101 protein-coding genes, 5 tRNA genes and 3 pseudogenes (2 of these 109 only partly in view) are annotated in these 115,343 nt (G+C 55.4%); 62 read left to right on the forward strand and 47 right to left on the reverse strand.

All coding sequences use genetic code 11. From position 1 onward, the window contains the following. On the forward strand, positions 1 to 315 hold the end of the coding sequence (tyrP, locus tag F3J31_RS03465) for a tyrosine transporter TyrP (RefSeq protein WP_024909783.1). The gene continues 897 nt to the left of window position 1, outside the view; the window shows 315 of its 1,212 coding nt (coding positions 898-1,212); the start codon falls outside the window, past its left edge; the stop codon is at positions 313 to 315. Positions 316 to 938: 623 nt separating this feature from the next. On the opposite strand, the gene F3J31_RS03470 is transcribed toward tyrP, so the two are convergent. Then, on the reverse strand, positions 939 to 1,607 hold the full coding sequence (locus F3J31_RS03470) for a YecA family protein (RefSeq protein WP_063622004.1): 669 nt from the start codon (positions 1,605 to 1,607) through the stop codon (positions 939 to 941). A 424-nt stretch (positions 1,608 to 2,031) separates the two neighbouring features. Between F3J31_RS03470 and F3J31_RS03475 the strand changes: the two genes are divergently transcribed. From F3J31_RS03475 to F3J31_RS03495, 5 genes are all read left to right on the forward strand, one after another. Continuing rightward, positions 2,032 to 3,153 (forward strand): branched-chain amino acid ABC transporter substrate-binding protein, encoded by a 1,122-nt coding sequence (locus tag F3J31_RS03475; protein ID WP_167211328.1) that lies wholly within the window; start codon positions 2,032 to 2,034, stop codon positions 3,151 to 3,153. Between the two features lie 99 nt (positions 3,154 to 3,252). Further along, complete coding sequence (locus tag F3J31_RS03480) at positions 3,253 to 4,167, forward strand: branched-chain amino acid ABC transporter permease (protein ID WP_032646250.1); 915 nt, start codon at positions 3,253 to 3,255, stop codon at positions 4,165 to 4,167. An 11-nt stretch (positions 4,168 to 4,178) separates the two neighbouring features. Further along, positions 4,179 to 5,453, forward strand: coding sequence for a high-affinity branched-chain amino acid ABC transporter permease LivM (gene livM / locus F3J31_RS03485; RefSeq protein WP_063622006.1), 1,275 nt, complete (start codon positions 4,179 to 4,181; stop codon positions 5,451 to 5,453). Then, positions 5,450 to 6,325 (forward strand): ATP-binding cassette domain-containing protein, encoded by an 876-nt coding sequence (locus F3J31_RS03490; protein ID WP_063622007.1) that lies wholly within the window; start codon positions 5,450 to 5,452, stop codon positions 6,323 to 6,325. The genes livM and F3J31_RS03490 overlap by 4 nt, the downstream gene beginning before the upstream one ends. Then, positions 6,322 to 7,038 (forward strand): ABC transporter ATP-binding protein, encoded by a 717-nt coding sequence (locus F3J31_RS03495; RefSeq protein ID WP_167211331.1) that lies wholly within the window; start codon positions 6,322 to 6,324, stop codon positions 7,036 to 7,038. The genes F3J31_RS03490 and F3J31_RS03495 overlap by 4 nt, the downstream gene beginning before the upstream one ends. 278 nt (positions 7,039 to 7,316) lie before the next feature. Here the strand turns inward: F3J31_RS03495 and F3J31_RS03500 are convergent, their stop codons facing one another. Beyond that, positions 7,317 to 7,994, reverse strand: a complete 678-nt coding sequence (locus F3J31_RS03500) for a DUF2076 domain-containing protein (RefSeq protein WP_167211334.1) — start codon at positions 7,992 to 7,994, stop codon at positions 7,317 to 7,319. 180 nt (positions 7,995 to 8,174) lie between these two features. Here F3J31_RS03500 and F3J31_RS03505 point away from each other — a divergent pair, with 180 nt between their 5' ends. After that, positions 8,175 to 8,546 (forward strand): hypothetical protein, encoded by a 372-nt coding sequence (locus F3J31_RS03505; RefSeq protein ID WP_167211336.1) that lies wholly within the window; start codon positions 8,175 to 8,177, stop codon positions 8,544 to 8,546. Between the two features lie 495 nt (positions 8,547 to 9,041). On the opposite strand, the gene F3J31_RS03510 is transcribed toward F3J31_RS03505, so the two are convergent. From F3J31_RS03510 to uvrY, 6 genes are all read right to left on the reverse strand, one after another. Beyond that, positions 9,042 to 9,128, reverse strand: a tRNA-Leu gene (locus F3J31_RS03510). 11 nt (positions 9,129 to 9,139) lie between these two features. Next, positions 9,140 to 9,213: transfer RNA gene (locus tag F3J31_RS03515), tRNA-Cys, on the reverse strand. Between the two features lie 46 nt (positions 9,214 to 9,259). Further along, a tRNA-Gly gene (locus tag F3J31_RS03520) sits at positions 9,260 to 9,335 on the reverse strand. A 152-nt stretch (positions 9,336 to 9,487) separates the two neighbouring features. Further along, the gene (gene pgsA / locus F3J31_RS03525; RefSeq protein WP_008500348.1) at positions 9,488 to 10,036 is read right to left on the reverse strand and encodes a CDP-diacylglycerol--glycerol-3-phosphate 3-phosphatidyltransferase; all 549 of its coding nucleotides are present in this window, start codon (positions 10,034 to 10,036) and stop codon (positions 9,488 to 9,490) included. 56 nt (positions 10,037 to 10,092) lie between these two features. Further along, positions 10,093 to 11,925 (reverse strand): excinuclease ABC subunit UvrC, encoded by a 1,833-nt coding sequence (gene uvrC, locus F3J31_RS03530; RefSeq protein WP_048029398.1) that lies wholly within the window; start codon positions 11,923 to 11,925, stop codon positions 10,093 to 10,095. Beyond that, positions 11,922 to 12,578, reverse strand: coding sequence for a UvrY/SirA/GacA family response regulator transcription factor (uvrY, locus tag F3J31_RS03535; protein WP_008500346.1), 657 nt, complete (start codon positions 12,576 to 12,578; stop codon positions 11,922 to 11,924). The genes uvrC and uvrY overlap by 4 nt, the downstream gene beginning before the upstream one ends. Before the next feature lie 466 nt (positions 12,579 to 13,044). Here uvrY and F3J31_RS03540 point away from each other — a divergent pair, with 466 nt between their 5' ends. Then, positions 13,045 to 13,269: a DUF2594 family protein gene (locus tag F3J31_RS03540; protein ID WP_008500345.1), complete on the forward strand. Its 225-nt coding sequence runs from the start codon at positions 13,045 to 13,047 to the stop codon at positions 13,267 to 13,269. Between the two features lie 66 nt (positions 13,270 to 13,335). Here F3J31_RS03540 and sdiA read toward each other — a convergent pair whose 3' ends face one another. The 9 genes from sdiA to F3J31_RS03585 form a co-directional block, all read right to left on the reverse strand. Next, a complete protein-coding gene (gene sdiA, locus F3J31_RS03545; RefSeq protein WP_045908171.1) occupies positions 13,336 to 14,058 on the reverse strand; it encodes a transcriptional regulator SdiA in 723 nt (240 codons plus the stop codon). A 221-nt stretch (positions 14,059 to 14,279) separates the two neighbouring features. Beyond that, a complete protein-coding gene (gene tcyN / locus F3J31_RS03550) occupies positions 14,280 to 15,032 on the reverse strand; it encodes an L-cystine ABC transporter ATP-binding protein TcyN (RefSeq protein WP_008500343.1) in 753 nt (250 codons plus the stop codon). Further along, entirely contained in the window at positions 15,029 to 15,697 is a 669-nt protein-coding gene (tcyL, locus tag F3J31_RS03555) for a cystine ABC transporter permease (RefSeq protein ID WP_014884380.1), read from the reverse strand. The genes tcyN and tcyL overlap by 4 nt, the downstream gene beginning before the upstream one ends. 21 nt (positions 15,698 to 15,718) lie before the next feature. Continuing rightward, positions 15,719 to 16,705 carry a D-cysteine desulfhydrase gene (gene dcyD / locus F3J31_RS03560; RefSeq protein ID WP_167211339.1) on the reverse strand — a complete coding sequence of 329 codons (987 nt, stop codon included), beginning with the start codon at positions 16,703 to 16,705 and terminating at the stop codon, positions 15,719 to 15,721. Positions 16,706 to 16,811: 106 nt separating this feature from the next. Continuing rightward, positions 16,812 to 17,612, reverse strand: a complete 801-nt coding sequence (gene tcyJ / locus F3J31_RS03565; RefSeq protein WP_045908169.1) for a cystine ABC transporter substrate-binding protein — start codon at positions 17,610 to 17,612, stop codon at positions 16,812 to 16,814. Positions 17,613 to 17,698: 86 nt separating this feature from the next. Further along, the gene (gene fliZ, locus F3J31_RS03570) at positions 17,699 to 18,250 is read right to left on the reverse strand and encodes a flagella biosynthesis regulatory protein FliZ (RefSeq protein WP_008500339.1); all 552 of its coding nucleotides are present in this window, start codon (positions 18,248 to 18,250) and stop codon (positions 17,699 to 17,701) included. A 54-nt stretch (positions 18,251 to 18,304) separates the two neighbouring features. Further along, entirely contained in the window at positions 18,305 to 19,024 is a 720-nt protein-coding gene (locus tag F3J31_RS03575) for an RNA polymerase sigma factor FliA (protein ID WP_008500338.1), read from the reverse strand. 129 nt (positions 19,025 to 19,153) lie between these two features. Further along, positions 19,154 to 20,359: a flagellin lysine-N-methylase gene (gene fliB, locus F3J31_RS03580; protein WP_167211342.1), complete on the reverse strand. Its 1,206-nt coding sequence runs from the start codon at positions 20,357 to 20,359 to the stop codon at positions 19,154 to 19,156. A 62-nt stretch (positions 20,360 to 20,421) separates the two neighbouring features. Further along, positions 20,422 to 21,249, reverse strand: coding sequence for a flagellin (locus F3J31_RS03585; RefSeq protein WP_063435860.1), 828 nt, complete (start codon positions 21,247 to 21,249; stop codon positions 20,422 to 20,424). Between the two features lie 401 nt (positions 21,250 to 21,650). Here F3J31_RS03585 and fliD point away from each other — a divergent pair, with 401 nt between their 5' ends. From fliD to amyA, 4 genes are read left to right on the forward strand one after another with little or no spacing between them, the layout of a single operon-like run. Further along, positions 21,651 to 23,075: a flagellar filament capping protein FliD gene (gene fliD / locus F3J31_RS03590; protein ID WP_045908166.1), complete on the forward strand. Its 1,425-nt coding sequence runs from the start codon at positions 21,651 to 21,653 to the stop codon at positions 23,073 to 23,075. 21 nt (positions 23,076 to 23,096) lie between these two features. After that, complete coding sequence (gene fliS, locus F3J31_RS03595) at positions 23,097 to 23,501, forward strand: flagellar export chaperone FliS (protein WP_023312296.1); 405 nt, start codon at positions 23,097 to 23,099, stop codon at positions 23,499 to 23,501. 5 nt (positions 23,502 to 23,506) lie between these two features. Then, entirely contained in the window at positions 23,507 to 23,881 is a 375-nt protein-coding gene (gene fliT, locus F3J31_RS03600) for a flagella biosynthesis regulatory protein FliT (RefSeq protein WP_045908165.1), read from the forward strand. A gap of 51 nt (positions 23,882 to 23,932) precedes the next feature. Then, entirely contained in the window at positions 23,933 to 25,420 is a 1,488-nt protein-coding gene (gene amyA, locus F3J31_RS03605) for an alpha-amylase (protein ID WP_167212028.1), read from the forward strand. Positions 25,421 to 25,514: 94 nt separating this feature from the next. Here amyA and yedD read toward each other — a convergent pair whose 3' ends face one another. Then, positions 25,515 to 25,928 (reverse strand): lipoprotein YedD, encoded by a 414-nt coding sequence (yedD, locus tag F3J31_RS03610; protein ID WP_032652553.1) that lies wholly within the window; start codon positions 25,926 to 25,928, stop codon positions 25,515 to 25,517. A 74-nt stretch (positions 25,929 to 26,002) separates the two neighbouring features. Continuing rightward, the gene (gene fliE / locus F3J31_RS03615; protein ID WP_008500329.1) at positions 26,003 to 26,317 is read right to left on the reverse strand and encodes a flagellar hook-basal body complex protein FliE; all 315 of its coding nucleotides are present in this window, start codon (positions 26,315 to 26,317) and stop codon (positions 26,003 to 26,005) included. Between the two features lie 228 nt (positions 26,318 to 26,545). On the opposite strand from fliE, the gene fliF reads away from it, so the two are divergent. From fliF to rcsA, 14 genes and pseudogenes are all read left to right on the forward strand, one after another. Further along, positions 26,546 to 28,225, forward strand: a complete 1,680-nt coding sequence (gene fliF, locus F3J31_RS03620) for a flagellar basal-body MS-ring/collar protein FliF (protein ID WP_048029395.1) — start codon at positions 26,546 to 26,548, stop codon at positions 28,223 to 28,225. Next, on the forward strand, positions 28,218 to 29,216 hold the full coding sequence (fliG, locus tag F3J31_RS03625) for a flagellar motor switch protein FliG (protein WP_008500327.1): 999 nt from the start codon (positions 28,218 to 28,220) through the stop codon (positions 29,214 to 29,216). The genes fliF and fliG overlap by 8 nt, the downstream gene beginning before the upstream one ends. Then, positions 29,209 to 29,916, forward strand: a complete 708-nt coding sequence (gene fliH, locus F3J31_RS03630; RefSeq protein ID WP_045908162.1) for a flagellar assembly protein FliH — start codon at positions 29,209 to 29,211, stop codon at positions 29,914 to 29,916. The genes fliG and fliH overlap by 8 nt, the downstream gene beginning before the upstream one ends. Continuing rightward, positions 29,916 to 31,286, forward strand: a complete 1,371-nt coding sequence (gene fliI, locus F3J31_RS03635; RefSeq protein ID WP_045908161.1) for a flagellar protein export ATPase FliI — start codon at positions 29,916 to 29,918, stop codon at positions 31,284 to 31,286. The genes fliH and fliI overlap by 1 nt, the downstream gene beginning before the upstream one ends. A 21-nt stretch (positions 31,287 to 31,307) precedes the next feature. After that, positions 31,308 to 31,751: a flagellar export protein FliJ gene (gene fliJ, locus F3J31_RS03640; RefSeq protein ID WP_021241386.1), complete on the forward strand. Its 444-nt coding sequence runs from the start codon at positions 31,308 to 31,310 to the stop codon at positions 31,749 to 31,751. Next, the gene (fliK, locus tag F3J31_RS03645) at positions 31,748 to 32,980 is read left to right on the forward strand and encodes a flagellar hook length control protein FliK (protein WP_167211347.1); all 1,233 of its coding nucleotides are present in this window, start codon (positions 31,748 to 31,750) and stop codon (positions 32,978 to 32,980) included. The genes fliJ and fliK overlap by 4 nt, the downstream gene beginning before the upstream one ends. Before the next feature lie 106 nt (positions 32,981 to 33,086). After that, positions 33,087 to 33,557, forward strand: coding sequence for a flagellar basal body-associated protein FliL (gene fliL, locus F3J31_RS03650; protein ID WP_021241388.1), 471 nt, complete (start codon positions 33,087 to 33,089; stop codon positions 33,555 to 33,557). A 4-nt stretch (positions 33,558 to 33,561) separates the two neighbouring features. Beyond that, on the forward strand, positions 33,562 to 34,566 hold the full coding sequence (gene fliM / locus F3J31_RS03655; RefSeq protein WP_008500320.1) for a flagellar motor switch protein FliM: 1,005 nt from the start codon (positions 33,562 to 33,564) through the stop codon (positions 34,564 to 34,566). Further along, on the forward strand, positions 34,563 to 34,976 hold the full coding sequence (gene fliN, locus F3J31_RS03660; protein WP_008500318.1) for a flagellar motor switch protein FliN: 414 nt from the start codon (positions 34,563 to 34,565) through the stop codon (positions 34,974 to 34,976). Before fliM ends, fliN begins: the two co-directional genes overlap by 4 nt. 2 nt (positions 34,977 to 34,978) lie before the next feature. Further along, complete coding sequence (gene fliO / locus F3J31_RS03665; protein WP_028016024.1) at positions 34,979 to 35,353, forward strand: flagellar biosynthetic protein FliO; 375 nt, start codon at positions 34,979 to 34,981, stop codon at positions 35,351 to 35,353. Next, complete coding sequence (fliP, locus tag F3J31_RS03670; protein ID WP_008500316.1) at positions 35,353 to 36,090, forward strand: flagellar type III secretion system pore protein FliP; 738 nt, start codon at positions 35,353 to 35,355, stop codon at positions 36,088 to 36,090. The genes fliO and fliP overlap by 1 nt, the downstream gene beginning before the upstream one ends. A gap of 9 nt (positions 36,091 to 36,099) precedes the next feature. After that, a complete protein-coding gene (gene fliQ / locus F3J31_RS03675; RefSeq protein ID WP_008500315.1) occupies positions 36,100 to 36,369 on the forward strand; it encodes a flagellar biosynthesis protein FliQ in 270 nt (89 codons plus the stop codon). Positions 36,370 to 36,376: 7 nt separating this feature from the next. After that, a pseudogene (fliR, locus tag F3J31_RS03680) lies at positions 36,377 to 37,169 on the forward strand (flagellar biosynthetic protein FliR); the annotation flags it as partial. 287 nt (positions 37,170 to 37,456) lie between these two features. Beyond that, complete coding sequence (gene rcsA / locus F3J31_RS03685) at positions 37,457 to 38,080, forward strand: transcriptional regulator RcsA (protein ID WP_008500313.1); 624 nt, start codon at positions 37,457 to 37,459, stop codon at positions 38,078 to 38,080. Positions 38,081 to 38,182: 102 nt separating this feature from the next. On the opposite strand, the gene dsrB is transcribed toward rcsA, so the two are convergent. Then, complete coding sequence (dsrB, locus tag F3J31_RS03690) at positions 38,183 to 38,371, reverse strand: protein DsrB (protein ID WP_008500312.1); 189 nt, start codon at positions 38,369 to 38,371, stop codon at positions 38,183 to 38,185. A 129-nt stretch (positions 38,372 to 38,500) separates the two neighbouring features. Here dsrB and yodD point away from each other — a divergent pair, with 129 nt between their 5' ends. Then, positions 38,501 to 38,728 (forward strand): YodD family peroxide/acid resistance protein, encoded by a 228-nt coding sequence (gene yodD, locus F3J31_RS03695; protein WP_013097742.1) that lies wholly within the window; start codon positions 38,501 to 38,503, stop codon positions 38,726 to 38,728. 301 nt (positions 38,729 to 39,029) lie between these two features. Then, positions 39,030 to 39,830 carry a mannosyl-3-phosphoglycerate phosphatase-related protein gene (locus tag F3J31_RS03700; RefSeq protein WP_167211352.1) on the forward strand — a complete coding sequence of 267 codons (801 nt, stop codon included), beginning with the start codon at positions 39,030 to 39,032 and terminating at the stop codon, positions 39,828 to 39,830. Here F3J31_RS03700 and dgcQ read toward each other — a convergent pair. The 3 genes from dgcQ to F3J31_RS03715 form a co-directional block, all read right to left on the reverse strand. Beyond that, positions 39,815 to 41,515, reverse strand: coding sequence for a cellulose biosynthesis regulator diguanylate cyclase DgcQ (gene dgcQ, locus F3J31_RS03705; RefSeq protein ID WP_167211355.1), 1,701 nt, complete (start codon positions 41,513 to 41,515; stop codon positions 39,815 to 39,817). The two genes, F3J31_RS03700 and dgcQ, sit on opposite strands and share 16 nt — an antisense overlap. 73 nt (positions 41,516 to 41,588) lie before the next feature. Then, positions 41,589 to 41,771: a DUF2158 domain-containing protein gene (locus F3J31_RS03710; RefSeq protein ID WP_023618677.1), complete on the reverse strand. Its 183-nt coding sequence runs from the start codon at positions 41,769 to 41,771 to the stop codon at positions 41,589 to 41,591. 78 nt (positions 41,772 to 41,849) lie between these two features. Further along, positions 41,850 to 42,761 carry a DUF808 domain-containing protein gene (locus F3J31_RS03715; RefSeq protein ID WP_167211357.1) on the reverse strand — a complete coding sequence of 304 codons (912 nt, stop codon included), beginning with the start codon at positions 42,759 to 42,761 and terminating at the stop codon, positions 41,850 to 41,852. A gap of 178 nt (positions 42,762 to 42,939) precedes the next feature. Between F3J31_RS03715 and yedA the strand changes: the two genes are divergently transcribed. Next, the gene (yedA, locus tag F3J31_RS03720) at positions 42,940 to 43,854 is read left to right on the forward strand and encodes a drug/metabolite exporter YedA (protein ID WP_167211360.1); all 915 of its coding nucleotides are present in this window, start codon (positions 42,940 to 42,942) and stop codon (positions 43,852 to 43,854) included. On the opposite strand, the gene F3J31_RS03725 is transcribed toward yedA, so the two are convergent. From F3J31_RS03725 to F3J31_RS03735, 3 genes are all read right to left on the reverse strand, one after another. Beyond that, positions 43,826 to 44,317, reverse strand: coding sequence for a very short patch repair endonuclease (locus F3J31_RS03725; protein ID WP_048029388.1), 492 nt, complete (start codon positions 44,315 to 44,317; stop codon positions 43,826 to 43,828). The genes yedA and F3J31_RS03725 overlap by 29 nt on opposite strands. After that, positions 44,298 to 45,713: a DNA cytosine methyltransferase gene (locus F3J31_RS03730; RefSeq protein WP_345790437.1), complete on the reverse strand. Its 1,416-nt coding sequence runs from the start codon at positions 45,711 to 45,713 to the stop codon at positions 44,298 to 44,300. Before F3J31_RS03730 ends, F3J31_RS03725 begins: the two co-directional genes overlap by 20 nt. A 61-nt stretch (positions 45,714 to 45,774) precedes the next feature. After that, entirely contained in the window at positions 45,775 to 46,476 is a 702-nt protein-coding gene (locus tag F3J31_RS03735) for a phosphohydrolase (RefSeq protein ID WP_048029387.1), read from the reverse strand. A gap of 284 nt (positions 46,477 to 46,760) precedes the next feature. Between F3J31_RS03735 and ompC the strand changes: the two genes are divergently transcribed. After that, the gene (gene ompC / locus F3J31_RS03740; protein ID WP_167211366.1) at positions 46,761 to 47,924 is read left to right on the forward strand and encodes a porin OmpC; all 1,164 of its coding nucleotides are present in this window, start codon (positions 46,761 to 46,763) and stop codon (positions 47,922 to 47,924) included. Between the two features lie 57 nt (positions 47,925 to 47,981). On the opposite strand, the gene F3J31_RS03745 is transcribed toward ompC, so the two are convergent. After that, positions 47,982 to 48,845, reverse strand: coding sequence for an N-acetylmuramic acid 6-phosphate etherase (locus tag F3J31_RS03745; protein ID WP_167211369.1), 864 nt, complete (start codon positions 48,843 to 48,845; stop codon positions 47,982 to 47,984). Positions 48,846 to 49,010: 165 nt separating this feature from the next. Between F3J31_RS03745 and F3J31_RS03750 the strand changes: the two genes are divergently transcribed. Continuing rightward, positions 49,011 to 50,627: a sensor histidine kinase gene (locus tag F3J31_RS03750; protein WP_048029384.1), complete on the forward strand. Its 1,617-nt coding sequence runs from the start codon at positions 49,011 to 49,013 to the stop codon at positions 50,625 to 50,627. Next, positions 50,624 to 51,343, forward strand: a complete 720-nt coding sequence (gene dcuR, locus F3J31_RS03755) for a two-component system response regulator DcuR (protein WP_069718955.1) — start codon at positions 50,624 to 50,626, stop codon at positions 51,341 to 51,343. The genes F3J31_RS03750 and dcuR overlap by 4 nt, the downstream gene beginning before the upstream one ends. On the opposite strand, the gene F3J31_RS03760 is transcribed toward dcuR, so the two are convergent. Continuing rightward, positions 51,324 to 52,286: an FAD:protein FMN transferase gene (locus F3J31_RS03760; RefSeq protein WP_167211372.1), complete on the reverse strand. Its 963-nt coding sequence runs from the start codon at positions 52,284 to 52,286 to the stop codon at positions 51,324 to 51,326. The two genes, dcuR and F3J31_RS03760, sit on opposite strands and share 20 nt — an antisense overlap. Before the next feature lie 94 nt (positions 52,287 to 52,380). Next, positions 52,381 to 55,161, reverse strand: a complete 2,781-nt coding sequence (locus tag F3J31_RS03765; RefSeq protein WP_167211375.1) for a flavocytochrome c — start codon at positions 55,159 to 55,161, stop codon at positions 52,381 to 52,383. Positions 55,162 to 55,768: 607 nt separating this feature from the next. On the opposite strand from F3J31_RS03765, the gene F3J31_RS03770 reads away from it, so the two are divergent. Together F3J31_RS03770 and fumA are read left to right on the forward strand one after the other, a co-directional pair. Next, positions 55,769 to 57,277: an anion permease gene (locus F3J31_RS03770; protein ID WP_008500292.1), complete on the forward strand. Its 1,509-nt coding sequence runs from the start codon at positions 55,769 to 55,771 to the stop codon at positions 57,275 to 57,277. Between the two features lie 52 nt (positions 57,278 to 57,329). Further along, positions 57,330 to 58,979, forward strand: coding sequence for a class I fumarate hydratase FumA (fumA, locus tag F3J31_RS03775; protein WP_063622025.1), 1,650 nt, complete (start codon positions 57,330 to 57,332; stop codon positions 58,977 to 58,979). Here fumA and F3J31_RS03780 read toward each other — a convergent pair. Then, entirely contained in the window at positions 58,968 to 59,861 is an 894-nt protein-coding gene (locus F3J31_RS03780) for a LysR family transcriptional regulator (RefSeq protein WP_167211378.1), read from the reverse strand. The two genes, fumA and F3J31_RS03780, sit on opposite strands and share 12 nt — an antisense overlap. Before the next feature lie 106 nt (positions 59,862 to 59,967). Here F3J31_RS03780 and F3J31_RS03785 point away from each other — a divergent pair, with 106 nt between their 5' ends. The 3 genes from F3J31_RS03785 (at position 59,968) to F3J31_RS03795 (ending at position 63,645) form a co-directional block, all read left to right on the forward strand. Next, positions 59,968 to 61,266, forward strand: coding sequence for a serine hydrolase (locus F3J31_RS03785; protein ID WP_167211381.1), 1,299 nt, complete (start codon positions 59,968 to 59,970; stop codon positions 61,264 to 61,266). A 280-nt stretch (positions 61,267 to 61,546) separates the two neighbouring features. After that, entirely contained in the window at positions 61,547 to 62,860 is a 1,314-nt protein-coding gene (locus F3J31_RS03790; protein WP_048029378.1) for an MFS transporter, read from the forward strand. Continuing rightward, a complete protein-coding gene (locus F3J31_RS03795) occupies positions 62,857 to 63,645 on the forward strand; it encodes a substrate-binding domain-containing protein (protein WP_045908142.1) in 789 nt (262 codons plus the stop codon). The genes F3J31_RS03790 and F3J31_RS03795 overlap by 4 nt, the downstream gene beginning before the upstream one ends. Here the strand turns inward: F3J31_RS03795 and F3J31_RS03800 are convergent. The 3 genes from F3J31_RS03800 to F3J31_RS03810 form a co-directional block, all read right to left on the reverse strand. After that, positions 63,620 to 64,519 carry a LysR family transcriptional regulator gene (locus F3J31_RS03800; RefSeq protein WP_167211384.1) on the reverse strand — a complete coding sequence of 300 codons (900 nt, stop codon included), beginning with the start codon at positions 64,517 to 64,519 and terminating at the stop codon, positions 63,620 to 63,622. The two genes, F3J31_RS03795 and F3J31_RS03800, sit on opposite strands and share 26 nt — an antisense overlap. Positions 64,520 to 64,613: 94 nt before the next feature. Next, positions 64,614 to 66,143, reverse strand: coding sequence for a cryptochrome/photolyase family protein (locus F3J31_RS03805; protein ID WP_167211387.1), 1,530 nt, complete (start codon positions 66,141 to 66,143; stop codon positions 64,614 to 64,616). Further along, positions 66,140 to 66,286 (reverse strand): DUF2256 domain-containing protein, encoded by a 147-nt coding sequence (locus tag F3J31_RS03810; protein ID WP_071530926.1) that lies wholly within the window; start codon positions 66,284 to 66,286, stop codon positions 66,140 to 66,142. The genes F3J31_RS03805 and F3J31_RS03810 overlap by 4 nt, the downstream gene beginning before the upstream one ends. 216 nt (positions 66,287 to 66,502) lie before the next feature. On the opposite strand from F3J31_RS03810, the gene mtfA reads away from it, so the two are divergent. Then, positions 66,503 to 67,300 carry a DgsA anti-repressor MtfA gene (gene mtfA, locus F3J31_RS03815; protein ID WP_126533618.1) on the forward strand — a complete coding sequence of 266 codons (798 nt, stop codon included), beginning with the start codon at positions 66,503 to 66,505 and terminating at the stop codon, positions 67,298 to 67,300. On the opposite strand, the gene F3J31_RS03820 is transcribed toward mtfA, so the two are convergent. Continuing rightward, positions 67,297 to 68,508 (reverse strand): MFS transporter, encoded by a 1,212-nt coding sequence (locus tag F3J31_RS03820; RefSeq protein ID WP_167211390.1) that lies wholly within the window; start codon positions 68,506 to 68,508, stop codon positions 67,297 to 67,299. The genes mtfA and F3J31_RS03820 overlap by 4 nt on opposite strands. Positions 68,509 to 68,646: 138 nt before the next feature. Here F3J31_RS03820 and F3J31_RS03825 point away from each other — a divergent pair, with 138 nt between their 5' ends. The 7 genes from F3J31_RS03825 (at position 68,647) to F3J31_RS03855 (ending at position 78,277) form a co-directional block, all read left to right on the forward strand. Beyond that, positions 68,647 to 70,389, forward strand: a complete 1,743-nt coding sequence (locus F3J31_RS03825) for an IucA/IucC family protein (protein WP_167211394.1) — start codon at positions 68,647 to 68,649, stop codon at positions 70,387 to 70,389. Then, on the forward strand, positions 70,389 to 71,336 hold the full coding sequence (locus tag F3J31_RS03830) for a GNAT family N-acetyltransferase (RefSeq protein WP_167211397.1): 948 nt from the start codon (positions 70,389 to 70,391) through the stop codon (positions 71,334 to 71,336). Before F3J31_RS03825 ends, F3J31_RS03830 begins: the two co-directional genes overlap by 1 nt. Continuing rightward, positions 71,333 to 73,075, forward strand: coding sequence for an aerobactin synthase IucC (iucC, locus tag F3J31_RS03835; RefSeq protein WP_345790438.1), 1,743 nt, complete (start codon positions 71,333 to 71,335; stop codon positions 73,073 to 73,075). Before F3J31_RS03830 ends, iucC begins: the two co-directional genes overlap by 4 nt. Further along, positions 73,072 to 74,397, forward strand: coding sequence for a SidA/IucD/PvdA family monooxygenase (locus tag F3J31_RS03840; protein ID WP_167211400.1), 1,326 nt, complete (start codon positions 73,072 to 73,074; stop codon positions 74,395 to 74,397). Before iucC ends, F3J31_RS03840 begins: the two co-directional genes overlap by 4 nt. A gap of 26 nt (positions 74,398 to 74,423) precedes the next feature. Further along, positions 74,424 to 76,613 (forward strand): TonB-dependent siderophore receptor, encoded by a 2,190-nt coding sequence (locus F3J31_RS03845; RefSeq protein ID WP_111968096.1) that lies wholly within the window; start codon positions 74,424 to 74,426, stop codon positions 76,611 to 76,613. Between the two features lie 164 nt (positions 76,614 to 76,777). Then, a tRNA-Asn gene (locus F3J31_RS03850) sits at positions 76,778 to 76,853 on the forward strand. 161 nt (positions 76,854 to 77,014) lie between these two features. Then, complete coding sequence (locus F3J31_RS03855; RefSeq protein ID WP_167211404.1) at positions 77,015 to 78,277, forward strand: integrase arm-type DNA-binding domain-containing protein; 1,263 nt, start codon at positions 77,015 to 77,017, stop codon at positions 78,275 to 78,277. Positions 78,278 to 79,064: 787 nt separating this feature from the next. On the opposite strand, the gene F3J31_RS03860 is transcribed toward F3J31_RS03855, so the two are convergent. The 3 genes from F3J31_RS03860 to F3J31_RS23370 form a co-directional block, all read right to left on the reverse strand. Next, positions 79,065 to 79,949, reverse strand: coding sequence for an integrase domain-containing protein (locus F3J31_RS03860; RefSeq protein ID WP_167211407.1), 885 nt, complete (start codon positions 79,947 to 79,949; stop codon positions 79,065 to 79,067). An 853-nt stretch (positions 79,950 to 80,802) separates the two neighbouring features. Further along, positions 80,803 to 81,024, reverse strand: coding sequence for a helix-turn-helix transcriptional regulator (locus tag F3J31_RS03865; protein WP_130563103.1), 222 nt, complete (start codon positions 81,022 to 81,024; stop codon positions 80,803 to 80,805). After that, positions 81,021 to 81,482: a hypothetical protein gene (locus tag F3J31_RS23370; protein WP_130563107.1), complete on the reverse strand. Its 462-nt coding sequence runs from the start codon at positions 81,480 to 81,482 to the stop codon at positions 81,021 to 81,023. Before F3J31_RS23370 ends, F3J31_RS03865 begins: the two co-directional genes overlap by 4 nt. A gap of 442 nt (positions 81,483 to 81,924) precedes the next feature. On the opposite strand from F3J31_RS23370, the gene F3J31_RS03875 reads away from it, so the two are divergent. The 8 genes from F3J31_RS03875 (at position 81,925) to F3J31_RS03910 (ending at position 94,639) form a co-directional block, all read left to right on the forward strand. Continuing rightward, a complete protein-coding gene (locus F3J31_RS03875) occupies positions 81,925 to 82,704 on the forward strand; it encodes a DUF4123 domain-containing protein (protein ID WP_167211409.1) in 780 nt (259 codons plus the stop codon). Between the two features lie 15 nt (positions 82,705 to 82,719). After that, positions 82,720 to 87,588, forward strand: coding sequence for an RHS repeat-associated core domain-containing protein (locus F3J31_RS03880; RefSeq protein ID WP_167211412.1), 4,869 nt, complete (start codon positions 82,720 to 82,722; stop codon positions 87,586 to 87,588). 1 nt (position 87,589) lies between these two features. After that, positions 87,590 to 87,913, forward strand: a complete 324-nt coding sequence (locus tag F3J31_RS03885) for a hypothetical protein (protein WP_080248965.1) — start codon at positions 87,590 to 87,592, stop codon at positions 87,911 to 87,913. 81 nt (positions 87,914 to 87,994) lie between these two features. After that, entirely contained in the window at positions 87,995 to 88,471 is a 477-nt protein-coding gene (locus F3J31_RS03890) for an RHS domain-containing protein (RefSeq protein WP_167211415.1), read from the forward strand. Positions 88,472 to 88,728: 257 nt separating this feature from the next. After that, complete coding sequence (locus F3J31_RS03895) at positions 88,729 to 90,213, forward strand: conjugal transfer protein TraG N-terminal domain-containing protein (protein ID WP_167211418.1); 1,485 nt, start codon at positions 88,729 to 88,731, stop codon at positions 90,211 to 90,213. A 216-nt stretch (positions 90,214 to 90,429) separates the two neighbouring features. Beyond that, positions 90,430 to 92,178: an ATP-dependent endonuclease gene (locus F3J31_RS03900; RefSeq protein ID WP_167211421.1), complete on the forward strand. Its 1,749-nt coding sequence runs from the start codon at positions 90,430 to 90,432 to the stop codon at positions 92,176 to 92,178. Then, positions 92,175 to 93,905, forward strand: coding sequence for an ATP-dependent helicase (locus F3J31_RS03905; protein ID WP_167211424.1), 1,731 nt, complete (start codon positions 92,175 to 92,177; stop codon positions 93,903 to 93,905). The genes F3J31_RS03900 and F3J31_RS03905 overlap by 4 nt, the downstream gene beginning before the upstream one ends. 95 nt (positions 93,906 to 94,000) lie before the next feature. After that, positions 94,001 to 94,639, forward strand: coding sequence for a HEPN domain-containing protein (locus F3J31_RS03910; RefSeq protein WP_167211427.1), 639 nt, complete (start codon positions 94,001 to 94,003; stop codon positions 94,637 to 94,639). A 370-nt stretch (positions 94,640 to 95,009) separates the two neighbouring features. Here F3J31_RS03910 and F3J31_RS03915 read toward each other — a convergent pair whose 3' ends face one another. Continuing rightward, positions 95,010 to 95,399 (reverse strand): RidA family protein, encoded by a 390-nt coding sequence (locus tag F3J31_RS03915; protein WP_167211430.1) that lies wholly within the window; start codon positions 95,397 to 95,399, stop codon positions 95,010 to 95,012. A 141-nt stretch (positions 95,400 to 95,540) separates the two neighbouring features. Here F3J31_RS03915 and F3J31_RS03920 point away from each other — a divergent pair, with 141 nt between their 5' ends. Further along, the gene (locus F3J31_RS03920) at positions 95,541 to 96,473 is read left to right on the forward strand and encodes a LysR family transcriptional regulator (RefSeq protein ID WP_167211432.1); all 933 of its coding nucleotides are present in this window, start codon (positions 95,541 to 95,543) and stop codon (positions 96,471 to 96,473) included. A 73-nt stretch (positions 96,474 to 96,546) separates the two neighbouring features. On the opposite strand, the gene F3J31_RS03925 is transcribed toward F3J31_RS03920, so the two are convergent. The 3 genes and pseudogenes from F3J31_RS03925 to F3J31_RS03935 all read right to left on the reverse strand — a co-directional run. Further along, positions 96,547 to 96,849: an XRE family transcriptional regulator gene (locus tag F3J31_RS03925; protein WP_167211435.1), complete on the reverse strand. Its 303-nt coding sequence runs from the start codon at positions 96,847 to 96,849 to the stop codon at positions 96,547 to 96,549. Beyond that, positions 96,833 to 97,207 carry a type II toxin-antitoxin system RelE/ParE family toxin gene (locus F3J31_RS03930; RefSeq protein WP_069718932.1) on the reverse strand — a complete coding sequence of 125 codons (375 nt, stop codon included), beginning with the start codon at positions 97,205 to 97,207 and terminating at the stop codon, positions 96,833 to 96,835. Before F3J31_RS03930 ends, F3J31_RS03925 begins: the two co-directional genes overlap by 17 nt. Before the next feature lie 179 nt (positions 97,208 to 97,386). Further along, positions 97,387 to 97,524: pseudogene (locus F3J31_RS03935) on the reverse strand (transcriptional regulator); the annotation flags it as partial. On the opposite strand from F3J31_RS03935, the pseudogene F3J31_RS23380 reads away from it, so the two are divergent. Continuing rightward, positions 97,517 to 97,729: pseudogene (locus tag F3J31_RS23380) on the forward strand (glutathione S-transferase); the annotation flags it as partial. The pseudogenes F3J31_RS03935 and F3J31_RS23380 sit on opposite strands and share 8 nt — an antisense overlap. Before the next feature lie 22 nt (positions 97,730 to 97,751). Here F3J31_RS23380 and cbl read toward each other — a convergent pair. After that, positions 97,752 to 98,702 carry an HTH-type transcriptional regulator Cbl gene (gene cbl, locus F3J31_RS03940; RefSeq protein WP_028013741.1) on the reverse strand — a complete coding sequence of 317 codons (951 nt, stop codon included), beginning with the start codon at positions 98,700 to 98,702 and terminating at the stop codon, positions 97,752 to 97,754. A 96-nt stretch (positions 98,703 to 98,798) separates the two neighbouring features. Continuing rightward, entirely contained in the window at positions 98,799 to 99,716 is a 918-nt protein-coding gene (nac, locus tag F3J31_RS03945; protein ID WP_045908128.1) for a nitrogen assimilation transcriptional regulator NAC, read from the reverse strand. 320 nt (positions 99,717 to 100,036) lie between these two features. Between nac and F3J31_RS03950 the strand changes: the two genes are divergently transcribed. After that, a tRNA-Asn gene (locus tag F3J31_RS03950) sits at positions 100,037 to 100,112 on the forward strand. A gap of 134 nt (positions 100,113 to 100,246) precedes the next feature. Here the strand turns inward: F3J31_RS03950 and ldtA are convergent. From ldtA to F3J31_RS03965, 3 genes are all read right to left on the reverse strand, one after another. Beyond that, positions 100,247 to 101,143, reverse strand: coding sequence for a L,D-transpeptidase (gene ldtA, locus F3J31_RS03955; RefSeq protein WP_167211439.1), 897 nt, complete (start codon positions 101,141 to 101,143; stop codon positions 100,247 to 100,249). 61 nt (positions 101,144 to 101,204) lie between these two features. After that, the gene (locus F3J31_RS03960) at positions 101,205 to 103,898 is read right to left on the reverse strand and encodes a cation-transporting P-type ATPase (protein ID WP_167211442.1); all 2,694 of its coding nucleotides are present in this window, start codon (positions 103,896 to 103,898) and stop codon (positions 101,205 to 101,207) included. 47 nt (positions 103,899 to 103,945) lie between these two features. Continuing rightward, on the reverse strand, positions 103,946 to 104,377 hold the full coding sequence (locus F3J31_RS03965) for a universal stress protein (protein ID WP_028019628.1): 432 nt from the start codon (positions 104,375 to 104,377) through the stop codon (positions 103,946 to 103,948). Positions 104,378 to 104,773: 396 nt separating this feature from the next. Between F3J31_RS03965 and F3J31_RS03970 the strand changes: the two genes are divergently transcribed. From F3J31_RS03970 to F3J31_RS03980, 3 genes are read left to right on the forward strand one after another with little or no spacing between them, the layout of a single operon-like run. Then, complete coding sequence (locus F3J31_RS03970) at positions 104,774 to 105,859, forward strand: efflux RND transporter periplasmic adaptor subunit (protein WP_167211445.1); 1,086 nt, start codon at positions 104,774 to 104,776, stop codon at positions 105,857 to 105,859. Beyond that, positions 105,859 to 108,921, forward strand: coding sequence for an efflux RND transporter permease subunit (locus F3J31_RS03975; RefSeq protein WP_167211448.1), 3,063 nt, complete (start codon positions 105,859 to 105,861; stop codon positions 108,919 to 108,921). The genes F3J31_RS03970 and F3J31_RS03975 overlap by 1 nt, the downstream gene beginning before the upstream one ends. Beyond that, positions 108,918 to 109,883 carry an acyltransferase family protein gene (locus F3J31_RS03980; protein WP_048029361.1) on the forward strand — a complete coding sequence of 322 codons (966 nt, stop codon included), beginning with the start codon at positions 108,918 to 108,920 and terminating at the stop codon, positions 109,881 to 109,883. Before F3J31_RS03975 ends, F3J31_RS03980 begins: the two co-directional genes overlap by 4 nt. Here F3J31_RS03980 and pagP read toward each other — a convergent pair. After that, complete coding sequence (gene pagP, locus F3J31_RS03985; protein WP_045908122.1) at positions 109,880 to 110,455, reverse strand: lipid IV(A) palmitoyltransferase PagP; 576 nt, start codon at positions 110,453 to 110,455, stop codon at positions 109,880 to 109,882. The two genes, F3J31_RS03980 and pagP, sit on opposite strands and share 4 nt — an antisense overlap. 256 nt (positions 110,456 to 110,711) lie before the next feature. Between pagP and shiA the strand changes: the two genes are divergently transcribed. The 3 genes from shiA to F3J31_RS04000 all read left to right on the forward strand — a co-directional run. Further along, the gene (shiA, locus tag F3J31_RS03990; RefSeq protein ID WP_063622047.1) at positions 110,712 to 112,028 is read left to right on the forward strand and encodes a shikimate transporter; all 1,317 of its coding nucleotides are present in this window, start codon (positions 110,712 to 110,714) and stop codon (positions 112,026 to 112,028) included. A 73-nt stretch (positions 112,029 to 112,101) separates the two neighbouring features. Beyond that, on the forward strand, positions 112,102 to 113,556 hold the full coding sequence (locus F3J31_RS03995; protein ID WP_063622048.1) for an AMP nucleosidase: 1,455 nt from the start codon (positions 112,102 to 112,104) through the stop codon (positions 113,554 to 113,556). Between the two features lie 18 nt (positions 113,557 to 113,574). Then, positions 113,575 to 115,343 carry the 5' portion of an aminopeptidase P family protein gene (locus F3J31_RS04000; protein ID WP_167211451.1) on the forward strand. The gene runs 4 nt beyond the window's last position, so 1,769 of the gene's 1,773 nt are visible here — the first part of the coding sequence; it begins with the start codon at positions 113,575 to 113,577; its stop codon lies beyond the right edge, outside the window.

Raw genomic sequence — 115,343 nt, forward strand, 5'->3', positions numbered from 1 at the left:
GACCTGTTCCAGCGTCGCAATACTGCCGCAGGACGGTTACAGACGGGGGCGATCACCTTCCTGCCGCCGCTGGCGTTCGCACTGTTTTATCCACGCGGGTTTGTGATGGCACTGGGCTACGCGGGAGTGGCGCTCTCGATCCTTGCTCTGCTCCTCCCCTCCCTGCTGGCCTGGAAGAGCCGCCAGCAGCATCCGCAGCAGGGTTACCGCGTGGCGGGGGGAAAACCGCTGCTGTGCGTTGTGTTTGGCTGCGGGGTAGTGATTATTCTGGTGCAGGTGTTGATTGCAGCCGGGATGCTGCCGGAAGTGGGTTGAAATGTATATCTCAATGGCAAGTCCATTTTCTATGTAATCGCAGGGGATAATTCCGTTCACTAATACTCTTCTGCAACCTGTTTTGTCCGCTGCGGTGAACGTGTTAAGGGGGCTATCGCCGCCCCCTTAACAATCCCGGCTCCCGGCAAGAAAATCGCCGCTTCGCGGTGCCCTCATCTTATTCCTTACGGCTTTTCGGGGACGGGCGGATGCAACGTCCCTGTAAAGCCGCCCTCGCCGCGCATCCATGCGCGTCGCCCCGGCCTCCAGGAAACGATTCGGCGATTTTAGCCGGACTCCCGCTCCCTCCACCTTCTTCATCGTCTGCATGGGGCACGGGTGTTGCATCCCCGCTAAAATCGGCGAACCGGAGACCGGGGGACAAGGGCTGGACGCCATGGATGGCGGCCAGAGGCGAAGCGAGACAGGATGTCGAGTTGAGCCGACCGCAGGCAAACGGTCGTGAGGTGAGCGCAGTGCGAAGCACCGATTTTCCGCGGGGCCGCGGGGATCGATAAGGGGGCCGCGGTGGCCCCCTTATCTCGTTCACAGGTAAAGATCGTATTATTTTCTACTGACTGGAGGTGAACGAAACAAATCCACCTAAGTTAATAAAAAATTGATCAGTGCAAACAGCAGCTCTTAAATTTCTTCCCGCTGCCACAAGGACACGGATCGTTACGCCCGACCTTCGTGCCGTTCACAATCGGCTTCTTCGCTTCCGGCTGTTGCGGGTTGTTCGCCCAGTAGTTATACAGGCGCAGCGCCGCAGGCTGGATGCTCTCGATGCTGGCGATGTACTCCTCTTCGGACAGTTCATCCAGCTTTTCGCTGTTCTCTTCCGTCCCGTGCAGGGCAATCACCTCAAGATCGGCCTTCAGGGCTTCCGGCAAGGCTGACCAGTCCGTCAGCGCCACGCCGCGCATATAGCCGTAGCACCACTCTTCCACCACGGTATAACTCTCACCGTCCACGTCGTTATAGCCAAACATCGGTTCGAACTGATCCGGGTATTCGCTCAGGCGCTCGGCAATATCGTTCATGTGCTTAAAGCAGAGATCGATAAAACGGTTCATCTCACGATCGTTTTTCCAGCGCGGGATATATTTCTCGCCACCCCACACCGCCACCAGCCAGGCATCTGGCTCAACGACAACAGGGCCGGAAAGCACTGCGGTAAGCATGCCGTCCAGTTCGGACACGTCAATCACGGACGCGTCATCATGACCGTAAGACATTAACGTCTCTTCAAGCCACGCCATCTCGCTTTCATTCAATGGGCCTTCAGTCATCGCTGACACTCCTGCAAAAAAGGAAACGATCCTAACACATATCTCACGCCTCTCCGGGCTGAAGTTTAGGTCTTTATTGCTGCAAAAACGTGCAAACCGTGACCTTTGCACAACTTATGGGCTTTATTGTTAACGATATGTGATCTCCGCTGTAATTTCTTCTCCTCCCGCAAGGCGGCATAACGCGGCGCTCTATACTCAAACATGTGACAAGCCCGTCAATGGGTTAACCATTCTGGCAACGTTTTTGCTTAATGTTCTTCGCGCGACGCTGCGCAGGGATACCTCGCCGTATATGCAGGATGCCGTCTGTATCTTGTTCGTTTAGTGCATTTTGTTCTTGCTCGTGTTTCGGATTGGCTGCGCCGTCGGGCGTTCGGGTTTACGCCGTGGTGCAAAAACCTCTTTGCTAAGGAACATAATAATGTCGCTGAAATTTATCAGAACTCCTCTTTCTCTTGTGCTGGCCGGTTGTCTGGTGACGGCGTTTTCCGCCCGGGCAGATATTGTGATTGGCGTGGCCGGGCCGTTTACGGGTCCCAATGCGACCTATGGCGATCAATACTGGCACGGCGCAACGCAGGCTGCTGAAGACATTAATGCCGCCGGCGGCATTAATGGTGAGAAGATCAAACTGGTTCAGGGAGATGACGCCTGCGAGCCGAAGCAGGCCGTCGCCGTTGCCAACCGTTTAGTTGACCAGGATAAAGTCAACGCCGTGGTCGGCCATTTCTGCTCCTCTTCCACCATGCCCGCCTCCGAGGTGTATAGCGATGCGGGGATCATCGCCATTACCCCCGGTTCAACCAACCCGCTGATTACCGAACGCGGCATGAGCGATATGTTCCGCATGTGCGGCCGCGACGACCAGCAGGGTCAGGTTGCCAGCGACTTCATCATCGACAAATTGAAAGCTAAACGCGTGGTGATCATTCACGACAAAGACACCTATGGTCAGGGTCTGGCTGACGCCACCAAAGCGGCGCTGGCGAAACGCGGGGTTCAGGATGTGATGTACGAGGGGTTATCCCGCGGTGAAAAAGACTTTAACGCGCTGGTCACCAAGATCGGTGCGCAAAAACCGGACGTCGTGTTCTTCGGTGGCTGTCACCCGGAAGCCGGTCCGCTGGTTCGCCAGATGCGTGAACAGGGCGTACAGGCAAAATTCTTCTCCGGGGACTGCATCGTCAACGAGGAGATGGTGACCGCCGCGGGTGGCCCGCAATATACCAATGGCATTTACATGACCTTCGGTAAAGACCCGCGCCTGATCCCGGACGGCAAAGCGGTTATCGAGAAATTCCGCGCCGGTAAATTCGAGCCGGAAGGTTACACCCTCTACTCCTATGCCTCCGTACAAGCCATTGCCGCGGCCTTCAAGGCCACCGGCAGCAAGGATTCTGCCAAAGCCAGCGAGTGGCTGAAGGCCAATTCCGTCGACACGGTGATGGGCAAAAAAGCCTGGGACAGCAAAGGCGATCTGAAGGTCTCTGACTACGTGGTTTACCAGTGGGACGACAAAGGAAAATATAAGGAAGTGCAGTAACGGGACGGAGTCACGCTCAACGCCGTCGGGCCCACCCGTCGGCGCGTAATAAACATCAGGCTGCGCGGCTCGCGCAGCCTATAAAACGAGCGCGCTAAGATGAGTACATTCTTCCTGCAACAGTTAATCAATGGTTTAACGCTGGGTTCCGTCTACGGCCTGATCGCCATCGGCTACACCATGGTGTACGGCATTATCGGCATGATTAATTTCGCCCACGGCGAAGTGTATATGATTTCCGCTTATCTCTGCGCTATTGGCCTGGCGCTGCTCTCGTTCTTCGGCCTGCAGTCGTTCCCGCTGCTGATCCTCGGCACGCTGGTGTTCACCATTGTGGTTACCGGGGTGTACGGCTGGACTATCGAGCGTATCGCCTACAAACCGCTGCGCAACTCCACGCGCCTGGCGCCGCTGATCTCCGCCATCGGGATGTCGCTTATCCTGCAAAACTACGCGCAGCTGAGCCAGGGCCCGCGCCAGCAAGGGGTACCGACCATGCTGGACGGCGTCATTCGCCTGCATCTGGGCGAAGGGTTCGTGCAGATAACCTACACCAAAGTGTTTATCCTGGTTGCCTCGTTTGCCGGCATGCTGGTGCTCACCTGGATAATCAACCGTACCCGGCTGGGGCGGATGTGCCGTGCGGTCCAGCAGGATCGCAAAATGGCCTCCATTCTGGGCATTAACACCGACCGGATTATTTCGCTGGTCTTTGTCATCGGCGCGGCGATGGCGGGCCTGGCGGGGGTGCTGATCACTATGAACTACGGCACCTTTGATTTCTACGTCGGGTTTGTGATCGGTATTAAAGCCTTCACGGCGGCGGTACTTGGCGGCATCGGCTCCCTTCCCGGCGCCATGCTCGGTGGCCTTATCCTGGGCGTGGCGGAGGCGCAGTTCTCGGGCATGGTGAACTCGGACTATAAAGACGTCTTCTCGTTCGGCCTGCTGGTCATGATCCTTATTTTCCGTCCCCAGGGACTGCTCGGGCGCCCAATAGTGGCCAAAGTGTGAGGGAGAGAATGATGACATCACACGGTTTTTCACTTAAACGCTGCATTCTGGACGCGATTTTTTCCGGGCTGATTGCGCTGATTATCTTCGGCCCCATCGCGGGCGTTGTGCTGGACGGGTATAGCTTTACCTTCGCCGGGCAGCGCCTGGCCTGGATGGTGGGCATCGTCATGTTCGGGCGTTTTCTGTTGAGCGCTTTTTTAGGTACCGCTGCCGGGGCCCGTTTCCAGGCGCGCTTCGAGGCCGACAGCGCGGGCGTCTATGTCCGGCCACCGGATTACAAAAGCCGCATGCGCTGGATCATTCCCCTGGTGATTGCTCTTGCAGTTTGCTTCCCGTTTGTCGCCACCAAGTATGTGCTGACCGTCGCCATCCTCGGGCTGATCTACGTGCTTCTTGGCCTGGGACTGAACATCGTCGTGGGCCTGGCCGGTCTGCTGGATCTGGGGTATGTCGCGTTCTATGCGATTGGTGCGTACGGTCTGGCGCTGGGGTACCAGTATCTCGGCTTAGGGTTCTGGAGCATGCTGCCGCTGGCGGCAATCATGGCCGCCGCCGCAGGCGCCCTGCTCGGCTTCCCGGTGCTGCGCATGCACGGTGACTATCTGGCCATCGTCACCCTCGGATTCGGGGAGATCATTCGCCTGATACTGAACAACTGGCTGACCTTCACCGGCGGCCCCAACGGCGTGTCTGCCCCTCCCCCGACTTTTTTCGGTCTGGAATTTGGACGACGCGCGAAAGAAGGCGGCGTGCCCTTCCACGAGTTTTTCCACCTGACCTACAACCCGAACATGAAGTTTATCTTTATCTACGCGGTGCTCTTTCTGGTGGTGATGCTGGTGCTCTACATCAAGCACCGCCTGACGCGCATGCCGATTGGCCGGGCGTGGGAAGCTCTGCGTGAAGACGAAATTGCCTGCCGCTCAATGGGGTTGAACCATGTTCTGGTGAAGCTTTCCGCCTTTACGCTGGGTGCGTCGACCGCGGGCATTGCCGGGGTGTTCTTCGCCACCTATCAGGGGTTCGTGAATCCAACCTCCTTTACCTTCTTTGAATCGGCACTGATCCTCGCCATTGTGGTGCTGGGCGGTATGGGCTCGACGCTGGGCGTGGTGCTGGCCGCCTTCGTGCTCACGGTCACGCCGGAACTGCTGCGCAGTTTTGCCGAGTACCGCGTCCTGCTGTTTGGCATGCTGATGGTGGTCATGATGATCTGGCGTCCACGCGGTTTGATCCGCATTAACCGCAGCGGGTTTGCCGTGCGTAAGGGCGTCGCGCCATGAACGAAACAATATTACGCGTTGAGCATCTGATGATGCATTTTGGCGGGATTAAGGCCCTGAATGACGTCAACCTGGACGTGCAACGCGGCTCCATTACCGCCCTGATTGGGCCAAACGGGGCGGGAAAAACCACCGTCTTTAACTGCCTGACGGGGTTCTACAGAGCCTCCGGCGGCAACATTTTATTTAATACCCGCCATAAAACGACCAACGTCATTCAGGTACTCGGGCAAAAATTCCAGCCCGGCGACTGGATTAACCCCGCTCAGCTCGGGCAGCGTCTGTTCTACAAAATGTTCGGCGGAACCCATCTGGTCAACCGAGCCGGGCTGGCGCGCACGTTTCAAAATATCCGTCTTTTTCGCGAGATGTCGGTCGTGGAAAATCTGCTGGTGGCGCAGCATATGCGGGTGAACCGCAATCTGCTCGCCGGGATCCTGAATACGCCGTCCTACCGGCGGGCTGAAAGCGACGCCCTGGACAGAGCCTTTTACTGGCTTGAAGTGGTGGATCTGGTGGAGTGCGCCAATCGCCTGGCGGGAGAAATGTCTTACGGCCAGCAGCGGCGACTGGAAATCGCCCGGGCAATGTGTACCGGGCCGGAAATGATCTGTCTGGATGAACCCGCCGCGGGGCTGAACCCGGTTGAAACGCACAAGCTGAGCGGGATTATTCGCTTTCTGCGGGATCATCATGACATCACGGTATTGCTGATTGAGCATGATATGGGGATGGTGATGGAAATTTCGGACGACATTATCGTGCTCGACCACGGCGATGTGATTGCCAGGGGGAAACCCGAGCAGATCCAGCATGATGAAAAGGTCATTGCCGCCTACCTGGGCACGGATGAAAGCGAGGTCTCCCTATGAGCGAACCGCTGCTGGCTTTTCGCGAAGTGGATGTGTTTTACGGCGTCATTCAGGCGCTTAAGCAGGTCTCTCTTGAGGTGAATAAGGGGGAAACCGTGGCGCTGATTGGCGCAAACGGCGCGGGTAAATCGACATTGCTGATGTCCATCTTCGGTCAACCCCGTATCCGCAGCGGGCAGATCCTGTTCTGTGGTGAAGACATCAGCCATCAGTCCACCCACTACGTCGCGTCCAGCGGCATTGCGCAGGCACCGGAAGGCAGACGAATCTTCCCGGATATGACCGTTGAAGAGAATCTGCTGATGGGGACCATTCCCATCGGCAATCAGTTTGCGGCTGAAGATATGCAAACCATGTTTGACCTTTTCCCTCGCCTTAAAGAGCGACGTAAACAGCGCGCGATGACCATGTCCGGCGGGGAGCAGCAGATGCTGGCGATCGCCAGGGCGCTGATGAGCCGTCCGAAGCTGCTGCTGCTGGATGAGCCCAGCCTGGGCTTAGCCCCGATTGTGGTGAAGCAGATCTTCCAGACGCTGCGAGAGCTGGCCCGCAGCGGTATGACCATTTTTCTGGTGGAGCAGAATGCGCACCATGCGTTGAAGCTGTCTGACCGCGGGTATGTGATGGTGAACGGACAGATCCGGCTGAGCGGCAGCGGTGAGGAGCTGCTGGGGAATCAGGAGGTGAGGAAGGCGTATTTGGGCGGGGTGTGATTTGATATCTGACGAATGGGCTTATGCCGTGATGGATCATTTCGGCACATACGGGATAGCAGAACTGGAGGATACGTTAGTCGATATCGCCTCTTTGTTTGGATTGCTTCCGGCAATTCTTACAGGTTTGTTAGTAAGAAAAGCAGTAAAAAGAATGTGATTTATGAGCCTTCAGGCTTAGCCTCGAAGGCTTTTTTGACCCGGAAAAGCAAAACCCTGAAAGTTGGATACCAAACTTTCAGGGTTAACTTCATTTCGATGGTGACACGATAACGTCGTTAAATAAAACTGTCGTCGTCATTGCTGTAGTCATCATCTACATCGTCGTTCTGCCAGGCGTCGTTATTACTGCCGAACGGATCGTTCTGGTTGAGGAAACGGGTGTCAGAGACGTTATTAACGTCGCCGTATTGATTACCGACAAACGGTTCACCACCGACGGGCATTGTCGGTTCTTCGATGATATTCACGATCTCTTCCGGCCGGGACTGATGGAACATGCTGGTAAGCATCTCGGCAAGCGCGACGCCACCGGCCACGCCAGCGGCTGTCTGGAGCGCGCCAGCCATAAAACCACCGCCTCGAGTAGCCGGCGCTGGCGCCCGAGAGTAATCCTGCGCCGGCGGCTGTTGCGGCTGGGCATTCCAGCTGTTTTCAGTCTGCGGGGTACTTTTCCCGCCACCAAACAGGCCGCCGAGGAAACTGCCTCCCGTCGAGGGTTTGCTTTTTTGCGCGGCTAATTCGCTTTCAAGCTCCTGAACCCGGGCCTGCAGGCGTTTCAGCGCCGCTTCCTGAATCAAAATCGACTGCGCCATATAGTAGGGGGCCGCAGGCTGCTGTCTGACGAATTCAGCGATCTGACGCTCTGCATCTGCATCCCGTTGGCTGTTTTGTTGTCCGGCCTGTTTAAGACGCTCGAAAAGGCCGTTGATAAGCTGCTGTTCTTCATATTGCATGACAATAACCTTCCGCTCTCCAGGGTGGATACCAACCAGTTTATCAGCGGCGGCAACCTGTGTCTGGCGAGTGAAATGTTTGTTTAAGATTGGTTGCAGGTTAGCTGAAAATCGCCCTGCTTTCCGGGCTTGTTATTAGAGAGTTAGGCTTAACATTCTGTTATGGCAGCGAATATTAAAATGGACAGTATTCAGGGTATTGCACAAAATTTTACCGGCGTAATGGCTGGTAAATTCATATTCGCTGAACTAACCGGAATAAAACTGGGTGCTGCCGTGTCGTCACGCATTATGACCTCGTTCGCCGCTGGCGTGGTCATCGGAAGCGCCCTCACGATTGACGCAGAAACATCGAGAGCTATCTATACGGCCCGAAAGCTTGAAAACCAGAACCCTGCACTCTACTACCGACTTAAGGGTATGGGTGATTTGGATCTTCTGTATTTTCTAGTTGAAGAGAAATTGAAACCTTTTCTTGACGCCTGTAGCGTGCCAGATGTAAACAAGCACGAATTTAACGAAGTGTGCAAATACTTTTTTGGTGGATTATGAACACTCAGGACATTATCAAATTAATAGCATCTCGAATTTTGCGCGGGTTGGGGATGGGAATGGCTTCTGCGGGCCTATTGTTCTGTATTTATTTCTTTTCATTTTCAAAAGACGAATCCCGTTTTATCTGGGGTGCAGCGTCTGGTGCTCTCATTGTCCTTGGTTACTTTATATACCGAATCGCGATACTCAAGGTTTTTGACGAACGTTGAAGACCTCAATTGCTCATACTCCATCAAAAAGCCCACCGATTGGTGGGCTTGATGTTAAAGACTTAGTCTTAACGTCTTCCTGTCATAATAGAATGACGGAATGGCATCAAATAGGATGAAATCAACCACAACTTTTCGCGTGATCCACATTTGAGTGGTGGTCGCTGGGCAGTAGTGCCCTCTTCTTGTGGCGAAGTTGAATGGCGAAAGACAGGCAATAAAAAACCACCTTTCGGTGGTTTATACGACACTGCTTATTGCTTTGATTATTCTTTGTTTCCCATGGTAGCCGGAGTGGGACTTGAACCCACACAGCGCGAACGCCGAGGGATTTTAAATCCCTTGTGTCTACCGATTCCACCATCCGGCCAGGGAAGAAAGTGGAGGCGCGTTCCGGAGTCGAACCGGACTAGACGGATTTGCAATCCGCTACATAACCGCTTTGCTAACGCGCCGTAAAACTTTTTAAACTGACACCCGCTACTGCGCATGTCTTTAATCTGGAGCGGGAAACGAGACTCGAACTCGCGACCCCGACCTTGGCAAGGTCGTGCTCTACCAACTGAGCTATTCCCGCATGTCATCAAGTAAATGTCTAACCACTTGATTTCATTATCGTCCGGCTGACTGTGCCGCCGTTCGATGCGTTGCATTCTACTGATATGACGTTATGAGTCAACGTTATTTTTTGCATCCCCGGATCGTTTGCTGAAAATTACGGCGAAACGATCACTGATCAAGCAAATCCCCGCGCGCAGCGTTCAAATATTGCAGCATTGACCACAATGTCAGCACTGCCGCCACCCACAGGAGGCCAATCCCAGCCCACTCAACCCAGGCGTTCGGACGCCAGAGCATCCAGACCAGCGCCGCCATCTGCGCCGTCGTTTTCACTTTACCAATCCAGGAGACTGCCACGCTGCTGCGTTTCCCCAGTTCCGCCATCCACTCGCGCAGCGCAGAGATAATAATCTCACGGCCGATCATGGTTGCCGCAGGCAGCGTCACCCACCAGGTATGATAGTGCTCAGCCACCAGCACCATCGCAATCGCGACCATCACCTTATCCGCCACCGGATCGAGGAAGGCGCCGAAACGGGTGCTTTGATTCCAGCGGCGCGCCAGGTAGCCATCAAACCAGTCTGTTACCGCTGCAATAAGGAAGATCAATGCGCAGGCAAAGGGTGCCCAGACAACCGGCAGGTAAAACGCCAGCACGAAGAACGGAATGAGTACGACACGAAAAAGAGTGAGCAACGTAGGGATATTATATTGCATAGTGACGGTAACTATTTGTTGTCAGTAAAATTTAGCTCTATGTTGCTACAGAGCCCTCAATGTTTCAACGAGTAGTAGATCTTTTCTGCCAGCCCTTGCGAAATACCCGGCACTTTTGCAATTTCCTCCATGCTGGCGTTGAGTAATCCTTGCAATCCGCCCATATACTTCAGCAGCATCTGGCGACGTTTTGGCCCCACGCCTTCGATCGTCTCGAGTGAGCTGGTGTTTTTCACCTTCGCCCGTTTTTTGCGGTGACCGCTGATGGCGTGATCGTGCGATTCATCGCGAATATGCTGGATGACGTGCAGCGCCGGAGAGTCTGGCGGCAGGCTGAAGCCCTCACCTTCCGGCTCGAAGAACAGTGTCTCCAGACCGGCCTTACGATCGGCCCCTTTTGCGACGCCCAGCAGCAGCGGATGGTGTTTATCCCAGCTGACATCAAGCGATTCAAATACCGCTTTCGCCTGGCCGAGCTGCCCTTTCCCGCCGTCAATCAGGATCACATCCGGGATCTTGCTCTCTTCTATGGCTTTACCATAGCGACGACGCAGCACCTGATTCATCGCCGCATAGTCATCGCCCGGCGTGATGCCGGTGATGTTATAGCGGCGATACTCGGCGCGCAGCGGACCGTTAGCATCAAACACCACGCAGGACGCGACCGTCTGTTCCCCCATCGTATGACTGATGTCGAAACACTCCATCCGCTTTACTTCCGGAAGCTTCAGCAGCGCCGCCAGGGCCGTTAAACGCTGGTGCACCGTCGACTGCTGCGACAGCTTCGTGCTCAGCGCCGTTGCCGCGTTGGTTCGCGCAAGCTTCAGATAGCGCGCACGATCGCCGCGCGGTTTGGTTTGTACATTGACCCGGCGCCCCGCCAGTTCAGAGAGCGAATCGGCCAGCAGGGTTTTATCGTCAAGATTAAAATCGAGCAGGATCTCAGAAGGCAGCGTGCGCATCTGGCTCCCCTGGAGATAGAACTGGCCGACAAAGGTTTCCACCACTTCGCCCAGTTCGGTACCGCCAGGCACTTTCGGGAAATAGCTGCGGCTGCCGAGCACTTTACCCTGGCGTATGAACAGCACATGCACGCAGGCCATCCCGGCGTCAAAGGCCACGCCGATCACGTCGAGATCGTCACCGGTATTTGAGACAAACTGTTTCTCCGTGACTCTGCGCACCGCCTGGATTTGATCGCGAATACGCGCGGCCTCTTCGAACTCGAGTGCGGCGCTGGCTTTTTCCATCCGCGCGATCAGCTGCGTTAACACCTGATCGTCTTTACCGGCCAGGAACAGGCGCACGTACTCCACCTGCTGGGCATACTCTTCTTCACTCACCAGCCCGGCCACGCACGGCCCCAGGCAGCGTCCAATCTGGTACTGCAGGCACGGGCGCGAGCGGTTACGGTAAACGCTGTTTTCACACTGGCGGATCGGGAAGATTTTTTGCAGCAGCGCCAGCGTTTCACGCACGGCATAGCCGTTGGGGAACGGCCCGAAATATTCACCCTTCGCATGTTTTGCACCACGGTGCATGGCGAGGCGCGGATGGGTGTCGCCGCTCAGAAAGATAAACGGATAGGATTTATCATCGCGCAACAGGACGTTATAGCGCGGCTGGTACAGCTTAATATAGTTGTGCTCAAGCAGCAGCGCTTCTGTCTCCGTGTGCGTGACGGTGACATCAATATTCTGGATGAGTGAGACCAGCGCTTCGGTCTTACGTGAGGCCAGGTTGCTGCGAAAATAGCTGGAAAGGCGTTTTTTAAGATCTTTTGCCTTCCCCACATAGATAACCGTACCGCCAGCGTCATACATGCGATAGACGCCAGGCTGGCTGGTTACGGTTTTCAGAAATGCTTTTGAATCGAACACATCACTCACTGACTTAACAACGTCTCCGCATTACACAAACCATGTCGGATGGCCAGATGCGTCAGTTCGACGTCACCATGAATGTTCAGTTTACTGAACATCCGATAACGATAGCTGTTTACCGTTTTCGGGCTGAGATTCAGCTGTTCCGAGATCTCATTCACCTTCTGACCTTTAGTGATCATCAGCATAATCTGCAATTCACGCTCGGACAAACTGGCAAACGGTGATTCGGTTTTCTCGGGCTCGATCTGACTCAGCGCCATCTGCTGAGCGATGTCGGACGCAATGTAACGCTGTCCGGCAAACACGGAACGGATAGCATTGACGACTTCCTGCGGTGCAGCACCTTTACTCAGGTAACCCGCGGCCCCCGCCTGCATCACTTTCGCGGGCAGTGGATTTTCGGTATGCACGGTCAGCATGATGACTTTGGTGTCTACAAAGGTACGCGCAATTTTGCGTGTTGCCTCAAGACCACCGATACCGGGCATGTTCATATCCATCAGCACCACATCGGCGGAGTGAGTACGGCACCATTTTACCGCATCTTCACCACAGCATGCCTCACCGGCAACTTTAATACCTTTAATATCTTCAAGAATGCGTCGTATCCCTGCGCGCACCAGTTCGTGGTCATCAACAAGAAGGACGTTGATCAAAGGAAATGTCTCCAGAATAGGGATAACGCTACTGAGTGATAATTTGGTTTATATTAACGGTTTTCATGACAAGATTAAAACGTTAAAAAACCGGCTATTCGATTTTGCTCTCGTTTTTGGAAATTAGCCTGTACAGGCGGTGGAAAGAGAGCCCGTGTTTTTAGGGCTCTTGCGGCTTTTTTTAATCATCTGTATTCAAAAAGTTACAAAAAAACGTGCTGCCTTAACCTGCACAAAAACAGGGAACAACTTTTTGTAACAATAATTAACGGCAAGCGGACCCGACCTAAACAATTAATAGTCATTAACCTCGTTGAGTTTACCGGTACGATCTGTTTACGCAATTAAACACCCGCGTAAAAGTACGAAAAACAACCGCTGCATTTTTTGCGTTAGCTTGTGGTATACTCCGCCGCCTTGACTTTCGTCGTCGCGCTCTAGCGCCGTTTAATAATGAGGAAAATAAATGAGCACACCTGAATTTGCCACTGCGGAGAATAACCAGGAACTGGCACAGGAAGTAAACTGCCTGAAGGCACTGCTGACGCTGATGCTGCAGGCGATGGGCCAGGCTGATGCCGGCCGTGTGATCATTAAAATGGAAAAACAAATCGCGGAGATGGAAGACCAGGCTGAATCAGCGGTATTTGCTAACACCGTTAAGCAAATCAAGCAAGCCTACCGCCAGTAACAAAAAACGGCTGGATGCAGTGCATTCAGCCGTTCGCTCGTCTGTCACGCAGAACGTTTTACGGAGTCAGATCAGTCCCGTTGCCGCCGCGTAGCACGCGATCTGAGTCTTATTGGGCGCGTTAAATTTCTTCTGCATATTCTTCTGATGGAAGTTAACGGTATTCTCTGAGATCGAGAGAATGATCGCTATTTCCGCTGACGTCTTCCCTTCCGCAGTCCATTTCAGAATTTCACGCTCGCGCTTGCTGAATTTCATTTCGGGCGGCATGACCATCTCATGGTCAAAACGCATCAGGGAGGTTAAGGCCATTTGCACCAGCATTTGCAACCGCAGTTCTATTTCCTCATGGGCTAATGGCCCTTCCTGTACGCGACTACGAGAAACAGACAGGAAGCCGAGCGCATGATTCGGCAGCATCAGGCACTGCGTTATTCCGGCGCGTAAACCGTGGTCCTGGGCGCTATGCCATAATTCCTGCGCCTCAGCGAATAATGCGTCTGTCCAGGGGAGATGCCCCTGAATGAAATTCTCCGGTTTTAAAACCGGATCGATCGCGAAATAGTTCGCGGATTGATATTGCGCCATCCACAGCTTTGGGTAAGTGGTATGCAGGGAGATCTTAGGGCGCGTAAATGGCACGGGATGGCGCACACAGAGCGCATAATAATCGAATTCCAGCGCCTGAGTTTGTCGCTCCAGCTCTTGATATACCTCGGCGGCACAGGTCAATTCCTGAAACCGGAGGGAGCATTCCCGTCGCCAGGTGAAAAAGTCTAAATCCTTCATACTTACTAAATGAAGCCTCTGAACAGATAATCATTATTATGGTGAATATAAGCTAACACAGAAAACTTTTTTCTAACCACAAAATATCGGCAATAGCACAATTAACTTTACTATCGATAAGGTTTATCCGAGCCGGATAGAATAAAAAAACAGGGGTCCTCATGCAGAGGGAGAATAATTTGCTCCAGAGTAAATTTCTGGAGCAAATGCGTGCAAAAATGCTACTGCATAAGGAATTTTTCAAGGAATTGACGGGTTCGCGGCTGTTGAGGGTTAGCGAACAGGCTTTTCGCTGGCCCCTGCTCCACAATCCGCCCCTGATCCATGAAGATGGCTCTGTCAGCGACATCGCGCGCAAAGCTCATTTCATGGGTCACGATCACCATCGTACGTTTCTCCTGTGCCAGCTGGCGAATGGTGTTCAGCACCTCGCCCACCAGTTCCGGATCGAGCGCAGAGGTCGGTTCATCAAACAGGATCACGTCCGGGCGCATCGCCAGCGCACGCGCTATCGCCACGCGCTGCTGTTGGCCGCCAGACAGACGACGCGGATAGCTGGTCTCTTTTCCCGCCAGCCCAACTTTGGCGAGCAGTTCACGAGCGCGCGCCGTCGCTTCCTCTTTAGGCTCACCTTTAACGATAACCGGCCCTTCAATGATGTTCTCCAGCACCGTACGATGTGGGAAAAGATTGAAGTTCTGGAAAACAAAGCCGACATGCTGGCGCAGGCGGCGAATCAACCCTTTCTGCTGGCTGATAGATTTCCCGGTATCAATCGTTATCTCCCCGACCCGGATGGTACCGCCTTCCGGCTGTTCAAGCAGGTTAATGCTGCGCAGCAGCGTCGTCTTTCCCGAACCGCTCGGTCCGATAATCGCCACCACTTCGCCCTGCTCGACCTCCAGATCGATCCCATGGAGCACCGTTTGACCGTGGAATTTCTTCACCAGGTTTTTGACGTCAATTGCACTCATTTTGGATCACGCTCCTGGCGGTTAAGCTGGTTTTCGAAATAGTTTTGCAGAGCAGAGAGCACTGTCGCCATCACCCAGTAAATCAGCGAGGCGGCCAGATACATGGTAAAGACCTCGAGCGTACGGGAGGTGATGAGCTGTGCCTGACGGAAAAGCTCCGGAACCTGAATCGTTGCCGCCAGGGAGGTATCTTTCACCAGGCTGATAAAGCTGTTGCTGAGCGGCGGAAGCGCCACGCGCGCCGCCTGCGGCAGAATGGCGCGGCGCAGCGTCTGCCAGGGCGTCATCCCGATACTGGCCGCCGCTTCCCACTGCCCTTTGTCAATGGATGAGATGGCCGCACGCAGGGTTTCGGAGGTGTACGCCGCGGTATTGAGCGACAGGCCAATCATTGCCGCCGGGATCGGATCCAGCTCAATACCAAACTGTGGTAAGCCGTAGTAAATCATAAAGAGCTGGGCGATAAGCGGCGTACCGCGAAACACGGAGATATAAAAGCGCGCCAGCCAGCGCACCGGCAGGATGGGCGACATGCGCATCAAGGCCAGCACAAATCCCAGAACCAGCCCAAAGAACATCCCGCCGATACTAAGCTGTAACGTAAATACCGCACCTTTCAGCAGATACGGCAGAGAATCAATAACCAGTTGAATACTTTCTTGCATTATTATTTTTCGACCTGATTTTTAGACATGAGGATGGTAGGCAAACAGCGCAGGCGCTCCGCCGGTATGGACAAATAAAATCGGCCCTTCATCCTTAAAGCGTTTTTGCGCAATGCCGTCGATCAGTCCGGCCATCGCTTTGCCGGTATAGACCGGATCGAGCAGTATGCCCTCGAGGCGCGCCAGCAGTTTCACCGCTTCCATTCCCTCTTCGTTCGGCGTGCCGTAACCCGGCGCAAAATAGTCATCCCAGAGCAGAATATCGGCCTTTGCCTTCAGCTCCAGCTGCTCTGCAACCGCCTGCTGTAACGTAACCACTTTTGGCTTCTGATCCGCGACGCTGCGGGACACCGTCACGCCAATCAGTTCGACGTCCGGCAGCAGTTGCTCCAGCCCCACCGCCAGCCCGGCATGGGTGCCCGCACTGCCGGACGCGACCAACACGGAGGAAAGACTTACCGCGCCCTCGCACTGCTGCGCGATTTCCAGCGCGCTTTCCACATACCCCAGCGCACCCAGCGCATTCGACCCGCCGACGGGGATAACGTAGGGGCGGAACCCCTGCGCTTCCAGACGCGTCGCCAGCTCATCGAGCTGGGCGGTCGGGTCGGTCAGCGCGTCAACCATCTCAACCTGCACGTTAAACAGATCCAGCAGCAGGCGGTTACCGTTGGTGAGATAGTTTTCAGCCCGCGTGCCAATCGGGTTTTCCAGCAACGCCACGCAGTGGAGCCCAAGTTTCGCCGCTACGGCCGCCGTCTGGCGAACGTGGTTGGACTGGATGGCCCCGGCAGTGATGAGCGTATCCGCGCCTTCACGCAGGGCGTCCGCCGCCAGAAACTCCAGCTTGCGCAGCTTGTTGCCCCCCATCGCCATGGGCGTCACGTCATCACGCTTAATAAAAATATCGCGCCCTAAATAATCAGAAAATCGCGGCAGATACTCCAGCGGCGTCGGCGCGCCGATAAACTCCAGGCGAGGAAAGCGCGTTAAATTCTGTAGTGACATGGATGCTCCGGTAACTCTGACAAAATGTGATATTTTTCATTATGCACGCAGACGCGTAAGAAATAAAAAAGGCGCTTTTAAAAGCGCCTTTTTTTACGTCCGAAACTTATTTCGTGACGTCTGCCCCGAACCACTTCTCGGAAAGCGCTTTCAGGCTGCCGTCTTTTTGCATATCAGCAATCGCCGCGTCAATCGCTTTCACCAGGTCTTCGTTACCTTTACGAACAGCCACACCGGATTCCTGACGAGAGAACGCATCACCTGCGACCGCCAGGGTGTTGTTGGTTTTCTTCACCAGATCCAGCGCCGCCAGGCGGTCAACCAGAATGGCGTCGATACGGCCCACGCGCAGATCCTGGTATTTCGTCGGGTCATCATCATAGGTACGGATATCTACGCCCTGCACGTTCTGGCGCAGCCACTCTTCGTAGTTAGTTCCCAGACCGACACCGACTTTCTTCCCTTTCAGGTCCGCGGCGGTTTTAATCCCACCTTCGTTGCCTTTCTTCACCAGCGCCTGAATACCGGATACGGTATACGGGGTGGAGAAGTCATACTTCTTCTTACGCTCGTCAGAAATGGTGACCTGGTTGATGACCACATCAATACGTTTCGAATCCAGCGACGCCAGCATACCGTCCCATTTGGTCGGTTTCAGGGACGCTTTCACGCCGAGGTGTTTCGCCAGCTCTTCAGCAAACTCCACTTCAAAACCGGTCAGCTTACCGTCATCGCCCTGGAAGCTGAACGGAGGATAGGTTCCTTCCAGCCCGACCAGCAGCGTACCGCGCTCTTTCACTTTATTCAGCAGGTTTTCTGCGGCAAACGTTTTCACGCTCATGCCTGCAACCAGCGCAACGGCCATAACACCCATCAGCGCCTGACGACCCAGAAGTGCAAATTTCATAAATACCCCGATATAGTGGAATTTTTACGTAGTGTAGAGAAATCGCCTGCAACGTCAAAGGCGACTGCGCTACATCTTATTCTTTTTTAATATATATCAGAAGTTGTTCCGGCGTGGGCTTTCTGCTTTATGGCACCCGGCATTTGTACCTTATATTGTGCATACTTGCGCAGCGCAATTCGGTAGTTGTTGGTGCTGGTCGCAGGCAGCCACGGCTCCAGGTTCTCGTCCAGATAACCGGTTTTCAGCAGATCGCGGGAAATGTTGTTCACGGTCAGATGTTGTCCGAGGCGACGCAGGCGAACCACATATTCGCGAACGGTGCCGTGGCTCATCTCCGTTTGTTCAAACAGGAATTGCTTGAAGCCGATAATGTCGAAGAAGTCGCTTTGCTCTTTGCAGTGGAGATCGCCACAGAAACGGCAAAGCGCCACCCACTCTTTTTGCTCTTCGAGCCATGCTGCTTCGTCCATCAACGTGTCGAGGCGCGAAATCGCGATCTTATTGACGATTTCGCCACGGCGAACCAGCGTGATACGATCGAGTAACTTGTTACAGTGGGCGCAATGCGTCTGGCTGTGTTTAAAGTCTTTCAGGTAGCGGCTTAAAGGCCGTCTTTTAGATTGCTGCACCGTCATGATAACTCCTGGTTGTCAATACGTTGTGCGGCATTTTTAAGGTGAATCAATCACCTATAACTTACCCAGCTTGGTTCGTAAGCGTTTAATGGCCTGGCTGTGCAGCTGGCTCACCCGCGACTCTCCCACCTCCAGAACAGCGCCAATCTCTTTGAGGTTAAGCTCTTCCTGGTAATAAAGGGTCAATACCAGCTGTTCGCGTTCTGGCAGAGCTTCAATAGCTTCCATTACGCGCTGGCGTAAATTCCCTTCCATTAAATGGTGTAACGGGTTTTCTTGCTGATGCTCATCCGTCACCAGCTCGATGCTATCGCCATGCTCTTCTCGCCACTCGTCATAAGAGAAGAGTTGGCTATTATTGGTATCGAGCAACATCTGACGATACTCTTCAACAGCAATGCCAAGACGATCCGCCACTTCAGTTTCCGTTGCGTTGCGTCCCAGTTCCTGTTCCAGCTGCCCCATCGCATGCGCCACTTCGCGTGCGTTGCGGCGAACACTGCGCGGCACCCAGTCACGGCTGCGCAGCTCGTCCAGCATCGCACCACGAATACGCTGAACTGCGTAAGTCGTAAATGCCGTTCCTTGCAGAGCGTCGTATCGGTCAACTGCATTCAATAACCCGATACCGCCCGCCTGTAGCAGATCGTCGAGTTCCACGCTCGCCGGCAAGCGCACCTGGAGGCGCAATGCTTCGTGACGCACCAGCGGGACATAACGCTGCCACAGCGAGTGTTTATCCATTACACCTTCAGCGGTATAGAGTGAATTCACGATAAACAGCCCTGCGTTAGTTGAGTTATCGGCATGATTATCCGATTCTGCAGGGCGTTCAATTGGATGAAAAAGGGGGATAAAGTGAGGTTATTCTGAGGTTGCCCTCAACCGGGGCAACTTTTCTGCCTAAATTAACAGTTGCAACAATGAAAGATCGTCGCCCAGTTTGACGCTATCTATATGTTGATGAAAGAGCTTTCCCGCTTCCTGATTATGCTGGCTAAGGGAGTGGAAGCTGTAAATAACATCAATGATATTATCTTGTTCAATTTTCCCCGCCACGATAGCCTGACCGGCAAGTAACGTTTTCAGGAAATAGTACTCGGCAACGATTAAATAAAGATTATTCAACATGCTGCGACCGTTGCTCTGCGGGAAGCCCTGCTCCCAGAGTTTGTATTTAAAAAAGTTCTTAAATAAGTGGTCATTGGTCGCCAGGTAACTGCCCGCCACATCGCGCCAGACGGACTCGATGTTCTCCATGACCTTCTCTGCCGGTACGGCATCACCGACAGATTCGAACTGTTGATAAAGCTGGGCAAAATAGTGGTTTAACACCGCACCACCGCGTGCCGTCGCTTTCTTCGTAAAGTAACTCTGGATGAGCGAAATTAACGCGAATTTCAGGCTGTAGTTCTGTTTAAATCCGCCCAACTCCGTCTTGATTTTACCGCTCACCAGTTCGTTAACCAGCGAGAAATAAACCGTTTCGAGCGTGCCGATATTTTCTTCCAGGTTTTCCAGTTTTTCAGCCACCATGAGGAACTTCACCACGGCGTAAACCTGTTCTTCAACGCTAATGTCCTCAACGCTGAATATATTCTGGCAGAAGAGATTGATGACTTTTGCCTTTAAATTAATCATCGGCGCAGTATTGACGTCCTGCTGGACAATGACCGATTCCATCATCGACATAGACTCCCGATCGTTCAACAGAAGTCGGGTGACTTCCGGACACGAGAGATTCAACGATTTTTCGATTTCATTTTTATAGACCCGGTTTGTCCGTGGAAACGACGAACAGGTTGGGCTTAAGGCCTGCGCGCCCATGGCGCTGTGAATAGAACAGAGTTTTTCCGTATCCATAAACGGACAGTTTTTACTTTCCGTATGGAAAATCACTTCACCCCAGTGGCCATACTGTTTTTTGGTAACTTTTATCGCCGTTTTCGCCGTGTGACGAATGGCAGCATTTTTACTGTTCAGATAGCGATTAACGGAGGATTTATCAAATGCGATGGTCCAGCCCTGACAACAATGTTCACGGCATTCCCCACCGACACAGGAGAAATCTGCGACCAGTTTAGGCTGGGTAATAACGATCTGTTTCACAGGCGGGCCCTCAAAATTCAGAGACAAAAAAACCCCGCCGAAGCGGGGTTTCGTGCGTAAAATTAACGCAGCAGAGACAGAACAGTCTGTGGAACCTGGTTTGCCTGAGACAGAACAGAAGTACCAGCCTGCTGCAGGATCTGCGCGCGAGACATGTTGGAAACTTCAGTTGCGTAGTCAGCGTCCTGGATACGGGACTGAGCAGCAGACAGGTTGTTAGAGGTGTTGTTCAGGTTGTTGATTGCAGAAGTGAAGCGGTTCTGCACAGCACCCAGGCCTGAACGTGCTTTATCAACGGTAGCGATAGCGGCATCGATAGTTGCCAGATCAGTTCCTTTCAGTGCAGTCAAATCAAGGGTATCTACTTTCAGAGTCGCGGTATCAGCTTGCGCGCCTTTCAGATCCAGATCAATAGTGTCGCCGTCGTTCACGCCAACCTGAATTTTAACTTTACCAGTACCACCACCAGCAGTACCGTCCAGCAGTTTGATGCCGTTGAAATCAGTTTTGCCCGCAACACGGTCGATTTCTTGCAGACGAGCGGTAACTTCATCCTGCAGAGAAGCCAGGTCAGTCGTGCTGTTGGTGCCGTTGCTTGCCTGAACAGCCAGTTCACGTACACGCTGCAGGTTGTTGTTGATTTCGTTCAGAGAACCTTCAGCCGTCTGCGCCATGGAGATACCGTCGTTGGCGTTACGCGCTGCCTGGTTCATGCCTTTGATCTGGGAGGTCATGCGGTTTGCAATCGCCTGGCCAGCAGCATCGTCTTTCGCGCTGTTAATACGCAGACCGGAAGACAGACGCTCGATAGCAGTGCCCAGAGAAGACTGAGATTTGTTCAGGTTGTTCTGAGTGGTCAGGGACAACAGGTTAGTATTGATAACTGCCATAATTTTCTTTCCTTCAAAAATTGGGTTTTAGGTCCGGTGCCTAACACTCACAGCGTCTCTCACCGTCAACAAGGTTATCGACGGGTCCCCAAAAGACTTTAGAATCAATTTTTAAAAAATTACAACCAACTGATTATTAACAGATTTATTTTTAAAAAATCATTTAAAGGTCCGTCACCGCGTTATTATTTACGCTTTTTAACGCGCAAAAAGATGACAAAAAAGGCACACACTTATTCGTGTTTTCAATGCGCGGATAATGATCCTAAAGTGCAATCCTTTCATTTACCCCGCCAGGACGTGCCTATTCTTTGGATTATTTTTTTCTCACCATCGTAAACTTTTACGTTAAGAGGCCGATAAGAGTCCTGAACTACTTTCGTATTTTAAGGAAAATATGCATGGCTACTATCAGTAACCTCGGGATAGGTTCTGCAGGACTCGGGGATTTATATAATCAGTTGGAAGCGGCAGAGAAAACCAAGCTGACGACGATTACTTCCCAGCAATCAACGTATAACGCACAGTTAAGCGCTTACGGCAAGCTGCAGAGCGCCATGACATCGCTGCAGACTGCCACCGCTGCACTGGGTAAAGCCACCACCTGGAACTCAACGTCCGTGAGCAGCACCAACACGGCCTTTACCGCCACGACGACGGCTGATGCGTCCGTGGGTTCCTTTGTGGTTAACGTCAACCAGGTTGCAAAAGCACAGGCGCTCACTACCGGCTCCTATGCGAACAACACAGATCTGCTGGGCGATACGACAGGGACGACGCGTAAAATCACCATCACCCAGCCGGGCACGAAGACACCGTTAGAGGTCACGCTGGCCGATGGCGATACGTCGCTGGCCGGGATCGCGAGCGCCATTAATAAAGCGAACGGCAACGTCACCGCCAGCGTCATTAAAGCGAAAGACGGTGATTACCGCCTGATGCTGTCATCAAAAACCACCGGTACCGATGGTGCGATGACCGTCAGCGTCACTGGCGACGCCAAGCTGCAAAGCGCCATTGGCTACGACTCAACCACTAAAACGGGCGCGCTGACGGTGAACACCGACGCGCAGAACGCCATCGTGGTGGTGAACAACATCTCTATCGAGCGCCAGTCGAATACCATTACCGATGCGCTGCCTGGCGTCACCTTCTCGGTGAAGGCCGAAAGCAAAGCCGATGAAACCCTTGAGGTTTCGCGCGCAACGGATGCAAACCAGAAGGCGATTACGGACTGGGTCACGGCGTACAACTCGCTGCAGTCCACCATTAACAGCCTGACGAAATATGTGCCAGTCGATGCAGGCTCCGGCAGCCAGTCTACCAGCAACGGCGCGCTGGTCGGTGATGCGAACGTGCGCGGAGTTCAGTCTCAGCTGCGCGGTCTGCTGACCGAAGTGCAGGCCGGCTCGGTTCAGATCATGGCCCAACTGGGGATTACCCAGGACCCGGTTAAAGGCTCAGACGGCACCGTCGGTAACCTGAAGGTCGATACCGACAAGCTGAAAAAAGCGCTGACCGACAACCCGAACGCCGTACAGCAGTACTTTGTCGGTGACGGAAAGAAAACCGGTATGGCCACGCAGATGAACAACACGCTGACCGCCATGCTCAGCACCAGTACCGGTAGCGCCGGGGTGATCCAGAACGCGAAAGACGGGATCAACAAAACGCTGAAAACCCTGGGCGAACGCTACGATGCCATGGATGCCCAAATTGAAGCCACCATGGCGCGTTACAAAACCCAGTTCACCAGCCTGGACGTATTAGTCACCAAAATGACCAGTACAGCCAACTACCTGACCCAACAGTTCTCACAAAAATAGTCGTCGCATTGAGGAGTGGAAATGTATAAGACCTCTGGTGTTCAATCCTATCAGCAGATAGGAGTCGAAAGTGCAGTGATGAATGCCAGTCCACACCAGCTGATTGTCATGTTGTTCGACGGGGCGCATAGCGCCCTTGTTCGCGCGCGTTTGTTCATGGAAGCCGGACAAATTCGTGAGAAAGGCGAAGCGTTATCGAAAGCCATCAACATCATCGACAACGGTTTAAAAGCAGGACTGAACATGGAGGTTGAGAGCGAGTTGTCCGGTAACCTTGCCTCCTTGTACGAATATATGGTTCGACGTTTGTTACTGGCGAATGTCAGTAATGACGTAGACGCAATTGTTGAAGTCGAGGGTTTATTAAACAACATTGCGGATGCGTGGAAGCAAATCGGCCCCAATGCGTCCTCTATTTCAGGATAATTTTGATGAATAATCCCAGCGCAGCGCTTAGCCACTGGCAGGCGTTACATGCTCAGAGCATTGCTATGCTAAATCTCGCACATTCTGGTCAATGGGATGCGCTTATCGAGCAGGAAATGCATTACGTACAACTGGTGGAGAGGATTTCTCAAACGCCCATCATGTCATGCCCTCCGGCTCAGGTTGAGCAAGCGCGTGCGCTGCTGGAAATGATCCTTGAAAATGAAAATGCGCTTAAGGCGCTGCTGAAAGTCCGCATGGACGAACTGCGCAGTCTGATCGATCAAACCGGCAAACAGCAATCCATCACGTCTACCTATGGAAAGCTGTCAGGGAATATTCTTTATCCAGAAAGTTTTACCCGCGACACACAACTATGATTTCTTCATCCATACTCCAGAAGTCTGCCAATGGCTTCTGGAGCAAGGATGATGAAAAACCCCACCCTGTTACAATGTTTTCACTGGTACTACCCTGCTGGCGGTGAATTGTGGCGAGAGGTCACGGCGTTAGCACCCAATCTTAACGAAATCGGCATTAACATGATCTGGCTACCGCCCGCCTATAAAGGCGCGTCAGGCGGGTATTCTGTCGGCTATGACTCCTATGACCTGTTCGATCTGGGCGAGTTTGACCAGAAAGGCAGTATCGCCACCAAATACGGTGACAAAGCGCAACTGCTGGAGGCCATCGACGCCCTCAAGCGCAACGACATTGCCGTGCTGCTGGACGTGGTGGTCAACCACAAAATGGGTGCCGATGAAAAAGAGCCTGTGCGCGTTCAGCGCGTGAACGAGCAGGATCGCACGCAAATCGATGATGAGGTCATCGAGTGTGAAGCCTGGACCCGCTATACCTTCCCTGCCCGCGCCGGGCAATATTCCCAGTTCATCTGGGACTACAAATGCTTCAGCGGCGTCGACCACATTGAAAACCCCGATGAAGACGGCATTTTTAAAATCGTCAACGACTACACCGGCGAAGGCTGGAACGATCAGGTTGATGATGAGATGGGTAACTTCGACTATCTGATGGGCGAAAATATCGACTTTCGCAATCACGCCGTCACCGAGGAGATCAAATACTGGGCCCGCTGGGTCATGGAACAGACGGGCTGCGACGGTTTTCGTCTGGACGCCGTCAAGCATATTCCCGCCTGGTTCTACAAAGAGTGGATTGAGCACGTCCAGGACGTCGCCGACCAGCCGCTGTTTATCGTGGCGGAATACTGGTCCCACGAGGTGGATAAGCTTCAGGCCTATATTAACCAGGTCGAAGGCAAAACCATGCTGTTTGATGCCCCCCTGCAGATGAAATTCCACGAGGCGTCGCGTCAGGGTCGGGATTACGACATGAGCCAAATCTTCACCGGCACGCTGGTGGAAGCCGATCCGTTTCATGCGGTGACCCTCGTCGCGAACCATGACACCCAGCCTTTGCAGGCGCTGGAAGCCCCGGTCGAAGCTTGGTTTAAACCGCTGGCGTATGCGCTGATCCTGCTGCGGGAAAATGGCGTGCCGAGCGTCTTTTATCCGGACCTCTTTGGCGCCAGCTATGACGATACGGGTGGAGACGGAGAAACGTACCATATTGATATGCCTGTGATTGAGCAGCTCCACGAGCTGATCCTCGCGCGCCAGCGTTTTGCCCACGGCGTGCAGACGCTGTTTTTTGACCATCCTAACTGCATCGCCTTCAGCCGCAGCGGTACGGATGACGATCCCGGCTGCGTGGTGGTGATGTCGAACGGCGACGACGGCGAGAAGGTGATTTGCCTGGGGGAAAACTACGGCAACAAAACGTGGCGTGATTTTCTCGGCAATCGCGAAGAAACGGTCACCACAGCGGCGGATGGCGAAGGAACGTTTACCTGCAAAGGCGGAAGCGTCAGCGTGTGGGTGATTGAGGATGCGTTGTAGAAACAATGCCGGGTGGCGCTGACGCTTACCCGGCCTACGGGACGGTACTTTTGTAGGCCGGGTCAGGCGAAGCTGCCACCCGGCAAAAAAACGGCTACGGTAGTTTACTCGCCAGCGGATTCTTGCTCAGGTAATCGGCACACTCAACCGTTGGGCGATCGACCTTCTGCAGCTCCAGCCCGTCGTACTCAAGCGTCGAGCCATCGCGCTCCAGCGGATAGATATCCAGCTTACGCGTCACGTTGTAATAACTGTCTGAACGCAGCATGATTTTACCCGGCACGGCAATCACGCGCTGCCACTGACGGCAGTCCAGCGTATCGCCCTCTTCCGTCACCACCAGCGTGGCAATCGCATTCGGGCTGACCATGTTGCTCTGCGGCCCTTTCGACTGCCAGTATCCCGCTAGATGCGCCGGGACAGGATGCTTGATCACGTCGTTATAATTATCGACCTGAACGCACCCGGTCAGTGCCAGCAGCGCGCCAGCAATTGCTATTTTTTTCATCATCTTTCCTGCATTCGAAGAAAAAAATATTGTGGCATTAAAGCGCTGCGGCTGCCAGTGAAGATCGACAGGTCTTAGACCTGCATCCCCATGACCTCTTGATAGGCCGACACCAGCTTGTTACGCACCTGGATCCCCATCTGCAGAGAAACCGAGGCTTTTTGCAAATCGGTCATCACATCATTCAGCGCCACGCCCGGCTCGCCAAGGGTGAACTTCTCAGCCTGAGTGCGCGCTGCGGTCTGGGTATCGCTGATACGGTCAAGAGCGGCATGCAGTTGCCCTGCAAAGCTGATGCTCGGCTGCTGATCTGCCACATTCTGATTACGGGCCGTCATCGCCGTTGCCTGCAACTGACTGATTACCCCTTCAATGCCCTGTATAGCCATGACTCTCCCCTGGATGGTTTTTTACGCGGTCAAGACTAACAGCTTGTCAATAAGATAATGGCGGTAAATAGCATGAAAAAACCAGGTTATTTGACGCATAGAAAATCACGAATCATCAAATAATGGCAGGGCCATCAATATGGAACTTTTGTCGTGTTTGCCGACCCGGGAGTCAGTTTTGTTTCTCTACACGAATAACGTAAACCACCAGGATTTAAGAGGTGCGCAATGAGTGCAACAGCATCGACAGCGCCGCAGAATAAATCACTCGAGTGGATGAACCGCCTTCGCGCGAATCCTAAAATCCCGTTGATCGTGGCAGGCGCTGCCGCAATTGCGATCCTTGTAGCGATGGTCCTGTGGGCGAAAAGCCCTGATTACCGGACGCTCTACAGTAACCTTTCCGATCAGGATGGCGGCGCCATCGTCACCCAGCTGACCCAGATGAACATTCCTTATCGCTTTGCCGATAATGGCGGTGCGCTGGAGGTCCCGGCAGATAAGGTGCACGAACTGCGTCTGCGCCTGGCCCAGCAGGGGCTGCCGAAAGGCGGCGCGGTAGGCTTTGAGCTGCTGGATCAGGAAAAATTCGGTATCAGCCAGTTCAGCGAGCAGGTGAACTACCAGCGTGCGCTGGAAGGTGAACTGGCCCGCACCATTGAAACATTAGGCCCGGTGAAGAGCGCCCGCGTGCACCTGGCGATGCCTAAACCTTCCTTATTTGTCCGCGAACAGAAATCACCTTCGGCTTCCGTGACCGTGAACCTTGAGCCTGGCCGCGCGCTGGACGAAGGGCAAATCAGCGCGGTGACGCATCTCGTCTCCAGCGCCGTCGCCGGTCTGCCGCCGGGTAACGTGACGCTGGTTGACCAGAGCGGTCATCTGTTGACGCAATCCAACACCGCCGGTCGCGATCTGAATGACGCGCAACTGAAATATGCCGCCGATGTCGAAAGCCGTCTCCAGCGTCGTATCGAAGCGATCCTCGGCCCGGTTGTGGGCAACAGCAACGTGCACGCGCAGGTCACCGCGCAGATCGACTTCTCGAATAAAGAACAAACCGAAGAGCAGTACAGCCCGAACGGCGATGCGGCTCAGGCGGTCATGCGTTCGCGTCAAATCAACTCCAGCGAGCAGGTTGGCGGTGCCTACCCGGGCGGCGTGCCGGGCGCGCTGTCTAACCAGCCTGCCCCGGCTAACGCGGCGCCGATCTCTACGCCGCCGGCCAATCAGCAGAACGGCCAGCAAAATAATCAGCAGACCACCTCTACGGCGAATAACAGCGGCCCACGAAACACCAGCCGTAACGAAACCACGAACTACGAAGTGGATAGAACGATTCGCCACACTAAACTGAACGTGGGCGATATTCAGCGTCTCTCCGTTGCGGTAGTGGTGAACTACAAAACGCTGGCGGATGGCAAACCGTTGCCGTTGACCGCCGAGCAGATGAAGCAGATTGAAAACCTGACCCGCGAAGCGATGGGTTACTCCGAGAAGCGCGGCGATACCCTCAACGTGGTGAACTCACCGTTCAACTCGGTTGAAGAGACCGGCGGTGAACTGCCGTTCTGGCAACAGCAGGCGTTTATCGACCAGCTGATGTCCGCAGGACGCTGGCTGCTGGTGCTGATTGTCGCGTGGCTGCTGTGGCGTAAGGGCGTTCGTCCACAGCTCCAGCGCCGTGCTGAAGCTGAAAAAGCGGCTCGCGAGCAGATGAATGCGCGTCAGGAAACGGAAGAAGCGGTTGAAGTTCGCCTCAGTAAAGATGAACAGATGCAGCAGCGCCGTGCTAACCAGCGCATGGGTGCCGAGGTGATGAGCCAGCGCATTCGCGAAATGTCAGATAACGATCCGCGCGTCGTGGCGCTGGTCATCCGCCAGTGGATGGGTAACGAACATGAGTAATACGCTTACGGGCACCGATAAAAGCGTCATCCTGCTGATGACCATTGGCGAAGATCGCGCGGCAGAGGTGTTTAAACACCTCTCCCAGCGAGAAGTACAGATTCTCAGTGCGGCCATGGCCAACGTGCGTCAAATCTCCAATAAACAGCTGACCGAAGTGCTGTCGGAGTTTGAGCAGGAAGCCGAACAGTTTGCCGCGCTGAACGTCAACGCCAACGACTACCTGCGTTCCGTGCTGGTCAAGGCGCTGGGCGAAGAGCGTGCCGCCAGCCTGCTGGAAGATATTCTGGAAACGCGCGATACCGCCAGCGGTATCGAAACGCTCAACTTTATGGAACCGCAGAGTGCCGCCGACCTTATTCGCGACGAGCACCCGCAGATTATCGCCACCATCCTTGTCCACCTCAAACGTGGTCAGGCGGCCGATATTCTGGCGCTGTTCGAAGAGCGCCTGCGTCACGATGTGATGCTGCGTATCGCCACCTTCGGCGGCGTCCAGCCTGCCGCGCTGGCGGAGCTGACCGAGGTGCTGAACAACCTGCTCGACGGCCAGAACCTCAAGCGCAGCAAAATGGGCGGCGTGAGAACGGCGGCGGAAATCATCAACCTGATGAAAACGCAGCAGGAAGAGGCCGTCATTACGGCAGTTCGCGAATTCGACGGCGAGCTGGCACAGAAAATCATCGACGAGATGTTCCTGTTCGAAAACCTCGTCGAAGTGGACGACCGCAGCATCCAGCGCCTGCTCCAGGAAGTGGATTCCGAGTCGCTGCTTATCGCCCTCAAAGGCGCCGAGCAGCCGCTGCGCGAGAAGTTCCTGCGCAACATGTCTCAGCGTGCGGCCGATATCCTGCGCGACGACCTTGCCAACCGCGGCCCGGTTCGTCTGTCTCAGGTGGAAAACGAACAGAAAGCCATTCTGCTTATTGTTCGTCGTCTGGCGGAAACCGGCGAGATGGTGATTGGCAGCGGAGACGACACCTATGTCTAATGAGCTGCCGTGGAAGCGCTGGACGCCGGACGATCTGGCCCCTCCCCTCTCCGAGTTCACGCCAGCCGTGATCCCGACCGAGGAGCTTGACCCGGACGTCGAACAGCCTGAGCTAAGCGAAGAAGAGCAGCAAGCACAGATGCTGGCTCAGCTGCAAATGCAGGCGCACGAGCAGGGCTACAATGCCGGTCTGAACGAAGGCCGGCAGAAAGGCCACGAGCTGGGGTATCAGGAAGGCCTGTCAAAAGGGTTAGAGCACGGTATCGATCAGGCGCGCCAGCAGCAGGCGCCGATCCATGCCCGGATGCAGCAACTGGTGAGCGAGTTTCAGCACACGCTGGACGCGCTGGACAGCGTGATTGCCTCGCGACTGATGCAGATGGCGCTGGAAGCCGCGCGTCAGGTGATCGGCCAGACGCCCGTGGTGGATAACACGGCGCTGATCAAACAAATTCAGGGCCTGCTGCAGCAGGAGCCGCTGTTCAGCGGTAAGCCGCAGCTGCGCGTCCATCCGGACGACCTGCAGCGCGTGGAAGAGAGCCTGGGCGCGACGCTAAACCTGCACGGCTGGCGTCTGCGCGGCGATCCGTCGTTACATCACGGCGGCTGCAAAGTCTCAGCCGATGAAGGCGATCTGGATGCCAGCGTCGCCACCCGCTGGCAGGAACTGTGCCGCCTGGCGGCACCGGGAGTCGTCTGATGACCGCACGCCTCACCCGCTGGCTCACCACGCTCGACAATTTTGAGACGAAGATGGCGCAACTGCCCTCTGTTCGTCGTTATGGGCGACTGACGCGCGCCACCGGTCTGGTACTGGAGGCCACTGGCCTGCAGCTGCCGCTGGGCGCGACCTGCGTGATCGAGCGTCAGGACGGTCTGGAAACGCGTGAAGTGGAAAGCGAAGTGGTCGGGTTCAACGGCCAGCGCCTGTTCCTGATGCCGCTTGAAGAGGTGGAAGGTATTCTGCCCGGCGCGCGCGTGTATGCCAAAAACACGTCTGGCGATGGGCTGCAAAGCGGGAAGCAGTTGCCGCTTGGTCCTGCCCTGCTGGGTCGCGTGCTGGACGGCAGCGGGAAGCCGCTCGACGGGCTGCCCTCGCCGGACACCACTGAAACCGGCGCATTAATCACCCAGCCGTTTAACCCCCTGCAGCGAACCCCTATCGAGCATGTGCTCGATACCGGCGTACGCCCGATTAACGCCCTGCTGACCGTGGGACGCGGGCAACGTATGGGCCTCTTCGCCGGGTCAGGCGTGGGTAAATCCGTTCTGCTCGGCATGATGGCGCGCTATACCCAGGCGGACGTTATCGTTGTGGGCCTGATCGGCGAACGCGGTCGCGAAGTTAAAGATTTCATTGAAAACATTCTGGGTGCGGAAGGCCGTGCCCGCTCGGTGGTCATTGCCGCACCGGCGGACGTGTCACCGTTACTGCGTATGCAGGGGGCTGCGTATGCCACCCGCATCGCCGAAGATTTTCGTGACCGCGGCAAGCACGTGCTGCTGATCATGGATTCGCTGACCCGCTACGCGATGGCGCAGCGTGAAATCGCGCTGGCTATCGGTGAGCCACCGGCGACCAAAGGCTACCCGCCTTCGGTCTTCGCCAAACTCCCTGCCCTGGTGGAACGTGCGGGGAACGGCATCAGCGGCGGCGGCTCCATCACCGCGTTCTATACGGTGCTGACCGAAGGCGATGACCAGCAGGATCCGATTGCCGACTCCGCGCGCGCGATCCTTGACGGCCATATTGTGCTGTCGCGTCGTCTCGCCGAAGCCGGACACTATCCGGCAATTGATATTGAAGCCTCTATCAGCCGCGCAATGACGGCGCTGATAACCGAGAAGCACTACGCCCGCGTGCGTAACTTTAAACAACTCCTCTCCAGCTTCCAGCGCAACCGCGATCTGGTCAGCGTGGGGGCGTATGCCAAAGGCAGCGATCCGATGCTCGACAAAGCGATTACCCTGTGGCCACAGCTGGAGGCATTTTTGCAACAAGGCATTTTTGAACGTGCCAACTGGGAAGATTCAATTCAGGCACTGGAGCTGATTTTCCCGCAGGTGTAACACAGGTGGAGGGCGAAGGTCATGGCGCAAAACAGCGCGTTATCAACGCTGAAAGATCTGGCTGAAAAAGAAGTTGATGATGCCGCATTGCAGCTTGGCGCAATGCGACGCGGGTGCCAGCAGGCTGAAGAACAGTTGAAGATGTTAATCGACTATCAGCATGAATATCGCACCAACCTCAATACCGATATGACACAGGGCATTGGAAGCCAGCGCTGGATTAACTATCAGCAGTTTATCCAGACGCTGGAGAAGGCGATAGATCAGCATCGCCAGCAGCTTCACCAGTGGACCCAGAAAGTCGATACCGCGCTGAATTTCTGGCGCGAGAAGAAGCAGCGACTGCAGGCCTGGCAGACCTTACAGGACCGACAGATTGCGGCAACGACCCTGGCGGAAAACCGTCTGGATCAGAAAAAAATGGATGAGTTTGCCCAGCGCGCATCAATGAGGAAACCGGAATGATCACACTGCAACAACTGCTGATGAGCGACAGCGACCTGTCAGGCGGTACGCAGACGGGGAAAGGCACCGACGGTGCACAGGACTTTCTCGCGCTGCTCGCGGGCGCCCTGTCGGACGCGACGGGCAAGGGCAAAGATGCGCCACTGACCCTGGCTGACCTGAAAGCCGCCGGCAGCAAACTGTCCCACGTTGCTCAGGACGCCAAAGGGGATACCACCCTGCAGGCCAAAATTGCCGACCTGCTCTCGCGCCAAACCGTACTGAATGGCGACGAAACGGCGCCCGTCACCTCGCTTGATACGCTGGTTTCCGGACTGGTGCCGCTGTCTAAAGGTGACGCACTGAAGACGATCAATGCCGCGAACAGCAAAGATGACGGTAAAAGCGAGCTGAGCGAAGAGGAGTTGGCCGGATTGAGCGCCCTGATGGCGATGCTGCCGCACCAGCAAACTACCGCCTCTCGCGTAGCTGGCAGTGACGGCGTTTCCGCCACCGCAACGCTGAGTACAGCGGCGCTTGCGCAAAACGGCGCGGGCCAACCGTCGCTGAACGCGCTTCCGGGAAGCCATGATAAAGCGCAGAGTGCTGCGCCTTATCAGAGCCAGGCGAAAAACAGCGACCCGGCCCTGTCGGGCAACGCGCCGGCCACGCCGGTCGTGGCTGCAACCGCAGAGAAGCAGGAGCTCGCCAGCGCCTCCTCTTCATCATCGCCGACAGCTACCCTGGCACCAATTATGTCCAGCCATGCAACCAGTCAGACGGCCGCCACCGTTGCTCCCGCGCCGGTGTTAAGCCAGCCTCTGGGCACGCATGAATGGCAGCAGTCCCTGAGCCAGCACATCACCCTGTTCACCAAACAGGGCCAGCAGACGGCCGAGCTGCGTCTGCACCCGGAAGATCTGGGTCAGGTACAAATTTCGCTTAAGCTGGATGATAACCAGGCGCAGTTGCAGATGGTCTCTGCGCACAGCCATGTCCGTGCGGCGCTGGAAGCCGCGCTGCCGGTACTGCGAACCTCGCTGGCAGAAAACGGCATTCAGCTTGCGCAGAGCAGCGTCAGCAGCGAGAGCTTTGCCGGGCAGCAGCAGTCCTCATCCCAGCAGCAGCACCAGGCTTCGCGTTCCGGCAACACCGGCGGTTTTAATGAAGAGAGCGATGAACTACTGCCCGTTCCTGCCGCCCTGCAATCCGCCGCGCGCGGTAACAGTGCCGTAGACATCTTCGCCTAAACGCCAGAGGTAGCGTGATTATCCCCGTCTTTTCCACGCTTTGACGACAGCAGGACACGGGATAATCACCTCATTAAGCTGTACCGAAACAGGAAGCTCGTATCAGATGACTGACTCCGCTATCACCAAAAAAAGTAAGCGTTCCATCTGGATCCCGCTGCTGGTGTTGATCACGCTCGCCGCCTGCGCTACCGCGGGCTATAGTTACTGGCGTATGCAGCAGGAACCTTCGACCGCTGCGGCCAAAGCCGAACCTGCACCGCCACCGGCGCCGGTATTTTTCCCTCTGGACACCTTCACCGTGAATCTCGGTGACGCGGATCGTGTGCTGTACGTCGGTATTACACTGCGCCTGAAGGATGAAGCCACGCGCGCGCGTCTGAATGATTATCTTCCGGAGGTGCGTAGCCGCCTTCTGCTGCTGTTCTCTCGTCAGGACGCTTCGGCGCTGGCCACCGATGTGGGTAAGCAAAAGCTGGTCGACGCCATTAAACAAACGCTGGCGACCCCGCTGGTAAACGGCCAACCTAAGCAGGAAGTCACTGACGTTCTGTATACAGCCTTCATTCTGCGGTAACGACATGGGCGACAGTATTCTTTCTCAGGCAGAAATCGATGCGCTGCTCAACGGCGACAGCGATAAAAGTGATGATCCGCAACCGGGTATCGGCGGCGATAGCGATATTCGTCCTTATGACCCGAATACCCAGCGTCGCGTGGTACGTGAACGTCTGCAGGCGCTGGAGATCATTAACGAACGTTTTGCACGTCAGTTCCGTATGGGGCTGTTTAACCTGCTGCGTCGTAGCCCGGATATCACGGTCGGTGCGATCCGCATTCAGCCGTATCATGAGTTTGCCCGCAACCTGCCGGTGCCAACCAACCTTAACCTGATTCATCTGAAGCCGCTGCGCGGCACCGGTCTGGTGGTGTTTTCCCCAAGCCTGGTGTTCATTGCGGTGGATAACCTGTTCGGCGGCGACGGGCGCTTCCCGACCAAAGTAGAAGGTCGCGAATTCACCCACACCGAACAGCGCGTCATTAACCGCATGCTGAAGCTGGCGCTGGAGTCCTACAGCGACGCGTGGAAAGCGATTAACCCGCTGGAAGTGGAGTACGTCCGTTCTGAGATGCAGGTGAAATTTACCAATATCACCACCTCCCCGAACGATATCGTCGTTAACACCCCGTTCCACGTGGAGATCGGTAACCTGACCGGCGAGTTCAACATCTGCCTGCCGTTCAGCATGATCGAACCGCTGCGCGAGCTGCTGGTTAACCCGCCGCTGGAGAACTCCCGCAACGAAGACCAGAACTGGCGTGAAAACCTGGTCCGCCAGGTCCAGCATTCGCAGCTTGAGCTGGTGGCGAGCTTCGCCGATATCCCGCTGCGGTTATCTCAGATCCTGAAATTACAACCCGGTGATGTTTTGCCGATAGAAAAACCCGACCGCATTATTGCCCATGTGGATGGTGTCCCCGTGCTGACAAGCCAGTACGGCACGATTAACGGTCAGTATGCGTTACGCGTTGAGCACTTGATCAACCCGATTTTGAATTCGCTGAATGAGGAACAGCCCAAATGAGTGACATGAACAATCCGTCCGATGAAAACAGCGGAGCACTGGACGATCTGTGGGCTGACGCGTTAAACGAGCAAAAAGCGACCCCGGCCAAAAGCGCAGCGGATGCCGTATTCCAGCAGCTCGGCGGCGGTGATGTCAGCGGCACGCTGCAGGACATCGACCTGATTATGGATATCCCGGTTAAGCTGACCGTTGAACTGGGACGCACCCGTATGACCATTAAAGAGCTGCTGCGCCTGACGCAGGGTTCCGTGGTGGCCCTTGACGGCCTGGCCGGCGAGCCGCTGGATATTCTGATCAACGGCTATCTGATTGCTCAGGGTGAAGTGGTGGTGGTAGCCGATAAATACGGCGTACGTATCACCGACATCATTACCCCGTCTGAACGTATGCGTCGTCTGAGCCGTTAAGCATGAAAACCCAGGCAACACTATCGCAACCTTCTGCCGTTCCCGGCTCACCTCTGCTCCAGGTGAGCGGGGCGTTGTTCGGTATTATTGCCTTTATTCTTATCGCCGCCTGGCTGGCGAAGCGCTTTGGCCTGGCGGGGAAAACCGCCGGCGCCCGCGGGCTGAAGGTCAGCGCCAGCACCACCCTGGGACCACGTGAACGCGTGGTCATCGTCGAGGTGGACGATGCGCGTCTGGTTCTGGGCGTCACGGCGTCAAACATCAGCGTATTACATAAGCTGCCGCCCGCCCCTGCTGTGGTGGACGAGCGTGCAGAGGCCCCTGCGGATTTCCAGTCCGTGATGAAGAGTTTGCTTAAGCGTTCCGGGAGATCCTGATGCGCCGTTTGTTATCCCTGACGCTTGCGGGCGTTGGCCTGTTTGCTCCCGCGGTCTATGCGCAACTGCCCGGTCTGGTGTCAACCCCTCTTGCAGGCGGCGGCCAAAGCTGGTCGCTTCCGGTGCAGACGCTGGTGTTCATCACCTCGCTGACGTTTATTCCGGCTATCCTGCTGATGATGACCAGCTTCACCCGCATCATCATCGTTTTTGGTCTTCTGCGAAACGCGCTGGGCACCCCTTCCGCTCCGCCAAACCAGGTTCTGCTCGGACTGGCGCTGTTTTTGACCTTTTTCATTATGTCGCCGGTGATCGATAAGATTTACACCGACGCCTACCAGCCGTTCAGCGAAGATAAAATCTCCATGCAGGAAGCGCTGGATAAAGGCGCGCAACCGCTGCGGGAATTTATGCTGCGCCAGACGCGCGAAGCGGATTTGGCCCTCTTTGCCCGCCTGTCCAACACCGGCGAGCTGCAAGGACCAGAAGCGGTACCCATGCGTATTCTGCTACCCGCCTATGTGACCAGCGAGCTGAAAACCGCGTTCCAGATCGGCTTTACCATCTTTATCCCGTTCCTGATTATAGACCTGGTGATCGCCAGCGTCCTGATGGCGCTCGGGATGATGATGGTGCCGCCCGCGACCATCGCCCTGCCCTTTAAGATCATGCTCTTTGTGCTGGTCGACGGCTGGCAGCTTTTGGTCAGCTCGCTGGCGCAGAGTTTCTACAGTTAAGGAACGGCAATGACACCCGAATCGGTCATGATGATGGGCACGGAGGCGATGAAAATCGCGATTGCCGTTGCCGCTCCGCTGCTGCTTGTCGCGCTGGTTACCGGTCTGATTATCAGTATTCTGCAGGCCGCTACGCAGATTAATGAAATGACGCTGTCGTTCATCCCGAAAATCATCGCCGTGTTCGTGGCGATTATCGTGGCCGGACCGTGGATGCTGAACCTGCTGCTGGACTATATGCGCAACCTGTTTACCAATCTGCCGTACATCATCGGCTGACCTGACGATGCTGCACTTCACCAGCGACCAGTGGGTTCAGTGGCTCGGCGTCTACTTCTGGCCGATGCTGCGCATCATGGCGCTGATCTCCACCGCCCCCATTCTCAGCGAGAGATCGATACCCAAGCGTGTCAAAGTGGGGCTGGGGATTATTATCTCTATTATCGTCGCACCGTCTCTCCCTCCCGTGGATATTCCGATCTTCTCGGCAAATGCGTTGTGGGTCGCACTGCAGCAGGTGATGATTGGCGTTGCCGTCGGCTTTACCATGCAGCTCGCTTTTGCCGCCGTGCGTACCGCGGGGGAACTGATTGGCCTGCAGATGGGGTTATCGTTCGCCACGTTTGTCGATCCCGGCAGTCATCTCAACATGCCGGTGCTGGCACGCATTATCGATCTGCTCGCCATGCTGCTGTTCCTGTCGTTCAACGGCCATCTGTGGCTTATCTCCATGCTGGTGGACACGTTCCATACGCTGCCGATTGGCGAAAACCCGGTGAACAGCAACGCTTTCCTGGCGCTCACCCGCGCCGCGGGGCTGATCTTCCTGAACGGACTGATGCTGGCGCTGCCGATCATCACCCTGCTGCTGACCGTCAACCTGGCATTAGGTTTACTGAACCGAATGGCGCCGCAGCTTTCGGTGTTTGTCATTGGTTTTCCGTTGACGCTGACGGTCGGAATTTTATTAATGTCATTACTGATGCCACTTATCGCTCCCTTCTGTGAACATTTATTCGGCGAGATATTCAACCTGTTAGCGGATATTGTCAGCGAACTTCCTCGTAAATAATAGACCGTACTGTTGCTACTGTCTTTCTGAGGATATTCCTAAAATAAAACGCGAAAAACATCTTCCAGGATATATCTGACGCGGTTTAATTGTTTCTAACCACCTCACAATACTTAATATTAACTTTACTTTAAGAAGATTCCTGGCAAATTATACGTAACTTTACGGGATAGTGAGTCCGCCTGAAAGTCTTTGTCATGCTCACAGGTTTATTATTTTTTTCCATCCCGTATGGCTGTTTTGAGCTCTCAGGCAGATGGTGAATTATCGTTACGCATTGAGTGAGGGTATGCCATGTCAACGATCATTATGGATTTATGCAGCTACACCCGGCTAGGGTTAACCGGGTACCTGGCAAGCAGAGGGGTAAGAAAGAGAGACATCAACGATGCACACACCGTTGACGAACTCGCAGCCGCTTGTGACGAACTAAAACCAGGCGTGGTGTTTATTAATGAGGACTGTTTCATTCACGATCCAGCCAACAGTCAGCACATTAAGCAAATCATTAATCAGCATCCAAAAACCCTGTTTATTGTTTTTATGGCGATCGCGAATATCCATTTCGATGAGTATTTGTTGGTCCGTAAAAATTTATTGATCAGTTCTAAATCGATTAAACCCGAGTCGCTGGATGACATTTTGGGTGATTATTTGAATAAAGAAGTTAAAAATGTAGGAGCGGTTAACTTACCCACCCTATCATTAAGCAGGACTGAATCAAGTATGCTGCGAATGTGGATGGCGGGACAAGGAACTATTCAGATCTCCGACCAGATGAATATTAAAGCGAAAACCGTTTCATCACACAAAGGAAATATTAAACGGAAAATTAAAACGCATAATAAGCAAGTGATCTACCACGTGGTACGCCTGACCGATAATGTGACGAACGGGATTTTCGTCAACATGCGTTAGTCGCTTAAGACCCTGTGCACCCTACCTTTGATCTCTGGCCTGGCCAGAGATTTTTGCTTCTGCAGAGGGTGTCGGGCACGCGATATGCTACCCGACGCCGTGTTAGTCTGCTTTCTCAACAAAAATACCGTCCGGATGCCCCAGTTCGTTAAAAAACCAAATGCCGAGCGGGTAGTCTTCCAGTGATACCAGGTACATTGTCCCTTCGCTAAACTCTTCAATTGCCAGCACCACACCCGGGCGGCGCGGCCCACCGTCCGTTTTAACGGTTACCCGATCGTTGACCTTCATACATTCCTCCTCTGGTTTTGAGCCAGTGTAGAACAAAACGCAAAATCGCACATCGCCGCCCGGTGTGAATGGCGTTTTTATCTACAGTCTATACTTAGCGATGGACCCGGCTGAATGAGGAACCCCGCAATGAAGACCGATAAAGAGTACAGCGACACCATCAAGCGCGAAGTCGAGGTGGATGTCGATGCCCTGCTGGCCGCCATCAATGAGATTAGCGAGTCAGAAGTCCGCAGGACGGACGACAATTCGGACCGCGTCATTGTTAACGGAAGGGATTATCACACCTATCGTGAGCTGGCTGAGGCCTTCGAGCTCGATATTCACGACTTTAGCGTGTCGGAAGCCAATCGTTAGGGCGAAAAAAATCCCGGTCATGGGGATGACCGGGATCAAAACTTGCTTATGCAAGAAGCACTTGAAAATTCGTTACACCAGGAAATCTGATGTACAAGCCACACTATCCCCAACGAATTTGTCTGACAAGCATATATTCTTATGATGAATATAATATTTTTAACATAATGCTTTTCGTTATGAGCAATAACTTACGCTGAATGCGGGTTTGCCAGGGATTGTTCCCATTTCATCTGTTAACAATTCGGTTATTTTTTAGGAATTTTCTTAGAACGAAACGCTACCGTCATCGGGAGTCACTATGCCTTCACTGCGGGATACCTTGCTGATTTTTTCTGACCTGGATGGCGCGTTGCTGGATATTCATACCTACGACTGGCAACCCGCAATGCCCTGGCTGGACAAGCTACAGGATAACCAGATTCCGATTATTCTCTGCAGCAGTAAAACCGCGGCAGAGATGCTGGATATTCAGCAGGATCTCGGGCTGGAAGGCCTGCCGTTTATTGCCGAGAACGGCGCGGTCATTCAGCCTGACGTGCGCTGGGACAAGGTCCAGCGTCAGATCCGGGGGATGGCGCACCGGGATATTCGCCCGCGAATCGAGCAGATTCGTCTGCAGACGGGCTTTAAATTCACCACCTTTGACGATGTAGATGAGCACGTTATCAGCGAGTGGACCGGACTGACGCACTACCGTTCGACGCTTGCCCGCAAGCATGAAGCCTCCGTCACGCTCATCTGGCGCGATACCGACGAGAAATTGGTCCAGTTTGAAGAGCAGCTGGCGCACATCGGCCTCAAGTGTCTGCAGGGGGCGCGCTTCTGGCATATTCTCGACGCCCGCTGCGGTAAAGACGTGGCGGTTAACTGGCTGATTGAACAGTATCGCGAACAGGACGAGATCGAGCCCACTACGCTGGGGCTCGGCGATGGCCCTAACGATGCGCCGCTGCTCGACAGCATGGACTTCGCGGTGGTCATCAAGGGGATTAACCGCCAGGGCATCACGCTACGGGACGATAACCCCGAGCGGGTCTATCACACCCAACAGACCGGCCCGGCAGGCTGGCAGGAGGGGCTGGATCACTTCCTGTCCTGATCCCGCCACACGACCCGGTTACGCCCGCTCTGCTTAGCCTGATAGAGCCTGACGTCCGCCACGGACTGCAGCTGTTCAAAATCGTAGTTGCCCGTTTCATCCGCGCTGCTGACGCCCAGTGACGCGCTGATGCGCAGGGTGGTGCTCTTCTTCACCAGGATCTCCTTACTGGTGATTCGGCAACGAATGCGGTCAGCGACGCCTCTCGCCTCCTCCAGACCAATGCCGGGAAGGACCACACAAAACTCTTCTCCGCCGACACGCCCGGCCACATCATTCTTGCGTAACGCGCTGGCAATCACGCCTGCCGTATGGGAAAGCACCTTATCACCGGCCTGATGGCCGAAACGGTCGTTAATGCTTTTAAAATGGTCGAGATCGATCTGAATCACTGAGAACGGCAGCGCCTGCTGGCGGCAGGTTTCCGCCAGCAATTTGGCGCGGTCGAACAGCGCGCCGCGATTATTGAGCCGTGTCAGCGGATCGTGCCAGGCCTGCCACTGGAGGGAGTGCTGAAGCGTGTACATGTTACTCACCATCCGACGGATCACCAGCCACGAGATCAACAGCATGGCGGTAAAGAGCGCCCACAGCAGCGCCAGCACGATACTGATACTGCCGAAATCATCCTGCACCCCTTCATGCAGGGTGTGGATCCGCAGGACGACGCCATCGAAGTGATCGAGCCGCTCCCAGGTGATAAACCGGCTCCCGAGGCGGATCCCGCCGCCGGTATCATGCTCAATCGCCTGGGCAATCTGCGCCGTTTCGCGTTCGTCAAAATGGTTAACCAGGCTTCCCGCGTGGGCAGAGGTGGCTATCATATTAAGCCGGGTATCGTACAGCTGATACTCCCCCTCCGTCCGGTCTTCCGTCGCGTCGGTCAGCAGACGCTGCATCGTGTCTAAGGTAAAGTCCATCGCCACGACGCCGTACCAGTAGTGATCGAAATAGATGGGGACGCTGGCGGTGATCGTTCGTTCATCCCCGGTCCAGGATGAAGGGGTAGAGATAAACCAGCGCACGGCGCGCGCGCGATTGTTACGTTCTGACTGCTGGGTAAACCAGGACTGCGTGACCAGATGATAATAGCGGGCGGTAATATCGCCCGCCCGATCCGGCGTATCCGTGGAAAGGAAAAAACCGGCGCGAGAGACGTAGATCACCCGCGCTTCCGTTTGTGCTCTCGATGACGCCAGCCTGAGCAGATACCCCACTTCGAGTGCGGCAGAAATTTCATGACTGATGCGCTCAGCGTCCCGGTTCAGAAGCGTGGTTTTATCCACGAATGCATCCGAGACCCCGTTAAGGGGAAGCGTGCGCTTTTTATCAACGGCAAGCTGCCAGGTGGGGAGCATGCGGACGGTATTAAAGCGTGACACCGCATCCTGTAAGACATCAAAGGCCAGCGGCGTCTCGATTGCATCATGCATGCCCTGGCGGAATAACAGCATCCTGTCGACGCTGTTCTGTAACTGCCTGTCCAGCGAACTGGCCACCGTATCCAGATGGTTGCGCTGGCTGGAGATGTACGCCTCTTCCAGCACCACCACCTCACGCCAGGTCAGGAGCGTGGAAAACACCAGAACGATCAGAAAACAGAGATTAACAATCCGCCCCGGATTGCTACGCTTATGCAGCCATTGCAAAAAAGTTTGTCTTACAACAAAGGTATCGCGCTGCACACACACTCCCTGATTACTGCTCTTTACCCGAAACCTGAGATAAAAACGCCCGGCAAAGCCGGGCGTTATGTGATTAAGCCTTGTCCCGCTGGTGCTGCCCGTCACCCGGCTGAAGCTCATCTTCACGGAATGCTTCCCGCTTGATGCTATAGCCATCGTGCCACCGACATTCCACCATTCCGCTGGAATACCCGGTGACGATCATACGTGGGCCGCCCTTCTTAGGCTTAACTTCATCACTGACCAAAAAGACCATACCTGCCTCCTGTATCAGGGTGAAACTGTTTCAATTTAGACGAGGAATGGTCTTTTTGCATCCTGCCGCGGGTAACAATTAGTGCGACGTGCCGCGAATTTTCTCAACCAGCTTCACCGCCGCGACGACGATAGCGCCAATGATAAAGCCCAGCACCAGATTGAGCAGCGTAGGCAGAATCGCCGCGATAACGGCCCCCTGCGTGGAGGAGAAATGTTCGATGGCATGGTGCAGCGGCGTAATGCCGTGAACCACAATTCCGCCGCCCACGAGGAACATCGCCAGCGTACCCACCACCGACAGACTCTTCATCAGCCACGGGGCCAGCACCAGCAGGCTTTTGCCGATGCCTCTTGCTACCGCGCTCGATTTTTCCTCCAGCCAGTAGCCAATATCGTCCAGCTTGACGATCAGCCCCACCAGACCGTACACGCCCACGGTGACCAGAATCGCGATGCCGGAGAGGATCAGCACCTGATTCAGAAGCGGCGCGTCAGAGACAATGCCCAGCGTAATCGCGACGATTTCCGCAGACAGGATAAAGTCGGTCCGAATGGCGCCTTTGACCTTATCGCGCTCAAAGGTTTTCGGATCCTGCGCGGCCAGCGCTTCAAGACGCTGCTGGCGCACCTCCGGCGTATCGCTCTGCTTGCGCGCGCTAAAGGAGTGCAGCACCTTCTCCACGCCCTCGAAGCAGAGAAATGCCCCGCCAATCATCAGTAACGGCGTGATGGCCCAGGGAATAAACGCGCTGATCAGCAGCGCCAGCGGCACCAGAATCACCTTGTTCAGGAAGGAGCCTTTCGCCACGCCCCACACCACCGGCAGTTCACGGTTTGCCCTCACCCCACTCACCTGCTGGGCGTTAAGCGATAAATCATCGCCCAGCACGCCTGCGGTTTTCTTCGCCGCCAGTTTACCCATCACTGAAATGTCGTCCAGTAAGGTGGCAATATCATCCAGCAATGTTAATAAGCTACTTCCTGCCAAAATCTTAATCCTTCATTTTTTGGTAATTAAGTGAATAGTATGGAGCAAAAGCGCCAACCCGGAAACAGGCACCTTACGTCAACAAAAAATTCACATCTGCCACACAATTAAAGGGCTCGCCAGCGAGATAGTTTTCGCGTTTACTATCAGCGAACTTTTTATTTCGTCGTGAGGGATTATGCGTTTCCGGCAATTGCTACCGCTCATCGGGGCACTCTTTTCGCTGTACATCATCTGGGGGTCAACCTACTTTGTCATTCGCATCGGCGTGGAGAGCTGGCCGCCGCTGATGATGGCGGGCATTCGCTTCCTCTCGGCGGGCATCCTGCTGCTGGCCTTCCTGCTCCTGCGCGGGCATAAGCTTCCCCCGCTACGTCCGCTGCTGAATGCCGCCCTGATCGGCCTGCTGCTGCTGGCGGTGGGTAACGGGTTTGTGACGATTGCCGAGCACCAGAACGTCCCGTCCGGGATCGCCGCCGTGGTCGTTGCCACCGTACCGCTGTTTACCCTCTGCTTTAGCCGCCTTTTCGGCATCCGCACCCGCAAGCTGGAATGGCTGGGGATTGGGATTGGCCTGGCCGGCATTGTTCTGCTCAACAGCGGCGGCAACCTGAGCGGGAATCCGTGGGGCGCGGTGATTATCCTGATTGGCTCGATGAGCTGGGCGTTTGGTTCCGTCTACGGGTCGCGTATCGAACTGCCGACCGGCATGATGGCCGGTGCGATTGAGATGCTCGCCGCGGGGATTGTCCTGCTGCTGGCCTCGGCGCTGACGGGAGAAAAGCTGACCACGCTGCCGGACCTGTCGGGCTTTCTGGCGGTTGGCTACCTGGCGCTGTTTGGCTCTATCATCGCCATTAACGCCTATATGTTCCTGATCCGCAACGTCTCTCCGGCTGTCGCCACCAGCTACGCCTACGTCAACCCGGTCGTGGCCGTGCTGCTCGGAACAGGACTGGGGGGAGAAACGCTCTCACCTGTGGAATGGATTGCTCTTGGGATCATCGTGTTTGCCGTCGTGCTGGTCACGCTGGGCAAATATCTGCTGCCGGCAAAACCGGTGGTCACGCCTTGCGAGGTGGAGAAACCGTAAGCAGGTGAATGCCCTGCGTGTCGATCTGCGCGGTCTGGCCGCCGCCGCAGATCCACTCTTCCAGCCGTTCGCTCAGATCGGCATCGTTCAGCTTTAATCTGCCTCTCAGCGCACACTCCCAGACGATCAGCACCCGCCAGCCCTGCGCCATCAGCGTGGCCAGATCCCGCCTGTCGCGCTCGACGTTCTTGCCAATCTTATCCAGCCAGAAATCGGTACGCGTCGCCGGGACTTTGAAGAGGTAGCAGTCGTGATGGTGCCAGAAACAGCCGTGGGTAAAGATGATGCACTGCCAGGCGTCGATGACGAAATCCGGGCGTCCCGCCAGGGTGGGATCCTGTACGCGGAAGTCAAACCCCGCCTGCGTCAGCAGCGCGGCCAGGCGCTTTTCAATGGCGGTGTCACGCGTGCCGATGGCACGCATGTTTTTACTGCGCGTCGCCTTATCGTGAACATCCGTCATTGACGGCCTCACCCTGACGAAGAGCCACCGCCTGTCGGATGCGCGAGGCCAGCAGTTTTGCGACAGCCGCAAACGCAGGGACCACCACCGAGTTACCAAACTGGCGGTACGCCTGGGTGTCCGACACCGGGATGCGGAAGCGATAACCCTGCGGCGTTTCAAAGCCCATCAGCCGGGCGCATTCCCGCGGCGTTAAGCGCCGTGGGCGATGGCGCTGGTTGTGCGGATCGTCGAAATCTTTTTCACCCAGCGCCTTGTCCCAGCCTCTGTCGATCAGGATTTCCGCGCCGTCTTTATAGTAGCGAGCAGACAGCGTACGGGTGACGCTGTGCGGATCGTTCGGGTTTACCATCCCAAAGCCGAAGCCGTTGCCTTTCGCCTGGTGCTTTTTGGCATAGCGGTAGAGGTATTTCCACAGCACCGGGGTCAGGATAAATTTCGCGTCGACGACGGGTTCCAGCAGATCGGCCACGGTGGGGCGGCGCTCGGGATACAGAGAAGGAATATCCCGCAGAGTGAAATCGCCTTTCAGATTGAGATCGCGGCGGAAGCCCACCAGCACGATACGTTCGCGATGCTGGGGCAGGAAATGTTTCCCGTCAATAATTTTAGGATCGTCCGCGCCCATGTCCTCTGAATCGGCCACGTCATAACCCAGCTCATCCAGCGTTTGCATGATAATGCGGAAGGTTTTCCCGCCGTCGTGGCTTTTTAAGTTTTTGACGTTTTCCAGTACGAAAATGGCCGGACGACGGGCGTCAATAATACGCGCCACGTCAAAAAACAACGTTCCCTGCGTATCGCAGGCAAAACCGTGGGCGCGTCCAAGGGCATTCTTTTTGGAGACGCCGGCCAGCGAGAAAGGCTGACACGGGAAGCCTGCCAGCAGCACGTCATGCGCCGGGATCGTCTGACGAATGTGCTCGGCGGCCTGTTCATCGCTCACGCCGCTTTTATGGCTCAGGGTCACATCGCGGATATCCGCGTTGAAATGATGCTCGTGCGGATCGCAGTACCAGTTTGCCTTGTAGGTACGCACGGCGTGCTTGTTCCACTCGCTGGTAAACACGCACTGTCCACCGATGGCTTCAAAACCGTGACGAATGCCGCCGATACCGGCAAACAGATCGATAAACCGGAAGGCATAGTTCGGGTGCGCGGCAGAAGGACGCGGAAGCAGATTTTGCAGATAACGAAACTCGCCTTCACTCAGGCGACGCCCTGCTCGCTCGCTGGTCAGCAGACGTTTAAGGATCGCCGGGCTCCAGTGGCTCTCGCCGTGCGCCACCAGCAGGCTGGCCAGCGTTTTAGCATCATAGATATCCAACAGCTGGCGCAGTAAGGCCTGCACCGTTGCCGTTGATTTCCCAGCCTGCGCGGGCGCGGGCTCTGTCACTGATCGATTTTCCTGCATTCTTTTAACCGGAGAGTAAAGACTGGGAACAGATTACCACAGTTCAGTTGCGCAAACTGCGACGGAAGCGGCTCAGCACCTGGCTATCCAGCCCGAGGCAGTCGCCGTGTAATTCGGCGCTGAGTTTCGCCATAAACTGGATCAGGAAATCGGCATTGTGACGTGCCAGTTCGCGGCCCATGTCCGTTTGCATTGTATCAGGCAAACGCAGCAGCTTGGTCTGAAAATGGTCGAGGGCAAACGCGCGGTCGTCGAGGGGACGCGCATCGGCAAAGGGATCGTCTGCGTCAAATAGTGGTACGCCCAGTGCGCCCGAGACGGCAAAAACGCGCGCCAGGCCGATAGCGCCTAACGCTTCCAGCCGGTCAGCGTCCTGCACAATTTTGGCTTCTATACTTTGCGGCGCAATACCGGCGCTGAAGCTGTGCGCCTCAATCGCGTGCGCGACGGCGGCAATATGCTCGGGCGGAAAGTCCGGGAAGTCGCGGCGCAGTATCTCGCTCGTCTTGCGAGCAGCGAGCCGTGACGACTGGCTGCGTTCAGGATGGTTCTTCGGCAGGCTGACAATATCGTGAAAATAGCAGGCGGTCAGAATCACCCGCGGCTCGGCCGTGTGGTGAACCATGATTTTTTGCGCCGTCATCCACACCCGACGAAAATGCGAAATATCATGTGCAGTATCGTCGTTCTGGTGATTTTCCTTGAGCCAGCGCTCAAAGCCATGCTGCCACCGGGCCAGTTCCATCATCATGTCCTGTTGTTTAAAAGAGGGTGAATTATAACATAGCCAAATTAAATGAATTTAAAAATAGCGCTGCGAAATATTTAATAATAATTATTCCTTATAAATCCACCCCAATAATTCACAAGAAAAATAAAGAGATTAATAGAAATAATTTGAAATATTTCATCGAATTTAATTACATTTATTTTTGAAACTAAATCACAAGCCATAGAATAGTATCGAGCCTGTAATTACGGAGGGTGATTACATATATTCATATAAATTATCTTTAAAGGGAATATATAATGAAAAGAAAAGTTCTGGCATTTCTGGTACCCGCGTTATTAATGGCAGGCGCAGCGAATGCGGCTGAAATGTATAACAAAAATGGCAACAAAGTTGACCTGTACGGTAAGGTTGACGCGCGTCATACCTTCTCTGACAACCCTGGTGATGATGGCGATGAAACCTATGTACAGGTTGGTTTCAAAGGCGAAACCCAGATTACTCGCGATCTGGTCGGTTACGGTCAGTGGGAATATAAAACGTTCGCTAACGATACCGAAGGCGCGGGTGACAAATCCTTTAACCGTCTGGCCTACGCTGGCCTGAAATATGGCGAATACGGTTCATTTGATTATGGCCGTAATTACGGCGTCGTGTACGACGTTGAAGCCTGGACCGATATGCTGCCGGTATTTGGCGGTGATTCTTACACCTGGACCGATAACTTTATGAATGGCCGTGCCAACGGTCTGGCAACCTACCGTAATAGCGATTTCTTCGGTCTGGTTGAGGGTCTGAATTTCGCGCTGCAGTATCAGGGTGCGAATGAATATCAGTTTGCTCAAGAAGACCAGGAAGGCACGAAAAACGGTCATAAAGACGTACGCTTCCAGAACGGCGACGGCTTCGGTATGTCTACCTCCTATGACTTCTCTGGCGATCTCTCCGGCCTGAGCCTGGGTGCGGCGTACTCTTCTTCTGATCGTACTAATGAACAGGAAGCGGCAGGCAAATACAGCGCGCGTTACGCGAGCGGTAAAACAGCTGAAGCGTGGACCCTTGGCGCGAAATACGACGCCAACAACGTCTATCTGGCAATGATGTACGCTGAAACCCGCAACATGACGCCATACGGTGATTATGGTATCGCGGATCAGACTCAGAACTTCGAAGCGGTAGCACAGTACCAGTTCGACTTCGGCCTGCGTCCATCCCTGGCATGGGTTTACTCTAAGGGCAAGGACATGACCTATCCAGGCAACGCCAGCAACCCTCAGGGTCAGCATGGAGACATGGACCTGGTTAACTACATCGACCTGGGCATGACCTACAGCTTCAACAAGAACTTCTCCACCTATGTTGACTACAAAATCAACATGCTGGATAACGATGAAAGCTTCTACGAAGCCAACGGTATTTCCACCGACGACATCGTTGGCGTCGGCATGACCTACCAGTTCTAATCTTTAAAAATACCAAAGGCCGCATCTGCGGCCTTTTTTATTTCTTCGCGGTCTGTGTTATGGCGCTTCCTGCAGCGCCACGCGGATGAACCCGTTATTCTGCGCCAGCAGTTCATGGGCTTTCCACGCATCCAGCCCTGTCAGCACCATCAATACCGCCGTTTTACAGTGATGGTTACAGCTCTCCAGCGCGGCTTTTGCCTCCGCCCGGGAGCATCCCCCTGCTTCCATCACAATGGCGATTTGGCGTTCGGCCCATTTGGTACTGCTTGCCTCGAGATCCACCCGCAGGTTGCTGTAAACGCGCCCGGTCCGAACGGCCAGCCCGGTGGCGATCATCGAGAGGATCATTTTCTGCGCAATCCCCGCTTTGGTGTTGAGATAGCCTGCCACCACATCGGCCCCCAGTTCGGGAGCAATAACCATACTCGCCAGCTGCGCGGCTTCACTTTGCGCATCACCGGTAATAACGGCGACCGGCGCCCCCAGCGACCATGCATGGCGCATTGCCCCCCACACCCACGGTGTTTTTCCGCTGACGGTCACGGCCAGCATCATATCGTGTTCACCAAACTTAATGGCCTGCAGATCGGCAACGCCGCGCTCGTAGCTCCCTTCCCCCTCTTCTGCCGTGACGGCCACCACGGGGGTTTTGCCCGGCGCATAGTCATCGGCAACCTGTTGCGCGACCCGACCAGACGGTCCCGCCCCGACAATCACCAGACGGCCACCGTGATTGAGGGTCGCGGCAGCGTTATCCACCGCGCGGGCAATCACAGGTAAGCAAGGGGTGAGTGCAGCAGAAATGAGTGCATCATCCTGGTGAATGACTTTCAGCATGTCCAGCGTGGACAATCGATCGATATTCATCGTGCTGGCGTGCCGTCTTTCCTTGACCGAACCGGTAAGCAGAATGCTCATAAACAGCCTCCTTATTATGAGTACCCACACACTATAAAGTGTTTTATATAGATGACCTGCGAGGAGGGTCACGAAAAGAGGACCAAATCCACGCCTTTACATGGCTTTAAGAAAAGCGCGTCATCGGCGATAATTACCCACATACTTAATCATCGCGGAGTATTGATGAGCGATTTGCAGCCTTTCCTTCCGACGCGCAAGCGCCCCATGAAACTCAATACGCTGGTCACGCTGATGGTATGCGCGATTATCGGTTCAGTGCTGCTGGTGGTCTTTGCGCTCTATTCGGTGCAAATCACCCGCGCCACACGCGATGATGTCAAAGACACCGCGCTCGGCATTGCCCGCACCCTCGCCGACAGCCCCGAGATACAGCGCGGCCTGATGCAGGCGCCGCAGGAGAATATTATTCAGCCCATCGCCCAGGCGGTGACGAAACGAAACGATCTGCTGTTCACCGTGGTCACCGATATGCGCGGGATCCGCTATTCTCACCCGAACGAGGCGCTGCTGGGGCTGCATTTTATCGGCGACGATTTAACGCCCGCGCTGGAAGGCAAAGAGAACGTATCGGTTAACCGGGGCGCGCTCGCCGAAGCGCTGCGCGTATTTACCCCCGTCTACGACGGCCAGCACGAGCAGATTGGCGTGGTAGTGGTCGGTATCTCCCTGAATAAGGTGGAAGAGCAGATTACCCGCGGGCGGCTAAACGCCGTCTGGACCATTTTGTTCAGCATTTTTATGAGTTCGATGGCGATTTGGGGTCTGGTGCGGGTCCTGAAACGCATCCTGTTCGGACTCGAACCCTATGAAATTTCCGCCCTGTTCGAACAGCGCCAGGCGATGCTACAGTCGCTTCGTGAGGGGGTGCTGGCCGTTGATATTCACGGGCGCGTGACGATGATTAATCAGACCGCCAGAGAAATATTGCTTCTCCCGTCCGGCAAGCAGACCGAAAACACCAGCGCCCCCCTGCTGGCCAGCCTGCGTGACGTCTCGAAGACGGGCGTCGCGCGCCAGGATCAGGAGATCAGCTGCAACGGCCGGCTATTGCTGTGCAACATGGTCCCGGTGAAAAGCCAGGATCGGGTGATCGGCGCCATCACCACCTTCCGTGATAAAACGGAAATCAGCCAGCTGATGCAGCGTATTGATGGCATGGTGAATTACGTCGATGCCCTGCGCGCCCATACACACGAGTTTATGAATAAACTGCATGTGATCCTGGGCCTGCTGCACATGAAGCGCTACGACAAGCTGGAAGAGTACATCCTGCAGACGGCGCATCATTACCAGACGGATATCGGTACGATACAGAGCAAGGTAAAATCCCCGGTGGTAGCCGGGTTCCTGCTGGGTAAAATCAACCGGGCGAAAGAAGCGGGCGTCACTCTGACGCTGGCGGATGAAAGCCAGATACCGGATACCGCAAGTGAAGAGCAGGTCGCGGTGCTGATCACCGCGCTGGGCAACCTCATTGAAAACGCGCTCGACGCGATGGAAGGACAGCAGGAAGGTGAGATTGGCCTGCTGCTGCATTATCAAAATGGCTGGCTCAGCTGTGAAGTCAGCGACGATGGCCCCGGCATTGATCCCACTCAGCTGGAGTCTATTTTTACAAAGGGCTTCTCAACAAAAGGCGACAACCGCGGCGTTGGGCTGTTCCTTGCTCGCCAGCAGATTCAGAACCTTGGCGGCGATATCAGCGTCGAGTCTGAGCCCGGCGTATTTACCCAATTTTTTGTTCACATCCCCTGGGATAGCGAGAGGAATATCGCGTGATAAATGTGTTAATTGTCGATGATGACGCCATGGTGGCCGACCTCAACCGTCTGTACGTCAACCGTGTTGAAGGCTTTACCTGCTGTGGCGTCGCCTCCACGCTAAACCAGGCCGAGGCCATCATTAATGACCCCAGCCATCCTGTCGATCTGGTGCTGCTGGATGTCTATATGCAGCAGGATAACGGGCTGGATCTGCTGCCCGTCATTCGCGCATCCGGCCGCCAAATCGATGTGATCATGATCACCTCGGCCGCCGACGCCGCCACGATCCAGACCTCCATCCATTATGGCGTGGTGGATTATCTGATAAAGCCGTTCCAGTTCCCGCGCTTTGAAGAGGCGCTGAACGGCTGGAAGGCAAAGCACAGCCTGATGGGGTCACATCAGTATTACGAGCAGGCGGACGTCGACCGTCTGATCCACGGCGGGGCACCGGAACTGGCAGACAGCAAAAAGCTGCCGAAAGGGTTAACGCCGCAAACGCTGCGCACGATTTGCCAGTGGATTGACGCACACCCGGAGACGGAGTTTTCTACCGATGACCTGGCAAACGCGGTCAATATTTCCCGCGTGTCCTGCCGCAAATATCTGATCTGGCTGGCGCAAATCAATATTCTGTTCACCAGCATTCACTACGGCGCCACCGGGCGTCCGGTGTATCGCTACCGTCTCCAGCCGGAGCAGACGGGCCTGCTCAAGCAATACTGCCAGTAACGCGGTAGGTATCATCCAGTAGGGTAAAGCGGAAGTGGTGTGCTGAAGAGAACACCACTTCTTTTGTTTTGGTCACAAAGATCGCTTCTATGTCTGGACGCGCACGCAGCGCGTCGCAGCCCTTCTCCACGCCCATGCCGTACATCAGCGTGGTCCAGATATCGCCGTCGATGGAATCTTTTGAAATGATGGTCACGCTGTCCAGTTCGTTGTCCAGCGGATACCCGGTGCGCGGATCGAGAATGTGGTGATAGCGTTTGCCGTTGTGCTCAAAGTAGCGCTCGTACGTTCCCGACGTCACGACGGACAGGTTCTCGACGACCATCGTGCCGATCAGCGCATCCCCGGCGAACGGTTTTTTCAGCCCAACGCTCCAGCCCCCTTCCGGGGAGCCTAAGGTCTGAATGTTTCCGCCAAGGTTAATCAGCCCCAGCTCAGCGCCCTCTTTACGCAGGTAATCCCGCACCCTGTCGGCGATATAGCCTTTGGCAATCGCCCCCAGATCGATCTCCATCCCCGCCCGGGTCAGAAACACGCTGCTGCTGGCCTCATCAAGGAGAACATCCTCTGGGCGGGTAATTGCCAGCAGCGACGCGATTTCATCGGCAGGCGGAACGCTGTCTCCCTGAAAACCAATCTTCCAGCGCTTCACCAGCGGACCGATCGCCAGATTAAAGGCGCTGTCCTTGAACAGGCTTGCCGCTTTTGCACAGCGGATCAGATCAAACACTGGCCGACTGACGGTGACCGGATGCTGGCCAGCGGCATGATTGATATCCATCACCTGCGAGTGCGCGCGGTTGACGGTGAGCAGATCTTCATACTGTTTGATCAGGCGAAACACGCGGGACGCGAGGGCTTCGTCATGGGAGAAGAGCTTCAGGAGGATGGGTGACCCCATCAGGACGGCGGAGTAACTGTAAACGCGATGGCTATCAGGCATGGCAGGAGTCCTCAGCTGAAGCCCCGGCAGGCACCGCGCCGCCGGGGAAAATGCCGGATAACGCTGCGCGTATCCGGCCTGGGAAGCAGGAGCCTTACCTCATTTTCGAACGCAGAGCCGCCTGATGTCCTGCAAGGGTACCAAAAATAATGATATCTGCCACCGCGTTACCGCCGATACGGTTAGCGCCGTGGATCCCGCCGACCACTTCACCGGCTGCAAACGCGCCTGGCAGCACGTTGTGGTTGCTATCCAGCACGCAGGTTTCGGTGTTGATGGTCACGCCGCCCATGGTGTGGTGCACGCCCGGCGCAATCTGAATGGCGTAGAATGGCCCTTCATTGATGGGCGCACGCAGCGCGGTGGTACGACCAAAGTCGTCATCATGCTGTTTTTCAACGAAACCGTTGTAACGTTCCAGGGTCGCCAGGAAAGCGTGGTAATCCATGCCGAGCGCTTCCGCCAGGGCTTTCGGCGAGCTGGCGCTGGTCACGAAGCCTTTGGCAATGTACTCATCCGCGGCTTTGTTTTTGGCGCGTACGTGCTCGTCAAAGACGATGTAAGCGTATTTCTCCGGCAGGGCGATGATTGACGCCGAGACTTTATCGCGGGTCGACATTTCGTTGTAGAAGCGTTCCCCTTTCTGATTGACCAGAATCGCCCCGCCCCCGCGGATGGATTCGGAAATCAGGTACGAGGTTTTCTGCTCTACGGTTGGGTGAATTTGAATCTCGCCCATATCGACAGTGCCAGCCCCGATGCGCTCCAACAGCGCGATACCGCCACCGGTCGCCCCTTTATGGTTGGTGGTGACGAAACCTTCCAGATCCGGACGGTATTTCACGACCATCTGGCTGTTAGCGCTGAAGCCGCCCGTTGCCACAATCACGCTTTTCGCTGCCACGGTGATGGTTTCATTCTCTTCGGTGGTCAGGCGCACGCCGGTGACTTCACCGTTTTCGAAGAGAATGTCGCTGACGGAAGTATCCAGCATCACCTCGATGTTGCGTTTGTTGACGTTACGCACCAGGCCGCTAATCAGGTAACCGCCCACCGCAGAACCGTCTTTTGGACGGTGAGTACGGTCGATGCTCATCCCGCCGGTGGTGGTGATGTCGTTCAGCATGATGCCGCGGGTTGCCAGCCACTCAATTGCCTGCGGCGCGTTCTCGACGAAGCGGCGCAGCAGTTCAGGGTTGTTCTTGTTGCCGCCACCTTTCAGGCTTTCCTGGTAGAACAGCTCTTTGCTGTCCTGAATGCCCTTCACACGCTGGAAGCGGGTTTCAGCGGCGTTCATCCCGGCAGAAGCTTTAATGGTGTTCCCGCCGATGGTTGGCATTTTCTCAACAATCAGCACGCTCGCGCCTTCGTCGTGAGCCTGAATCGCCGCCGCCAGACCGGCGCCGCCGCTGCCGACAACCACCACGTCCACGCTGCGGGTTTCGTTCGGGTCAACGCCCTCTTCCGCTGCCCGCGCTTTGCTGGATTTCAGCATCGCTTTAGAGACCGCTTTCTTCACCGCTTCACTCTGGCTGGTTGCGCCAGTGATGGCATCCACGTGCGGGGTATTGGCATCCAGAATGCGGGTGCGGATCTCTTCAAAGCTGGTGACGAACTCTACGTCTTCGCTCGGGCCAGACGCCAGCTCGATATCGGCAATGCGGTCAGTCTCCAGACTGACGTTAATCACCAGCTCGTTCGCGTCGTCCTGCACCTTCTCGGTGAACATGCCCGGTTTGAATTTTGATTCGCCCATGCTCATGTCGCGGATCATCGCTTCCACCAGCGAGAAGCGCCACAGCGGTTCAGGAATGTTCAGCGCCTCGCGCTGGGTACTGTCCATAAACAGCTCCAGCGTTTCCCCGGCCGCGATGCGGTCGGTCCAGTCCGGATAGGCAATGGTGGCACGGCCCACGGCAATCAGGTCGTAACCGTGTTCCAGCGCTTCATTGGCATCGGCGGCATTTACCACGCCACCCACGCCCATGACCGGAACCTGCGCCAGCGTTTCAGAACGCATCGCGCAGTATTTTTCGATAAGCGGCGTTGGGTCCTGGGTGTCGACAATGGAAGGACGCAGGGTCGCGCCGACTGAGAAGTGCAGGTAATCCACGCCGCGCGCCGCCAGTTTTTCCAGCAGGTACATGGTGTCTTCAAAGCGGATGCCCGGCACTTCCAGCTCTTCAGGGGAGAAGCGGTAGCCAATAATAAAAGCGTCGTCCGCGTACTGGCGCACCATTTTGTGGGTGATATCCAGAACTGCCAGCGGGAACTTCGCGCGATTATCGCGGCTGCCGCCCCACTCGTCGTCACGCTGGTTAGAGTTTGGCGAATAGAATTGCTGAATCAGATAGGTGTTTGCCCCGTGGATTTCCACGCCGTCGAAGCCGGCCTGGATGGCGCGGCGCACCGCTTCACCAAACTTGCCGATCATGCCTTCGACTTCTTCGCCAGTCAGTGCCACTGGCGTTGCTGCGCCCTCACGCGGCGCGGCAACGGCGCTTGGGCCAACCGGCGTACGGCCACCGATCAGTTTCGGGTCAACCATGCGGCCGCCGTGGTAGATCTGCAGCAGAGCCTTAGAGCCTTTGGATTTAATCGCCTCCGCGATTTTCGCCAGCCCGGCAATTTTCTCATCATTATCAATCCCGATCGCGCCCGGGAAGGCCAGACCGAGATCGTCGACGAAGCAGCACTCCACAATGATGGTGCCGATACTGCCGGAACGGGCACGATAGTACTCCACCAGTTCACTGGTAACGGTGCCGTCGTAATAGCCGGTGCAGGTGGTCATAGGGGCCATTAACAAACGGTTTTTCAGTTCAGTGCCATTCGGTAATGTGAAGGGGCTAAGAATACGTTCGTTAGTGCTCATATTAGAAACTCCAAACTTTTAAAAAATTAAGAATTCGTTATCGGATTAGTTTTTAGTTCGTCGTTATTTGCCGATGTCATGATATTAATATAATGATTTTTTTAGTTTCTAAAGTTATTACGTTAGTTAAAAAACTATTTAATCCCTGCAATAACACAAATAACACATTGGTGTTAGCGAATGTAATTCAGTCATTCACAATAATTTAAAATTCGTTAAATAAAAATTGGTTAAACCAATTTCAATCACGCATTCAAAACCATTAAAAACAATAAGATGCAAGACGGAGAAAAAATAGATGTTACGAAAATGATAAAGCAAACCAATAAAACAGGTAATACCCACATACGCCTGAGTGGTTATTAATAAAAGCATAAAAATAACGCTGCAATTCTGTTTTTTTGATCGCGATCAATAGTTATGGCATCCAAAAGCGCAATATAAAAACATCATCATTTTTTAATTTAGCGCCACCGTAAAAGCGTTAAATTGCTATTACTGAAAATACAAAACCGCACCTTTAATAACTAAAAAAAGCAAAGAAACTAAGAAAGTGATTTTGTTTTTTCAGTACGACCGAATCTTTGACAACTTAAGACGTGAAACTATGAATACAAAAACTGCTGTAACGCCCCCTGTGGCGAACCAGGCATCAAATGGAAACGCAAAACGTCTGCTGATGATGGCACTGCCCGTCATCGTCGCCGTACTGCTGCTGTTTGTTCCAGTACCGGAAGGGCTGCCTCCTTACGCATGGCATTACTTCGCCATTTTCGTCGGCGTGATCGTGGGTTTGATCTTCGAACCGCTGCCGGGCGCGGTGATCGGTCTGACCGGCGTGGTCGCCATTGCCCTGTGCAGCCAGTGGGTGCTGTTCAGCCCTGAACAGCTGGCTGATCCGAAATTCAAGCTGGCAGGCGCCTCCTTTAAGTGGGCGGTGAGCGGGTTTGGTAACTCGACCGTCTGGCTGATTTTCGGTGCCTTCATGTTCGCCGCAGGCTATGACAAAACCCGCTTCGGCCGCCGTCTGGCGCTGATTCTGGTGAAATACCTCGGCCGTCGCAGCCTGACGCTCGGTTACGCGATTACGTTTGCTGACCTGCTACTGGCACCGTTCACCCCGTCCAACACCGCGCGCAGCGGCGGGACCATCTACCCGATCATCGCTAACCTGCCGCCGCTGTACGGTTCTAAACCGAACGACCCAAGCGCGCGTAAAATTGGTTCGTACCTGATGTGGGTGGCGATCACCGCGGCCTGTATCACCAGTTCAATGTTCCTCTCCGCCCTCGCGCCGAACCTGCTGGCGCTGGCGCTGGTGAAAAGTACGGTTGGGATCGATATCTCCTGGGGCACCTGGTTCCTCGCCTTCCTGCCTCTGGGTATCCTGTTGATTCTGGCTATGCCGCTGCTGGCCTACTGGTTCTACCCGCCAGAAGTGAAGGTGAACAACGAAGTGCCGCTGTGGGCGACCCGTGAGCTGGAAAAACTGGGCAAACTGTCCCGCAATGAAATTCTGCTGCTGGTGTTCGTGTGCTGTGCGCTGCTGATGTGGATCTTCGCCGCCGCGTGGATTGAACCCGCTATGGCTGCCCTGCTCATCGTCGGCCTGATGCTGTGGACCGGCGTGCTGGAGTGGAACGATATCACCGGTAACAAAGCGGCGTGGAACACCTTCGTCTGGTTCGCCACCCTGGTTGCGCTGGCGGACGGCCTCTCCTCTACCGGCTTCATCAGCTGGCTGGGTAAAGAAGGTGGTCTGTTAATGAGCGGTATCTCTCCGGGCGTGGCGACCATCGTCCTGCTGCTGGCGTTCTACCTGCTGCACTACCTGTTTGCCAGCACCACCGCGCACACCACGGCGCTGCTGCCAGCGATGCTGACCATCGCCTCCACCATTCCGGGCATGAATATGGAAGTGTTCGTTCTGCTGATGGTGACCTCGCTGGGCGTGATGGGGATCATCACCCCGTACGGTACTGGCCCAAGCCCGATCTACTACGGTAGCGGCTACCTGCCAACCAAAGACTACTGGCGCCTCGGCACCATCTTCGGTGCCATCTTCCTGGCGGCCCTGCTGCTGATTGGCTATCCGTGGATGTCCATGATGTTCTGATTTCTGACCGCCGGGGCCTTCCTCCGGCGGTTTTATTTTTGTGGAGCAAGCTATGTCAAACAAACCGTTTATCTACCAGAACCCCTTCCCTCTTTCCCATGACGACACCGAATACTACCTGCTGACCAAAGAGCACGTCTCCGTTGCCGAGTTCGAAGGCCAGGAAATCCTGAAAGTGGAGCCGGAAGCGCTGACCCTGCTGGCGCAGCAGGCCTTCCACGACGCCGCATTTATGCTGCGTCCTTCCCACCAGCAGCAGGTTGCCGCCATCCTCAACGACCCGGAAGCCAGCCAGAACGATAAGTACGTTGCCCTGCAGTTCCTGCGCAACTCCGAAATCGCGGCCAAAGGCGTGCTGCCGACCTGCCAGGATACCGGCACCGCGATCATCATGGGTAAAAAAGGCCAGCGCGTCTGGACCGGCGGCGGTGACGAAGCGGCCCTGAGCCAGGGCGTGTATAACACATACATTGAAGACAACCTGCGCTACTCCCAGAATGCGGCGCTGGATATGTATAAAGAGGTGAATACCGGTACCAACCTGCCCGCGCAGATCGATCTCTACAGCGTGGACGGCGACGAGTACAAATTCCTGTGCATGGCGAAAGGCGGCGGCTCTGCCAACAAAACCTATCTCTACCAGGAAACCAAAGCGCTGATCACCCCGGCTAAGCTGAAAAATTACCTGGTTGAGAAGATGCGTACCCTGGGGACGGCAGCCTGCCCGCCGTACCACATTGCCTTTGTTATCGGCGGAACCTCGGCGGAAGCCACGCTGAAAACCGTGAAGCTGGCTTCCACGCGCTACTACGACGCGCTGCCAACGGAAGGCAACGAACACGGCCAGGCGTTCCGCGATGTTCAGCTGGAACAGGAGCTGCTCCAGGAAGCACAGAACCTCGGCCTCGGCGCGCAGTTTGGCGGTAAATACTTCGCCCACGACATCCGCGTGATCCGCCTGCCGCGCCACGGCGCGTCCTGCCCTATTGGCATGGGAGTTTCCTGCTCCGCGGACCGCAATATCAAAGCGAAAATCAACCGCGACGGGATCTGGATTGAGAAGCTGGAGCACAACCCGGGCCAGTACATTCCTGAATCGCTGCGCCAGCAGGGCGAAGGCGACGTGGTCAGCATCAACCTGAACAAGCCGATGAATGAGATCCTGGCGCAGCTTTCTGCGCACCCGGTCTCTACTCGCCTGTCGCTGAACGGGACCATCATCGTGGCGCGCGACATCGCCCACGCGAAGCTGAAAGAGCTGATCGACAACGGCGAAGAACTGCCGCAGTACGTCAAAGATCATCCGATTTACTACGCGGGCCCGGCCAAAACGCCGGAAGGCTACGCGTCTGGCTCACTCGGTCCCACCACCGCAGGGCGCATGGATTCGTATGTGGACTTACTGCAGTCCCACGGTGCGAGCATGATCATGCTGGCAAAAGGCAACCGCAGCCAGCAGGTGACGGACGCCTGCCATAAGCACGGCGGCTTCTACCTGGGCAGCATCGGCGGCCCGGCGGCGGTGCTGGCGCAAAACAGCATTAAGAGCCTGGAGTGCGTCGCGTATCCTGAGCTGGGAATGGAGGCCATCTGGAAAATTGAAGTCGAGAACTTCCCGGCGTTTATCCTGGTGGATGACAAAGGCAACGATTTCTTCCAGCAGATCCAGAACCAGCAGTGTAAAGGCTGTTCACAGCGCTGAGTGCTTCCATACGTCCGGCAAGAGCGACAGCGTTTCAGCGATCGTGCTGCGCTTGTCGCTCCCCGGCTTCCAGATGGTGACCATCGTCTGACCAATCCCCTGGCTGCCCACTTCGGTGTGCAGCCTTTTTACGTTTTGCCACTGCCCGGCGTGAAAATGCGTCGGTAAGAATCCCCAGCCGCAGCCGCGCTCCAGCAAACCGCGCAGCATCTCCGGTTCATTGGTAAAGAGGGTATGCCCGGAAATCTGCAGGCGGCGCGCCACCGGCTCGTCCGAGGCGGGGTGCATGACGACCTGGGGCACCAGGGAGAGATCGAGCAGCGACAGAGGCGAAGAACGGTCAGCAAACAGCCCGCTGGCGGCATAAAAATCCATATCGATGGCACCCAGGGCGCGCCACTCCATATCATTGCCCACGCTGCGGTTGCGTGCCTGGCAGATGGCGAGATCCGCGTCGTTGTTCGCCAGCAGCCGTTCCGATTCATCCCGCGAGGCACAAATAAGGCTCAGGCGGATTTTTCGCACCGCCATTTCAGCAATCACCCCGTGCAGAAAGGCTCTGGGCGTAAAAGGATCGTAGACCAGCGTCAGGTCCTGCGTGGCACTGTGCGGCACCTCTCTGGCAAACGCCTCAAAGGCTTTTACCTGCCGCATCAGCAGGTGCGCCTGGCGCTGAAGCTGCTCCCCTTCGGGCGTGAGCCGCAGGGTGCGGCCGTCGCGAATAAACAGCGCGTAGCCTAACCCATCCTCAAGAAAATCAACCAGATCGCGAAGCGTCGTTCGGTCCTTCTTCAGCGCCACCGCGGCTTTACTCAGGCTCCCGTTCTCGGCCACGGCGGTAAATGCCTCGAGCTGTGCAAAAGAGTAAATCAGTCCCGCCATGCTACGCTCCTTCTGTTTTTTGGGGGGATTTTCCCCCGCTACGCGTTTTTTATTATAGCCCCGGGGTTTTTAAACTGAAGCCGTTCCTAACCTGTAAGAGACGGATATGAAAAACAGAAAAGTAAACCATGCCCTGCTGGCGGGCCTTGTCTTCAGCACCCTGATCTCCCCTGCGGCAGTGGCGGCCTGTAAAGGCACCGACCTCAGCGCCTGCCCAGCCCCCTTCGACACCACGCTGCCTGACCCCCATAAGATGCTCACCTGGAGCCAGGCCGATCGCGTGGTGGGCTTTCGCAATGACTACCGCAACTACGCCGGGGATCGTTTCCGCCACGGTAACGCCGTGCCGCTGCAAATGTCGGACAAGCCGCTCACGGACGCACACTATCAGGTCAACGGCAGGCGCTACGGCCTTCAGGAGTACCTCCAGCGCCAGAACGTCAGCGGCATGCTGGTACTGAAGGACGGCAAAATCGCCTGGAAGTATCTTGGAGAGGGCAATACCGACTCGACGCTCTGGACCTCACGCTCGGTTGGGAAATCGGTGGTATCGGCGCTGGTGGGCGTGGCCCTCAAAGAGGGAAAGATCCACTCGCTTGACGATCGGATCACGCGGTATGAACCCGACCTGAAAGGCACCGCATGGGACGGCGTGACGCTCAGACAGCTGATCACCCATACCTCCGGCGTGGCCTGGAACGAGGATTACACCAACCCCCACTCCGACTTTGCGCAGCTCACCGAGTGCGAGGCGAAGCCGGGTACCTATGACTGCGTGCGCAAGCTGGTGAAGGGGTTACGCAGAGCGTATCCGGCCGGAGAGAACTGGTCTTACTCTTCGGGTGGCGCCTGGCTGCTGGGTGACGTGCTGGAGCGGGCCACCGGCATGACGCTCGCAGCCTATCTGGAGAAAAGTATCTGGCAGCCTTACGGCATGGCGAGCGACGGCGTGTGGCATGCCTACAGCAAAGGCCAGCACGACGTCGGCGCGCACGGCTTTAACGCCACGCTGGAGGACTGGGGACGCTTCGGGCAATTTATCCTGAACAACGGTACGCTGCCGAACGGTAAGACCATCCTGCCGGAAAACTGGATCCGGCAGTCGTCAGACTGGACGAAGGCCAAAGGCTCGGTATCAGACGCCCATCCCGGGGGGCTGTACGGCTATCAGTGGTGGAACAATGAAGTGCCCGCGAACGCCACGGGCGTAGAGCCGACGGCACAGGATTCGCTGAAAGGTTCGCTCTGGGCGCTGGGCATTTTTGGGCAGATGATCGTGGTGAACCCGAAGGAAAATCTGGTCATCGTCCAGTGGTCTACCTGGCCGCAGGCGGAGCCGTCCTTCAGCGCCCAGCCGCTGGAAGCTTCTCTGATGTTTAGCGCGATTGCCAGGGCGCTGCGCTAAAATGCATCCGCCGGGTAATGAAGCGGTTACCCGGCGCATTCTGAAATGCGCCTCTGCGCCACATCACAAAATCGCAATATCATAGACTTACAGATTACTGGTGAATAAAAAGCCAACGGTTTGTTAAGTTATTGTTGCCATTAATTGTATTTAACAACCGACTTATATTCATGCAAGAAATGCATCAGTCGATGCGGCATTTGCGCTTATCTAATTCCTCATCCTGATCCAGTTTTCAGAAACAGACGCGTAAAACGTCAACAATAAACTGGAGATAACCATGTTTTCCTCAACCTCACCTGCAACCGTACGATCGAAAGCGGGCGCGATACTTCGCGTCACGTCCGGCAACTTTCTTGAGCAATTCGACTTCTTCCTGTTCGGGTTCTACGCCACCTATATCGCCCATACCTTCTTCCCGGCGAGCAGTGAATTTGCGTCGCTGATGATGACCTTCGCCGTCTTCGGCGCAGGCTTTTTGATGCGTCCAATCGGCGCCATCGTGCTTGGTGCCTATATCGACAAAGTGGGGCGCAGAAAGGGGCTGATTGTCACGCTGTCCATCATGGCGGCGGGGACCTTCCTGATCGTGCTTATTCCGTCTTATCAAAGCATCGGTCTGTGGGCACCGCTGCTGGTGCTGACGGGCCGTCTGCTGCAGGGTTTTTCCGCCGGCGCGGAGCTTGGGGGCGTGTCGGTCTATCTGGCTGAAATCGCCACGCCGGGCCGTAAGGGTTTTTACACCAGCTGGCAGTCCGGTAGCCAGCAGGTCGCCATTATGGTCGCCGCCGCAATGGGCTTTGCGCTGAACGCGATGCTGGAAGAGAGCGCCATCCGCGAATGGGGCTGGCGCATCCCGTTCCTGTTCGGCTGTTTAATCGTGCCGTTTATCTTCTTCCTGCGCCGCAAGCTGGAAGAGACGGAAGAGTTCAGCGCGCGTCGCCATCATCTGGAGATGCGTCAGGTCTTTAAAACGCTGCTCGCGAACTGGCAGGTGGTGGTCGCGGGCATGCTGATGGTGGCGATGACCACCACGGCCTTTTATCTGATTACCGTTTATGCGCCCACCTTTGGCAAAAAGGTGCTGATGCTGAGCGCGTCAGACAGCCTGCTGGTCACGCTGCTGGTGGCGATCTCTAACTTCATCTGGCTGCCGGTGGGCGGTGCCCTGTCGGATCGCTTCGGGCGCAAGCCGGTGCTGATTGCCATGACCCTGCTGGCGCTGGCGACCAGCTACCCGGCCCTGACGCTGCTGGCGAGCGCGCCCAGCTTCTCGATGATGCTGAGCGTGCTGCTGTGGCTCTCCTTCCTCTACGGCCTCTATAACGGCGCAATGATCCCGGCTCTGACGGAAATTATGCCGGCTGAAGTGCGCGTGGCGGGCTTCTCGCTGGCTTACAGCCTGGCAACGGCGGTCTTTGGCGGCTTTACCCCGGTCATGTCCACCGCGCTGATTGAATACACCGGCGACAAAGCCTCGCCGGGCTACTGGATGAGCTTCGCCGCGGTATGTGCCCTGCTGGCGACGCTCTACCTCTACCGCCGCCGCGCGGTATCGCTGCAAAACACCGTCAAGTCAGAGGGGGCAGTATGAAACGCACTTATCGCTATACCGCAAGCGCGCTGGTGCTGACGTTCCTGAGCGTCAATGCCTTTGCCCAGGACGTGAAGGTGATGATCTCAGGCGGTTTTAAAGCCGCCCTTGAAAAGCTGGCCCCGGAATATGAACACCGGACCGGGGATAAAATTGTGATCATCCCCGGCCCCTCAATGGGCAATACGCCGCAGGCGATCCCAAACCGACTGGCGCGCGGCGAGAAGGCCGACGTGGTGATTATGGTGGGCGATGCGCTGGAGAAGCTCGAAAAGGCCAGCCAGACCCAGCCGGGTTCGCGAACGGAACTCGCGGATTCTCCCGTTGGCATGGTGGTAAAAAAAGGAGCGAAAGTACCGGATATCAGCAGCGATGCGAAACTGCGTGAAACGCTGCTGCAGGCCAGCTCCATCGCCTACTCTGACAGCGCCAGCGGCAGGTACGTCAGCCAGGCATTATTCAAAAAGCTGGGAATAGAAAAAGAAGTGGCGGGTAAAGCGACAAAGGTCGAACGTATTCCGGTCGCCTCAGAAGTGGCAAATGGAAAATACACCCTCGGTTTCCAGCAGGTTAGCGAGCTGTTGCCGGTTCAGGGCGTCACCTTTGTCGGGAAAATCCCTGACAATGTGCAATACATCACGCGCTTCGCGGGCGCGGTTACCCGCCATGCAGAACATCCCGGGGAGGGGAAAGCGCTGTTGACCTATCTCGCCTCACCGCCCTCAAGGGCCGTCATTACGGAGACGGGGATGATCCCCGTTACGTCCGGCGATACTGCTCGGTGATCTGCTTTTCCAGTTCAGCCGCAATATAAGACTGGATGCGCCCCCGGCGCCGGATAAGCCCCACGGTGCGTTTCACTTCCGGCGCCATCAGCGGCAGATGCGTCAACAGCGTGTGCTCTGAGGTCGGCATTGACATGGCGGGAACGGCAGCGATGCCGATCCCCGCCTCAACCATACCGAGCATCGTGGTAACGTGACGTGTTTCGCAGACGCTGGGCCGCTCGGGAACGATATCCCCCAGCATCCGGTCGAGCAGATTGCGGTTGCCTGACGTTTTATCGAGGGAGATATAATCCTGCTGGTAAAACGTCTTCCATGTCAGGTGACTCTTCTGCGCGAGGGGATGATCCTTTCTGCACGCCGCGACGTAGACATCCTCCACCAGCGGGAAAAATTCGATTTCAGACGGCAGGTTTCCTGCAAAGCAGATACCAAAATCCGCTTGGCTGCGGGCCACGGCGTCAATCACATTGCCCGCGCTGCTGTCGATGAGCTTAATGCGAACACGCAGATAGCGAGACTGAAAACGCCGGATCACGTCAGGCATAAAGTAACAGGCCGCGGAAGGTACCGTGGCAACCGTGATCAGCCCCGTCCGCTCTTCACTGGCCTTATCGACATCCGCGAGCATTGACTCAACGCTGTCGAGCAGCTGCGCGGAGCGCTCGGCAAAGTTTTGTCCGTAGAGCGTCAGCGCCACGCGGCGGGTGGTGCGATCGAACAGCCTGTTTCCCAGCGCGGCTTCCAGCTTTTCAATCCTGCGGCTCAGCGCCGACTGGGATAAACAGATAGATTCAGCGGCGACACGGAAGTTACCGTATTCCACTAACGCTCTGAAAGCATAAAGATCGTTAAGGTCAAAATTCACGGGCATAGCGTCTGGATGTCCTGTCAGGGAATACGCAACAAAGTCAAAAATAATAGCGTCTTATTGACCTGCCGCAACCGCCCAGGCGTTGAAATACCGATCAGAGGTCGTTGAGATGCAGGCGGACGTACCCCGCGCGGTCTGCAATGGCCTGCCGATCCTCTTCCGTCATGTCCGCTAGCTGTTTAAAGACAATCCCCAGGCGGGGATTGTTACCGAGACGCGCCTTATTGCGCGCAAAGAAGTCCCAGTAAAGGGCATTGAAGGGGCACGCCTGTTCGCCGGTACGCAGGTTGTGTTGATACCGGCACCCCTGACAGTAATTACTCATCTTATGAATATATGACGCGCTCGAGACGTAGGGTTTACTGGCCAGTAACCCGCCATCGCCAAACTGGCTCATGCCGAGAGTGTTGGGCAGCTCCACCCACTCAAAGGCATCAATATAGACGCCCAGATACCATTCATGGACCGCCTGCGGCGACAGGCCGCTGAGCAGGCTAAAGTTTCCAATGACCATCAGGCGCTGGATATGGTGGGCGTAAGCCTCGGTGAGCGACTGCCCAACGGCATGCGCCAGGCAGCGCATCTGCGTCTTGCCCGTCCAGAACCAGTCCGGCAGCGGGGCGTGCTGGTCTAAGGCATTCAGCTCCCGATAGCCCGGCATCTGCGACCAGTAGATCCCGCGCACATACTCCCGCCAGCCGAGAATTTGTCGGATAAACCCTTCAACGGCAGGCAGCGGCGCGTGGCCCGAACGCCACGCCTGCTGGGCGGCCGCGACCACTTCCCGCGGATTAAGCATTTTAGCGTTCAGCGCGAATGAAATTAACGAGTGGAAAAGAAAAGGTTCCTCCGCGTGCATCGCGTCCTGCCAGTTTCCAAACTGCGGGAGCACGTGCGCGATAAAATCATCCAGCCTGGCTTTGGCTTCCGCACGGTTGAGCGGCCAGCGAAAATTGTCGGCCTGCGGTTCGCCGAAGGTCTTTACGCCGCAGCGTTGGATCTCCGCCCATAAGGCGGAACGATCGTGGCAGGGACGCGCGTCCACCGGCGCGGGAGGCTCGCCGGACCAGCGCTTGCGGTTTTCAGCATCGAAATTCCATTTCCCCCCTTCCGGCTCGCCTTCAGAGGTTAACAGGACGCCGTGCTGACGACGCATTTCCCGATAAAAGTACTCCATTCGCCAGCTTTTGCGTGACGCAAAGAACGCGCTGACCTGTTCCCGAGTGGTGAAAAAATGCTCGCTACTGACGCAGGCCGTTTCAACGGAGACCGTCTTCGCCCACGCCTGCAGCTGCGTATCAAGACGCCATTCGTCGGGCTCCTGCCATATCACCCTATCTGCGCGGTAATGCGCGACAAGCGCGTTGAGATTGTCTTCCAGCGCGCCGCGGTTTGAGCCATCGGAGAGTCGGACATACCTCACCCGATGCCCCTTCTCTTTTAATGCAGAGGCAAACGCGCGCATGGCGGCGAAGATAGCGATAACTTTCTGGGCGTGATGAAGCACGTAGGCGGTTTCTGCCCTGAGTTCCAGCATCACGTAAATGACGTTAGGACTGCAGGTATCAAACCAGCTGTGATGCGGATTAAGCTGATCGCCCAGGATCAGACGCAGCTCGGTCAACGGTGGCTCCTGCGGCAACGCTCAGAACAGTATTTAACCTCATTCCAGCATTTCGCCCATTTCTTGCGCCACGTCATGGGCCGCTGGCAGTGCACACACAGTCGACTGGGCAGGTCCTGCTTGTTACCTTTGAAATCGCTCATCTTTTCAATACCGCACTGATTAATTCACCCCACCTGCGGATAAAGGCCACGACAGACTTCACAAAATGAAGGTGATGCCCGCAAACCGCTACCCACCGCTACGTACGAAATGATAGTTTATTCAGGCTGGATTTGTCGCAGTGAGCGATTTTCTGGCATCTTAACCGAACCTGACTTTCCCATTTTTGTTCAAATGACGAGTTTGCGAGCAAAGCGATGATAAAGTGGCCCTGGAAAACGAATGAGGCTGGCCGGGATGTGGCGCTGCCATGGGATGACGCACTGACGATCCCTGTTCTGGCTAATCTAACCCCGGATGAACAATCGAAACTGGTTCAACTGGCGGATCGTTTTTTGCAGCAAAAACGCCTGGTGCCACTGCAGGGGTTTGAACTCGATCCCCTGAAAAACGCCCGCATCGCCCTGCTGTTCTGTCTGCCGGTGCTTGCACTCGGCATTGAGTGGCTGGACGGTTTCCACGAAGTGCTTATCTATCCCGCGCCGTTCGTGGTGGATGACGAATGGCAGGACGACATTGGGCTGGTGCATAACCAGCGCGTGGTGCAGTCCGGACAAAGCTGGCAGCAAGGGCCGATAATCCTCAACTGGCTCGATATTCAGGACTCGTTCGACGCCTCCGGCTTTAATCTGATTATTCATGAGGTGGCGCACAAGCTGGATACCCGCAACGGCGATCGCGCCAGCGGCGTTCCGCTGATCCCGCTTCGCGAGGTCGCGGGCTGGGAGCACGACCTGCACGCGGCGATGGATAACATTCAGGATGAAATAGACCTTGTGGGCGAGAGCGCGGCCAGCATTGACGCCTATGCGGCAACCGACCCGGCTGAGTGCTTTGCGGTGCTCTCCGAGTATTTCTTCAGCGCGCCAGAGCTTTTCGCGCCCCGTTTCCCGGCCCTGTGGCAACGTTTCTGCCAGTTTTATCAGCAGGATCCGCTCCAGCGCCTGCGGCAGAATGAGGCGTCTGGCGGGCATTCGTCCCGCCAGGTCCATTAAGCTTTTTCAGCAGGGGTACGCTCAGTTGACCATACCCCTATGCTCAGGGCTAAAAACAGCAGCGCCATTCCCCATGCGGCCACCATTAAAGCCTGCTCCCCGTAAAAGCGCGTCACGACCGGCACCAGCAGTGCGCTGACGCCGTAGCCTAACGTGTGGCTGGTGGCGATGACGCCCGCGCCTTTCCCCGTGGTCAGCCGATCGTTCAGCAGAAGCTGGTAGCCCGGCGTGGCCATCGCCGCCCCGAGTGACGTGATAACAATCCCCACGTAGAACAACATCAAACCGGCAACAGACATCAGCCCAAGCCCTGCCACCATCAGCACCGCCGCGATGCAGAGCAATGTCACCGGGCTGAAATGCTGCGGGCGGACCACCAGAAACTGTGCCGCGAGCGTGGCCAGCGCGGCCAGGCTCAGCAGGAGCGCGACATGATGGCTGATCTCCCGGGCGTTACCGTCCAGCAGCGGGCTAAGATGCGGTGACAGGCCAATCTGCATCAGGCTCACCAGCGCCGCCAGCAGCAGCGCCAGCAGCAGGAACGGCAGCATGGAGGCCTGCAGGCGGGTTGCCTGGTGGGCTACCGGTGGCAGCGGCGGGTCAGCGACTTCGCGAAGCACCAGCAACAGAGCGAGAAGCGGCGCAACCGCCATCAGCCAGAGCGGCGCCACCGGATTAACGCTGAGCATCAGCGCCGCCAGCGGTGGGCCGAGCAAACGCCCGCAGCTGAGGCCGGAGCTGATCGTCGCCAGCGCCGCCATTCTTTTCTCCAGTCCCGCACGCTGAATCGCCCACGTCTGGGCCGCAGGCACCAGCCCCGAGACCGTCAGTCCGTAGAGCAGGCGCGAGAAAATAAGCCCCGCCAGCCCCCAGACCGTATCCAGCCTTCCGGCCGCCATCGCCCAGACCACCAGCGCCATCACAACAAAACTGGCCAGATAGCCGCTTAGCGAGGCCAGCATGACGGACTTACACCCCTTCCGCTCGCTCTGACGCCCCCACCAGGGCGATGCCGGTAAAAAGAGCATGGATCCAAACATCAACAGCCCGGCCCAGACCGAGAGTGACAGCCCGGTCAGGGTCACCAGCTGCGGGAGCATCACCAGCAAACCGTTTTGCCCGATGCCCAGTAAACCCGCAGATAGCGCCAGGGGCCAGTTAGCTTTTGAGGTGACGTTTTCCGTCAAGGTTTCAGAGTCAGCGCGCATGAGAATGTGAACATAGTGTCAATAAATGTGTGGAAATTATGAAGTTTATGAAAACAAATATTGCAAAAATGGTTGCGACTGTAAACAGAATGAATATCATAACGAGAATTATTATCAATCACGGAATGAGGTACATCTATGCGTGCTCTGCTCCGCGCCGCCGGTACAGACGTTGCAGCCCAGTGTTTTTTAAACGCCCTGTTGCGCGAAACGAAGGACTGGCGCTATCTCCCCGCTACCGATGCGGATGCGCTATCTGAGATCCATATCCCGCTTTCCCAAACCCAGGCGCTTCGGGTGCCGGTACGCTATTTCTCTCCCACCCAGCATCATCAGTACCGTTTCCCGGCAACGCTTATTCAGAGCAACAGCGACCGCAGTGACGCCGTCACATTCTCTCAACTGGTTGATTTAATTCTTGAAAAACCGTCCGTAAAAGGCTCGCTGGATGCCGATACGCTGGCGCGTTTTAAGCAGCGCGTTCTCGAAAGCCATGTCCATACCTGGCAGGCGATTGATTTACGCCACGGCTGGGCAACCCTGCGCGATAAGCCTCTGACGTTTGCCGACGCGGAACAGGCGCTGCTGGTCGGCCATGCGTTTCATCCGGCACCGAAGTCGCACGAGCCGTTCAACGAAACCGAGGCGCGTCGCTACCTGCCTGATTTCGCCTCCCGCTTCCCGCTGCGCTGGTTTGCCGTTGAAAGCACGCTCGTTGCCGGCGACAGCCTGAACGTCTCCCTGCGTGAACGTCTGCTGCGCTTTGCGGCCCAGAGCGCGCCCGAGCTGCTCGGCCACTTCACCGACACCCGTTGGCTGCTGCCGATGCACCCGTGGCAGGCCGACTATCTGCTGGAGCAGAACTGGTGCCAGCGTCTGGCGGAAGACGGTTCACTGCAGGATCTGGGTGAAGCGGGCGCACAGTGGCTGCCCACCAGCTCCTCCCGCTCGCTGTACAGCGAGACCAACAGCGACATGATTAAGTTCTCCCTCAGCGTGCGCCTGACGAACTCCGTGCGCACGCTGTCGGTGAAAGAGGTGAAGCGCGGCATGCGCCTGGCGCGTCTGGCAAAAACGGAACGCTGGCAGGAATTACAGGCGCGCTACCCGACCATGCGCGTCATGCAGGAGGACGGCTGGGCGGGACTGCGCGATGACAGCGGCGTCATTCAGGAAGAGAGCCTGATGGCCCTGCGCGTTAATCTGCTGTTCGATACGCCAGACACCCAGACCAACGTGCTGGTGAGCCTGACGCAGGCCGCGCCGGACGGCGGTGACAGCCTGCTCGCTGCGGCGGTGCGCCGTCTGAGCCAGCGTCTTGATTTACCGCTCGCTCAGGCCGCCCGCTGCTGGCTGGACGCCTACTGCGACCGCGTATTGCTTCCGCTGTTCAGCGCCGAGGCGGACTACGGTCTGGTCCTGCTGGCGCACCAGCAAAATATCCTCGTTGAGATGCAGCAGGATTTCCCGGTCGGGCTGATCTATCGCGACTGCCAGGGCAGCGCGTGGACCGAAAGCGCCGACGCGTGGCTGAAAGAAGCTGGCGAAACTGAGGTGGAAAACCGCTTTGGCAAGAGCCAGCTGCTGCGCTACTTCCCTTACTACCTGCTGCTGAACTCTACCCTTGCCGTTACCGCCGCCCTTGCTGCCGCCGGTTTTGACAGCGAGGAGAGCCTGATGTCCCGGGTGCGCGACGCGCTGGCGGAACTGCGCCGCACGGCGAAGCAGACCCGCTGCCTCGACTACGTGCTCGACAGCCCGACCTGGAACTGCAAAGGCAACTTCTTCTGCTACTTGCACGATCGCAATGAAAACACCATCGCCGATCCGGCGGTGATCTATTTCGACTTTAGCAACCCGTTCTACAAGGAGAAGGCGTGATGGCTATCGCGAATATCGTCCATTCCGGCTATGGCTTTCGCTGCACCGCAACGGATCGCACCCTGCCGCTGGCGTTGGGTCTCGACGGCAGCGCGGTGCTGGAGCGTCTGAAGGGGATCCCGGACGGCTGGCTGGTGGAAGCCCTGGATCAGCTGTTTGTGGCCGCCCCCGCGCTGACCGGCATTACGTTGCCGTGGGCGGACTGGCAGGATGAACCCCAGGCGCAGGCGCTGTTTGGCCTGGCCCACGGTGATTATCTGGCGCGCAATGCCTTCTGGCAGTTGCCGCTGTGGCTGAAAGGCGAACGGCATCAGGCGAGCGGCGGAATGCAGTTTGACGAGAGCCGTCAACTGTACTTCCCGCTGCGCCCTCACCGCCCGCAGGGCGAAGTGTATCGCCGTTACGATCCGCAAATTAAGCGCACCCTCAGCTTCCGCGTGGCCGACGTGGCGCTGGACGGCGAGCGCTTTACCCAATGGATGAACAACCCGCGCGTGAACGCCTTCTGGGAGATGGCGGGCCCGCAGGCCGAGCAGGAAAACTACCTGCGCCGTCAGCTCGACTCGACCTACTGCTACCCGGTTATCGGCTGCTTCGACGACCAGCCGTTCGGCTATTTTGAACTCTACTGGGCGGCGGAAGACCGCATTGGCCGCCACTACCGCTGGCAGCCGTTTGACCGCGGGCTGCACATGCTGGTGGGCGAAGAGAACTGGCGCGGTGCGCAGTACATCCGCAGCTGGCTGCGCGGCCTGAGCCACTACCTGTATCTCGATGAACCGCGCACCACGCGGATTGTCGCCGAGCCGCGCTTCGACAACCAGCGCCTGTTCCGCCATCTGGACTCTGCCGGTTTCGACACGGTGAAAGAGTTCGACTTCCCGCATAAACGCTCGCGCCTCATTATGAGCCAGCGTCACCGCTTCTTCAGCGAGGTGGGCCTGTGAACGCGCTCTGGGAAAAAGTGAACCGCGAGATGGTGGCGAAGCTCCTCGCCGAGCTGGAGTATGAACGCACCCTGCGCGCCGAGCCGCTTGCGTCTGACGCCTGGCGCATCACCATGGGCAACGAGTCCTGGCAGTTTTGCGCCACGCGCGGGATCTGGGGCTGGTTGCATATCGACCCGGACAGCCTGACCACCGCCAGCGGTGCCGCCGTGGAGGCGGAGCGCGCGCTGCTGCAGCTGGCGAAGGTGCTGGAGATGAGCGACGCGCAGACGGCGGAGCACATGGAAGATCTCTACGCCACGCTGCGCGGCGACATACAGCTGCTGCAGGCGCGTGAAGGGCTGGACGCGGACGCGCTGATCCACCTCGACCCGGACGAATTACAGTGCCTGATGCGCGGTCACCCGAAGTTTATTTTCAACAAAGGCCGCCGCGGCTGGGGTCTGGACGCGCTGCGTCAGTACGCGCCTGAGTATCGCGGACGTTTTCGTCTGCACTGGGTCGCCGTTCAGCGGGAGCATCTGGTCTGGAGCAGCGACGTCGATTGCGATATCAGCACCCTGCTGGCCAGCGCCATGGACAACGCCGAGCGCGCCCGTTTTGACGCCCGCTGGCAGGCGCTGGGTCTCGACGAGAGTTGGCTGCCGGTGCCGCTGCACCCGTGGCAGTGGCAGCAGAAGATCGCCATTCATTTCCTGGCGCAGCTGGCACGCGGTGAGATAGTTGAGCTGGGCGAGTTTGGCGATGAGTACCTGGCGCAGCAGTCCCTGCGCACGCTCACCAACGCCAGCCGTCGCGCGCCGTTTGACATCAAGCTCCCGCTGACAATCTACAACACCTCCTGCTATCGCGGTATTCCGGGCAAATACATTGCCGCCGGGCCGCTGGCCTCGCGCTGGCTGCAGCAGCAGTTCGCCAGCGACGCCACGTTTGCCCGCTCTGGCGCGCAGGTGCTGGGTGAGCCCGCTGCCGGGTATCTCTCGCATCCGGGTTATGCCGTATTGCCGAAAGCGCCCTATCGCTATCAGGAGATGCTGGGCGTGATCTGGCGGGAAAACCCGTCCTGCTATCTGCAGGACGGCGAACAGGCGGTGCTGCTGGCGGCGCTAATGGAAACCGACAACGCCGGGTGTGCGCTGATCGACGCGTGGATCAGTCGCTCCGGGTTAAGCGCCGACGCATGGCTGGAAAAACTGTTTGAGGCATCGGTGATCCCGTTCTATCACCTGCTCTGCCGCTACGGCGTGGCGCTGATCGCCCACGGGCAGAACGTGACGCTGGTGATGAAGGATTATGTCCCGCAGCGCATCCTGCTGAAGGATTTCCAGGGCGATATGCGCCTGGTGGATGAAGATTTCCCTCAGGCCCAGAGCCTGCCTGATCAGGTGAAGGCCGTTACGGCGCGCCTGAGCGCGGATTACATCATTCACGATCTGCAAACCGGCAACTTTGTGACGGTGCTGCGTTTTATCTCACGCCTCACGCTGCAAAGCGGCGTCAGCGAAACGCGTTTCTATCAGATCCTCGCCGGGGTTCTTCACCGCTATATGGCCGCGCACCCTGAGCTTGCCGATCGCTTCGCGAAGTTCGACCTGTTTAAGCCGCAAATTATTCGCGTGATCCTCAATCCGGTCAAACTGACCTTCTCCGAACACGACGGCGGCAGCCGCATGCTGCCGAACTACGTCACCGACCTTGATAACCCTCTTTTTCTGGCCTCCCGGGAGTCAGCGCAATGAAAACCTATGATTTCATCGGCATTGGTATTGGCCCGTTTAACCTCAGCATCGCCGCGCTGGCGGAAGGGCTGGACGGCTTTAGCTCGCTGTTTCTTGAGCGCAAACCGCACTTTTCCTGGCACCCGGGGATGATGGTGCCGGACTGCCACATGCAGACCAGCTTCCTGAAGGATCTGGTCAGCGCCGTGGAGCCGACCAACCGCCACAGCTTCCTGAACTACCTGGTGCAGCGTAAAAAGTTCTACCGCTTCCTGACCACCGAACAGCGCACCGTTTCGCGGGAAGAGTTTGCCGATTACCTGTGCTGGGCGGCGGACAACCTCACCAACCTCGCCTTCAGCCAGCAGGTGCAGCAGGTGAGCTTTGATGAGAAAAGTGGCCTGTTTGAGGTGGTGACCCAGCGCGACCGCTTCCTGGCGCGCCATGTCTGCGTAGGGATCGGTAAGCAGATCAACCTGCCGGACTGCGTCACCGTGCAGGACGATACCTGCTTCCACGCCAGCGAGATGATGCTGCGCACGCCGGATCTTACGGGCAAGCGCGTCACCGTCGTCGGCGGCGGCCAGAGCGGCGCCGACCTGTTCCTGAATATTTTCCGTGGCGAATGGGGCCAGCCGCTGAGCCTGAACTGGGTCTCGCGCCGCAACAACTACAACGCGCTGGATGAAGCCGCCTTTGCTAACGAGTATTTCACGCCGGAGTACGTGGACAGCTTCTCCACGCTCGGTGAAGAGGCGCGTCGGCAGATGCTGCACGAGCAGAAGATGACCTCCGACGGCATCACCACCGAGTCACTGCTGGCGATTTACCGCGCCATGTACCATCGCTTCGAAGTACTGCGTGAAAAACCCTGGGCGCACCTGATGCCGTCCCGCTCGGTGACAGCCCTGACGCGCCTGGAAAACGGTCAGCGCCTGAGCATACAGCATCACCTCGACGGCGGCCGCGAGCAGCTGGAGAGCGACGTGACGATCTTTGCCACCGGCTATCGCGCCGTGCAGCCTGCGTTCCTGGCGCCGCTGTCTCACCGCCTGCATCTAGATACGGACGAAGCCTTCTGCATCAACAATGATTTCACCCTCGAATGGGACGGTCCGCAGAGCAACCGCCTGTTCGCCGTGAATGCCGGGATGCACCGTCTCGGCATTGCCGAACCCCAGCTCAGCCTGATGGCCTGGCGCGCGGCGCGCATTCTGAATCGCGCGCACGCTGACGAGCCGTTTGAGCTGGCTACCACCCCTGGCATTATCCACTGGCGAAGCACCACCAGCCCGGAAAACAGTCAGGTTGTTAAATCATTAGCAAAAACCACCGAGTACTGACACACACAATCAGGGTCAACATAACAATGAAACGTTCTCATCTTTGGGTTTTAAATCCTTGCTTGCTTGCAATGCTTTCTACCTCTGCGTGGGCGGAAGAACAAAAGGAAGAAAATATCGTGGTCTCCGCCAGCCGTGCGCACCGCAGCGTGGCGGAGATGGCGCAGACCACCTGGGTCATTGAGCGGGCTGAAATTGAGCAGCAGGTTCAGGGCGGGAAAGAGATTAAAGAAGTGCTGGCACAGCTGATCCCGGGTATGGACGTCAGCAGCCAGGGACGTACCAACTACGGCATGAACCTGCGCGGCCGCTCCATGATGGTGATGGTGGACGGCGTGCGCCTGAACTCGTCCCGCAGCGACAGCCGCCAGCTCGACTCTATCGATCCGTTCAACATTGACCGTATCGAAGTTATCTCCGGCGCCACGTCACTCTACGGCGGCGGCAGCACCGGTGGTCTGGTGAATATCGTTACCAAAAAGGGCCAGCCTGAGACCGAAGTCGAGTTCCAGACGGGTGCTAAAAGCGGGTTCAACAGCCACAACGACCATGATGAGAACGTATCGGCAGCGGTCAGCGGCGGCAACGATAACGCATCCGGTCGTCTGTCGGTGTCGTATCAGCGCTACGGCGGCTGGTATGATGGCAACGGCGACGAGGTGATTATTGATAACACCCAGACCGGCTTACAGTATTCCGACCGTATCGATGTGATGGGCACAGGCACCCTCAATATTGACGATCACCAGCAGCTGCAACTGACCACTCAGTACTACAAGAGCGAGTCCGACGGCAAGCATGGTCTGTATCTCGGGAAGAACTTCTCAGCGGTCACGGGGGATGCGACCGCGTACAACAAAGGTAACCTCGATTCTGACCGCGTGCCGGGTACCGAGCGCCATCTGATCAACCTGCAGTACTCCAATACCGATTTCTGGGGCCAGGATCTGGTCGCGCAGATTTACTATCGCGACGAGAGCCTGACCTACTATCCGTTCCCGACCCTGACCAAAGGCGTGGTCAGCAGCATCGGCGCGTCGCAGCAGAAAACTGATTTCTACGGCGGCAAGCTGACGCTGAACAGCAAGCCGGTGGACGATTTAACGCTGACCTGGGGTATGGATGCCGACCACGAAACCTTCGACGCCAACCAGCAGTTCTTTAACCTGAGCAAAGCTGCAGCGAGCGGCGGCATGGAGCTGGATAATGCCTACAACGTGGGCCGCTACCCGGGCTACAGCATCACCAACCTCGCCCCGTTCCTGCAGGCCAGCTACGACATTGACGCCATCACCCTGAGCGGCGGCGTGCGCTACCAGTACACCGAGAACAAGGTGGACGATTTTGTCGGTTACACCCAGCAGCAGGCCATCGCTACCGGCAAAGCCACCTCCGCCGACGCGGTGCCGGGTGGGAAAACCGATTACAACAACTTCCTGTTTAACGCCGGGATCCTTGGTCGCCTGACCGAACAGCAGCAGGTGTGGTTTAACTTCTCCCAGGGCTTCGAAATTCCGGACCTGGCGAAGTACTACGGCTCCGGGACCTATCAGCTCAGCAACGGTCACTATCGCCTGTTGAACAGCGTCAACGTCAACGACTCGAAGCTGGACGGTATCAAGGTCAACGCTTATGAGCTGGGCTGGCGCTACACCGGGGATAACCTGCGCACGCAGGTTGCGGCGTATTACTCGCTCTCGGATAAAACCATCACCATCAACAAGACGGACATGACCATCAACCTGGAAGACGACAAGCGTCGTATCTACGGGGTGGAAGGTCAGGTGGACTATTTCTTCACCGACAGCGACTGGAGCACGGGCGCGAACTTTAACGCCATTAAGTCTGAAACCCGCGAAAACGGGAAATGGGAGAAGCTGACGGTTGACAGCGCCAGCCCGTCGAAAGCCAGCGCGTGGGTCAACTGGGCGCCGGGCGACTGGACCCTGCGCGTACAGAGCACGCAGACCTTTGACGTCTCTGACGCCGACGGCAAGAAGATCGATGGCTACAACACGGTCGACTTCCTGGGCAGCTACGCCCTGCCGGTGGGTAAAGTCAGCTTCAGCGTGGAAAACCTGCTGGACAAAGACTACACCACCGCCTGGGGCCAGCGCGCGCCGGGGCTGTATAGCCCAACCTACGGTGCACCGGGTCTGTATACCTACAAAGGCCGCGGACGGACGTTTGGTCTGAACTACTCCGTTCTGTTCTAATCCTGCGCGCCGCCTGCGGGCGGCGCATTTTGCTGTGTAATTTCGAAGCAAATTTACTATAAAATCAGCGATTTGCTGAAATTGTCGGCAAACGAACGAAAAGTGCGTTTTCACCCTTTGACAAGGCGTAGTGAGGTCGCTACTATGCGCCTCGTTCACACGATTCCTCTGTAGTTCAGTCGGTAGAACGGCGGACTGTTAATCCGTATGTCACTGGTTCGAGTCCAGTCAGAGGAGCCAAATTCCTGTTTTCAGGCGTGCTTATAAGTACTTATTAACTTAGACTTCAATAAGTTAGCGTGAAAATCTTTCCCGGTGCGTATCTGGTTTTCCCTGCGCATCCGGCGAAATTGGTGGTCTGATTTGGGGTCATTTCAGTTCGATAATGGAGTGACCACCATATGTCCCTGTCCGACGCGAAAATCCGCAGTATCAAGCCTTCTGATAAACCCTTTAAACTGACCGATTCTCAGGGTCTGTATCTGCTTGTCAATCCGGGCGGTTCACGCCTCTGGTATCTCAAATATCGCTTCAACCGAAAAGAATCCCGAATTGCCTTAGGCGCCTATCCGCAGGTCTCGCTTTCCGACGCCCGCCAACAGCGCGACGGTATCCGTAAATTACTGGCGCAGAATATCAATCCAGCACAACAACGCATGACTGAAAAAGCCGCCGCATCACCGGAAAAATGCTTTGAGGCCGTTGCGGTGGCATGGCACAAAACCAATAAAAAATGGTCGGCTGACTATGCAGAGCGCATTCTTGCCAGCATGAAAAACCATATCTTCCCGGCAATCGGTCATCTGCCCGTCACGATGCTGAAAACTCAGCATTTCACGGCGTTACTGAAAGTTATCGAGGATAAAGGCTTTCTGGAAGTCGCGTCCCGAACCCGGCAGCAACTCTGCAACATCATGCGCTACGCCGTGCAGCAGGGGCTGACCGAAAGCAACCCGGCGCAGCATCTGGAAGGCGTCACCGCACCGCCGGTTAAGAATCACTATCCCGCCCTGCCACTTGAGCGGTTGCCCGAATTGTTTGAGCGCATTGGCGACTACCAGCAGGGACGGCAGCTTACGAGGCTGGCGGTAGTGCTGACTCTGCATCTGTTTATCCGTTCCAGTGAACTGCGCTTCGCCCGCTGGAGCGAGATTGATTTCAGAAACAAAATCTGGACCATTCCCGCCACAAGGGAAACGATTGAGAAAGTCCGTTTCTCTGGCCGTGGCGCAAAAATGCGTACTCCGCACATTGTGCCGCTTTCCCGGCAGTCAATTGCTATTCTGAAGCAGATACAAGAAATTTCCGGCCATCTGGAACTGGTGTTCCCCGGCGACCATAACCCCTATAAGCCGATGAGCGAAAATACCATCAACCGGGCGCTGCGTCTGATGGGTTACGATACCAAAGCTGACGTCTGCGGACATGGCTTCCGGGCAATGGCCTGTAGCGCACTGGTGGAATCTGAGCTCTGGTCGCGAGATGCAGTGGAAAGGCAGATGAGTCATCAGGAACGCAACAGCGTGCGGGCAGCATATATCCACCGTGCTGAACATCTCGATGCACGCAAGGACATGATGCAGTGGTGGTCAGACTATCTGGACGTGAGCCGCGAAGGATACATTGCCCCGTATATTTATGCACGGCGGCATAAGGCAGCCTGAGCCAGTAGCAGTATAATTTGTTAAAAATGAAAAAGCAGATCCTGATTGAATTCGGATCTGCTTTTTGCATTGAAAGGATTTATCTTCAATTTTTGGGTTATTAATCGGAAAGCGTACAAAATTATTCGACGTAGAATAATTTTGTACGAAAACCTATCAATATATTATGTATCAATAGACAAATATCGAAATTATTCACAGTGAATAATTTCAGGCGAAAGCTGCCAGACAATCTGCACCAGAACCTGATTTGCCAATACGCCACAACTGCACCAGTTCAATGCCACCGTTTGCCGTCGCCTGCCTGTGTCAGGACTGCGCCAGATATTATCGGATAAGCATCAAACTGCGCCAGTGTTAAGGCCCTTTCAGCCCTTTGGCCTTTTCCGGTCTGGCGCTGTTACCCTTAGTCGCCCTTTACCTTTATCTGGCCTTTTTCCTTTTGCTGGCGCAATTATCAGAAAAATACCGTCATGCTGCACCAGAATCCTGTTAATAGGCTATACCGTTCGTAAGCACCGTTATTAAGAGGAAACCGTACAAAAAATTTCTACATAGAAATTTTTTCGGTGGATAACGATGAATAAAGGATATTTTACAATGTGATGGCTATCAAAAATCGACCACCAAAACTTAACACATTGATTTAAAATAAATAATCATGAATTTAATAGGCGATAATTATTGTTCTTGTCAGTATTGATAGGAAATCGTACAAAAAATTTTGCCCCCAAAATTTTTTGTACGAAAACCGATGGATAATGCGATCTTTTCAAGACAACAACTATCAGTCAGCATCCCATCGCCCATAAACCTGCGCCACATACCGCCCGCGCCCGTCGCCGTGGCCCAAATCCATCGCCGTCATTGCCAGCGCTTCCTTCTCACAAAACCCCTGCGCCAGATAATGACGGATCGCATCCTGCGCCCAGGCGTAACGAAAGGAGTGCGGAGAATATGCGCCCGTTAAGCCGAGACGTGCCGCCTGGCTGTGCCAGTATTTCATCGCGGTTTTCAGGTCCGGCTTATCTATCAGCCTGCCGTGGCGATCTTCTGCCACGGTCAGCGCATTATCCAGCGCTTTTCTGACAGCGACAGCATCAAGAATAATCGTCTCGCGGGGCCGTCCGCCTTTGGTGCCGAACACCACGGTTAAACGGGTATCACCGCGCTCCAGCGCCTGCCGCCATGTTTTCAGCGACTGCACGCTCTGCACCGCCTCCTGCGAGCGTAATCCCATCAGCCTTGAGAGTTCCAGCGCTGCCGCCAGCCCCGGATCTTTTGCGCGGGCCGTCTCCAGTACGTCACGATAATGCTCCGGTGTGATCGCCAGCTTTGTACCGTTGCGGGATGCGCCAGACAGACCAAGAGAACGGTTGTTCAGCCGCTCACTCTGCGCCAGCCTGTCACGCCCTGCCTGTTTCAGAATGCAACGTACCGCCGCCATCTCATTTTGCAGGGAACGCTTTGTAATACCCTGCGCCAGCCGTTCACGGATATAACCCTCTATATGTCGCGCCTTAAGCTGCTCCACCCGGCGGATCTGCACATTCTGCGCCAGTACCAGACGTTCACAAAACCGCTGCGACAGCTTAATGCGGTCGTGAACAGTTTTATGGCTACCACCTGCCTGCTGCGCAAGCCGCTTCATTTCCTGCTCCAGTATTCCCATATTCGTCCCCTTTCATGATTGCCGCAAATCCATAACTCAAAACTGATACAACCCTCCCCGGCGCACAGGCCGATAGCCCCTGTTTTTTTGTCGGGGCTGCGAACGATACCTGAGCGCCGGGGCGGCAGCCGTTGAGGTGTGGTGGGGCTTCGGTTGTGCTCTCAGAGCAGCCGCCCGCTTGCGCGGGTTATCCCCCGGATCGTCCGGATCCGCCTCGGTATCGGTTCATGTTCTCCTTATGGTCAAATGGCCTGAAAAGGCAGTGTCAGAATCCAGCCGTGAGCTGGCGCAGTTGAGTTGTCTGGTGCAGGTCGAAAGGGCTGCGTGCGTCACTTTCCCGCTCTGCGCGGTTAAAGTGACGCACTGGCGCTGGTGCAGTGTTTAAACGTTGCGTTTCTGGTGCAGTTTCACGGCCACGCGGCAGCAAAGCCTTCGGCAATGCAGGCCGCAGCCCGTAAATGTAAAAGGCGCTGAGGGTGTCAGCAGATATAAGTTAGCCGGGAGTATTCCGGCGCGGTGCAGATTCAGACCAGCAGGCTGGCGCAGTAAAAAGGACGTATCGTATTAAAACTCAGACCTCCGTCGCGATGTTCTGCGACCCGGTGTTTGCAGAAGTCTGCACCGGTAAACGGATCAACCGTCCTGATAACAGGCGCTTCTTTCAGGTTGTGAAGCGTTGGGCGCTGTCAACGACAGCATGGAGCAGGAGGGAGACTACGCCAGTGCCGCTGGTGCAGAAAGGAAAAACTGTTTTTGCGTTAAAAAGGATTTTTGCGAGTCCGGACTGCCGCACTTCGCTTGCCTTCTCCCGATCTTCTGATAGCAAAGCCATCAGAAGATCGGGAGAGATAATTTAGCCATTTTCAGGCTTACGATAGCGGGAAGGCCAGATTTGCTCTGGCGCAACACCCAGCGCTTCAGCAATCAGCCGCTCGCCTTTGGGCCAGCGGCGGGTAAGCGCGTTTGCCAACGTGGAGGACGCCAGCCCTGATTTGCGGGAAACGGCTGAAAGCGACGTTCCACACTTTTTCAGCGCCGCGATAATGTCGGCAGAATGCCAGTCCGGTTGTATCATGCCGCCTCCCCGTCGATAAACTTCACGCCGTCGGCGGTACGCAGCCAGCGCGGAGCCGTGATTTCATCAGAAAAATAGTGGATCAGATCGTACAAAAGACAACACAGATAATTCCGGGTTTCTGGTAACAGCCCCTGCCCCGCCAGCACCTGCGTCAGGGCAAGGCAATAGTGGCAAAGTTCGGTACATTCGGGATCGAAACGCGGTGAGCGGGTGGGGAGCGTGTCAACGGTCAGGCTGTCCATCATATGATCCGGGATCGGATCGAGCAACGAGGGCTGGAGCAGTCGCAGACAGGCGTTAAGCCTGCCGCAAAGCGCCATTTTCAGCGTGGGATCGTCGTGTTCGATCAGGATTTCGGCGAACTGTTTGCAGTGTTCTGCCAGTACAGTGAAATCCGTGGCGGCATTGAAGGGGACGGCGAGTAACGGATGTGTTTGAGTGGGGATCGTAGCCATAGTGGCAGCCTCCTGTAACGGGTTTAAAACCCACCACCAGAGGTTCCAATCTCATGGTGGTGGACTGAACGGGGTTGGAACTACCGGCGTTACAGGCAACCGGCGCACCTTGCGGTGCCCCCGCCCAGCCCACCATTGAGGTAAAACTAAGCGCACGACATAAAAAAAGACGCGGACGCGTCGTATGTCGCCTGTAACATTTCTCAGGGTTCCAATCCCGGCACCTGATTTTGCAGGTGCCAGTAAAAGATACCGTGTTTGACGGTGAACGGCAAGATCGCTTAGCTGAACACCGCGCAAACTTGATACATCAGTCTTATTAATTGATTTAAAACGCTTTCCATCTTTTTTGAAGCACTTCACAGTTTCACACCTGGCTACTGATACCATCTGAAACTATTAAAAATCTTATAGTTTACAGATCAAGGAGCCTGTTCCCGATATGGATATTTCCCTCCCTCTGCGCCAGTGGCTGGACATCACCGCCACGTCAAATATGCCGCTGTACGCCATTCTGTCTAACGTCAGCGAGGCCAAACCAGTGCGCGAATACTACCAGCATGACGGCAGCCAGACCCCGACCGGCCTGTACAGCGCCACGCCCTATGCCGACTGGACGGAGGCGATGCCGATGATAGTCAGGCTGGACGAAAACAGCCCGTTTCTTAAATGGGTGGAAACCACAGAGCATAAAAACTGGGGCTGGCTGGCGCGCTCGCCCATGCCGTTTGAACGCATCCTGCAACATCTGCGCGGGCTCATAAAGGTTATCCTGCCCGACGGCAAAGAGGTGTTCTTCCGTTACTGGGATGGCAAATGGTTCGCAGAGCAACTGCGTTTTATGGGCGATGACTGGCGTGAGGTGATGCCGCCGTTCGCCTTCTATTTTGTTAATGGCGAAGACTTTACCGTTCATATTACCGGTCAGGGAGAACCCAAAACCTCCCCGTGGTGGCGTATACCGCAGGCGCTGATTGACGCCATGATGCAAAAGGACAATACCCCGCTGGTGGACAGTATTCTGCGCAAACTGAACGATAACCATGCTGAACTCTGTGAGCAATTCCCGGAGATGGTGCTACGCCAGAAAATCACCACACGGCTTCGTTCCATGCCACAAAATATCCCCGTTCTTATGGCAGAACTTGTTGCATCGTTGCAGCAGGAACGCACGGCGATGGCTCAGCCTTTTGAGTTTACCGACTCCCCTTCAGACCGTTAATCAGGACGATAACTTATGCTGACTGCATACATACAGGGCATTGAAGACGAACTGGTGTCATTCAAAAACAAGACCCTTATTGATAAAGACTACCGCAACGCTATCAGTTCATGGGCGGCAAAAGCCTTTGACAATGCCTCATCAGCCTTTGACGGCCCGACGCTGGAAATGGATAAGGTTGTGTCCATGAATGGCCAGTCCACCACCGTTAGCGGCAGCGATGACAACTTCTCCGTCGGCGCCATGCCCTGTCCCAAGTCAGGTGAAATCCGGGTCAGACTGGCGCACGAATCCACCATTGACCTGCCCATCCCCGGCGTTGAAGTCAAATTGTACGAGGACAGGGACTGGGCCAAAGATGAGGAAGTCAAAAAGGGAACCACCAATGAAAACGGGGAAGTGGTGTTCTCCGGTCTGGAGCCGGGCAAGCTGTATTACCCCATCGTGACTGACAATAATCTGGTTGAAAACAACAACACCATGATACGGGCTTACGATGATCACATGCTGGCGTTGTACCAGTCCATGTCAGCCCGCTGGGCAGAATACAAACCACAGTGGCAGCAAAGCAGACTGGGGGCGGCAATACTGGAAAGTTTTGGCAAGGGTCTGGAAGATGGATTATGCAGCATATGGAGCGACGCCAAAACCGCTTACAATGTCATTACCAATCCGGGAGAATACGCGACCAAAATCTATGAGGGGGCCAGCGCACTGTACGCTCAGGTGGGACAGCTCGAAAGCGCCGATATCGAAGCCATTCTGACTTCCAGCAAGCAGATGGCCCGCGAACTGTTCGCCCTGTTCAATGATGAAGCCATGCTGTACCTGCTGGCGCGCAGCGTTATCCTCAACCTGCGGATGTACCCGTGGGGAGAACTACTGATAAAAATCGCCGGGATAGGCGGAAGCGTGATTGGCGAAACGCTGATTGGCGTGGTGTTCGGGGCGCTGATGTCGCTGATTGCCGGGCCGCTGGGCATCGCCTATCTGGCCTATCGCCTCGGCAGGGCATTCAAAAAAGCCCTGCATCTGGTACAGGAAGTCTGGGCGGTACTGACAAAAATCATGAAGTCCAGTATCGAATTGCTGAAGAAGGCATTTGAGAAAACCCGCAACATCAACCACCGCCGCCAGATTAACGCACCACTGTCCAAAAACAAGCAGGTGGAGCTGGGTTCCAGCCGTTCCACCGAACTTGCCGATGTAACGAAAGAAACCGGCACGCCGGGTACGACACCTGACGGTAAGCCGAATGATAAAACGAATGATACTTGCACTAACGGCTGTCCGGTCTCGATGGTCACCGGTGAAGAACTGCTCGGCCTGAACGACGCCCGCCTTCCCGGCGTGTACCCGTTTACCTTTACCCGCCAGTACCGTACCAGCGCAGTGGAATGCTCTTCCTACTTCGGTTTCGGCTGGAGCCACAGCCTGCAACACCAGGTGGTATTCACCGCCGATGGGATACGCTGGACAGACCATGAGAACCTCACCACCGAATTACCACTGCCGGATAAGGACATCCCCGCCGCCCGCAACCGCATGGCGAAAGCCGCAACATGGCTGAGCCAGACCGACGGCGAGTACCTGCTGACCTCCTCGTCGCTTAATGGCTGGATAATGCACGTACAGCGCGAAGGGGACAACGGCACGGTGACCGGCTTCTCGCAGGGCAAGCAGCATCTCCTGCTGCACTACCGCGACGGGCTGCCCGTGCGGCTGGAAAACCCGGCGGGCGTCTCCCTGCTGCTGCGCTATCAGGATACGGATAACGGCCCACGGCTACATGAACTGCATCTGGCGTATGACCCCACGGCGGAAATCCGCCCGCCTGAGCTGGCGCAGGACGAAACCCTGCTGCTGATGCAGTATACGTATGATGAGCGGGGCCAGCTCAGCGCCGCCATGAACGCCGCCGGGGAAACCGAGCGCTACGAATACCGCCCTGACTACGTGTTTGAAAAGCGTTTCCTTGCGGGCGGCGCGGAGTTTTACTGGCAGTGGGAAGGCGAAGGCAAACAGGTACGCGCCGTGCGTCACTGGAGCAACCTGCCGAACCTTGACCGCTGCTACGCGTGGGATACAGCGAAGGGTGAAGTGACCGTCATCTATGAAGACGGCTCGCAGGAGGTCTGGCAACACGACAAAGAGACCGCCCGCCTGACGCGCAGCGTCACGCCGGACGGCGCGGTGACGAAAAAACGTTACGGTAAACGCGGCGAACTGCTGGAAGAAACCGGCCCCGGCGGCGAAGTCACCCGCTACAGCTATAACCACGACCTGCTGGTCACCCGCATAACCGCCCCGGATGGTCAGGTCACCCGCCAGCACTGGTCGTTTGGCCGCCTGCTGGAGCGCATCCGCATCAGTGCCGACATGCTCGAAAAGCAGCGCGAAACGTGGAAATATGACGCTGACGGCAACGTTATCACCCACACTAACGCCGCTGGCGACCAGTGGCACTATGACTGGGACGACGCCGGTAATCTGGTCGCCATCCGCCACCCGGACGGCAGCCGCGAGACCTGGACGGTCAGCGCCCTCGGGCAGGTTACGGAGTACACTAACCGCGCCGGGGAAACCACCTGGTACCGCTATAACGCGCAGGGATTGCTCACTGAGAAAAACCACAGCGCACCGGACACGCCGGGGGCTGAGTGCAGCGCCACCCGCCTGCACTGGAACATGGCCGGGCGGCTGGCTGCCGTGGAGTGGCCCGATGGCACCCGCCGCCAGTGGCGCTATAACCCCTACGGTCAGGTGACGGAAGAGACCGATGAAAATGGCCTTGCCACCCGTTATCAATATCACGCCAATTCTGCACTGGTGCAGCGCGTGCAGTACCCGGACAACACCTCGCTGGAATATCACTACAACAACATTCACGGGCTGGTCAGCGATATCATCAACCACAAGGGCGAGCGCTACCACCTTGAGTACACCCCTTCCGGCAGGCTGCGGGAAGAGCGCACCTTCGACGGCCGCCGCCTGAGCTATCTTCACGACCTGAACGGGCGCATCGTTAAACGCACCGAGTATGGCGACAGTGGTCTCGAAGAGACTGCACTGACTACCGGGTATGAATACGATGTCGCCGGGCGGCTCACCACCCGCATCCGCCCGGACGGGCAGAAGGTGCGTTACGAGTACGACGGCTTTGGCCGCCTGCATGTGGCAGATGACGGTCACTGGCCGCTGGCCTGGGGCTACGACAACTGTAACCGCCTGACGCAGGAGCATCAGGGCTTCGCCAGCCAGTATTATGCCTATAACGCCGACGGCCAGCTCAGCCATATGCGCATGGTGGACGGCAATATCCTGAAAATGGATTATGAGAATGGTGAGCTGTTCCAGATTATCCATAACGGGCTGGTGCTGAGCGAGCACCAGTGGCAGCGCGGACGGGAAACCCGCCGCCTGTTCGGCAGCCAGCACCAGAACCACAGCAAGTGCGGTCTGTACAACGACTACGACAGCTGCCAGCAACTCATCAGCCAGCGGGCGCGGCAGCGTGACGGGGAAGGCGATATTCTCCGGCGGGATTACCAGTACGACCCGGCGGGCAACCTGCAACAGATTCTGGACTCGCGCAAGGGCACCCGCACCTTCACCCGTGACCTGAAAAACCGCCTCGCCACCGCCCGCCATGAGCCACACGCCCACCTGCGCGACGGCCTGCCGGAAGACCCGCGCTGGAACGCCCTGCACGAGGAGTTCAGCTTTGACGGCGACGACAACCTGCTGGGCATGAATATGCCACCCGAGGGGGGCGAACATCCGGCGAAGGTCAAAGGCGACCGCCTGCTGCTACAGGGCGACCACCACTACGAGTATGACGAGTTCGGTAATCTCATCGCTGACCGCTGGGGTAAGGCGCAGTGCCGGGAGCACCGGTTTGAATGGAACTGCGAGCACCGGCTGGTGCGCTTTACCGATGTACGTCACTATGATGATGAGGGCTTTCCACGCCACACCCTCACTCATTCATGGCGCTATGAGTACGACGTCTTTGGCAGGCGTATCCGCAAAACCGACGAGGAAACGGGCAAGTCCACCCTGTTCTTCTGGCAGGATGACCGGATGGTCACCGAGTGCGACGAAGCACACGCGGATTTTACCCCCGGCCTGATGTTCAACAAAAATACGAAAGCCACCGACTTTGACTGCACAAGCTACCTGTACGAGCCGGGCGGCAGCTTCCGCCCGCTGGCTCAGCTTAAAGGACGCGGCGTGGGCAGCACCGTCAACTACTACGTCAACGACCATATCGGTACACCGCAGGAGCTGTTGGACGAAGACGGCAACGTGGTGTGGAGCGCCATCTACCGCGCCTACGGCCATGCGGAAATGCAGGCGGGCATCCGTCAGCCGCTGCGTTTGCAGGGACAGTATGCTGATGAGGAATCGGGGCTGCACTATAACCGCTACCGGTACTATAATCCGTTAGCAGGAAGGTATATCAGTCAGGATCCGATTTCGATTCGGGGTGGGATTAATACTTATGCTTATGTGCCGGATCCGCTGGGATGGGTTGATCCACTGGGATTGAATGGGTGTCCAGATGAAAAAACAAGCAATGATGGACCTCTTTTACCTGATGAAGCGTGGCATAAAAACGCACCGAATCAAGTTACCCCAGGGACTAAAGAGCTGGAGCATTATAAATATAATCCCAAAACAGGTGAGCTGGAATATTCAACTGTTAAATATGATGAATATGGCAGACAAGTGGAACGAATTGATTATACAGATCACGGTTATGGAGATCCTGCATCGCCAGATTATCATTCAACCCCACATACTCATACATATGAATACGGTCCTGGTTATAGCCCTAAGGGTAAAGAAATCAGAATCAATTTTAATTTTTCTGGAGATTAAAATGACACTTAATGAAATCAATCGGTTAATTTATACTAATAATGTTTTGAAAAAAATCCATATCGATATGGATACATTCACTATGAAATATAATCTTCTTTTAATCCTTAGCTCGGATAAAAACCTTGATAAAGAGATACTTATACACTTCTATGACATAACTAACCTACAATTGGTAGAAATTGGAGGTGGATTGACACAACTTATGCATCTAAAAATAAGTGAACAGAATTATGGCAGTGATCGTAATATATTCATGATCAAAGATCTGGATGATGGAAAATTACAATTTGAATTTTATTCATATGATATAAAAGTTGATTAATTTATTAATTTTTTTACTAAAGTAAAATCAAAGAGTTATCGCTCTCCTGGGCGATAACTAATCACGGCTGCCTGCTGCAAGTTGCCCCCACAACACTATGAGTGCGATGTCTTCGGTGGGTTTATCCGCAAGACCGATGAGGTGAGCGGCAAATCCCCCCTGTTCTTCTGGCAGGACGATCGGATGGTCACCGAGTGCGACGAGGCGCACACGGATTTTACCCCCAGTCTGATGTTCAACAAAAACACGAAAGCCACCGACTTTGACTGCACCAGCTACCTGTACGAGCCGGGCGGCGGGTTCCACCCGCTGGCGCAGATTAAGGGACGCGGCGTAAGCAGCACCATCAACTACTATGTCAATGACCATATCGGCACCCCGCAGGAACTACTGGACGAGGACGGCAACGTGGTGTGGAGTGCCATTTACCGCGCTTACGGCCATACGGAAATGCAGGCCGGAATTCACCAGCCACTGCGCTTCAGAGCTCGCATCTCGATTAGAAATCCGAACAACTCTATAATCGCCACGGTAAAATACATCATCAAACTTTCATAAGTAATTGAAATAAATACAAATTAAATTCCTTCAAACATACCACTGAAACAACGGGCATTTAACCCGTTGTAATTTTCGGTATAAAAAGATTGCATCCATCAATTTAGTTTGTCCTTCCCTACTGCCACATAGATGATAAAAACGGTCTCTTAATTTACAGGGGGCTTTTATGTGTCCAAAAAAATTTTCTCAACTGAAATGTTTCCACCATTTGTAGCTGAAAATGAATTTTTTTCCTTGGTAAAGGAGGCCATCCAATGACAGTCCACAGCTATCTGGAATATGCTCTGACGTTACTCGGTTGGCTCATTAACAACGATATCTGGAACACAATGACCGCAACGGGCCTGTTCGCTCTTCCTCTCCTGTTCATATTATTATCTTTCTGGCTGAAAGCCCGTGAACAACGTAGCAGTAAAAGCGATGCAGGTACGTTAACTCTCACATGGATGGAAAATACCGTGTACGTGGCGCTGCTGGTGATTATGTTCACCTGCATTCCGTTGCTGGAAATTGACATAACTACCATAAAATATGATGTTCAGCGCTCGAAACAATGCAACGTCTCTATTCCCACTCTACCGGAGCAATCCGGCTATGCGCCGCTGGTCAATGACATCAGTGGCAAAACGGCGTCCGTTCCGGTCTGGTGGTATCTTATACACGTGGTATCCAAAGGCATAACAAACGCCGCTACCGCCACATTGCCCTGTAAAACCGATCTGCGCCAGCTCCGTTTTGATATACAACATATCCGTATCAGCGACCAGTTACTCAGTCAGGAATTACTGGATTTTGCACAGGAATGTTATGCGCCGTCATGGGTAAAACTGATGCAGCATGAAATAACGATGACTGAATCAGAAATCAATGAAGTGGCATGGATTGGTTCACGCTGGTTTCTGACGCAATCAGGATATTACGACACCTATCACGCCCGTTCCCCAAACCCAGCGTGGCCTTACGAAGATGAGCGAGATGCGGGGTTATTCAACTCAGGCAACGGTGGATACCCCACCTGTAAACAATGGTGGTCAGATACGGATCGAGGGCTACGTTTACGGCTAATCTCATTGGTAAAGCCTGAAATATGGCAAGAGTTACACCAGTTACCTTACGGTCGGAGCGATTACGAAGAGGCGATATTACGTACCATGACCAGCCCGCAGGGCATGGCTGCATCACAGAGCGGAAACACCTATTCAGGGTACGGCGGCAATGTCGATCCGACACTGACCAACCGGATAACCCGTAAAGTTAGTTCTGCCAACAACACGATGAAGTCATTCGTCCTCTTTCCAACCTACGATTCTTTACGGCAGGCATTGCCCATGGTACAGGCAATTTTGCTGATGGCGCTGGTAATAAGCATTCCTCTAGTCACACTGTTTTCTGCCTACAACCCAAAAACGGTAATTATCGTTACCTTCGCTCAGTTCGGGTTGATTTTCCTGTCCTTCTGGTGGGAACTAACTCGGTGGCTTGATACGTCGCTACTGGAACTCATGTATGGCAGCGATACGAACAATCCCTTCGGAGTACAAAATACTGCGGATGGTTTACTGATGCAGTTTGTTCTGGGAACGATGTTCATCGCGCTGCCGGTGTTCTGGATGGGAACAGTTAGTTGGGCTGGATTCCGGACAGCAAATGCGCTTGAAGGGATCATGAAAGTGATGCAAAGAGAAGTACGCTGTAGAAGCAAGAAATTCAGTAGTACACATGATGATGAAGAGGAGTAAATCACTATATGTACTAACTCGCCCGTCCATATCCAAGCGCCCGAGTCTGAATGTGCAATATGTTCAATTTAAAGGTATGACTGAACATGGCAAATGATCCCTTGCTGTAACGGTATCAAAACTAAGGGAATAACATTATGATTAGACTGGATGTGAGGCTGGTAATCGTTTATCAACGACTGCATTGCAAACCGAACAGCAGGGAGAAAATCATCAATGTATTTAGCGCAACTGAGAATATCGAACTTCAGAAAGCTTAATCAAGCTGAGCTTACTTTTCAACCTGGACTGAATATTCTGGTCGGTCCAAATAATGTTGGCAAGACCGCAGTGATTGATGCATTACGGGCACTTCTTGCTGGGCATGATGAGCCATATCCACGCCTCGACAACGAGGATATACATCGACCTAAAGGCGGTATTCCAGCAGGTGATATTGAATTCCACTATGTCTTTCGCGATTTAGACCCGGACAATGAAGCCGATTTTCTGGCTGCATTAAAACCTGACGCACTTGGTAAACTCGAAGCTCATATCACAATCCGTTATTCGGAAGCTGATAAAACTGGAAGGCTACGAGTTAAACGCTGGTGCGGTGATCATGAAGATATGGGGTTAACCTCAGACATGATGGAAAACCTCCGAGGTGTCTATCTCCCTCCAATGCGGGATGCTTCACAAGGGCTCAGACCGAGCCGCACTAGCCAACTATCTCGACTATTACAGCTTCTGGCCGACGATGCTGGAAAGGATGGTATCAACGATGCACTGAAGAAACTAGACGAAGAGTTGAAGAAGCATAAACCTATCGTTAACACTCATACGGCTATCCAGAACCGACACGGAACTATGCTTGGGCCTCAACTTGCTCAAGTTCTGGACCTCGGCTTGAGTGGCAGTGACTTTCAGCGATTAGCCGCTCGCCTGTCGTTAATAGTGGATGCTTTCGAGATTGAACAAAACGGACTGGGCTTCAACAACTTGATCTTCATGGCAGTCGTACTCAGTGAACTCGCTAAGAACCCGGAAGCAAGCTATCGAAGCCTGATAGTCGAAGAACCAGAGGCACACCTTCACCCACAACTACAGGCAGTATTATTAGATTATTTGGGGACGATCAAAGCTATTGAAGGAGAAAAACCGGTTCAATTATTCGTCACCAGCCACTCACCTAATTTCGCCAGCATCGCCGATCTAGATAGCATCGCCTGCTTGGTTGATACAGGGACTTCTGTGGAAACATTCTTTCCACGCACAATTTCTTTTGACAAAGGAAAACGGGAAAAACTGGAACGTTATCTTGATGTGACGCGTGCCGAATTGTTCTTTGCCCGTAGAGCCATTTTCGTCGAAGGTGCAGCCGAGTTAATGCTGGTCAACGTGCTGGCAGAAAAATGTGGGTATAGATTACGTGAACATGGTGTCAGCTTGATCAGTGTCGAAGGATTGAATTTCGACTCCTTTTTGCCACTTTTTGGCGAGAAAGCGCTGAAGATTCCAGTATCAATTATCACTGATGCAGATCCTGTCGATGAGAACGATGGGATCGAAGAGCCACAGGCGGCCTATCCTTCACTTGGTGATATAGTGAAAATTTCAGACAATACCGCCAAGATGAAGAAAAGCGAGGATGCTTTCGTCCAAGTATTTCATGGGGTTAAAACTCTCGAATACGATCTAGCTCTACATGCAGTAAATCGTAGCGCAATGTTGTCAGCACTGAAGGAGCTACATCCCAAAATAGGTCAAGCTGTCTCGGAAGCAGTAGATGCAGCAGAAGATGATACGTCCAAGGCTCGAGCTCTTTTCAGCGGTATGTTTGAACGACCACAAAACAATGTACAAAAAGGCCGCTTTGGTCAAACACTCGCACAATTGATTTCCAGTGGCACTGATTTTAATGTGCCGGACTACATCAAAAAGGCCATAGCCCATGCCTGCCAAATCAAGGAGCCTGAGTTATGACTCAGCCATCCGATGAACAGTTACAGATTATCAATGCGCCACTTTCACCAATATCCGTGATTGCATGTGCCGGTAGCGGAAAAACATTTACAGCGGTACGGCGACTGGCGCAAATGCGCCGACAGTTAGGGGAACATCGTGGCCGAATTGCTTTACTGTCATTCTCTAATGTTGCCGTAGATACCTTTCGACAAGAATATAAAAAATTAGTCCAAAACGTTCCCTCAAATACTACCTACCATAGAGTTGAAATTGACACACTTGATTCCTTCATAACTGCTAACGTACTGCGTCCCCATGCCTATCGGACGATGGAAGCCCGGCAGACTGCTTTCCTTGTAACGGGTGGAGAAGCATTCTTAAGTGGCTTCAAATTCCAGACGAATACATATCCACGTGAAATAACGCAAATGCAGGTCGGTATGGACAGAAGTGGTATCTACTTTTTCTATTCCGAACACGACGGTACATACAAGTTAGACACAGCGCAATCGACACGCCTTGTAAATCGTCTTGGACAGATCGGTGCTTACACACATAACCTCGGGCGATACTGGTGCTATCGTACTTTGGTAGAACAGCCGAGTATTTTAAGCGCCCTGGTTCGTCGATATCCACATATATTGATTGATGAGGCGCAGGACATAGGTACAGTTCATCAAGCCATTATTGAATTATTAATTGGAGCAGGCTGCCAGATCTCATTAATCGGAGATCCTAACCAGGGTATCTACGAGTTCGCTGGCGCAAATGGAGTATTTCTGGCTCGATACGGTCAAAGAAAAGGTGTCAACAGTCTTCAGCTCACCAAAAACTTTCGCTCTGTCCCACCAATTCTCGATTTGGCTAACAGTCTTTCCAATCGCGGGGACACTGCTGATAGAGGTGTACCCGATACAATACATGGAGCCTTCTTTATCCCATACCGAAATGCAGAGCGAGAGAACCTGATTGCAGCTTTCCAGACCGCGGTATTGGCAGCTAATCTGAAACCCAAATGTTCAGCCGTACTCTGTCGCGCTCGTAGCCTGGCAGATACACTCGCGGGCAACGAAGGTGCCCCCGGCCAGGGGACGGTCAAAAATCTTGCACAAGCCGCAATATTACGCGATCAAAACCAAGATTATCTTACCGCGTTCAAGCTTGTAGCAAATGCTATCGTCTGTCTACTCGCCAACCCGCCGCAAGGACTAGTCGCAAGGATCACGCAACCAGCACGCTATCCTGATGATCGCGCTCTACGAAGACTTATATGGGCATTTACTCGGGATCCCGCCTCTGGACTCCCCGCTGCGACGCTAACTGGTGACACACAGTGGCATCCGTTACTGCTGGCAAGAATTAAGGTTCTACTGGCTCGTATCGCACAGGACCACGGATTGGTGGGTGCCGATAACTTAGGAAACAAACTTGCTAAAAGAGGATTGTCTAATACACCACTGATCGCTACAGCTGAACTTGTAATGAAAGACGATGCATCCCGTATCCGCATAGATACAGTTCACCAGGCAAAGGGGGAAAGCCTTGATGCAGTCTTATACTTGACGAATAAGGAGCACGTCAGTGCACTGTTGGCTGGAGTCGACAGCGAAGTGGGACGTATTGGGTATGTAGCTGTAACTCGCGCTCGCAATCTTTTATGGCTTGGAGTACCCGCTAATGCATTGAAAGAATTGCGTCCTTCCTTACTTGCTCGGGGTTTTCAGGAAATAGATGGGAATATGTAACCAGTCTAAAATCGTTAAGTATCCTTTCTATAGCCAATAGTTGACTAATTACAGCTAATTTTCTACCAATAACAACATTAAAGACGGGAAGCTTTATGCAGAAAATTGAAACCAGTCTAAAACCTAACAGACTTAATTTTGGAAAAGATCCCTTCGGATACAGCGCACTGGCACGTCACAGATTAGGTATTGCCAGCACTATCTCCGGTTTTCCCGTTGACATCACAAAACCCGCAACGGACAACGAGTTAAAAAATCCAGTTTTATGGCTAACCCAAGCTCATGCTCTATCTGAAGCCGCGACAGCCGTTTTGAAAAAAGAGCAGACGTTCGAAACCATGCCACCTTTAATACGTGGTGTTTGTGATAGCCAATACTGTGCAGTTGGTTTGATGCTTGTTGGCTACAGCCTAGAAATCTGCCTTAAATCAATGATGATCATGAAAGAAGGAGTTGATGGCTACAAAGTAATAGAAAAACAAAACAGGCATCACAGGCTACATCAACTAGCCAACTTTATCCCTGAACTCAGCGAAAAAGAACTAGCAATCCTGAGAGGATTAACACATTTTGTTTACTGGGCGGGAAGATATCCGGACCCTGGTTCTGGAAGGGAAGATGATGCTGAAGATATTTTTAATATCGCCGAAAAATACCAAATTTCCGCAAAAGACCTTTTCATCTTATCGACAAAAGTTATGCGTCATGCTTCTGAAATAGCCAACAGCTTATAAAAATCAGTTACAACTGTTGCCTATATACAGCATGTAATATAAAGGAGGTCGTTGACGGCTTCTTATATGGAGCCATCATTATTGGTGGTCATTCTGGTGGTCTTGACAAGACTAAATTTCTGGTTTAGCTTATTCTTCAGCCAGTTAATGGCAAAGGCGATCCCAGTCAGAGGAGCCAAATTTGAAAAGCCTGCTTTTGAAGCAGGCTTTTTGCTTTTCTGCGTCGGGTAAAATTGTCGGGTGGCGGCTTCGCCTTACCCGACCTACGGGACCGCAGGCACGGTAAGCGCAGCGCCACCGGGCAATAAACCGCTGCTTTCATCAATTTACCTCTGTCTTATCTTTCGACTGGCGGAAGAACCCGTAACGCTCAGGGCAGCCGGGCAATCACCTTTATCTCAAACTGGAATCCGTACAGCCACGTCACGCCGATCCCCGTCAACGTAGGGTAAGGCGCTTCCCCCCAATATTCTGGCAGGATACTCCAGATAGCGTCGAGGTTTGACTCGGGATCGACGACAAAGAGGGTCACGTCAACCACGTCACTGAACGTGCAGCCCGCAGCCGCGAGGACAGCATTAAGATTATCGAAAGCCAGCCTGACCTGCGCTTTCAGATCGGGCTCAGGCGAACCATCCTCGCGACTACCCACCTGCCCCGAAACGAACAAGAAACCGTTGGATTTGATGGCCGGTGAATAGCGATTACGCTCATAGAGCGCCTGGCGACCGGAGGGAAAAACGGCTTCGCGTGTTGTCATGTTTGTACCTTTGCAATAGGGCGAAATCTGCCCGGTGAACATAAAGACACTTTACAGGTGCAGGTTCTGGCGGATAAACAAGCGACTTTGTCCATCATTGTTTGTAATATCCAAACAATCGGTGAAAAGAGAGGACAAGTGATGGATCGTTTCGATGCGATGCGCGCCTTTGCTCGCGTGGTGGAGGCAGGCAGTTTCACAAAGGCTGCCCAAACGCTTCATATGAGCAAAACCACGGTGACGCAGCTTATTCAGCAACTGGAAGCGCGCCTGCGCGTCAAATTGCTCCATCGCACCACCCGCAGGCTCGGCGTCACTCCCGATGGCGCGATCTACTACGAGCGCGTCATCCGCCTGCTGGCGGACATGGAAGATGCTGAAAACAGCCTGTCCAGTGCGACGATGATCCCCAGGGGACGCCTGCGGATAGATGTGCCCACTCCTCTCGCCCGCCTGGTGCTGGTGCCCGCGCTACCGGCTTTCCATGCACGCTACCCGGATATTCAGTTCGATATGGGCGTGAGCGACCGGGTGGTGGATCTGATCGGCGACAACGTGGATTGCGTCCTGCGCGGTGGCGAAATCAACGACCAGTCCCTGATCGCGCGCCATGTCGGCGATTTGCAAATCGGTGTTTACGTCGCACCGAGCTATGTGGAACGCCTTGGCGCCCCTGCGCATCCGCGTGAGCTGGAAAACACCGACCATCGCATAGTGGGATTCTTATCCTCACGCACCGGTAAGATTGATCCTCTGGTACTGCACAGCGAGAGTGAACATATTGAAATCAAGGGCAGCTACGTGCTTGCAGTGGATGATGGCAATGCTTACCTCGAAGCTGGGTTAGCGGGATTAGGCGTAATTGCGCTACCCGTCTATATGGCAGAAGCGCATCAGGCTTGTGGTTCCTTGATTCGGCTGTTCGAACCTTGGCGTATTAACCCAATGCCCCTGTACCTGGCATTTCCGCCTAACCGCCATGTCAACGCCAGACTGCGCGTTTTTATTGATTGGATCGTTGAATTAATGCAGCAGCATGTCCCCAACACCAATAGAAAGGGAAATGAGATTTAGCTTATTTATTCGCCCGTTACTGGCAAAGGCGCTCCCGGTCAGAGGAGCTAAATTTGAAAAAGCTGCTTTTGCCCTACAGCACAAACTCATAGTGCGAGCCATCCGGCAGCTCAACGTCAAGCTTAAGCTTTCCACCCGCTGCCTCAACGTAGCGCTTAAGTGAAGAGAGTTTCAGATCGCGCCCTGGCTTTTCCATAACCGCGACGGTGGGCTGCCTGATGCCCAGCGCCTGCGCCATTTCAACCTGCGTTTTTTGCACCTTTTCACGTAGCTCTGCCAGGTGAATGTTAAGCAAAATGTCGGCCGCCATTGCCTGAGCGCTGGCAACAACATCCGGTTTTTCATCCGCTATAAGCTGCTCAAGGTTTCTGCCCATCGCGCAACGTCCTCTCTTTTAATGTATTCAACCAGTGAGTGAATTCCCGGTCAGCCACCAGAAGCATCTCATCGTAAAATCGTCTTTCGTTGCCGGCCTTGTTGCCAGCACAAAGCACAATGCCGGTTCGATTTGGGTCAAACGCGAAAAATGCCCGCAACGGATCGCCCTTACTCTGAATGCGCAGCTCTTTCATGTTACTGTGACGAGAGCCTTTAAGCGTATCGGCATAGGGTCTCGACAAAGCCGGCCCCTTTTCTCGCAAAACAAGCAGTGCTGCCAGCACGCAGGCTCGGTCAGTATCGTCAAGTGAACGAAACCAGCAATCAAACCTGTCCGTCGTGTTAATTGTCCACACACTTCCTCCGTGAAATATAGATCAAAAGCTATATAGCCGTAAAGCTATAGCAGCAATTATCCTGAGAGAATGTGCATGATTCATGTGTTTTTACGCGAAAGCTGAAGACGTGCAGGAGTATTTCGATGAATCACCCGTCAGGCATTCACCGCATTGCGAGCAGTACCGTAAAAAAGAGTTCAGAACTCCGTGAGCTGACGCCAGGCCGCCACTTCCTCATCCAGCCACTCGACAAAGAGAGCCACCTCCGGCTTCGCCTCCGTTAACTGCGAAGTCACCAGCCAGTAAGGCCAGGGATACGGCGCAGTGAAAGGGGTACAAAATGTGTATGAGCACAACCTACGCCCGGAAGAAAAGCAGCACGGTGCCTGGGTCGATCGCATTACAGTCCAGCTGCTGGCGGCCTGCAGGGAATGGAATGCGCTGCTAAAGACGCGTCCGACCACCTACGCTCCCGATCGGGTTGCCGTCACCAGTACGGTTATCGGGACGTTTATTCAGTCAATGAGCCCGGTCAGCGCAGCGCCACCGGGCAAACCCGCACCTAAATCTGATAATCAATCGCCACTTCTTCCGGCTCCATCACCTGACGTTTAATCTCATCCACCGACAGCCCGGCGTTGCAGAGTTCGATAAAGCGCCACACATAGTTGCGCTGTAGCTGCCCGCGCTTCAGGCCGAGCCAGACGGTGTTGGCGTCAAACAGATGACGCGTGTCAAGACGCACCAGGTTCCCATCTTCGCGTTCCCCACTGGACTGTTCCGCCACCAGGCCAATGCCCAGCCCCAGTTCGACGTAGGTTTTGATCACGTCAGAATCCTGCGCGCTCAGCACGATGTCCGGCGTTAACCCTTTGCGGTTGAAGGCTTCATCAATACGCGAGCGTCCGGTGATCCCCTGGCGGTAGGTAATGAGTGGCCATTTCGCAATGTCTTCCAGCGTCAGGGGAGAAACCTGATTCAGCGGATGATCGACCGGAAGTAATAAGCTGTGGTACCAGCGGAACCAGGGGAAAGCCACCAGCAGCGGATCGTTGCTCAGGCGTTCGCTGGCAATGCCGATATCCGCACCACCGTTTTGCAGCAGCACTTCAATTTCCTGCGGCGTGCCCTGGATAAGCTCCAGACGGACGTCAGGGAAAAGTTCGCGGAACGCTTTAATCACCGGCGGCAGGCTGTAGCGCGCCTGGGTGTGGGTGGTGGCAATGGTAAGCACGCCCGAGGCGTCATTGGTGAAGAGATCCGCCAGGCGACGCACGTTGCTGGCCTCGTTGAGGATCCGCTCAGCGATGGTGAGCAAAGCCTTACCCGGCTCCGTCATGCCGAGCAGCCGCTTGCCGCGACGGATAAAGATCTCTATGCCCAGTTCCTCTTCCAGCTCGCGGATATGGCGGCTGACGCCGGACTGGGAGGTATAAAGCATATTGGCGACCTCGGTCAGGTTGTAGTCCCGCCTGGCCGCCTCACGGATAATTTTAAGTTGCTGGAAATTCACGATTCACTCCGGCGCATCTGACATAGCTCTATTGTTAGAGTCAGCCGAGCTGCAGAACAAATAATAAAAACCAGCATCTTATGCTTTTATGGAATATCAGCTCACGAGCTGGAGTTCGCGGTTCTCAAGCGATGGCTTGCTGACCAGCGACATCAAAATCTCTTTTACCGCCTGCGCCTGTGGCGACAGCGAACCGCGTGCGGACATGTTCAGCGACAGCGGCAGGCTCATGGAAGGCGTGGTGATCCGCGCCATCCAGCCGTTTGCCGCACTGCACAGCGAGCGTGCTGCGGATTCCGGCAGAACGGTCACCCCCATGCCGCTGGCAATGGCTGCGGTCAGCGTGGAGATCGAGTCGATTTCGCCGATGATTTTGGCCGTCAGGCGGCGCAGGGAAAACGCTTCGTCCACGCGCACGCGCACAGCGCTGTAGTCGCGCGGCAGATAGAGGTTCATTTCTGCCACGGCGGTAAGGTCGACGCTCTGGCCCGGGCAGTCGCGGGTGCCCACGAGGTAGAGATCTTCTTTCAGCAGCGGCTGGCTGGTGATCCCGGCAACCGGGGAGCGATCGTAAAGGACCGCCATGTCCAGCTGGCCACTGAGCAGTTTATCATTCAGGACAGAACCGCTGTTTTCGTGCAGATAGACCAGCACTTCAGGCAGCTCAGCGCGGACGGCCTGCAGCAGCGGCATGGTTATGGACGATGCCGCCGTTCCCGGCGCCAGCCCGATGGACACGTGCCCGCTCAGGGTCTGCCCCACGTTATTTACCGCCAGTTGCGCCTGTTCACACTGGCGAAGAATGGTGCGCGCATGGGTATACAGGATCTTACCGGCTTCCGTTGGCGTGACGCCGCGTTTGGTGCGGATCAACAGCTGCTGATCCATCTCGCCTTCCAGAGTAGCCACCTGCTGGCTCAGCGCAGGCTGCGCGATATGCAGCACTTCTGCCGCTTGAGTCAGGCTGCCGATATCGACGATTTTTACGAAGTATTTCAGTCGTCTTAAGTTCATTTTGCCCCCTGTTCGAAATGCTGTGCCGGAACCGGCTGTCGTTGTTGAACAGGTTTTGCAATATGAATGCCACTTTTTCCAGGCGGTCTGAATTGGGCACTAAGCGCCTGAAAATAAGGAAACCTAATCATGGAGGGGGGTTTTATTACCGAAACAGCAGTTTATGATCTGCCCCATTAGAGGTATACCCGCACCAAAGCGGTGCATTCCGCTGTCAAAAACATCACTTTGCCGATTTTGTCAGCAAACGATCAAAAGGCGGCGCTCCACCCTTTGACAAGGTGAACGCAGGTCGATAATATGCGCCCCGTTCACACGATTCCTCTGTAGTTCAGTCGGTAGAACGGCGGACTGTTAATCCGTATGTCACTGGTTCGAGTCCAGTCAGAGGAGCCAAATTTGAAAAGCCTGCTTTTAAAGCAGGCTTTTTGCTTTTCTGCGTCGGGTAAAATTATCGGGTGGCGGCTTCGCCTTACCCGACCTACAGGACTGTAGGCCCGGTAAGCGCAGCGCCACCGGGCAACACAGCCTCAATAAGCAAGCTTCACCGGCATCCCTGACCGCCGTTCCAGTTCGGCTCCCGCCCCCTCGTTTATCAACTGCGTCCGCTGCGCGGCTGACATTGGCAGAGGCACTTTCCGGGTCGATTCAAACTCCGCACGGTTACGTGATAATGGCTCGTGAACCTCCACCCAGCGGTTGCCGTCCGGTTCCGTGGTGACTTTAACGGGCCGATCGATAAGCTGTACGCGGGTTCCAACGGGGACATTATCGAAAAGGTATTTGATGTCATTATTGCGCAGACGAATACAGCCCTGACTCACCCGCAGTCCAATGCCGAAATTCGAGTTTGTGCCGTGTATGGCATACAGCCTGCCAATATAGATCGCATACAACCCCATCGGGTTATCCGGTCCGGCGGGCACGAAGGCAGGCAGCGTTTTTCCCTCTGCCGCATAGGCACGACGCGTATTCGGTGTCGGAGACCAGGTTGGCCCCACCTGCTTACGTTCAACCGCCGTTACCCAGTTACGCGGGGTTTCGCGCCCGGCCTGACCGATGCCGATGGGCAGCACTTCAACGGTATTGCTGCCCGGTGGATAATAGTAGAGACGCATTTCCGCCACGTTAACGACAATCCCCTCGCGGACGGTGTCGGGCAAAATCAGCTGCTGAGGAATCACCAGCCGGGTGCCGGATTTGGGCAAGAAAGGATCCACCCCCGGGTTCGCTTCCAGCATATTGCTTAGCCCCTGCCCGTACTGCGCGGCAAAGGCCTCAAGCGGTAACGTATTGCGCTCGGGAACGGTGATGATAATCGGGGTTCCCACCAGACGACTGCCTTCCGGCGGTAAGGTATAGGTTACGGCAAACGCGCCGGGAACAGCGGCACACAGCGTAAGGACGAACCAGGTAAATCGCATCATAATTTCCTGTGCTCAAAAAAGAGAAAGCCTGGACTCAGGCAGGCTTTCTCAGTTTACGCTATTACGCCTCAGTTTTGCGCCATCTGCGCGTCAGCACTTTTTCCGCCTCGACAATAAGGAACATCACAAAACCAATCAGGAAGGTGATGACCCAGTAGCGGAACGGCAGTGCTTCGGTGCCAAACAGCATCTGCATGAACGGTGCGTAAATGATAAGAAGTTGTAGCGCCAGCAGTACACCGCTCACGATCCAAATCCCTTTATTCGCCAGCAGGCCTTTGCTCAGCGAGAAGCCGTCATTAACGCGGCAGTTAAGCATGTAAAACCACTGCGCGGTCACCAGGGTTTGCAGCAGCACGGTGCGGATAAATTCCGCTGAGTAACCGCGCGGCTGTAGCCAGGCTTCCAGCACGAAAGCGCTGATGGCAATCATCAGACCGACAAACACCACGCGCCAGATGGCATAGCCGTCCATCACATGCAGATTCGCCTTACGCGGTGGCCGGTTCATGATGTCCTTCTCACCCGCTTCAAACGCCAGGCCAAACGACAGCGTTGCCGACGTCGCCATGTTCATCCACAGGATCAGCACCGGGGTCAGCGGGATCAGGTTCCCCGCCAGCAGCGCGATGATGATTAGCAGGGCCTGCGCAATGTTGCTCGGGATAACGAAGAGAATCGTTTTTTTCAGGTTATCGTAAACACGACGCCCCTCGTGCACCGCACTGGCAATGGTGGCAAAGTTGTCATCCGTTAACACCATGTCGGCGGCTTCCTTGGTGACCTCTGTCCCCTTAATCCCCATGGCGATACCCACATCCGCCCGTTTGAGCGCCGGGGCATCATTTACACCATCCCCGGTCATGCCCACCACTTCCTGTTTACTTTGCAGGGCCTGCACGAGGCGGAATTTATCCTCCGGGCTGGTTCGGGCGAAAATATCGTACTGCTGCGCGGCGTCGCTCAGCTGACGGTCGTCCATCGCCTCCAGCTCGCGTCCGGTGATAGCGCTTGCAGCGTTACCAATCCCCAGCATTTGCCCAATGCTCATGGCCGTTTGCGGGTGGTCGCCGGTGATCATTTTTACGCGAATTCCGGCCTGCAGACAGTCGGCAATCGCGGTAATGGCCTCCGGACGCGGCGGATCCATCATTCCCGCAATACCCAGCAGGATCACGCCATCACGCAGGTCCGGGTGATCCAGCTCGCGCTGTCCCTCGCGGGCAGGTTTCCAGGCCGCAGCCACCATACGCAACCCTTCCCGGGCATACTCTTCGATCTTGCCTTCCCAGTAAGGCTGATCGAACGGCTGCAGTCCGTCATTCGTCTGCTGGTACTGGCAGAGGCGGAACAGGACGTCCGGCGCGCCGGTGATTAAAATCGCCTCTTCTTCACCCAGCCGGTACAGCGTGGACATGTATTTATACTGCGAATCAAACGGGATTTTACTGCGCATTTCCGTATCAAGCGCTGGGAGCGGGATTTTTGCCGCCAGCACCTTCAGGGCGCCCTCGGTCGGCCCCCCGGTGATTTTCCACAGCCCCTGCTCGTCTTTGATCAGCTGGCTGTCATTACAGAGGTCAATGGTGCGCAGGTAGCGTTCCAGCAGGGAACCCTGCGTCACGCTGACGGGCGTCGGGTCATCTACGGGGTGAATATTCCCCACCGGTTCGTAGCTGTCGCCCTCCACGCGATAGGTCGTCTCAGCGGTAATCACCGCTTTGACCGTCATTTCATTCATCGTCAGGGTGCCGGTTTTATCCGAGCAGATGACCGTCATTGCGCCCAGGGTTTCCACCGTGGGCAACTTACGAATGATGGCCTTGCGACGCGCCATGGCCTGTACGCCAAGCGAAAGGATGATGGAAATGATTGCCGGCAGGCCTTCCGGCACGGCGGCAACGGCGAGGCTGATAAGCGACAGCACCAGTTCAGAAACCGGCATATCCCGGAACAAGAGGCTGAAAACAAACAGCGCCACCATCATGACCAGGATAGTAATGAAGATGGTTTTACCGAGCTTATCCATCTGCACCATCAGCGGCGTGCGGTGCTTTTCAATGTCGGACATCATCTGATTAATGTGACCAAGCTCGGTCTCGCCCCCGGTTGCCACCACCACGCCTTTACCGCCGCCGGAGCTGACGGTGGTGCCTGAGTAAAGCAGATTATACCGGTCACCTAAAGGCAGTTCCCCGCTTAACGCATCGCTGTTTTTTTCAACAACGGTGGATTCGCCGGTCAGGATGGCCTCCTCCACGCGAAGGTTATGCGCTTCAATCACACGCAGGTCCGCAGGAATACGATCCCCGGCGCGGATCACCACGATATCACCCGGGACCAGCGACGTGGTGGGGATCGTTTCATGATTCCCCTGTCGTACCACCACGGCTTCGCTGGAGAGCATATTGCGAATACTCTGCAACGATTTTTCAGCATTGCTCTCCTGGATATGGCCAATCAGCGCGTTAATGATGGCAACCCCCAGGATCACGAACATGTCTACCCAGTGGCCCATAAAGAGCTTAAGCAACGCGGCCACCAGCAAAACGTAAATTAATACATCGTTAAAATGCGCCAGGAAGCGCAGCCAGGCGGGTTTGCCCTTTTTTTGCGGCAAAGCATTCTCACCATGCTGCTGAAGTCGGGCTGATGCCTCAGTGCCGCTAAGTCCTTCCAGAGTGGAGTGGATATTCGACAGGGTTTCGTCAACGGTTTGTTGATAATATGGACGTTCAGATTTTCCTGTTTTCATCGTTCCTTCCTCAGGTTCTATTCAGAAATCACCTTGCTTTCATGTAATTAACGAATAACGAAAACAGGAACATGGGCGTAACGGACAATACTTGCCGCCTCCGATCCTAACAAATGGGTTTGAATATTTGGATTTCGAGAGCCGACAATAATCGCGCCAGCAGCAAGTTCATCCGCCAGCTTAATAACCTCATCACGAACATTTCCGCTACGAACATGGAGATGAACCCGCTCTTCTGGCAGATTCAATTTTTTGACCAGGTCAGACAGTTTTTCTTTCGAGTTATTAATCATATATTCATCCATCTTGCGCGCATCTGAAATAAAACCGCGCGTCAGTTCGGCTGAAAATTTGGGCATGACGTGCAGCAAATGAATGTCACCCGATGCGCTTTGCGCCAGAAACTGTGCATGTTGCAACGCTTTATCCGCCAGGCTTGTCTCGTAGACGTCCACCGGAACGAGAATGTTTTTATACATATCGAGCATCCTTTTTATAACCAACATGAGAGTGAATGAAGCATAAAAACGCATTAAATGCAGGGGGTTGCCCTTAATGCCAGTTACGGTAAAAAGAGATGAATAATATTAAACGTAGCACAGGAATATCAGGTTTAGCGCTTCCCCACTGCTAATGGTTATTTAACATTTATCTTTTCGCCGACTATGCTCATAGTTAGCCACCGCTTCCGGCTCATGGAGGAATGTATGTATGGTATAAGCCTGATCCGACTGGGTATGTTTATTGCGCTTGCCATTATCGCCAGCACGGCGATTGGTTTATTTACCTATATGGTCGTCACTGTTCTGGCAGAATAGTGTCACCCCTGTCCAGGTTATGGAATAAATAAAACAGTTATTTATTAGGGGAATACAGTGAACCGCTACCTCTCTCTTTTACCGTTCGTTTTGTTAACGCTCACAGCGTGCGACCCGGAACCCAAAGACGTCTCCCCCCTGCCCAGGATGGTAAAAGTAGCGGAGGTGACGGTTCCCGGTAACGCCCAGCAGCGCGTTTTTCCCGCCCGCATTGAATCGGGCGATGCCACAGACCTTTCCTTCAAGCGCGCTGGTCAAATTGAAGCGCTCGATGTGCGTCAGGGCGCAGTCATCAAGCAGGGTCAACAGCTTGCAAGATTGAATGCCCGTGAAGCCCAGCAGCGGGTTAATGACAGACAAACGGCGGCGACGCTGGCCCAGAGGCAATTCGATCGTTTCCAGACGCTGGCGGGCCGCCAGGCGATTTCGAAAGCCGAAATGGACGTGCAGCGTGCGAACCGCGATTCGGCGAATGCGGCGCTACAGATCGCCCGAGAAGAGTTGAATCAAATGACGCTTGTCGCCCCCTTCAGCGGGACGGTGGCCAGCGTACATGTCCGAAACCATCAGGTGGTGTCTGCCGGTCAGCCCATCGCGACGTTAACCCGCACCGATCTGCTTGACGTGGTGTTCAGCATCCCTGAAAACTTGTTTAAGACCTTTGATATTCGCAACGCGCAGTATCGCCCGGTAGTGAGAATTAACGCCATTCCGGATCGGGAATTTACCGCCGTTTATAAAGAACACTCGGGCAGCAGCGACAGTAATACCCTGACCTGGCAGGTAATACTGACCATGCCGCGGCCAGATGATTTTCCCGCCGTCGGTGGCGTAAGCGGTACGGTTACCATTAATTTAACCAACCTCCCGGCTGGCGCGGGCACTCAGGCGCTGGTCGTACCGGTTGAGGCAGTCTTTAACCCGGACAACAGCCCGCGCAATGAGCCGCACGTCTGGGTTGTGGCGGGAGAAGGCGACACGCTCCATCTTGAAGACCGCAAGGTCAGCGTGGGGCAAGTGATTACCGAAGGCGTGGTGATCACCAGCGGGCTTAAGGCGGGTGAGCGCGTGGTAGCCGCAGGCGTTGGGGAGCTGCATGCTAACCAGCCGGTGCGTATCTGGACGCGTGAACGGGGACTGTAATGGATATCTCTCGTCAATTTATTAATAACCCTGTTCGCGTCTGGCTAACGATTCTGCTGCTGGGCATCGGGGGTATTTTCGCGCTGTTGAATATCGGCAGGCTGGAAGATCCCGCCTTTACCATCAAAACCGCAGTGGTGGTCACTCACTACCCCGGCGCATCCGCTCAGCAGGTCGAAGAAGAGGTGACGCTGCCGCTGGAGAATGCCCTTCAGCAGCTGCCTTATCTGGACAACGTGAGCTCCATCTCTTCAAACGGTTTGTCACAAATCACCGTTAACATCGCGTCACGCTATCACTCAAACGAACTGCCGCAGATTTGGGATGAACTGCGCCGCCGCGTGGGCGACGCCTCGCGTCAGTTCCCGCCCGGCGTCGTCACGCCCTTTGTGAATGACGATTTCGGCGACGTGTTCGGCTTCTTCTTCGCCATTTCCGGGGATGAATTCAGTAATCCTGAACTGGTGAGATACGCGGAGCAGCTGCGCCGCGAGTTGATTCTGGTCCCCGGGGTCGCGAAGGTTGCCATCGGCGGAGCGATAAGCCAACAGGTCAATATCGATATTTCCCTGACCAAAATGGCCGCGCGCGGCATTACCCTGAACCAGCTTTCCGCCCTGCTCAGCAGGCTTAACGTCGTTTCAAGCGCCGGAGAAATCACCTCCGGCAGCGAATCCATTCGTCTGCACCCGACCGGTGAGTTCGAGAATCTGGATGAACTGGCGGATCTCATCATCACGCCTTCCGGCACCGGGGCGGCGACGCGTCTGCGGGATATCGCCACGCTGTCGCGCGGGCTGAACGAATCGCCAGCCAGTATCTACCATGCCAACGGCAAAAAAGCCGTCACCATGGGCGTCTCGTTTATTCCCGGCGTGAACGTGATCGACGTGGGCCACGCGCTGGAGGCGAAGCTAAACCAGATGTCGACGGAAAAACCGGCAGGCATACAGATAGATCTGTTTTACGATCAGGCAGCCGAAGTGGGCCACTCTGTTAACGGTTTTATTATTAACTTCCTGATGGCGCTGGCGATTGTCATCGGCGTGCTGCTGATCTTTATGGGCGTACGCAGCGGGATCATCATCGCGTTTTCCCTCGCGCTTAACGTGCTGGGCACGCTGCTGATTATGTATCTCTGGGGCATTGAGCTACAGCGCATCTCGCTTGGGGCGCTGATTATCGCCCTTAGCATGCTGGTGGATAACGCCATCGTCATTGTCGAAGGGGTGTTGATTGCCCGACAGCAGGGCTCCCCGCTATTAACCGCCGTTAACACGATCATCCGTCGCTCCGCCCTGCCGCTGCTGGGGGCGACGGTGATCGCTATCCTTGCGTTTGCGCCTATCGGGCTGTCGCAGGATTCCACCGGGGAATACTGTAAATCCCTCTTCCAGGTGCTGCTGATTTCCCTGATGCTGAGCTGGTTCTCGGCGCTCACCCTCACCCCGGTGATGATTAAGTGGTGGTTGTTTAAAAACGACAGCGCGCCGGACACCACTGACGAGTCAGATCCTTACGACAAACGTCTCTACCGCCTCTATCAGCGCCTGCTTAACACGCTGCTGCACCATAAGGCACCGACGCTGGTAGTGATGGCCGCCCTGCTGGCCGCGTCTGTCTGGGGGTTTGGCGCGGTGCGGCAAAACTTTTTCCCGTCGTCCAATACGCCGATTTTCTTTGTCGACCTGTGGTTACCCTACGGGACCGATATCAAATGGACCGAGAAAATGACCGGTGATATTGAGAAAACCATCAAGGGCCAGCCCGGCGTGGAAACCACCGTCTCCACCATCGGTCAGGGGAGCATGCGGTTTATTCTGACCTACAGCGGACAACGGCAGTACAGCAACTATGCGCAGATCATGGTGCGCATGGATGACCAGCGTAACATTTCCCCCTTGACCCGCCACGTTGACGAGTACATCGCGCGAAACTACCCGCAGGTGAACGCCAGCACGAAACGGGTGATGTTTGGCCCTTCCGGCGACAGCGCCATTGAAGTGCGCATTAAAGGCCCGGATCCTGATACGCTGCGTCTGATTGCCAGCCAGGTGGACGATATTCTGGCGCGCGATCCGGCTACGGGGAGCGTCCGAAACGACTGGCAAAACCGCAGCAAAGTGATCCGCCCGCAGTACGTTGCCGCGCTGGGACGCGAGCTTGGCGTGGATAAACAGGACGTCGACAACGCGCTGGAGATGAATTTCTCCGGCAGCCGGGCGGGGTTGTATCGGGAAGGCAGCGACCTGCTGCCCGTGGTGGTGAGGCCCCCGGAAAGCGAAAGGCTGGATGCCAGCCACCTGAACAACGTGCTGGTGTGGAGCCAGGCGCGGCAGCAGTATATCCCGCTGAGTAACGTCGTCAGTCGCTTCTCTCTGGAGTGGGAAGATCCGCTCATTCTTCGACGCGACCGCTCGCGGGTACTGACGGTTCAGACGGACCCGGACCCGCTGACCCAGCAAACCTCCGGCGATATTCTCGCCCGCGTGAAGCCGCAGGTAGATGCCCTTCCCCTGCCACACGGCTACAGCATCGAGTGGGGGGGCGATGCGGAAAACGCCAGTGAAGCGCAGCAAGGGCTGTTCACAACGCTGCCTCTCGGGTATCTGGTGATGTTTGTCATTACGGTGCTGATGTTCAGCTCGGTAAAAAATGCCGTCGCAATCTGGCTGACCGTACCGCTGGCGTTGATTGGCGTCACACCAGGATTTTTAATTACCGGCATTCCCTTTGGCTTTATGGCGCTGATTGGTCTGCTGAGCCTGAGCGGAATGCTCATCCGCAACGGCATCGTGCTGGTGGAAGAGATCGAACAGCAGAAAACGCAAAAGGATCAGCACAGCGCGATCGTTTATGCCGCCACCTCGCGCCTGCGCCCTATCCTGCTCACCGCGTTCACGACCGTACTTGGCCTGGCTCCGCTACTGCTGGATGTTTTCTTCCAGAGCATGGCCGTTGTGATTATGTTTGGACTGGGGTTTGCTACAATCCTGACGCTACTGGTCCTCCCCGTGATCTATGCGTGTTTCCATCGTAAGGACGAAGCCAAACAACAATGAATGCGACAGGGCTGAACATTATCAAGACGCTGGGCTGTATGACGGCGGTGACCTTCTTCACCATCTACAATACCTGGGATCATTATGATTATGACTATCACTGGATCCTGGGGTTTTTAACCTTTATCTCGACGATCGCTACACCGCTGTTTTTTGTGGTCTCGGGCTATCTCGACGGACAATCCCGGCACGGCACGCGCTGGCAGCTGGGTAAAATTAAAAGTCTTGTGATTGTTTTTCTGTTCTGGATAACGATCTACTACCTGTGGGAGCCTTATCAGCGAGGGTATTTAATCCAGCCATGGTTCGTGTTCGCCTTTGTCGTGATTTACACCTTCCACCCGGCGGTAGAGTGGCTTAGCCAGCGGAGATCGCTGTTCTGCGGCGCGATTGCTGCCCTGCTGTTCTTTTCCTACGGATACGATCTGTTATCGGCGCTTTATCCTGAAACGCACGTCCTTTCTCTTTCACCGCAGTATCGGCTTTGGACGTGGCTGCTGTTTTATCTGACGGGGCAACTCTTCTGCGATCCTAAAATCGCCGAGTGGATAAGCCGCAAAAATGTAGTCCGGGCGGCGGTTATCGCCATTCCGTTTATCTATCTCTTCACCTGGTTTTACGAGCGCCACTTCTTTTTTGCCCTGTTTAAGGCCGACAGAAACGCCTTTATCCTCACCGGCTCGCAGATCTACATCCTGATTATTGCCCTGGTGATTGCGGCGAACGGCGTGCGCTTTCGCCGCAATGCTGAGTTTAAGGAGTCCATACTGGCCGCCATCAGCAAAACGATGACTGGCGTATATATTGTGCACTACTCGGTGTTTCATCTGCTGACGGCGCTGATACCGGTGACGTCACTCGGCATGAAGCTGGCGTTGATTGTACTTACGTTCGTCACCTCTGTTCTCTTCTCCATGCTGGTATTGTCTAACGCCGTGGCAAAAAAGGTGATCACCCTTTAAAAGCCTAAGCGCAGCCAGGCAAAGAGCACGTTGCCGTTGTTATAAGTCCCGGGAATATAGGTGAACTGGACGGTAACGCGCTGATAGCTGGCCGAAAAAAGCGGGAAGATGAACGGTAGCGGGACATAGTTCGCAAAATCATCTCGCGCCGTGATGCCTGCGGCGGCACCGAGCCCAAGGCGGAAATCTCTGGCATTATCCAGATACCAGCCCTTCTCCCAGCCATAGCCCATCGCGGGCTGCCATTCGTTGTGCGAGTCCTTGAACATCATCGCGAAAAGCGCGCTCCAGTTACCCTCTTCGTTATAGCGGGAAACGCCCAGCCCGCCTCCCCACGGCATTTCGTTGTACTTGTCGGTTTTTTCTTTGTCGTACATAAAGCGAGCGTGCCAGCTCAGAAACGGCAGGTACAGATCGTAACGCTGAGGCTGCGCCCAGGTTTGCGAAATGTCTTCCGTCAACGCATTCCACCAGCCGCTGATGCGTTGCTCGCCATAGACGTTGGGCTCCGCCTGAAGCGGTGCGACGAATAAAAACAGAATCATCCAGAATGCCGAAAAGGTGCGTTGCATCGTTATTCCCTCAGCTTAACTCACGCGGCGGTCACTATTACTGTAAACCATTCAGCACTTAACGAAGCCAGAAGAGGCAATTATCTCGCCGCAGGTGTGGATGAAATTTATTTATTCAGCACCTTCCGGAAAGATAAAAACGTTTTCTCAGGCGTTTTGTCGCGGTAGTCTCATAGGTTCCGTTTATATGACGGGCGCAATGTGAGTGACCTTTTCTTATACCAATAATTAAAAAATCAGTACGGACAGGACAACTATGGACTCCACCCTCATCTCCGATCGTCCCAACGAGGAGACACCTTCGCTCAATCGTGCCCGCCGCGCCGCACTCGGCAGCTTCGCGGGTGCCGTCGTCGACTGGTATGATTTTCTGCTTTACGGCATTACCGCCGCGCTGGTGTTTAACCGTGAATTCTTCCCCCAGATCAGCCCTGCGATGGGTACGCTCGCCGCGTTTGCCACCTTCGGCGTCGGCTTTCTGTTTCGCCCGCTGGGCGGGGTGATCTTCGGCCACTTCGGCGACCGCCTGGGCCGCAAGCGCATGCTGATGCTCACCGTCTGGATGATGGGGATCGCCACCGCGCTGATTGGCATTCTCCCGTCGTTTTCCGCCATTGGCTGGTGGGCCCCGGTATTGCTGGTGACGTTACGCGCCATTCAGGGCTTCGCCGTGGGCGGCGAATGGGGCGGCGCGGCGCTGTTATCCGTTGAGAGCGCGCCAAAAAATAAGAAAGCGTTTTACAGCAGCGGCGTGCAGGTCGGGTACGGCGTAGGGCTGTTGCTTTCTACAGGGCTGGTGTCGTTAATCAGCCAGCTCACCACCGACGAGCAGTTCCTGAGCTGGGGCTGGCGCATTCCGTTCATCTTCAGCATCGTGCTGGTGATTGCCGCACTGTGGATCCGTAACGGCATGGAGGAGTCCGCTGAATTCGAACAGCAGCAGCAGGAAAAACCAGCCGTCAAAAAGCGGCTGCCGGTGATGGAAGCCCTGATTCGGCACCCTGGCGCTTTTCTGAAAATTATCGCCCTGCGCCTGTGCGAGCTACTGACGATGTATATCGTCACCGCCTTTGCGCTGAACTACTCGACGCAGAATCTCGGCCTGCCCCGTGAATTGTTCCTGAATATCGGCCTGCTGGTCGGCGGGATCAGCTGTCTGACAATACCCTGCTTCGCCTGGCTGGCGGACCGGTTTGGCCGCCGTCGCGTCTACATCACCGGCGCGCTGATTGGGAGCCTCAGCGCCTGGCCATTCTTTATGGCGCTGGAGGCGCAGTCGATCTTCTGGATTGTCTTCTTTGCCATCATGCTCGCGAACATCGCTCACGATATGGTGGTCTGCGTGCAGCAGCCGATGTTTACCGAACTGTTCGGCGCCAGCTACCGCTACAGCGGCGCGGGCGTGGGGTACCAGGTCGCAAGCGTGGTCGGCGGCGGGTTTACGCCGTTTATTGCCGCCGCGCTGGTGACCTTCTCCGGCGGTAACTGGCACAGCGTGGCGGTTTATCTGCTGGCCGGTTGCCTGCTGTCGGCGGCAACGGCGCTATTGATGAAAGAGACGAGCCACCGCTGATCTCACTTTTGTTTCACAGGCGTGTGACATACTATCGGGTAGAGTCGCACACCTGTGGAACAAGGAGACAGAGATGAATAATAAGGGCTCCAGCCTGACCCCGGCTCAGGCGCTGGAAAAACTCGACGCGCTGTATGAACAGTCCGTCAACGCGCTGCGCAGCGCCATCAGCGAATATATCGAAACAGGGAAACTTCCCGACGAAAAGGCCAGAACCGCGGGCCTTTTTGTTTATCCATCGCTCTCTGTGACCTGGGACGGCAGCGCCAGCACAACACCGAAAACCCGTGCCTACGCCCGTTTTACCCACTCCGGCTGCTACAGCACCACCGTCACCCGCCCGGCCCTGTTCCGCCCGTACCTCGAAGAACAACTTACGCTGCTGTATCAGGATTACGGCGCGCACATTCACGTTGAGCCCTCGCAGCATGAAATTCCATACCCCTACGTGATTGACGGTTCGGCGTTAACCCTCGACCGTTCCATGAGCGCCGGGCTGACCCGCCACTTCCCGACGACGGAACTGTCGCAGATTGGCGATGAGACGGCCGATGGGATCTATCACCCGGCAGAATTTTCTCCCCTGTCGCACTTTGATGCTCGCCGGGTCGATTTCTCCCTGGCGCGACTGCGCCACTACACCGGCACGCCCGTCGAACATTTCCAGCCGTTCGTCCTCTTTACCAACTACACCCGCTACGTTGACGAGTTTGTCCGCTGGGGCTGCAGCCAAATCCTCGACCCGGAAAGCCCGTATATCGCGCTCTCCTGTGCGGGAGGGATCTGGATCACTGCGGAGACCGAAGCGCCCGAGCAGGCCATTTCCGACCTGGCCTGGAAAAAACATCAGATGCCCGCCTGGCACCTGATCACCGCCGACGGCCAGGGCATTACGCTGATTAACATCGGCGTGGGCCCGTCAAATGCCAAGACCATCTGCGACCATCTGGCGGTGCTGCGTCCGGACGTGTGGCTGATGATCGGCCACTGCGGCGGCCTGCGTGAAAGCCAGCTGATTGGCGACTACGTGCTCGCCCACGCCTATCTGCGTGATGACCACGTGCTGGATGCGGTGCTGCCGCCGGATATCCCAATCCCGAGCATCGCCGAAGTGCAGCGTGCGCTGTATGACGCCACCAAAGAGGTCAGCGGCATGCCGGGTGAAGAAGTTAAGCAGCGCCTGCGCACCGGTACGGTCGTCACGACGGATGACCGGAACTGGGAGCTGCGTTACTCCGCCTCCGCGCTGCGGTTCAACCTGAGCCGCGCGGTGGCCATTGATATGGAGAGCGCCACCATCGCCGCGCAGGGGTATCGCTTCCGCGTCCCGTACGGCACGCTGCTGTGCGTCTCCGATAAGCCGCTGCACGGCGAAATTAAGCTGCCCGGGCAGGCCAACCGTTTCTATGAAGGGGCGATATCCGAACATCTGCAAATTGGCATTCGCGCCATTGACCTGCTGCGGGCAGAAGGTGACCGGCTCCATTCCCGCAAGCTGCGCACCTTCAACGAGCCGCCGTTCCGCTAATAACGATAAGGAATAACCATGTCCAGCACATCTCCGCTCTCTGCCCTGCGCCACTGGCTTGAGGCCAGCCATCTCGACGGGATGATCGTCCCGCGTGCGGATGCGTGGCAGAGCGAATACTGCGCGCCCTGTGACGAAAAGCTGGCCTGGCTGACAGGCTTTGACGGCTCTGCTGGCGTCGCGCTTGTACTGAAGGATAAAGCGCTGCTGTTCGTCGACGGGCGCTATCAGGTGCAGGCCCGCGTTCAGGTCAATACGGATGAGGTTGAGATCCGCCACCTGCACAACGAGCCGCTGGCTGAATGGCTGACGGAAAACGCTGCGGCCGGGACGCGCATTGGTTTTGACCCACTGCTGATGACCCATTCAGAGTTTGAGCAACTGTCTGCCACGCCTTGCGAGCTGGTCCCGCTGAAAGCCTCGCCGTTTGACACACTATGGACTGACCGCCCTGCAGCACCGGCGGGGCTTATTCGGGAAATGCCGGTTGAATACAGCGGTGAAAGCAGCGCTGATAAACGTCAGCGCGTCGCCGCCGTGCTGGCTGCAAGCAATGCCGATTATCTCGCCGTTACCCTGCCGGATAATATCGCCTGGCTGTTAAACGTCCGTGGCGCGGATATCCCTTACAGCCCGGTACCGCTCTCTTTTGCTCTTCTGCGCCGTGACGGCCACGTTGAGTGGTTTGTTAACGACAGCAAGCTCGGCGCCCTGCCGGAAGACGTGCGCAATGCGTTTACCATTGCGCCACAGGACGCCTTTGTCGAACGCTGCCAGCAGATTGCTGCAGGAAAACGGGTGATGGTTGATGCCGATTCCGCGCCGGTCGCCCTGCGCTTTGCCATCGAACCCCGGGGAGAGATTGTCTGGCGGACCGACCCCATCACCCTGATGAAAGCCACCAAAAACCCGGTTGAGCTGGCCGGTTATCGCGCGTGTCATCACCAGGACGGCGCCGCCTGGGTCAACTTCCTGGCCTGGCTGAGCCGTGAAGTGCCGCTGCGCGAGGCGGCAGGGAATCCGCTAACAGAGCTGGAAGTTCAGACGCAGCAGTTGGCGTTCCGTCAACAGCAGCCCCGGTTCATCGAGCAGAGTTTTGCGACCATCTCCGCCTCTTCGAGCAATGCGGCGATGTGCCACTATCATTCGAGCGAGGCCAGCAACAAGCCCATCGGTCATGACCATTTTTACCTTAACGATTCCGGCGGTCAGTACGTGAATGGCACCACCGACGCCACGCGCACGCTGGCATGGGGTAAGGTCGATCCGCAGCATCGCCTGCACTACACCGCCGTGCTGAGAGGCTTCCTCTCGCTGATTACCCTGCAGTTCCCTTCCGGGACTCAGGGACATCAGCTGGATGCCTTTGCGCGTCGTCCGCTGTGGGAGATGGGACTGGATTACGATCACGGCACGGGGCATGGCGTGGGTCATCAGCTTCTTATCCATGAGAACCCGCATCGCATTGCCAAAAAGGTCAACCCGTGGCCGCTGGTGGCGGGCAATATCATGACGATTGAACCGGGATACTATCTGGGCGATAGCCACGGTATTCGTATTGAAAACCAGGTGGAGATTGTGGAGAGCCGTCCGGGGTTCTGCAGGTTTGCCTCGCTGACGCTGATCCCGATCGACTTAAGCCAGGTCGAGCTGCATTTGCTGAGCGAGCAGGAAAAGCAGTGGCTGGATGCGTATCACCAGCAGGTACGCGAGGCGCTGTCACCGCTGGTGAACAGCGATGCGCGTCCGTGGCTGGTAGAGGCGACGGCGCCGGTTCGTGTGAACGG

Origin of the sequence: Enterobacter sp. Acro-832 (genome assembly GCF_011752745.1) — a bacterium.
Taxonomy (GTDB): Bacteria; Pseudomonadota; Gammaproteobacteria; order Enterobacterales; family Enterobacteriaceae; genus Enterobacter; species Enterobacter quasiroggenkampii.

Excerpts from the sequence above, each read along its gene's own strand:
- F3J31_RS03470 (WP_063622004.1), bottom strand. The coding sequence starts at position 1,607 with ATGACTGAAGGCCCATTGAATGAAAGCGAGATGGCGTGGCTTGAAGAG.
- F3J31_RS03475 (WP_167211328.1), top strand. The coding sequence starts at position 2,032 with ATGTCGCTGAAATTTATCAGAACTCCTCTTTCTCTTGTGCTGGCCGGT.
- F3J31_RS03480 (WP_032646250.1), top strand. The coding sequence starts at position 3,253 with ATGAGTACATTCTTCCTGCAACAGTTAATCAATGGTTTAACGCTGGGT.
- livM (WP_063622006.1), top strand. The coding sequence starts at position 4,179 with ATGACATCACACGGTTTTTCACTTAAACGCTGCATTCTGGACGCGATT.
- F3J31_RS03490 (WP_063622007.1), top strand. The coding sequence starts at position 5,450 with ATGAACGAAACAATATTACGCGTTGAGCATCTGATGATGCATTTTGGC.
- F3J31_RS03495 (WP_167211331.1), top strand. The coding sequence starts at position 6,322 with ATGAGCGAACCGCTGCTGGCTTTTCGCGAAGTGGATGTGTTTTACGGC.
- F3J31_RS03500 (WP_167211334.1), bottom strand. The coding sequence starts at position 7,994 with ATGCAATATGAAGAACAGCAGCTTATCAACGGCCTTTTCGAGCGTCTT.
- F3J31_RS03505 (WP_167211336.1), top strand. The coding sequence starts at position 8,175 with ATGGACAGTATTCAGGGTATTGCACAAAATTTTACCGGCGTAATGGCT.
- pgsA (WP_008500348.1), bottom strand. The coding sequence starts at position 10,036 with ATGCAATATAATATCCCTACGTTGCTCACTCTTTTTCGTGTCGTACTC.
- F3J31_RS03540 (WP_008500345.1), top strand. The coding sequence starts at position 13,045 with ATGAGCACACCTGAATTTGCCACTGCGGAGAATAACCAGGAACTGGCA.
- sdiA (WP_045908171.1), bottom strand. The coding sequence starts at position 14,058 with ATGAAGGATTTAGACTTTTTCACCTGGCGACGGGAATGCTCCCTCCGG.
- tcyN (WP_008500343.1), bottom strand. The coding sequence starts at position 15,032 with ATGAGTGCAATTGACGTCAAAAACCTGGTGAAGAAATTCCACGGTCAA.
- tcyL (WP_014884380.1), bottom strand. The coding sequence starts at position 15,697 with ATGCAAGAAAGTATTCAACTGGTTATTGATTCTCTGCCGTATCTGCTG.
- dcyD (WP_167211339.1), bottom strand. The coding sequence starts at position 16,705 with ATGTCACTACAGAATTTAACGCGCTTTCCTCGCCTGGAGTTTATCGGC.
- tcyJ (WP_045908169.1), bottom strand. The coding sequence starts at position 17,612 with ATGAAATTTGCACTTCTGGGTCGTCAGGCGCTGATGGGTGTTATGGCC.
- fliZ (WP_008500339.1), bottom strand. The coding sequence starts at position 18,250 with ATGACGGTGCAGCAATCTAAAAGACGGCCTTTAAGCCGCTACCTGAAA.
- F3J31_RS03585 (WP_063435860.1), bottom strand. The coding sequence starts at position 21,249 with ATGGCAGTTATCAATACTAACCTGTTGTCCCTGACCACTCAGAACAAC.
- fliD (WP_045908166.1), top strand. The coding sequence starts at position 21,651 with ATGGCTACTATCAGTAACCTCGGGATAGGTTCTGCAGGACTCGGGGAT.
- fliS (WP_023312296.1), top strand. The coding sequence starts at position 23,097 with ATGTATAAGACCTCTGGTGTTCAATCCTATCAGCAGATAGGAGTCGAA.
- fliT (WP_045908165.1), top strand. The coding sequence starts at position 23,507 with ATGAATAATCCCAGCGCAGCGCTTAGCCACTGGCAGGCGTTACATGCT.
- amyA (WP_167212028.1), top strand. The coding sequence starts at position 23,933 with ATGAAAAACCCCACCCTGTTACAATGTTTTCACTGGTACTACCCTGCT.
- yedD (WP_032652553.1), bottom strand. The coding sequence starts at position 25,928 with ATGAAAAAAATAGCAATTGCTGGCGCGCTGCTGGCACTGACCGGGTGC.
- fliE (WP_008500329.1), bottom strand. The coding sequence starts at position 26,317 with ATGGCTATACAGGGCATTGAAGGGGTAATCAGTCAGTTGCAGGCAACG.
- fliF (WP_048029395.1), top strand. The coding sequence starts at position 26,546 with ATGAGTGCAACAGCATCGACAGCGCCGCAGAATAAATCACTCGAGTGG.
- fliG (WP_008500327.1), top strand. The coding sequence starts at position 28,218 with ATGAGTAATACGCTTACGGGCACCGATAAAAGCGTCATCCTGCTGATG.
- fliH (WP_045908162.1), top strand. The coding sequence starts at position 29,209 with ATGTCTAATGAGCTGCCGTGGAAGCGCTGGACGCCGGACGATCTGGCC.
- fliI (WP_045908161.1), top strand. The coding sequence starts at position 29,916 with ATGACCGCACGCCTCACCCGCTGGCTCACCACGCTCGACAATTTTGAG.
- fliJ (WP_021241386.1), top strand. The coding sequence starts at position 31,308 with ATGGCGCAAAACAGCGCGTTATCAACGCTGAAAGATCTGGCTGAAAAA.
- fliK (WP_167211347.1), top strand. The coding sequence starts at position 31,748 with ATGATCACACTGCAACAACTGCTGATGAGCGACAGCGACCTGTCAGGC.
- fliL (WP_021241388.1), top strand. The coding sequence starts at position 33,087 with ATGACTGACTCCGCTATCACCAAAAAAAGTAAGCGTTCCATCTGGATC.
- fliM (WP_008500320.1), top strand. The coding sequence starts at position 33,562 with ATGGGCGACAGTATTCTTTCTCAGGCAGAAATCGATGCGCTGCTCAAC.
- fliN (WP_008500318.1), top strand. The coding sequence starts at position 34,563 with ATGAGTGACATGAACAATCCGTCCGATGAAAACAGCGGAGCACTGGAC.
- fliO (WP_028016024.1), top strand. The coding sequence starts at position 34,979 with ATGAAAACCCAGGCAACACTATCGCAACCTTCTGCCGTTCCCGGCTCA.
- fliP (WP_008500316.1), top strand. The coding sequence starts at position 35,353 with ATGCGCCGTTTGTTATCCCTGACGCTTGCGGGCGTTGGCCTGTTTGCT.
- fliQ (WP_008500315.1), top strand. The coding sequence starts at position 36,100 with ATGACACCCGAATCGGTCATGATGATGGGCACGGAGGCGATGAAAATC.
- rcsA (WP_008500313.1), top strand. The coding sequence starts at position 37,457 with ATGTCAACGATCATTATGGATTTATGCAGCTACACCCGGCTAGGGTTA.
- dsrB (WP_008500312.1), bottom strand. The coding sequence starts at position 38,371 with ATGAAGGTCAACGATCGGGTAACCGTTAAAACGGACGGTGGGCCGCGC.
- yodD (WP_013097742.1), top strand. The coding sequence starts at position 38,501 with ATGAAGACCGATAAAGAGTACAGCGACACCATCAAGCGCGAAGTCGAG.
- F3J31_RS03700 (WP_167211352.1), top strand. The coding sequence starts at position 39,030 with ATGCCTTCACTGCGGGATACCTTGCTGATTTTTTCTGACCTGGATGGC.
- F3J31_RS03710 (WP_023618677.1), bottom strand. The coding sequence starts at position 41,771 with ATGGTCTTTTTGGTCAGTGATGAAGTTAAGCCTAAGAAGGGCGGCCCA.
- yedA (WP_167211360.1), top strand. The coding sequence starts at position 42,940 with ATGCGTTTCCGGCAATTGCTACCGCTCATCGGGGCACTCTTTTCGCTG.
- F3J31_RS03725 (WP_048029388.1), bottom strand. The coding sequence starts at position 44,317 with ATGACGGATGTTCACGATAAGGCGACGCGCAGTAAAAACATGCGTGCC.
- F3J31_RS03735 (WP_048029387.1), bottom strand. The coding sequence starts at position 46,476 with ATGGAACTGGCCCGGTGGCAGCATGGCTTTGAGCGCTGGCTCAAGGAA.
- ompC (WP_167211366.1), top strand. The coding sequence starts at position 46,761 with ATGAAAAGAAAAGTTCTGGCATTTCTGGTACCCGCGTTATTAATGGCA.
- F3J31_RS03745 (WP_167211369.1), bottom strand. The coding sequence starts at position 48,845 with ATGAGCATTCTGCTTACCGGTTCGGTCAAGGAAAGACGGCACGCCAGC.
- F3J31_RS03750 (WP_048029384.1), top strand. The coding sequence starts at position 49,011 with ATGAGCGATTTGCAGCCTTTCCTTCCGACGCGCAAGCGCCCCATGAAA.
- F3J31_RS03760 (WP_167211372.1), bottom strand. The coding sequence starts at position 52,286 with ATGCCTGATAGCCATCGCGTTTACAGTTACTCCGCCGTCCTGATGGGG.
- F3J31_RS03765 (WP_167211375.1), bottom strand. The coding sequence starts at position 55,161 with ATGAGCACTAACGAACGTATTCTTAGCCCCTTCACATTACCGAATGGC.
- F3J31_RS03770 (WP_008500292.1), top strand. The coding sequence starts at position 55,769 with ATGAATACAAAAACTGCTGTAACGCCCCCTGTGGCGAACCAGGCATCA.
- fumA (WP_063622025.1), top strand. The coding sequence starts at position 57,330 with ATGTCAAACAAACCGTTTATCTACCAGAACCCCTTCCCTCTTTCCCAT.
- F3J31_RS03780 (WP_167211378.1), bottom strand. The coding sequence starts at position 59,861 with ATGGCGGGACTGATTTACTCTTTTGCACAGCTCGAGGCATTTACCGCC.
- F3J31_RS03785 (WP_167211381.1), top strand. The coding sequence starts at position 59,968 with ATGAAAAACAGAAAAGTAAACCATGCCCTGCTGGCGGGCCTTGTCTTC.
- F3J31_RS03790 (WP_048029378.1), top strand. The coding sequence starts at position 61,547 with ATGTTTTCCTCAACCTCACCTGCAACCGTACGATCGAAAGCGGGCGCG.
- F3J31_RS03795 (WP_045908142.1), top strand. The coding sequence starts at position 62,857 with ATGAAACGCACTTATCGCTATACCGCAAGCGCGCTGGTGCTGACGTTC.
- F3J31_RS03800 (WP_167211384.1), bottom strand. The coding sequence starts at position 64,519 with ATGCCCGTGAATTTTGACCTTAACGATCTTTATGCTTTCAGAGCGTTA.
- F3J31_RS03810 (WP_071530926.1), bottom strand. The coding sequence starts at position 66,286 with ATGAGCGATTTCAAAGGTAACAAGCAGGACCTGCCCAGTCGACTGTGT.
- mtfA (WP_126533618.1), top strand. The coding sequence starts at position 66,503 with ATGATAAAGTGGCCCTGGAAAACGAATGAGGCTGGCCGGGATGTGGCG.
- F3J31_RS03820 (WP_167211390.1), bottom strand. The coding sequence starts at position 68,508 with ATGCGCGCTGACTCTGAAACCTTGACGGAAAACGTCACCTCAAAAGCT.
- F3J31_RS03825 (WP_167211394.1), top strand. The coding sequence starts at position 68,647 with ATGCGTGCTCTGCTCCGCGCCGCCGGTACAGACGTTGCAGCCCAGTGT.
- F3J31_RS03830 (WP_167211397.1), top strand. The coding sequence starts at position 70,389 with ATGGCTATCGCGAATATCGTCCATTCCGGCTATGGCTTTCGCTGCACC.
- F3J31_RS03840 (WP_167211400.1), top strand. The coding sequence starts at position 73,072 with ATGAAAACCTATGATTTCATCGGCATTGGTATTGGCCCGTTTAACCTC.
- F3J31_RS03845 (WP_111968096.1), top strand. The coding sequence starts at position 74,424 with ATGAAACGTTCTCATCTTTGGGTTTTAAATCCTTGCTTGCTTGCAATG.
- F3J31_RS03855 (WP_167211404.1), top strand. The coding sequence starts at position 77,015 with ATGTCCCTGTCCGACGCGAAAATCCGCAGTATCAAGCCTTCTGATAAA.
- F3J31_RS03860 (WP_167211407.1), bottom strand. The coding sequence starts at position 79,949 with ATGGGAATACTGGAGCAGGAAATGAAGCGGCTTGCGCAGCAGGCAGGT.
- F3J31_RS03865 (WP_130563103.1), bottom strand. The coding sequence starts at position 81,024 with ATGATACAACCGGACTGGCATTCTGCCGACATTATCGCGGCGCTGAAA.
- F3J31_RS23370 (WP_130563107.1), bottom strand. The coding sequence starts at position 81,482 with ATGGCTACGATCCCCACTCAAACACATCCGTTACTCGCCGTCCCCTTC.
- F3J31_RS03875 (WP_167211409.1), top strand. The coding sequence starts at position 81,925 with ATGGATATTTCCCTCCCTCTGCGCCAGTGGCTGGACATCACCGCCACG.
- F3J31_RS03880 (WP_167211412.1), top strand. The coding sequence starts at position 82,720 with ATGCTGACTGCATACATACAGGGCATTGAAGACGAACTGGTGTCATTC.
- F3J31_RS03885 (WP_080248965.1), top strand. The coding sequence starts at position 87,590 with ATGACACTTAATGAAATCAATCGGTTAATTTATACTAATAATGTTTTG.
- F3J31_RS03895 (WP_167211418.1), top strand. The coding sequence starts at position 88,729 with ATGACAGTCCACAGCTATCTGGAATATGCTCTGACGTTACTCGGTTGG.
- F3J31_RS03900 (WP_167211421.1), top strand. The coding sequence starts at position 90,430 with ATGTATTTAGCGCAACTGAGAATATCGAACTTCAGAAAGCTTAATCAA.
- F3J31_RS03905 (WP_167211424.1), top strand. The coding sequence starts at position 92,175 with ATGACTCAGCCATCCGATGAACAGTTACAGATTATCAATGCGCCACTT.
- F3J31_RS03910 (WP_167211427.1), top strand. The coding sequence starts at position 94,001 with ATGCAGAAAATTGAAACCAGTCTAAAACCTAACAGACTTAATTTTGGA.
- F3J31_RS03915 (WP_167211430.1), bottom strand. The coding sequence starts at position 95,399 with ATGACAACACGCGAAGCCGTTTTTCCCTCCGGTCGCCAGGCGCTCTAT.
- F3J31_RS03920 (WP_167211432.1), top strand. The coding sequence starts at position 95,541 with ATGGATCGTTTCGATGCGATGCGCGCCTTTGCTCGCGTGGTGGAGGCA.
- F3J31_RS03925 (WP_167211435.1), bottom strand. The coding sequence starts at position 96,849 with ATGGGCAGAAACCTTGAGCAGCTTATAGCGGATGAAAAACCGGATGTT.
- nac (WP_045908128.1), bottom strand. The coding sequence starts at position 99,716 with ATGAACTTAAGACGACTGAAATACTTCGTAAAAATCGTCGATATCGGC.
- ldtA (WP_167211439.1), bottom strand. The coding sequence starts at position 101,143 with ATGATGCGATTTACCTGGTTCGTCCTTACGCTGTGTGCCGCTGTTCCC.
- F3J31_RS03960 (WP_167211442.1), bottom strand. The coding sequence starts at position 103,898 with ATGAAAACAGGAAAATCTGAACGTCCATATTATCAACAAACCGTTGAC.
- F3J31_RS03965 (WP_028019628.1), bottom strand. The coding sequence starts at position 104,377 with ATGTATAAAAACATTCTCGTTCCGGTGGACGTCTACGAGACAAGCCTG.
- F3J31_RS03975 (WP_167211448.1), top strand. The coding sequence starts at position 105,859 with ATGGATATCTCTCGTCAATTTATTAATAACCCTGTTCGCGTCTGGCTA.
- F3J31_RS03980 (WP_048029361.1), top strand. The coding sequence starts at position 108,918 with ATGAATGCGACAGGGCTGAACATTATCAAGACGCTGGGCTGTATGACG.
- pagP (WP_045908122.1), bottom strand. The coding sequence starts at position 110,455 with ATGCAACGCACCTTTTCGGCATTCTGGATGATTCTGTTTTTATTCGTC.
- shiA (WP_063622047.1), top strand. The coding sequence starts at position 110,712 with ATGGACTCCACCCTCATCTCCGATCGTCCCAACGAGGAGACACCTTCG.
- F3J31_RS03995 (WP_063622048.1), top strand. The coding sequence starts at position 112,102 with ATGAATAATAAGGGCTCCAGCCTGACCCCGGCTCAGGCGCTGGAAAAA.